Annotated in this window: 89 protein-coding genes, 1 tRNA gene, 1 pseudogene and 1 riboswitch (1 of these 92 running past the window's edge); of the genes and pseudogenes, 32 read left to right on the forward strand and 59 right to left on the reverse strand. The window is 72.3% G+C overall.

The annotated features are described in order from the left end of the window. From groL to ACFVHK_RS16310, 4 genes are all read right to left on the reverse strand, one after another. Window positions 1–631, reverse strand: partial view of a chaperonin GroEL gene (groL, locus tag ACFVHK_RS16295; RefSeq protein ID WP_129234956.1) — the beginning only. It extends 989 nt beyond the left edge of the window; only the first 631 of its 1,620 coding nucleotides appear in the window; its start codon is at window positions 629–631; the stop codon falls past the left edge of the window. A 183-nt stretch (window positions 632–814) separates the two neighbouring features. Beyond that, on the reverse strand, window positions 815–1,018 hold the full coding sequence (locus ACFVHK_RS16300) for a cold-shock protein (RefSeq protein ID WP_067948690.1): 204 nt from the start codon (window positions 1,016–1,018) through the stop codon (window positions 815–817). A 209-nt stretch (window positions 1,019–1,227) separates the two neighbouring features. Beyond that, window positions 1,228–1,770: a LytR C-terminal domain-containing protein gene (locus ACFVHK_RS16305; protein ID WP_376929735.1), complete on the reverse strand. Its 543-nt coding sequence runs from the start codon at window positions 1,768–1,770 to the stop codon at window positions 1,228–1,230. 24 nt (window positions 1,771–1,794) lie between these two features. Continuing rightward, window positions 1,795–2,064 (reverse strand): DUF3263 domain-containing protein, encoded by a 270-nt coding sequence (locus ACFVHK_RS16310; protein WP_129234952.1) that lies wholly within the window; start codon window positions 2,062–2,064, stop codon window positions 1,795–1,797. Window positions 2,065–2,269: 205 nt separating this feature from the next. Between ACFVHK_RS16310 and msrB the strand changes: the two genes are divergently transcribed. Together msrB and ACFVHK_RS16320 are read left to right on the forward strand one after the other, a co-directional pair. Continuing rightward, entirely contained in the window at window positions 2,270–2,671 is a 402-nt protein-coding gene (gene msrB / locus ACFVHK_RS16315; RefSeq protein ID WP_376929736.1) for a peptide-methionine (R)-S-oxide reductase MsrB, read from the forward strand. 2 nt (window positions 2,672–2,673) lie between these two features. Continuing rightward, window positions 2,674–3,225 carry a nitroreductase family protein gene (locus tag ACFVHK_RS16320; RefSeq protein ID WP_376929737.1) on the forward strand — a complete coding sequence of 184 codons (552 nt, stop codon included), beginning with the start codon at window positions 2,674–2,676 and terminating at the stop codon, window positions 3,223–3,225. Here ACFVHK_RS16320 and ACFVHK_RS16325 read toward each other — a convergent pair. The 3 genes from ACFVHK_RS16325 to ACFVHK_RS16335 all read right to left on the reverse strand — a co-directional run bounded on the left by ACFVHK_RS16325 (window position 3,209) and on the right by ACFVHK_RS16335 (window position 5,396). Beyond that, window positions 3,209–4,201 carry a DMT family transporter gene (locus tag ACFVHK_RS16325; protein WP_376929738.1) on the reverse strand — a complete coding sequence of 331 codons (993 nt, stop codon included), beginning with the start codon at window positions 4,199–4,201 and terminating at the stop codon, window positions 3,209–3,211. The genes ACFVHK_RS16320 and ACFVHK_RS16325 overlap by 17 nt on opposite strands. 110 nt (window positions 4,202–4,311) lie before the next feature. Then, window positions 4,312–4,384 (reverse strand) — tRNA-Thr (locus tag ACFVHK_RS16330). Between the two features lie 91 nt (window positions 4,385–4,475). Continuing rightward, window positions 4,476–5,396, reverse strand: coding sequence for a DsbA family protein (locus ACFVHK_RS16335; protein WP_376929739.1), 921 nt, complete (start codon window positions 5,394–5,396; stop codon window positions 4,476–4,478). A 274-nt stretch (window positions 5,397–5,670) separates the two neighbouring features. Between ACFVHK_RS16335 and ACFVHK_RS16340 the strand changes: the two genes are divergently transcribed. After that, a complete protein-coding gene (locus ACFVHK_RS16340; RefSeq protein ID WP_376929740.1) occupies window positions 5,671–6,771 on the forward strand; it encodes an ABC transporter ATP-binding protein in 1,101 nt (366 codons plus the stop codon). 85 nt (window positions 6,772–6,856) lie between these two features. On the opposite strand, the gene ACFVHK_RS16345 is transcribed toward ACFVHK_RS16340, so the two are convergent. Next, the gene (locus tag ACFVHK_RS16345) at window positions 6,857–8,215 is read right to left on the reverse strand and encodes a dihydrolipoamide acetyltransferase family protein (protein WP_376929808.1); all 1,359 of its coding nucleotides are present in this window, start codon (window positions 8,213–8,215) and stop codon (window positions 6,857–6,859) included. Beyond that, a complete protein-coding gene (locus ACFVHK_RS16350) occupies window positions 8,215–10,404 on the reverse strand; it encodes an alpha-ketoacid dehydrogenase subunit alpha/beta (RefSeq protein ID WP_376929741.1) in 2,190 nt (729 codons plus the stop codon). The genes ACFVHK_RS16345 and ACFVHK_RS16350 overlap by 1 nt, the downstream gene beginning before the upstream one ends. Before the next feature lie 223 nt (window positions 10,405–10,627). Here ACFVHK_RS16350 and ACFVHK_RS16355 point away from each other — a divergent pair, with 223 nt between their 5' ends. Continuing rightward, entirely contained in the window at window positions 10,628–11,323 is a 696-nt protein-coding gene (locus ACFVHK_RS16355) for a GntR family transcriptional regulator (RefSeq protein WP_376929742.1), read from the forward strand. Window positions 11,324–11,361: 38 nt separating this feature from the next. Beyond that, entirely contained in the window at window positions 11,362–12,738 is a 1,377-nt protein-coding gene (locus tag ACFVHK_RS16360) for an NADP-dependent succinic semialdehyde dehydrogenase (protein ID WP_376929743.1), read from the forward strand. A gap of 75 nt (window positions 12,739–12,813) precedes the next feature. Here ACFVHK_RS16360 and ACFVHK_RS16365 read toward each other — a convergent pair whose 3' ends face one another. From ACFVHK_RS16365 to ACFVHK_RS16400, 8 genes are all read right to left on the reverse strand, one after another. Continuing rightward, window positions 12,814–14,145 (reverse strand): M24 family metallopeptidase, encoded by a 1,332-nt coding sequence (locus ACFVHK_RS16365; protein WP_376929744.1) that lies wholly within the window; start codon window positions 14,143–14,145, stop codon window positions 12,814–12,816. Beyond that, entirely contained in the window at window positions 14,142–15,110 is a 969-nt protein-coding gene (locus ACFVHK_RS16370; protein WP_376929745.1) for an NAD(P)-dependent oxidoreductase, read from the reverse strand. The genes ACFVHK_RS16365 and ACFVHK_RS16370 overlap by 4 nt, the downstream gene beginning before the upstream one ends. Window positions 15,111–15,114: 4 nt before the next feature. Continuing rightward, on the reverse strand, window positions 15,115–15,897 hold the full coding sequence (locus ACFVHK_RS16375; protein ID WP_376929746.1) for an ABC transporter ATP-binding protein: 783 nt from the start codon (window positions 15,895–15,897) through the stop codon (window positions 15,115–15,117). Then, window positions 15,894–17,834, reverse strand: coding sequence for a branched-chain amino acid ABC transporter ATP-binding protein/permease (locus ACFVHK_RS16380; protein WP_376929747.1), 1,941 nt, complete (start codon window positions 17,832–17,834; stop codon window positions 15,894–15,896). Before ACFVHK_RS16380 ends, ACFVHK_RS16375 begins: the two co-directional genes overlap by 4 nt. After that, window positions 17,831–18,709: a branched-chain amino acid ABC transporter permease gene (locus ACFVHK_RS16385; protein ID WP_376929748.1), complete on the reverse strand. Its 879-nt coding sequence runs from the start codon at window positions 18,707–18,709 to the stop codon at window positions 17,831–17,833. The genes ACFVHK_RS16380 and ACFVHK_RS16385 overlap by 4 nt, the downstream gene beginning before the upstream one ends. Before the next feature lie 18 nt (window positions 18,710–18,727). After that, entirely contained in the window at window positions 18,728–19,960 is a 1,233-nt protein-coding gene (locus ACFVHK_RS16390) for an amino acid ABC transporter substrate-binding protein (RefSeq protein WP_376929749.1), read from the reverse strand. Window positions 19,961–20,079: 119 nt separating this feature from the next. Continuing rightward, the gene (locus ACFVHK_RS16395) at window positions 20,080–21,084 is read right to left on the reverse strand and encodes a LacI family DNA-binding transcriptional regulator (RefSeq protein ID WP_376929750.1); all 1,005 of its coding nucleotides are present in this window, start codon (window positions 21,082–21,084) and stop codon (window positions 20,080–20,082) included. A 48-nt stretch (window positions 21,085–21,132) separates the two neighbouring features. Further along, window positions 21,133–22,290 (reverse strand): MFS transporter, encoded by a 1,158-nt coding sequence (locus ACFVHK_RS16400; RefSeq protein WP_376929751.1) that lies wholly within the window; start codon window positions 22,288–22,290, stop codon window positions 21,133–21,135. Between the two features lie 116 nt (window positions 22,291–22,406). Here ACFVHK_RS16400 and ACFVHK_RS16405 point away from each other — a divergent pair, with 116 nt between their 5' ends. Further along, window positions 22,407–23,723, forward strand: a complete 1,317-nt coding sequence (locus ACFVHK_RS16405; RefSeq protein ID WP_376929752.1) for a DUF4032 domain-containing protein — start codon at window positions 22,407–22,409, stop codon at window positions 23,721–23,723. 48 nt (window positions 23,724–23,771) lie between these two features. Here ACFVHK_RS16405 and rlmB read toward each other — a convergent pair whose 3' ends face one another. The 4 genes from rlmB to ACFVHK_RS16425 all read right to left on the reverse strand — a co-directional run bounded on the left by rlmB (window position 23,772) and on the right by ACFVHK_RS16425 (window position 28,082). Next, the gene (gene rlmB / locus ACFVHK_RS16410; protein WP_376929753.1) at window positions 23,772–24,788 is read right to left on the reverse strand and encodes a 23S rRNA (guanosine(2251)-2'-O)-methyltransferase RlmB; all 1,017 of its coding nucleotides are present in this window, start codon (window positions 24,786–24,788) and stop codon (window positions 23,772–23,774) included. Next, the gene (gene cysS, locus ACFVHK_RS16415) at window positions 24,785–26,209 is read right to left on the reverse strand and encodes a cysteine--tRNA ligase (RefSeq protein ID WP_376929754.1); all 1,425 of its coding nucleotides are present in this window, start codon (window positions 26,207–26,209) and stop codon (window positions 24,785–24,787) included. The genes rlmB and cysS overlap by 4 nt, the downstream gene beginning before the upstream one ends. 36 nt (window positions 26,210–26,245) lie before the next feature. Further along, on the reverse strand, window positions 26,246–27,505 hold the full coding sequence (gene ispD / locus ACFVHK_RS16420) for a 2-C-methyl-D-erythritol 4-phosphate cytidylyltransferase (protein ID WP_376929809.1): 1,260 nt from the start codon (window positions 27,503–27,505) through the stop codon (window positions 26,246–26,248). 94 nt (window positions 27,506–27,599) lie between these two features. Next, window positions 27,600–28,082 (reverse strand): CarD family transcriptional regulator, encoded by a 483-nt coding sequence (locus ACFVHK_RS16425; protein ID WP_067948714.1) that lies wholly within the window; start codon window positions 28,080–28,082, stop codon window positions 27,600–27,602. Window positions 28,083–28,242: 160 nt separating this feature from the next. Between ACFVHK_RS16425 and ACFVHK_RS16430 the strand changes: the two genes are divergently transcribed. Further along, window positions 28,243–28,704 carry a hypothetical protein gene (locus ACFVHK_RS16430; RefSeq protein WP_376929755.1) on the forward strand — a complete coding sequence of 154 codons (462 nt, stop codon included), beginning with the start codon at window positions 28,243–28,245 and terminating at the stop codon, window positions 28,702–28,704. A gap of 68 nt (window positions 28,705–28,772) precedes the next feature. Here ACFVHK_RS16430 and ACFVHK_RS16435 read toward each other — a convergent pair whose 3' ends face one another. Then, complete coding sequence (locus ACFVHK_RS16435) at window positions 28,773–29,453, reverse strand: response regulator (protein ID WP_376929756.1); 681 nt, start codon at window positions 29,451–29,453, stop codon at window positions 28,773–28,775. After that, complete coding sequence (locus tag ACFVHK_RS16440; protein ID WP_376929757.1) at window positions 29,450–30,700, reverse strand: sensor histidine kinase; 1,251 nt, start codon at window positions 30,698–30,700, stop codon at window positions 29,450–29,452. Before ACFVHK_RS16440 ends, ACFVHK_RS16435 begins: the two co-directional genes overlap by 4 nt. A gap of 191 nt (window positions 30,701–30,891) precedes the next feature. Here ACFVHK_RS16440 and phoU point away from each other — a divergent pair, with 191 nt between their 5' ends. Beyond that, window positions 30,892–31,548, forward strand: a complete 657-nt coding sequence (gene phoU, locus ACFVHK_RS16445) for a phosphate signaling complex protein PhoU (protein ID WP_129234862.1) — start codon at window positions 30,892–30,894, stop codon at window positions 31,546–31,548. Between the two features lie 78 nt (window positions 31,549–31,626). Here the strand turns inward: phoU and ACFVHK_RS16450 are convergent, their stop codons facing one another. Next, window positions 31,627–32,373 carry a phosphoglyceromutase gene (locus ACFVHK_RS16450; protein WP_376929758.1) on the reverse strand — a complete coding sequence of 249 codons (747 nt, stop codon included), beginning with the start codon at window positions 32,371–32,373 and terminating at the stop codon, window positions 31,627–31,629. Window positions 32,374–32,485: 112 nt separating this feature from the next. Here ACFVHK_RS16450 and ACFVHK_RS16455 point away from each other — a divergent pair, with 112 nt between their 5' ends. Next, window positions 32,486–33,295 (forward strand): class I SAM-dependent methyltransferase, encoded by an 810-nt coding sequence (locus ACFVHK_RS16455; protein WP_376929759.1) that lies wholly within the window; start codon window positions 32,486–32,488, stop codon window positions 33,293–33,295. An 8-nt stretch (window positions 33,296–33,303) separates the two neighbouring features. Here ACFVHK_RS16455 and ACFVHK_RS16460 read toward each other — a convergent pair whose 3' ends face one another. The 4 genes from ACFVHK_RS16460 to ACFVHK_RS16475 all read right to left on the reverse strand — a co-directional run bounded on the left by ACFVHK_RS16460 (window position 33,304) and on the right by ACFVHK_RS16475 (window position 36,597). Then, on the reverse strand, window positions 33,304–34,383 hold the full coding sequence (locus tag ACFVHK_RS16460) for an FUSC family protein (RefSeq protein WP_376929760.1): 1,080 nt from the start codon (window positions 34,381–34,383) through the stop codon (window positions 33,304–33,306). Beyond that, window positions 34,380–35,525, reverse strand: a complete 1,146-nt coding sequence (gene ygfZ / locus ACFVHK_RS16465; RefSeq protein WP_376929761.1) for a CAF17-like 4Fe-4S cluster assembly/insertion protein YgfZ — start codon at window positions 35,523–35,525, stop codon at window positions 34,380–34,382. Before ygfZ ends, ACFVHK_RS16460 begins: the two co-directional genes overlap by 4 nt. Continuing rightward, window positions 35,525–36,133 (reverse strand): nitrobindin family protein, encoded by a 609-nt coding sequence (locus tag ACFVHK_RS16470; protein WP_129233641.1) that lies wholly within the window; start codon window positions 36,131–36,133, stop codon window positions 35,525–35,527. The genes ygfZ and ACFVHK_RS16470 overlap by 1 nt, the downstream gene beginning before the upstream one ends. Before the next feature lie 140 nt (window positions 36,134–36,273). Next, window positions 36,274–36,597 carry a hypothetical protein gene (locus ACFVHK_RS16475; RefSeq protein WP_376929762.1) on the reverse strand — a complete coding sequence of 108 codons (324 nt, stop codon included), beginning with the start codon at window positions 36,595–36,597 and terminating at the stop codon, window positions 36,274–36,276. Between the two features lie 74 nt (window positions 36,598–36,671). Here ACFVHK_RS16475 and ACFVHK_RS16480 point away from each other — a divergent pair, with 74 nt between their 5' ends. From ACFVHK_RS16480 to pstB, 8 genes are all read left to right on the forward strand, one after another. Beyond that, entirely contained in the window at window positions 36,672–37,361 is a 690-nt protein-coding gene (locus tag ACFVHK_RS16480) for a response regulator transcription factor (RefSeq protein WP_129233639.1), read from the forward strand. A gap of 45 nt (window positions 37,362–37,406) precedes the next feature. Further along, a complete protein-coding gene (locus ACFVHK_RS16485; RefSeq protein ID WP_376929763.1) occupies window positions 37,407–39,605 on the forward strand; it encodes an RNA degradosome polyphosphate kinase in 2,199 nt (732 codons plus the stop codon). Next, window positions 39,602–40,546, forward strand: a complete 945-nt coding sequence (locus tag ACFVHK_RS16490; RefSeq protein ID WP_376929764.1) for an NUDIX hydrolase — start codon at window positions 39,602–39,604, stop codon at window positions 40,544–40,546. The genes ACFVHK_RS16485 and ACFVHK_RS16490 overlap by 4 nt, the downstream gene beginning before the upstream one ends. Window positions 40,547–40,732: 186 nt before the next feature. Further along, window positions 40,733–41,821: a phosphate ABC transporter substrate-binding protein PstS gene (locus tag ACFVHK_RS16495; RefSeq protein WP_376929765.1), complete on the forward strand. Its 1,089-nt coding sequence runs from the start codon at window positions 40,733–40,735 to the stop codon at window positions 41,819–41,821. A 193-nt stretch (window positions 41,822–42,014) separates the two neighbouring features. Next, window positions 42,015–43,106: a phosphate ABC transporter substrate-binding protein PstS gene (locus ACFVHK_RS16500; protein WP_376929766.1), complete on the forward strand. Its 1,092-nt coding sequence runs from the start codon at window positions 42,015–42,017 to the stop codon at window positions 43,104–43,106. Between the two features lie 87 nt (window positions 43,107–43,193). Further along, window positions 43,194–44,132 carry a phosphate ABC transporter permease subunit PstC gene (gene pstC, locus ACFVHK_RS16505; RefSeq protein WP_129233636.1) on the forward strand — a complete coding sequence of 313 codons (939 nt, stop codon included), beginning with the start codon at window positions 43,194–43,196 and terminating at the stop codon, window positions 44,130–44,132. Next, window positions 44,132–45,232 carry a phosphate ABC transporter permease PstA gene (gene pstA, locus ACFVHK_RS16510; protein ID WP_376929767.1) on the forward strand — a complete coding sequence of 367 codons (1,101 nt, stop codon included), beginning with the start codon at window positions 44,132–44,134 and terminating at the stop codon, window positions 45,230–45,232. The genes pstC and pstA overlap by 1 nt, the downstream gene beginning before the upstream one ends. 19 nt (window positions 45,233–45,251) lie before the next feature. Further along, window positions 45,252–46,031 carry a phosphate ABC transporter ATP-binding protein PstB gene (gene pstB, locus ACFVHK_RS16515; protein WP_129233634.1) on the forward strand — a complete coding sequence of 260 codons (780 nt, stop codon included), beginning with the start codon at window positions 45,252–45,254 and terminating at the stop codon, window positions 46,029–46,031. Window positions 46,032–46,148: 117 nt separating this feature from the next. Here pstB and ACFVHK_RS16520 read toward each other — a convergent pair whose 3' ends face one another. The 9 genes from ACFVHK_RS16520 to ACFVHK_RS16560 all read right to left on the reverse strand — a co-directional run bounded on the left by ACFVHK_RS16520 (window position 46,149) and on the right by ACFVHK_RS16560 (window position 55,576). Continuing rightward, window positions 46,149–47,036, reverse strand: a complete 888-nt coding sequence (locus ACFVHK_RS16520; RefSeq protein ID WP_376929768.1) for an aminodeoxychorismate lyase — start codon at window positions 47,034–47,036, stop codon at window positions 46,149–46,151. Window positions 47,037–47,261: 225 nt separating this feature from the next. Next, window positions 47,262–47,900, reverse strand: a complete 639-nt coding sequence (locus ACFVHK_RS16525) for a DNA-directed RNA polymerase subunit beta (protein WP_129235726.1) — start codon at window positions 47,898–47,900, stop codon at window positions 47,262–47,264. 85 nt (window positions 47,901–47,985) lie between these two features. Next, complete coding sequence (locus ACFVHK_RS16530; protein WP_376929769.1) at window positions 47,986–48,459, reverse strand: hypothetical protein; 474 nt, start codon at window positions 48,457–48,459, stop codon at window positions 47,986–47,988. Window positions 48,460–48,908: 449 nt separating this feature from the next. Further along, on the reverse strand, window positions 48,909–50,363 hold the full coding sequence (locus ACFVHK_RS16535; RefSeq protein WP_376929770.1) for a phytoene desaturase family protein: 1,455 nt from the start codon (window positions 50,361–50,363) through the stop codon (window positions 48,909–48,911). 318 nt (window positions 50,364–50,681) lie between these two features. Next, the gene (locus ACFVHK_RS16540; RefSeq protein ID WP_376929771.1) at window positions 50,682–51,731 is read right to left on the reverse strand and encodes an LLM class F420-dependent oxidoreductase; all 1,050 of its coding nucleotides are present in this window, start codon (window positions 51,729–51,731) and stop codon (window positions 50,682–50,684) included. A gap of 70 nt (window positions 51,732–51,801) precedes the next feature. Then, window positions 51,802–52,659 carry an anti-sigma factor gene (locus tag ACFVHK_RS16545; protein WP_376929772.1) on the reverse strand — a complete coding sequence of 286 codons (858 nt, stop codon included), beginning with the start codon at window positions 52,657–52,659 and terminating at the stop codon, window positions 51,802–51,804. Further along, the gene (sigK, locus tag ACFVHK_RS16550; RefSeq protein WP_129236040.1) at window positions 52,656–53,246 is read right to left on the reverse strand and encodes an ECF RNA polymerase sigma factor SigK; all 591 of its coding nucleotides are present in this window, start codon (window positions 53,244–53,246) and stop codon (window positions 52,656–52,658) included. Before sigK ends, ACFVHK_RS16545 begins: the two co-directional genes overlap by 4 nt. Window positions 53,247–53,423: 177 nt before the next feature. Then, window positions 53,424–54,776 carry an adenylate/guanylate cyclase domain-containing protein gene (locus ACFVHK_RS16555; RefSeq protein WP_376929773.1) on the reverse strand — a complete coding sequence of 451 codons (1,353 nt, stop codon included), beginning with the start codon at window positions 54,774–54,776 and terminating at the stop codon, window positions 53,424–53,426. 113 nt (window positions 54,777–54,889) lie between these two features. Beyond that, the gene (locus ACFVHK_RS16560; protein WP_376929774.1) at window positions 54,890–55,576 is read right to left on the reverse strand and encodes a DedA family protein; all 687 of its coding nucleotides are present in this window, start codon (window positions 55,574–55,576) and stop codon (window positions 54,890–54,892) included. A 172-nt stretch (window positions 55,577–55,748) separates the two neighbouring features. Here ACFVHK_RS16560 and ACFVHK_RS16565 point away from each other — a divergent pair, with 172 nt between their 5' ends. Beyond that, window positions 55,749–56,414, forward strand: coding sequence for a fasciclin domain-containing protein (locus tag ACFVHK_RS16565; protein WP_376929775.1), 666 nt, complete (start codon window positions 55,749–55,751; stop codon window positions 56,412–56,414). Between the two features lie 186 nt (window positions 56,415–56,600). Beyond that, on the forward strand, window positions 56,601–57,779 hold the full coding sequence (locus ACFVHK_RS16570; protein ID WP_376929776.1) for a MarP family serine protease: 1,179 nt from the start codon (window positions 56,601–56,603) through the stop codon (window positions 57,777–57,779). A 30-nt stretch (window positions 57,780–57,809) separates the two neighbouring features. Here the strand turns inward: ACFVHK_RS16570 and ACFVHK_RS16575 are convergent, their stop codons facing one another. Both ACFVHK_RS16575 and ACFVHK_RS16580 read right to left on the reverse strand, forming a co-directional pair. Beyond that, window positions 57,810–58,736 carry an aldose 1-epimerase family protein gene (locus ACFVHK_RS16575; RefSeq protein ID WP_376929777.1) on the reverse strand — a complete coding sequence of 309 codons (927 nt, stop codon included), beginning with the start codon at window positions 58,734–58,736 and terminating at the stop codon, window positions 57,810–57,812. Window positions 58,737–58,746: 10 nt separating this feature from the next. Beyond that, window positions 58,747–59,562: a DeoR/GlpR family DNA-binding transcription regulator gene (locus tag ACFVHK_RS16580; RefSeq protein ID WP_376929778.1), complete on the reverse strand. Its 816-nt coding sequence runs from the start codon at window positions 59,560–59,562 to the stop codon at window positions 58,747–58,749. Between the two features lie 83 nt (window positions 59,563–59,645). On the opposite strand from ACFVHK_RS16580, the gene galT reads away from it, so the two are divergent. Further along, window positions 59,646–60,809 (forward strand): galactose-1-phosphate uridylyltransferase, encoded by a 1,164-nt coding sequence (gene galT / locus ACFVHK_RS16585; RefSeq protein WP_376929779.1) that lies wholly within the window; start codon window positions 59,646–59,648, stop codon window positions 60,807–60,809. Continuing rightward, entirely contained in the window at window positions 60,806–61,966 is a 1,161-nt protein-coding gene (gene galK / locus ACFVHK_RS16590) for a galactokinase (RefSeq protein WP_376929780.1), read from the forward strand. Before galT ends, galK begins: the two co-directional genes overlap by 4 nt. Window positions 61,967–62,004: 38 nt before the next feature. On the opposite strand, the gene ACFVHK_RS16595 is transcribed toward galK, so the two are convergent. Further along, window positions 62,005–62,499 (reverse strand): YbaK/EbsC family protein, encoded by a 495-nt coding sequence (locus ACFVHK_RS16595; RefSeq protein ID WP_376929781.1) that lies wholly within the window; start codon window positions 62,497–62,499, stop codon window positions 62,005–62,007. A gap of 83 nt (window positions 62,500–62,582) precedes the next feature. On the opposite strand from ACFVHK_RS16595, the gene ACFVHK_RS16600 reads away from it, so the two are divergent. Then, window positions 62,583–63,923, forward strand: a complete 1,341-nt coding sequence (locus tag ACFVHK_RS16600) for an APC family permease (RefSeq protein ID WP_376929782.1) — start codon at window positions 62,583–62,585, stop codon at window positions 63,921–63,923. Between the two features lie 94 nt (window positions 63,924–64,017). Continuing rightward, window positions 64,018–64,554, forward strand: a complete 537-nt coding sequence (locus ACFVHK_RS16605; protein WP_376929783.1) for a gamma carbonic anhydrase family protein — start codon at window positions 64,018–64,020, stop codon at window positions 64,552–64,554. A gap of 282 nt (window positions 64,555–64,836) precedes the next feature. On the opposite strand, the pseudogene ACFVHK_RS16610 reads toward ACFVHK_RS16605, so the two are convergent. From ACFVHK_RS16610 to glyA, 5 genes and pseudogenes are all read right to left on the reverse strand, one after another. Beyond that, window positions 64,837–65,940 (reverse strand): annotated as a pseudogene (locus tag ACFVHK_RS16610) (DUF6716 putative glycosyltransferase); the annotation flags it as partial. Beyond that, window positions 65,937–66,809: an N-acetylneuraminate synthase family protein gene (locus tag ACFVHK_RS16615; protein WP_376929784.1), complete on the reverse strand. Its 873-nt coding sequence runs from the start codon at window positions 66,807–66,809 to the stop codon at window positions 65,937–65,939. The gene ACFVHK_RS16615 and the pseudogene ACFVHK_RS16610, both read right to left, overlap by 4 nt. A gap of 23 nt (window positions 66,810–66,832) precedes the next feature. Next, a complete protein-coding gene (locus ACFVHK_RS16620; protein ID WP_376929785.1) occupies window positions 66,833–68,206 on the reverse strand; it encodes a cytidylyltransferase domain-containing protein in 1,374 nt (457 codons plus the stop codon). 101 nt (window positions 68,207–68,307) lie between these two features. Beyond that, window positions 68,308–69,195 (reverse strand): bifunctional methylenetetrahydrofolate dehydrogenase/methenyltetrahydrofolate cyclohydrolase, encoded by an 888-nt coding sequence (locus ACFVHK_RS16625; protein ID WP_129235494.1) that lies wholly within the window; start codon window positions 69,193–69,195, stop codon window positions 68,308–68,310. A gap of 172 nt (window positions 69,196–69,367) precedes the next feature. After that, window positions 69,368–70,687, reverse strand: coding sequence for a serine hydroxymethyltransferase (gene glyA, locus ACFVHK_RS16630; RefSeq protein WP_376929786.1), 1,320 nt, complete (start codon window positions 70,685–70,687; stop codon window positions 69,368–69,370). Window positions 70,688–70,761: 74 nt separating this feature from the next. After that, window positions 70,762–70,843, reverse strand: a riboswitch (ZMP/ZTP riboswitch). 94 nt (window positions 70,844–70,937) lie between these two features. Between glyA and nagA the strand changes: the two genes are divergently transcribed. Continuing rightward, the gene (nagA, locus tag ACFVHK_RS16635; RefSeq protein ID WP_376929787.1) at window positions 70,938–72,107 is read left to right on the forward strand and encodes an N-acetylglucosamine-6-phosphate deacetylase; all 1,170 of its coding nucleotides are present in this window, start codon (window positions 70,938–70,940) and stop codon (window positions 72,105–72,107) included. A gap of 398 nt (window positions 72,108–72,505) precedes the next feature. Next, the gene (locus ACFVHK_RS16640) at window positions 72,506–74,011 is read left to right on the forward strand and encodes a sigma-70 family RNA polymerase sigma factor (protein WP_376929788.1); all 1,506 of its coding nucleotides are present in this window, start codon (window positions 72,506–72,508) and stop codon (window positions 74,009–74,011) included. Between the two features lie 23 nt (window positions 74,012–74,034). Here ACFVHK_RS16640 and ACFVHK_RS16645 read toward each other — a convergent pair whose 3' ends face one another. After that, entirely contained in the window at window positions 74,035–75,300 is a 1,266-nt protein-coding gene (locus ACFVHK_RS16645) for an MFS transporter (protein WP_376929789.1), read from the reverse strand. 143 nt (window positions 75,301–75,443) lie between these two features. Between ACFVHK_RS16645 and purU the strand changes: the two genes are divergently transcribed. After that, complete coding sequence (purU, locus tag ACFVHK_RS16650; RefSeq protein WP_129235836.1) at window positions 75,444–76,322, forward strand: formyltetrahydrofolate deformylase; 879 nt, start codon at window positions 75,444–75,446, stop codon at window positions 76,320–76,322. Window positions 76,323–76,371: 49 nt separating this feature from the next. Here the strand turns inward: purU and ACFVHK_RS16655 are convergent, their stop codons facing one another. Together ACFVHK_RS16655 and ACFVHK_RS16660 are read right to left on the reverse strand one after the other, a co-directional pair. Then, on the reverse strand, window positions 76,372–76,737 hold the full coding sequence (locus ACFVHK_RS16655) for a YrdB family protein (RefSeq protein ID WP_376929790.1): 366 nt from the start codon (window positions 76,735–76,737) through the stop codon (window positions 76,372–76,374). Between the two features lie 93 nt (window positions 76,738–76,830). After that, a complete protein-coding gene (locus ACFVHK_RS16660; protein WP_376929791.1) occupies window positions 76,831–78,063 on the reverse strand; it encodes a hypothetical protein in 1,233 nt (410 codons plus the stop codon). A gap of 84 nt (window positions 78,064–78,147) precedes the next feature. Here ACFVHK_RS16660 and ACFVHK_RS16665 point away from each other — a divergent pair, with 84 nt between their 5' ends. Next, window positions 78,148–78,741, forward strand: a complete 594-nt coding sequence (locus ACFVHK_RS16665) for a TetR/AcrR family transcriptional regulator (RefSeq protein ID WP_376929792.1) — start codon at window positions 78,148–78,150, stop codon at window positions 78,739–78,741. Between the two features lie 73 nt (window positions 78,742–78,814). Here the strand turns inward: ACFVHK_RS16665 and nagB are convergent, their stop codons facing one another. The 9 genes from nagB to ACFVHK_RS16710 form a co-directional block, all read right to left on the reverse strand. Further along, a complete protein-coding gene (gene nagB / locus ACFVHK_RS16670; protein ID WP_376929793.1) occupies window positions 78,815–79,600 on the reverse strand; it encodes a glucosamine-6-phosphate deaminase in 786 nt (261 codons plus the stop codon). After that, the gene (locus tag ACFVHK_RS16675) at window positions 79,585–80,523 is read right to left on the reverse strand and encodes an ROK family protein (RefSeq protein ID WP_376929794.1); all 939 of its coding nucleotides are present in this window, start codon (window positions 80,521–80,523) and stop codon (window positions 79,585–79,587) included. The genes nagB and ACFVHK_RS16675 overlap by 16 nt, the downstream gene beginning before the upstream one ends. Beyond that, on the reverse strand, window positions 80,520–82,076 hold the full coding sequence (locus tag ACFVHK_RS16680; RefSeq protein ID WP_376929795.1) for a glycoside hydrolase family 3 protein: 1,557 nt from the start codon (window positions 82,074–82,076) through the stop codon (window positions 80,520–80,522). Before ACFVHK_RS16680 ends, ACFVHK_RS16675 begins: the two co-directional genes overlap by 4 nt. After that, on the reverse strand, window positions 82,073–82,990 hold the full coding sequence (locus ACFVHK_RS16685; RefSeq protein WP_376929796.1) for a carbohydrate ABC transporter permease: 918 nt from the start codon (window positions 82,988–82,990) through the stop codon (window positions 82,073–82,075). The genes ACFVHK_RS16680 and ACFVHK_RS16685 overlap by 4 nt, the downstream gene beginning before the upstream one ends. Further along, complete coding sequence (locus ACFVHK_RS16690; protein ID WP_129234799.1) at window positions 82,987–83,985, reverse strand: carbohydrate ABC transporter permease; 999 nt, start codon at window positions 83,983–83,985, stop codon at window positions 82,987–82,989. The genes ACFVHK_RS16685 and ACFVHK_RS16690 overlap by 4 nt, the downstream gene beginning before the upstream one ends. 161 nt (window positions 83,986–84,146) lie before the next feature. Beyond that, complete coding sequence (locus tag ACFVHK_RS16695) at window positions 84,147–85,412, reverse strand: extracellular solute-binding protein (protein WP_376929797.1); 1,266 nt, start codon at window positions 85,410–85,412, stop codon at window positions 84,147–84,149. A 71-nt stretch (window positions 85,413–85,483) separates the two neighbouring features. Continuing rightward, window positions 85,484–86,677 (reverse strand): ROK family transcriptional regulator, encoded by a 1,194-nt coding sequence (locus ACFVHK_RS16700; RefSeq protein ID WP_376929810.1) that lies wholly within the window; start codon window positions 86,675–86,677, stop codon window positions 85,484–85,486. Window positions 86,678–86,836: 159 nt separating this feature from the next. Next, a complete protein-coding gene (locus tag ACFVHK_RS16705; protein ID WP_376929798.1) occupies window positions 86,837–88,738 on the reverse strand; it encodes a heavy metal translocating P-type ATPase in 1,902 nt (633 codons plus the stop codon). Between the two features lie 215 nt (window positions 88,739–88,953). Continuing rightward, on the reverse strand, window positions 88,954–90,171 hold the full coding sequence (locus tag ACFVHK_RS16710; protein ID WP_376929799.1) for an NADP-dependent isocitrate dehydrogenase: 1,218 nt from the start codon (window positions 90,169–90,171) through the stop codon (window positions 88,954–88,956). A 249-nt stretch (window positions 90,172–90,420) separates the two neighbouring features. On the opposite strand from ACFVHK_RS16710, the gene ACFVHK_RS16715 reads away from it, so the two are divergent. Both ACFVHK_RS16715 and ACFVHK_RS16720 read left to right on the forward strand, forming a co-directional pair. Beyond that, the gene (locus tag ACFVHK_RS16715) at window positions 90,421–90,879 is read left to right on the forward strand and encodes a GNAT family N-acetyltransferase (protein WP_129235471.1); all 459 of its coding nucleotides are present in this window, start codon (window positions 90,421–90,423) and stop codon (window positions 90,877–90,879) included. Between the two features lie 33 nt (window positions 90,880–90,912). Then, window positions 90,913–91,227: an MGMT family protein gene (locus ACFVHK_RS16720; RefSeq protein ID WP_376929800.1), complete on the forward strand. Its 315-nt coding sequence runs from the start codon at window positions 90,913–90,915 to the stop codon at window positions 91,225–91,227. 42 nt (window positions 91,228–91,269) lie between these two features. On the opposite strand, the gene ACFVHK_RS16725 is transcribed toward ACFVHK_RS16720, so the two are convergent. After that, window positions 91,270–93,141 (reverse strand): sensor histidine kinase, encoded by a 1,872-nt coding sequence (locus ACFVHK_RS16725; RefSeq protein ID WP_376929801.1) that lies wholly within the window; start codon window positions 93,139–93,141, stop codon window positions 91,270–91,272. A 52-nt stretch (window positions 93,142–93,193) separates the two neighbouring features. Next, window positions 93,194–93,865 carry a response regulator gene (locus ACFVHK_RS16730; protein ID WP_376929802.1) on the reverse strand — a complete coding sequence of 224 codons (672 nt, stop codon included), beginning with the start codon at window positions 93,863–93,865 and terminating at the stop codon, window positions 93,194–93,196. Window positions 93,866–94,082: 217 nt separating this feature from the next. On the opposite strand from ACFVHK_RS16730, the gene ACFVHK_RS16735 reads away from it, so the two are divergent. The 3 genes from ACFVHK_RS16735 to ACFVHK_RS16745 all read left to right on the forward strand — a co-directional run bounded on the left by ACFVHK_RS16735 (window position 94,083) and on the right by ACFVHK_RS16745 (window position 99,796). After that, window positions 94,083–97,781: a DUF3376 domain-containing protein gene (locus tag ACFVHK_RS16735; protein WP_376929803.1), complete on the forward strand. Its 3,699-nt coding sequence runs from the start codon at window positions 94,083–94,085 to the stop codon at window positions 97,779–97,781. Between the two features lie 123 nt (window positions 97,782–97,904). Next, entirely contained in the window at window positions 97,905–98,435 is a 531-nt protein-coding gene (locus ACFVHK_RS16740) for a hypothetical protein (protein WP_376929804.1), read from the forward strand. After that, window positions 98,432–99,796, forward strand: coding sequence for a type III PLP-dependent enzyme (locus tag ACFVHK_RS16745; protein WP_376929805.1), 1,365 nt, complete (start codon window positions 98,432–98,434; stop codon window positions 99,794–99,796). The genes ACFVHK_RS16740 and ACFVHK_RS16745 overlap by 4 nt, the downstream gene beginning before the upstream one ends. The last annotated feature ends 43 nt before the right edge of the window (window positions 99,797–99,839 follow it).

Genomic DNA, 99,839 nt, shown 5'->3' on the forward strand with positions numbered 1-99,839 from the left:
CCTCCTGGCGCTCCGGGTCGGTGACGAAGTACGCCGACAGGTAGCCCTTGTCGAAGCGCATGCCCTCGGTCAGCTCGAGCTCGGTGCCGAAGGTGTTCGACTCCTCGACCGTGACGACGCCCTCCTTGCCGACCTTGTCGATCGCCTCGGCGATGATCTCGCCGATCTGCGGGTCGGCGGCCGAGATGGACGCGGTCGCGGCGATCTCCTCCTTGGTCTCGACCTCCTTCGCGGCGGAGAGGAGCTCCTCGGAGACGGCGGCGACGGCCTTCTCGATGCCCTTCTTGAGGCTGATCGGGTCGGCGCCGGCGGCGACGTTGCGGAGACCCTCGCGCACGAGCGCCTGGGCGAGCACGACCGAGGTCGTGGTGCCGTCACCGGCGACGTCGTCGGTCTTCTTCGCGACCTCCTTGACGAGCTCCGCGCCGATCTTCTCGTACGGGTCGTCGAGCTCGATCTCCTTCGCGATCGACACGCCGTCGTTCGTGATCGTGGGGGCGCCCCACTTCTTCTCGAGCACGACGTTGCGGCCGCGCGGGCCGAGGGTCACCTTGACCGCGTCGGCGAGCGTGTTGAGGCCACGCTCGAGGCCGCGGCGGGCCTCCTCATCGAAAGCAATGATCTTTGCCATGTGTGTCTCTCGTCCCTTCCCGGACGTCTAAGAACCGTGGGTTAGCACTCGAAACGAGCGAGTGCTAAACCGATTCTGGCACTCGCATGCGCCGAGTGCAAGCGAGGACGACGTCGGTTCGCGACCCGCGGACATGCGGAAGCGCCGCCGGGGGCATCCGGCGGCGCTTCCGAAGAATCGAACTCAGGCGGGGCGGACCGCCTCGGCCTGCGGGCCCTTCGAGCCGGAGCCCACCTCGAAGGTCACCTGCTGACCCTCTTCGAGGACCTTGTAGCCGGCCATGTCGATGGCGGAGTAGTGGACGAAGACGTCCTGGCCCCCACCGTCGACGGTGATGAATCCGTATCCCTTTTCAGCGTTGAACCACTTCACGGTTCCGTTCGCCATGCGTTGCTCCCATGTTGCCGTGTATCGAAGTCAGCACGTGCCGTCGGCTGTACCGGGCCGTCGTCGTGCCGACGTCGACGACGGGGACCGGCGTCGGGTGCTCACACGGGTGTTCGAGCGGCCGTTTCTAGATACTCACGGCGCGGCGGCCCCGCACAAGAGTTCCGGCGCCGCGAATGGTCGCAGAATGGCAACGATTCGCCGCGTCGTCACTCGGCGACGGCATCCGCGTAGTCCGCCCCCAGGACGACCACGAGCTGCATGCCCTGGTCGCCGAACTCCTCGGACAGCCGCACCTCGGCCTCGGGGAGCTGCTGCGCGACGCCTCGGGCGGCGCCCTCGAGATCGGCGGACGCGTAGTACACGACGGTCTGCTCGATGTCGGAGCGGTCGGCGTTCGAGGTGATGCCGACGGGAAGGCCCGCGGAGGTGAGCACCTCGCCCGCCCGAGCGGCGAGGCCCCCGGTCGTCGTGCCGTTGAGGACCGCGACGGTCACGTCGGGCGCGAGGGTGGGCTCCGCGGTCGGGACGTCCGAGGCCGGCGCCGTCGGCAGCACGGCGTCGTCGAAGTCGAGCCGCTGGTTGTAGGCCGCGACGGCGGCGATGCCGGCCCCCGCGAGCACGACGGTCGCGAGCGCCGCCCACGCGAAGGTCACCCAGCGGCGGCCGCGACGCGCCGGAGCACGGTGGGCGCCGACCCGGTCCATGCCGTGCGGGATCGAATCGAACCGGTCGCGTGGGAACTTCTGCACCTGTCGTCCAGTCGGTCGGGGCGCTCAGGCGAGCGGCCGGGCGGTCGGGATGGTTCGGCGCGCACGCGACTGCGCACGCGCGTCTCGCTGCCGCTGCAGGCGACCGATGAGCATCGGATCGAACCGCAGGGCGGCCGGCGAGTCGACGAGCGCGCCGAGGAGGCGATAGTACCGGGCGGCGGAGAGTCCGAGCTCGTCGCGGATGGCGTCGACCTTCCGGGCGGGGTCGCGCCACGGCCGTGATTCGAAGGCGAGGATGGCGCGATCCACCTCGTCGAGCCCGTCCGCGTCCATCGCACCTCGCTCCCCGCATCCGCCGTCGACCACATCCTAGGGAGCGGATGCCGGGAGCCTCCCCCGCGCGTCGGCGCGGCCCGAATGCGGGACCCGGGCTCGTCCTCGTCGGCACCGGGAACACCGTCGTACCGGGACACGTTGCACTCGACGTCTCGCAAAGCTGCGACGATGGAAGACGCCCCGCCGACCCCGAGGAGACTGCATGACGTACCAGGTGGACAAGTCCGACGACGAGTGGCGCGCGCAGCTCGCCGACGAGCAGTACGCCGTGCTCCGCGAGGCCGCGACCGAGCGCCCGTGGACGGGCGAGCTCCTGGACGAGGAGCGCGCCGGGATCTACGCGTGCGCCGCCTGCAGCAGCGAGCTCTTCAAGTCGGGCACGAAGTTCGACTCCGGCTGCGGCTGGCCGAGCTTCTACGAGTCGGTGCGGCCCGAGGCGGTCGAGCTCATCGAGGACACGTCGCTCGGCATGCTGCGCACCGAGGTGCGCTGCGCGAACTGCGGCTCGCACCTCGGCCACGTCTTCCCCGACGGCTTCGGCACCCCGACCGGCGACCGCTACTGCATGAACTCGATCGCGCTCGAGTTCACGCCCGAGTCCTGAACGTGGGAGCCGCCCGCGACGCCGTCCTCGCACGTCGCTCCTGGCCGAAGGTGACGGATGACGCGCCGGGCGACGCAGAGCTGGTCTCGCTGCTCGAGGCCGCGTCGACCGTCGCCGATCACGCCGCCCTCGCGCCGTGGCGCGTGATCGCGCTGCGCGGCGATGCGCGGGCCCGTCTCGGCGAGGCGCTCGTCGAGGCATCCGGATTCGATGGCGCCGCCGCCGCGAAGCTCGCGGCCAAGCCCATGCGCGCTCCCCTCCTGCTCGCACTGGTCGCGGTGCCACGACCGCACCCGAAGGTGCCCGCGTGGGAGCAGGAGGTGTCCGCGGCCGGCGTCGGTCACGCGCTGGCCCTGCTGCTCGACGACGCCGGCTGGGGCGTGATGTGGCGCACGGGGCCGTTCACCCGCCACCCGGCGGTGGCGCGGATGCACGGCCTCGCCGACGGCGAGCACCTGCTCGGCTGGCTCTACGTCGGCGGCCGCAGCACGGCCGACCGGCCGCAACGCCGCGCCGGGTCCCGCGTCGCGGAGCGGTTCACCGCCCTGACGTGACCTCGCCGGGTTCCCCGGCCTGCACCGACGGTCCGGCCTCTGCGGCGACGTGCCGCGCAGGCCGCCAGCGGATGCTCGCGAGCGCGACGGCCACGAGCGCGAGCACGGTCCCGCCGACCGTCGCGAAGCCCACCGGCCGCGCCGAGGTCGGAAGCAGCACGTCGAGCGCGAGCGCGGCAGCGAGCTGGCCGGCCACGAGGCCGAGCGCGAGCACGAGCACGCCCACCCGCCGAACCAGCACGGCCTGCGCCGCGATGAACACGCACCCGACGGCGCCCCCCGCGTAGAGCCACGGCGCAGTCGGGAACGCGGTCGGCCAGCCGACGGATGCCGCGTGCGCGAGCATCACGACGACGAGCACCGCGGTGCCCACCAGGAAGTTCATGAAGGTGGCCGCGAGCGCGCTCGTGGATGCGGTGCGGACGCGGCCGTTCATCGCCTGCTGCCAGGACGCCCCGATCCCGGCCGAGAACGGCAGCAGCATGAGCCAGAGCGGCACGTCCCCGGCGACCTGGGCGGACACCGCCCAGCCGATGGCGACGAGCGCCAGCGCGGCCCCCGCGATGCGGGTCGGGCTGAGCGGCCGGCGACCGCCAGGTCCCAGCCCGATCGCGTCGAAGACGACGCCGCCGAGGGTCTGGCCCGCGACGATGGCCACCGTGAACAGGGCCACGCCGAGGACGCCCACCGCGAGCCCCTGCGTCGCCACGAACCATGCTCCCGCGGTGCCGCCCAGGAGCATCCACCACGCGAGGCGGCCCGCCTGCAGCGCGCCCCGCAGGCGAACCAGGCCCCGTCTCCCCTCGGGCCAGGCGGCCGCGAGCAGCACGAGGATCACCAGGCCCGAGCCGAACGAGATCGCCGCGGCGACCGAGAAGTCGTCGAGCTCGCGCGCGAGCTCGCCGTTGACGCGCGACTGCAGCGCGACGAGCCCGCCGGACACGATCGTGAGCGCGATGGCCGCCCACATCGGCATCCGGGAGGACTCGGCGTGCGCGTGATGCTGAGCGCGGTCCGAGCCGGCAGGCGCGGCGGGAGGGGGCGCGGCCGGCCTCGGAGCCGGGCCGCCGGAGGATCTCGACATCGAGCCGGCTACGGGACTCGAACCCGTAACCACCGCTTTACAAGAGCGGTGCGCTACCAATTGCGCCAAGCCGGCAGGGACCCTGACATCCTACCGATGCCCGGGTCCGGCACGCACTGCGAGGGCCCGGCCGGCGGCCGGACCCTCGGAGTCGTGCGCGGTCGGCTCAGCCCGCCTCGGGCGTCGGCGTCGGCGTCGGCGTCGCCTCCGACTCCGAGTAGCTCTCGCCGGCGGCCTGGAGCACGAACGCCTGGAACTCGGCCGGGTCCTCGAGCGAGCCGACGTACTGCTTGCCGTTGACGAGCACGGTGGGCGTTCCCGTCACCGACGCGAGCTCGGAGTTCGGGATCGGCGCGGTGAGCGCCCGCTCCGTGGCATCCTGCACCCAGCTCTTGAACCGGGTGTCGTCGATGCACGAGTCGACCGACGAGGTGGCACCTGCCTCAGCGGCGATGTCCTTGATCTCGTCGTTCGTGAGCCCCGCGGTCAGCTCCTCGGGCTGGTTCTCGAACATGAGCACATTGAAGTCGAAGAACGCCTCGGGCGACTCCTCGGCCACGCACGCGGCGGCGTTCGCAGCACGGAGCGAGTACTGGGTGCCGGCGGACTTGTTCGTCAGGATCGCGATCGGGTGGATCTCGAGGGTCGCCGCACCCTGCTCGATCATGGTGCGCATCGTGTCGGAGTTGGTCGTCTCGAACTGGCCGCAGAACGGGCACAGGTAGTCGAGGTAGACCACGATGTTGGCGACCGTGCCGCTCTCGTCGGGCACCGTCGGGGTCGGCTGGCCGCCCGCGGGGATCGCGGGCGTCTCGACGGCCTCGATGCCGGCCTCGCCGCCGACGAGGAGGATGCCGTCGCTCGCCATGTTCTGCGGGCCGGGGCCCTCAGGCCGGATGCTGTTGAAGATCAGGCCGCCGATCAGCGCCGCGACCGCGACGATCGCCAGCACGACGCCGCCCTGGATGAGGAACTTGTTCCGGCGGTCGCGCTTGCGCTGCTCCTCCCGAAGGACGCGGGCCTTCTCGCGGGCCGCCTCGCGACGCTGGTTTCGGGTGGGGCGTGGCTCTGATCCGCCAGTGCTCATCGTGGGTCAACTCCGGGTCGCTGTGGGGGCGCGCGCGCATGAAGGCGCACGCACCGAAGAGTGTAGGAGCGATCACTGGGAATCGTCCAAACGGCGCCCGGACGCGGGCTGGACGCGGCAGCCGGCCCGGCGTCCCCCGGGGACGGTGCGGACGTCACGGGACGGGACGTCCAGCGAACCCATGGCATACTGAGGGGGCGTCGACATCGAAGTCGGCGTTTCCATTCACTACGGATCGTCCGGCACGTACCTGCCGGTGAAGGAGAACAGAACCATGGCGTCAGTCACGTTCGACAAGGCCACCCGCCTCTACCCGGGTGGCACCCGTCCCGCCGTCGATGCGCTCGACCTCGAGATCGAAGACGGCGAGTTCCTCGTCCTCGTCGGTCCCTCGGGCTGCGGCAAGTCCACCTCGCTCCGCATGCTCGCGGGCCTGGAAGAGGTCAACGAGGGCAACATCTTCATCGGCGACCGCAACGTCACCGACGTGCCGCCGAAGGACCGCGACATCGCGATGGTCTTCCAGAACTACGCGCTGTACCCGCACATGACCGTCGCCGAGAACATGGGCTTCGCACTCAAGATCGCGGGCGTCGGCAAGGAGGAGCGCGCCGCACGGGTCCTCGAGGCGGCCAAGCTGCTCGACCTCGAGCCGTACCTCAACCGCAAGCCCAAGGCGCTCTCCGGCGGTCAGCGCCAGCGCGTCGCCATGGGCCGCGCGATCGTGCGCCAGCCCCAGGTGTTCCTCATGGACGAGCCGCTGTCGAACCTCGACGCCAAGCTCCGCGTCCAGACGCGCACCCAGATCGCCTCGCTGCAGCGCCGCCTCGGCGTCACCACCGTGTACGTCACGCACGACCAGACGGAGGCGCTCACCATGGGCGACCGCATCGCGGTCCTCAAGGACGGCGTCCTCCAGCAGGTCGGCACCCCGCGCGAGCTGTACGAGCGGCCGAGCAACGTGTTCGTCGCCGGCTTCATCGGATCGCCCGCGATGAACCTGTTCCACGCGGAGCTGGTCGATGGCGGCATCAAGTTCGGCACCGCCACGGTGGACGTGCAGCGCGAAGCGCTCGCGACCGCCTCGAGCAACATCGTGACCGTGGGCGTCCGCCCCGAGGACATCCAGGTCTCGAACACGCCGGGCGAGGGCCTCGAGGTGAAGGTCGACCTCGTCGAGGAGCTCGGCGCCGACGGCTACCTCTACGGCCACTCCGAGATCGAGGGCAAGCGCACCGACATCGTCGCGCGCGTCGACGGCCGCAGCCACCCGTTCGCGGGCGACACCGTCTACCTGCTCCCGACCCCGAAGCACGTGCACGTCTTCGACGCCGAGTCGGGCGAGCGCCTGCTCAAGGAGGCGGTCGCCAGCTGACGGCATTCGTGATCGGATCGGCCGGGCTCCCTTCGGGGGCCCGGCCGATCCGCGTCCGTGGCCGGCTCGTCGCTCGCCGCCCCCGCTAGAGCATCAGGCCGAGCGGGTGCTCGAGGCGCTCGACGAGCGCAGCCATCCAGCGCGCCGCCAGCGCGCCGTCGATCACGCGGTGATCAGCCGACAGAGTCACGGTCATCACCGTCGCGACCTGCACCTCGCCGTCGACCACGATCGCGCGCGGCCCGGCCGCGCCGACCGCGAGGATCCCCGAGTGCGGCGGGTTGATGATCGCGGTGAACTCCTTCGTGCCGAACATCCCGAGGTTCGAGACCGCGAACGACCCGCCCTCGAGCTCGTCCTGGCGCAGCTGCCCGGCCCGCGCGCGCTCGGCGAGGTCTCGTCCCGCTGCGGCGACCGCACCCATCGAGAGTCGGTCGACGGCACGGATGACCGGGGTGACCAGCCCGCCGTCGATCGCGACGGCGATGCCGATGTCGGCATGCTCGAAGCGACGGACGGCGCGGTCGGTCCAGATCGCGTTCGCCTCGGGCACGTCGACGAGCGCGCCGGCGACGGCCTTGACGACGAAGTCGTTGACCGACACCTTCACGCCCACCTGTTCGACGACCTGCGCTCGCATGCCGAGCAGGGCGTCGAGCCGGACGTCGGCGACGACCTGGAACTGCGGAATCGTCGTGACCGACTCGGTGAGTCGACGGGCGATCGCGCGGCGCATCCCCGTGAGCGGCACGTCGGTGGCGCCGGCTGGAGGCGCGGTGTCCGTCGTCTGCTCGGCCGGAACGGGCCTGTCGGCGGCCTCCGACGCCGAGTGCTCCGAGCGCGATCCCGTCGAGGGCTCGGCGGCGATGGCGGCTTCGAGGTCGCGTCGGACGATGCGCCCTCCCGGCCCCGTGCCGCGGACTCCCTCGAGGTCGAGGCCGCGCTCGCGCGCCATCCGGCGCACGATCGGGCTCGCGAACCGTCGCTCGGGTCGGGCGTCGCCGGCCTCGGTGCCGGCGGTCTCAGCGGACGCCCGGCTCGCCGCTGGATCGGGGCTGGGTTCGCGCGCGGACTCCGCCACGGAGCCGGTCGGCGCGTGCTCGGTCGCCGCGGTCGACTCCGGTCCCGTGGTCGTCTCCACGGCCGCATCCGTCGACCCGCTCCCCTCGACGCCGGCGGCGCGCATGGCCGCCTCGGCGCTCTCGCCGGGCTCGGCGAGCACCAGGATCGGCGTGCCGACCTCGACGTTCTCGCCGACGGGCACGAGGAACCCGGCGACCGTCCCCGCCGCCTCCGATTCGTACTCCACGACGGCCTTCTCGGTCTCGACCTCTGCGATGGGCATGCCGAGCGACACCTCCGCGCCCTCCTCGACGAGCCACGACTGCAGCGCCGCCTCGGTGGATCCCGCCAGCACGGCGGGCATGCGGACGACCGTGCCCATCACGCACCGCCCATTCCCGCGCGGACGCGCTCGAGCCCGGCCACGATCTCCTCGGTCCGTGCGATCGCGGCCCGCTCGAGCACCTTCGAGATGCTCGGACTCGCCTCGCCGCCGGTGACGCGCTCGATCGGCTGGTCGAGCCAGTCGAAGTAGCGGCGCTGGATCTCGTCCGCGAGCCAGCCCCCGTAGGAGGTGCCGCGAGCGCCCTCCTCGACGATGAGCACGGCATTGGTCTTCCTGATGCTCGCGCCGATCGTGTCCCAGTCCAGCGACGCCCGGTCGAGCCAGCGCAGGTCGATGAGCTCCGCGTCGACGCCGGTCTGCTCGATCGCCTCGACGCTGTGGTGCACCATCGAGAGGTAGCTGATCACCGTCACGTCGGACCCCTGTCGCCGGATCGCCGCAGTGCCGGGCGGGATGACGTAGTCCAGCGGTCCCTCGGGCACGCGATCGGCGCGTCCGTAGAGGTCGACGTGCTCGATCACGAGGACGGGGTCCTCCAGTGCGAGCGCGGCGTTCATGAGGCCGACGTAGTCGGCGGCGTCCGAGGGCGCGACGATTCGCCATCCCGCGGCCGTGGCGAAGATCCCCGCCGGGTCCATCAGGTGCTGCGACCCGTAGCCCGAGCCCATCGCGACCTTCGTCCGGAGGACGAGGGGCACGGTGTTGTTGGCGCCGAACATGTGGCGCGCCTTGCCGATCTGGTTGAAGATCTGGTCCGCAGCGACCCAGACGAAGTCGGGGTACATGAACTCCACGACTGGGCGGAACCGGCCGTCCAGCGCCATCCCGCCGCCGAGGCCGCTGAAGGCGTTCTCGCTGATCGGCGTGCCGATGACGCGGTCGGGGCCGTGCTTCGCGACGAGCCCCTTCGTGGCGCCGTTCGTTCCACCGTTGAGGTGGTGCACGTCCTCGCCGAGCAGGACGATGCGCGGATCGGCCTCCATGCGGCGATCCATCACGCCGGCGACCGCCTCGACGAACTTCAGGTCGCGCCACGCCCGGTCGTGGTCGAGGGGCTCGGCGACGGCGAGGCCCTCGAGCTCGCTCGCGTCACCGCGGATGCCCGTGTCGACGACCGCCGGGTCCGGCCAGAGGTCCGGGCGGATGCGCCGCGTGCCCGCGTGGTCGGGATCGTCCTCCACGAGCGCGGCGATGGCGGACCGCATCGCCGCCTGCGACTGCGCGCGGACGTCGGCGACGCCGTCGTCGTCCAGGAGCCCGCGTCGGAGCAGTTCCGCGGCCACGCGGTCGAGCGGGTCGCGGGCCCGCCACCCGGCCTCCTCCTGCTTGGTGCGGTAACCGAATGCGCTACCCGGGTACGGGCCGTTCTGGTGGAGGAAGCGGTAGACCTGGGCCTCGATGATCGTCGGCCCGTCACCGCTGCGCATGCGCTCGGCCGCCTCGTTCATGGCGAGGTGCACGGCGAGCGGATCCATGCCGTCGACCCGCCAGGACGGGATGCCGAATCCCTGGCCGCGCACCGAGAACCGTGCATCCGCGGTCACCTCCTCGGCGTGCGTCGAGACGGCGTAGAGGTTGTTCTCGATGAAGTAGCAGACCGGGAGGTTCCACGCCGCCGCGAGGTTCATCGACTCGAGGACCGAGCCGATCTGCGCCGAGCCGTCGCCGAAGTAGTTCACCGACAGGTCGTCGGTGCCGGCGTGCTTCTGCGCCCAGGCGTTGCCCGTGGCGAGCGGAGCGCCGCCACCGACGATCGCGTTCGTGCCGAGCGCGCCCGCCTCCAGCCACTGGAGGTGCATCGAGCCGCCGCGACCGCCCGAGAAGCCCTGGGCGAGCCCGAGGATCTCGGCGAGCGAGCGCTGGAGCACGGCCTGCAGCTCGGGTGGGACGAGGGACGCGACATCGAGCCGACCGCTCGACACGTGGCCGATCACCTTCGCGAGGAACTGGTGGTGCCCGCGATGCGAGCCGTTCACGGCATCGGTCGTGCGCAGGCCGATGATCGATCCCACCGCACCGCCCTCCTGGCCGATGCTCGAGTGCGCCGGCCCGTGCACGAGGCCCTCGGCGGCGAGCTCGAGCACGGCCTCCTCGAAGGCGCGGATGAGGTGGAGTTGCCCGAGCATGGTCCGGAGGAGGTCTGGGTCGGCGCGATCCCAGTCCGCCGCGGTGGTCGTCAGTTCGATCCAGTCGACCCCGGTCTGCAAACGTCGTCGTCTCGGCATCTCGGCCCGCTTCCTCGCTCGTGCACAGCCCGCCCTGCGTGGGCCGTGACCACAGAAGGTACCCTCAGATTGGATTCAATACAACCGTTGCGTCACACATCCACTGGACTATTCGTCGATTCCTGGTGCACAATGGATCCAATAACTACTTCGTTGACGAGGAGAGCCATATGCGGGTCCAGATGACGAACCGGGTCCCGGCTCTCGCGGCGGAGCCCGGACGATGAGCCCGCGGCCCCTCGTCGGACCGGGCGATCTCGAGTCCACCCTCAGCGGCCACGGCGGGGCAGCCGCCCGGATCGCTGCCGGGCTCCGCGACGCGATCCTCGCCGGCGAGTACGCCCCGGGCGACCGTGTGCGGCAGGAGGAGGTGGCGGGTCGCCACGGGGCGAGCCGCCTGCCGGTGCGCGAGGCACTGCGGATGCTCGCAGCCGAGGGCCTCGTCACCCTCGTCGCGAACACCGGCGCGTGGGTCTCCGCGCTCGAACCCGCCGAGTGCGACGAGCTCTACCGCGTCCGCGAGCGACTCGAGCCGCTGCTGCTGGCCATGAACGTGCCGCTGCTCACGGAGGACACGGCCGACGAGCTCGACGAGCTGGCCCGCGAGATGGAGGAGGCCGGGGACACGGAGGAGTTCCTCGCACTCGACCGCCGGTTCCACTTCGCCACCTACGCCGCTGCGACGACCATCACGCTCGGCGACTCCGTCACGCAGCTGTGGAACCGCACGCAGCACTACCGGCGCGCGTTCACGCGGCTGTTCCAGTCCGACGGCGACCGTAGCGCCCACTACGACCACCGGCTCATCGTCGCGGCCATCCGACGACGCGACGCCGAAGAGGCCGAGCGCGTCCTCGCCGATCACATCCGTCGCACGCGGCTCGCGCTCGCGCGGCATCCCGAGATCTTCGTGCGGTGAGCGCCAGCGCACCGCACGGCCGAGAGAAGGAGACACCCATGCCCATCGCCACCGTCAACCCCGCAACGGGCGAGTCCGTGCGGCAGTTCGAGCCGCACGACGCCGCCGAGGTGGAGCGACGACTCGCGCAGGCCGATGCTGCGGCGCGGACGCTGCGGTCCACGACGTACGCCGAGCGCGCCGACTGGATGCGGGCGAGCGCGGACGCCATCGAGGCCGACGTCGAACCACTGGCGCGCACGCTCACCGTCGAGATGGGCAAGCCCATATCGCAGGCCCGCGCCGAGGTGCTCAAGTGCGCCCGGAACATGCGCTTCTACGCCGACAACGCCGAGCGCTTCCTCGCCGACGAGCCGCTCGACGACCCCTCGACCGTCGGAGCATCCAGCGCCTACACGCGATACGAGCCGCTCGGAGTCGTCCTGGCCGTCATGCCCTGGAACTACCCGCTCTGGCAGGTGGTCCGCTTCGCCGCGCCCGCGCTCATGGCCGGGAACGCCGGCGTGCTCAAGCACGCGTCGAACGTCCCCCAGTCTGCCCTCTACCTCGACACCCTGTTCGAGCGCGGCGGCTTCCCCGAGGGCTCGTTCCGCACCCTGCTGATCGGCTCGGCCGAGGTCGACGCCGTGATCGCCGACGCGCGGGTGAAGGCGGTGACCCTCACCGGCAGCGAACCGGCGGGACGTGCCGTCGCGTCCGCCGCGGGACGGGCCGTCAAGAAGGCCGTGCTCGAGCTCGGCGGCTCCGACCCCTTCATCGTGATGCCGAGCGCCGACCTCGACGCCGCCTCCACGACGGCCGTGAACGCGCGCGTGTCGAACAACGGCCAGTCCTGCATCGCCGGCAAGCGGTTCCTGGTGCACGCAGACGTGTACGACGAGTTCGCACGCAGATTCGCCGAGAAGATGGCGGCGCTCCGCGTCGGGGACCCGCTCGACGAGTCGGTCGAGGTGGGCCCGCTCGCCACGCGCTCGGGTCGCGACGAGCTCGCCGAGCTCGTCGACGACGCGGTCTCGAAGGGCGCCCGCGTCCTGGCCGGGGGGACCGTGCCCGACCGCGCCGGGTGGTTCTACGCCCCCACCGTGCTCGCCGACCTGCCCGACGAAGCGCGACTCGTGCAGGAGGAGGCGTTCGGACCCGTCGCGTCCCTGTACCGCGTGGCCGACCGCGACGAGGCCGTGCGCATCGCCAACCAGACGACCTTCGGCCTGAGCTCTGCGGTCTGGACGAACGATCCCGACGAGGAGGCGTGGTTCATCGGCGCACTCGACGCGGGCGCCGTGTTCGTGAACGGGATGACGGTCTCCTACCCGGAACTGCCGTTCGGCGGTATCAAGGCCTCCGGCTACGGGCGTGAGCTCGCCGCCGCCGGCATCCGCGAGTTCACGAACCTCAAGACGGTCTGGAAGGGCTGACCGGCACCGATCGCATCGCGCACGAGGAAGGGCCCGGCCGACCGGCCGGGCCCTTCCTCATGCGCCTCGGTTGCATCAGTAGGAGTAGGGGTTCGCGACGAACAACTCCTGCGCGGGGAACCGCGTGAGGACCTCGATGCCGTAGTCGGTGACCACGACCTCCTCCTCGATCCGCGCCGCCGAAGTCCCGTCGGAAGCGGGGCAGTACGTCTCCATCGCGAACACCATGCCGGTTCGGAGCTCGACCGGGTCCTTCAGGGAGTTCAGTCGCGAGATGATCGGGCGCTCGTGCAGGCCGAGCCCGAGTCCGTGCGCGAACTGCAGGCCGAACGCCGCGAGCTCATTGTCGAACCCGAAGTCGGTCGCCTTGGGAAGCACCTTGGCCACGTCGTCGCTGCCGACGCCCGGCCGGATCTCGTCCAGGGCGAGATCCATCCACTCGCGCGCCTGCTTGTAGGCGTCGCGCTGGCTCTCGGTCGCCCACCCCACGCCGAAGGTGCGGTAGTAGCACGTCCGGTAGCCGTTGAACGAGTGGATGATGTCGAAGAACGCCTGGTCACCGGGCCGGATGATCCGGTCGGTGAAGTTGTGCGGGTGCGGGTTGCACCGCTCGCCGGAGATCGCGTTGACGGCCTCGACCTGGTCGCTGCCGTACTCGTAGAGGCGGGCGTTCGCGAGCGCGACGATCTCGTTCTCGCGCACGCCCGGCTTCAGGGCGTCGACGATGTCCTGGTAGACCCCGTCGACCATCGCAGCTGCCTGGTTCAGCAGCATGATCTCGTCCTGGTTCTTGATCACCCGCGCGTCGAGCATGGCCTGCTGCGCGTCGGCGACGCGGAGACCCTGGCGCTCGAGCTCGAACAGGAAGGGCGGCTCGACGAGGTCGATCCCGAGCGGTGCATCGGCCAGACCCGCCGCGGACAGCAGCGACTTGATCTCGGCGACCGCGTCGCGCATGAGCCCGGCACCTCCCTCGGGCGCGACGGCGCCCTTGAAGCCGAGGAAGCCGGCCCGGTAGTGGTCATCCGGGACCCAGTCCGAGTAGAGCTTGTGGTGCCGCACCGCCGAGCCGAAGTCCCACAGGATCGGATCGTGCCCGCGCATGAGGAGCGCGTACCGGATCATCTTGTCGCCGAGTGCGCCACCGATCCACGTCTGCGTCGTGTAGCGGATGTTGTAGAAGTCGAACAGCAGGAACGCGCCGCACTCGCTCGCCTCCAGGGCCGCCTTGGCGCGGTCGAGTCGGTACCTCCGCAGCCGGTCGAAGTCGACGCGGTGCTCGTAGTCGACGCCGGCCTGGCCGGGCGCCCCGAGTGGGCGCGTGCCCGGCGGCCGCGGCGACGGCCGCTCGAACCGGGAGCCCCCCCGGGCGCCGTGCGCCCGGGGGTCGTCGTCCAGGATCGTCATCCGACCTGCTCCATGAGGTATGCCGGCGCCGACTCCGCCTCCAGCCCGTCGGTGACGTCCACGTCCTCGGGCCGCAGCTCGAGGCCGGCCCCGCGTGCCACCGTGAGCAGCAGGGTGGCGAAGTCGAGCTCGACGTTGCCGTTGCCGACCTCCTGGGCCACGATGTTTCGCGTCGCCGAGGCGATCGGCATGGGCACGGAGAGCTCGTGCCCTGCCTCGAGCCCGAGGTCGAAGTCCTTCTGCAGGAGCACGTTCGTGAACGTCGGCGTGAAGTCGAGGTTCACGAACGCGGGCGTCTTGTAGCGCGTGAAGACGGACCCCATCACCGAGTCGTTGAGGAAGCCCAGGAAGGCCTCGCGGCTGACGCCGCCCTTCTCGGCGAGCACCGTGATCTCGGCGAGGGACTGCGTGACGACGCCCAGGAAGACGTTGTGCGCGATCTTCACGAGCCGCGCCACCTCGCCCTCGCCCACGTAGGTCACGCCCCGGCCGAAGTGCTGGAGCACGGGCTCGACGGCGTCGAACGCCGAGCGAGGCCCGGATGCGGCGACGGTGAGCTTGCCCGCCGCGATGACGGCGGGATTCCCGCTGACCGGCGTCGCCAGCAGTTCGGCGCCGCGTTCCGCCGCCGCGGCGCGGAGCACCTCGCTCGCCGCGATCGAGACCGTCGACGAGTCGGCGAGGTACTTCGGCGCGTGCTCGGGATGCGTCAGCAGGCCGTTCGGTCCGGTGGTGACCTCGGCGAGGTCCTTCGGTGCGGAGACCATCGTGAACACGAGATCGCGATCGGCCAGGTCCACGGGTCGGGCGACGGACGTGGCGCCCTTCTCGACGAGGGGCCGGGCCTTCTCCGCGGTGCGGTTGTAGACGGTCACGTCGTACCCGGCGTCGATCAGGCGGTGCACGAGCTGCGAGCCCATGCGTCCGGTGCCGATCCAGCCGATGGTGGGGAGAGGAGTGGACATCAGATCATCCTTGCGTGGTGGTGGTGGTGGGACGGGACGAGGCGGAGTCGTCGACGTCGGCATCGCTGCCGTGCGCGACGGCGCCGCCGAAGTAGAGATCGGCGATCTCGGGGTTCTCGAGGATCTCGGCTGCGGGGCCGCTCAGCAGCACCCGGCCGCTCTCCATGACGATTCCGGTCGTGGCCATGCGCATGCCGAACCGCACGTTCTGCTCGACCATGAGGATCGCGGTCCCGCGCTCCCGCATGACGGAGACGGACTCGTCGATGACGCCGAGCGACCTCGGATCGAGGCCGAGCGACGGCTCGTCGAGCAGCACGAGCTTCGGATCGAGCATGAGCGACCGGGCGAACTCGACCATGCGCCGTTGGCCGCCGGAGAGCAGGCCGCATCTCGTGTTGAGCCGGCTCTTCACGAGCGGGAACTGGTCGAGCACGTGCGCGAGGCGATCGCGCACGAGCGCGCGCTCGCGTCGGATCACGTAGGCACCCATCAGGATGTTCTCGCGCACCGTCAGGTTCGTGAACAGCCCGTTCGTCTGCGGCACCTGCGCGACGCCCCTGGCGAGGATCTCATCGGGCGCCAGGCCCGTGAGCTCGTCGCCGTCGAGGGTGATGGTGCCGCTGCTCGGTGTCAGCAGGCCGCTCACGGTCCGGAGCACGGTGGACTTGCCGGCCCCGTTCGGACCGACGATGCAGCCGAGCTCCCCGGCGCCGACCTCGAGGTCGACACCCTGGAGGACATTCCCGCCGCCGTATCCGGCGACGACGCCGCGCAGCCGGATCATCGGACGCTCCTTTCGGTGATGGAGTCCCCGGCGGACGCCGGTCGCCCCTCGAGCAGGTAGTCGTCGCCGAGGTACGCGTCGATCACGGCGGGATCCTTCTGGATGCGGTCGGGATCGCCTTCCGCGATCACGTGGCCCTTCGCGAGCACCCGGATCGGATCGCACAGCCCGAGCACGAACGGCATGTTGTGCTCGACCAGCAGGAAGGTCTTGCCCTGGCGGTTGAGGTCCCGGATGAGTTCACCCATCCGTTCGATCAGGGTCGGGTTGATGCCGCCGGCAGGTTCATCGAGCATGATCAGCTTCGGATCGAGCACGAGTACCTGGGCGAGCTCGATGAGCTTCTGCTGGCCGTACGACAGCGACCCCGCCTTGGCGTCGCGGTACGCCGACAGGCCGACGAAGTCCAGCAGCTCCATCGCTCGGGCCGCCTCGCTGCCGCTGACGGCACCGAGCCCGAGCTGCGGGACGGAGAAGCTCCGCAGGGGCGTCACGATGTTCTCGAGCACCGTCATCTCCCGGAAGAGGCGGGTGATCTGGAACGTCCGTCCCATGCCGCGGTGCGCCCGGCCCCAGGACGGGACCTTCTCGATGCGCTCGCCGTCGAGCAGGATCTCGCCCGCGTCGAGCGGCAGCGTTCCCGAGACGAGGTTGAACACCGTCGTCTTGCCCGAGCCGTTCGGCCCGATGAGCGCTGTGATCGACCCCTCGGGCACCGTGAAGGTGCAGTCGTCGACGGCCCGGTTGCCGCCGAACGCCTTGGAGACGCCGCGCACCTCGAGGAGCGGGCGGGCCGGCTCGGCCGGCGGTGCGACTCGCTCGGTCGTCGAGATCGTCGTCAGCGGCGAGGGCGCGAGACGTGCGCCGGAGAGCCCGACGCGTCCCCTGGTCCGCGCCTGCTCGATGAGGCCCTGCAGCGAAGGCAGGATGCCCTTGGGCAGGAGCACGACGAGGACCAGGAGGAGGCTTCCGAAGAGCACGAGACGGAGGTTGCCGCCGCCCTGCAGCGGACCGATCGACAGGTTGTTCGCGAACGTGTTCAACGGCTCGATGAGGAAGGCGCCGAGCACCGGGCCGAACAGCGTCCCGCGTCCGCCCAGGATGACGGAGAGCACGATCTGCACGCTGAACAGGATCGAGAACATGTTGATCGGGTCGACGAACCCGAGGTAGTAGGCGTATACCCCGCCCGCCATGCCCACGAAGAGCGCGCTCGCGGCGAACGCGAGCACCTTGTAGATCGGTGCGTTCACGCCGACCGTGCCGGCCTTGCCCTCGTCCTCGCGGATGGCGATGAGCCCGAGCCCGAACTTCGTGCGGCGGATCCACCAGCTCATGAGCAGCGACAGGCCGAGCAGGATGACGAGCGCGATGTGGAACGGCCAGTCGCCCCATTCGCGCGGCCAGTCCGGCAACGGCATCGTGATGCCGGCGGTGCCGTTCGTGAGCTCGTCCCACTCGATCGCGACGAACTGCACGAGGAAGAGGAACGCGATCGTGATGATCACGAACGACGGACCCCGTGAGCGGTAGGTCACGAGCCCGAGCAGGGCGGCCATGGCCGCGGAGAGCACGCCGCCGACCGCCACCCAGGCGAACGGCGACACGTCGGGCACCGCGCGGGCGAGGATCGCGACCGTGTACGCCCCGATGCCGACGAACGCGAACTGGCTCAGCGACAGGTAGCCGGCGTAGCCGGTGATGATGTTGAGCCCGACGGCGCCGATGGCGAAGACGAGGGCGATGATCACCGTGTTCTGCGCCGATCGACTCGGCGAGAGCGGGAAGAGCACCAGCACGACGGTCGCGATGGAGAGCACGAGCATCGTGGCGATGCGGATCGTCCGGGGCCGCGCCCAGACCGGCACCGAGTCCGTGGACCGGTCCGGCGGGACCGGGAGATTGGTCGTGTAGGCCGAGCCCTTGTCGATGCTCATGCGACGGCATCCTCTCTGAGTCGCTGCCCGAGGATGCCCTGGGGGCGGACGAGCAGCACGATGAAGATCACGAGGAACGGCACTGCGACCACCCACGACGCACCCAGCCAGAGCGTGGCGAGCTGCTCGGCGACGCCGATGACGAGCGCCCCGATGACCGCACCCGGGAGGCTTCCGAGGCCGCCGAGGACGACGATCGCGAGCAGCCTGGCGATCCACTGGTAGTGGCTGCCCGGGATGAACGGGTAGGTCGCGGCGATGATGGCGCCTCCGGCGCCGAGCGTCGCGATCCCGATGCCGAACGTGGTCGCCGCGATCGCCTTGACGCTGACGCCGACGAGCAGCGCCCCGCTCTCGTTCGCGGACGAGGCGCGGATGGCGCGTCCCGCCCAGGTGTGGTCGAGGAGCAGGTGCAGGCCGACGAGCACCACGACCGCGATCCCCGCCGCGATGAGCGTGGCGGTCGGGACGTAGAACGGACCGACGGTGATCGAGGCATCCGTGTACGCGGTGCGCACGGCCGCCGACTGGTTGCCCCAGACGAATCCCATGACGCCCTCGAGGAGCAGTGCGATGCCGAACGTCGCGAGGACCGACATGCTGACGTGGCTGCTGCGGACGTGCCGCACGATCAGCACGTAGGCGAGCCAGCCGACCGCGAACATCACGACCGTGAGGATCGGGATGCTCACGAGCGGGTCGAGGCCGAACCACTGCCAGAGGCTGAACGTCAGGAAGGCGGCGAGGATGGCGAACGCGCCGTGGGCGAGGTTGATCACCCGCATCACGCCGAACACCAGGGTGAGGCCGGATGCCATCAGCGCGTAGACCGCGCCGACGAGCAGCCCCGAGATGAGCGCTTGGATGAGGTTCATGAGATCGACCCGTTCGGCTCAGAACGCCGTGCCGCGCCAGCGGAGGATCTCGTCGGTCGTCGCGACGTCGGCCGGGAGCACGACCTCGCTCACCCCGTCGTGCCACTGCCCGACCAGGAACTGGCCGTCCGGGCTCCCGTCCTCGTTCCAGGTGAGCGTGCCGAGGATCGTCTCGACGCTGTTCTCGCGGAGCCAGTCCGCCAGCGCCGCCTGGTCGTCGTAGCCGCCGACGCCCTCGACCGCCGCGGCGACGACCTGGGCTGCGGCGAAGCCGTCGGCCGCGTCCTCGGGCGGCAGGCCGCCGAACATCTCGTCGTACTTCGCGACGAAGTCCGCGTTCCCGCTCGTCTCGGCGGCGACGTGGTAGCTCGAGGAGAAGAACACGCCCTGCGCGTTGTCCTCGCCGACACCCTCGAGGTACTGCTCCCCGTAGGTCGGGGACGAGCTCTGGTAGAGCATTTCGGGGGCGTACCCGGCGCGGTTCATGGCCCGGACGAAGTTCACGCCGTCCTCGAACTGCGCTCCCTGCACGACCAGTTCCGCGCCCGAGTCGCGGATGGCGCTCACGATCGCGTCGAAGTTCTTCGTGGTCGCGGGGTAGACGTCGGCGTAGACGGTCTCGACGCCGGCGGCCTCGAGGGTCTCGCGCACGCCGTCGACGACGGGAGCGGCGAACGGATCGTCGAGGGACGGGTAGGCCGCGGTCGCCGGGCGATCGCCATCGGGGAGCTCGGCGACCCAATCGGCGAACGGCTTCGCCTGCGTCGAAGCGATCGCCTGCTGCGAGAAGAAGATGTACTCGAATCCGCGGTTGAACATGTCGGGCGAGGCGCACGACGGGCAGACGTAGAGCATGCCGGCTCGTTCGGCGACCGCCGATGCCGGGATGTTGAGCAGCGAGGACTGCGTGCCGAGCAGCAGGTCGACGCCGTCCTGGTCGATGAGGGTGTTGTAGTTCGTGACGACGGCGTTCTGGTTCGTGGCGTCGTCCTTCACGGTGATCTCGACGTCGCGGCCGAGCAGGCCACCTGCCTCGTTCTGGAGTTCGACCCAGACCTCGTACCCCTGCTGGGTGTCGAGACCGCCCTGGCTGAACTCGCCGGTGAGCGGGAGCGAGGCCCCGATGACGATGGGGCCGTCGCCGCCGGCGTCGGCTCCGGAGGCATCGGGTGCGCATGCCGCCGTTCCGAGGAGCACGGCCGCGGCTCCGACCGATGCGAGCGCGGCGCGCGGACTGATGGGATTGCGCATGGCTTCCAACCTCTCTGTCAGATTCGATGCGGGATGCGACGGGGGGATTTGCGCATCTGTTTCTGCAATCGATTGCGGTCAGTTTAGGCACGCATCGAGGGGTTGTCAACGGCGGAGTCTCAGTCCGTCCTGGCTGGCGCGGTCGACGCGCGGACGACGAGCTCCACGGGCATCGAGACGCTCACGGGCCGCTGCGCCCCGGTCTCGATCGCCGTGAGCAGCAGACGCGCCGCCTCGGCCCCGATCTCCTGGAGGGGCACGTGGACGGTCGTGAGCGCCGGCGAGAAGTCCGCGGCGAAGGGCATGTCGTTGAAGCCGATGATCGAGACGTCGTCCGGGACCCTGAGGTCGTGCGCGTGCAGTGCGCGGACCGCCCCGAGGGCGACGAGGTCGTTGCCGGCGAAGACCGCGGTCGGGCACGTTCCCGTCGCGATGATGCGCTCCATCGCCGCCGCGCCCGCCTCCGCGGTGAGCGCCCCGGCGTCCACCACCGACCCGGTGACGCCCGGCTCGGCCGCGCAGAGGGCCTCGAACACCTCGGCGCGCGCCCTGGTGGTCGAGAACGTGCGCGGACCCGCGAGGTGCACGATGCTGCGGTGCCCCAGCCCGAACAGGTGGCGGAGCGCCGCCTCGACACCGCCGCGCTGGTCACCCGTGACGGCGGGGTAGAACCCCGCCCCCGACTCCCGGTTCACCATCACGGCGGGAACCCCGGACTCCTGCGCTCGTCGCAGCATCGGCTGGTCCTCGAGTCGCCCGGTCGCGATGACGAACCCGTCGACGCGCCGCTGCAGCAGCGACTCGAAGACGGATGCCTCCACGTCCTCATGACCGTCCGTGTTCGCGAGCAGGGCGGTGTACCCGCGCGGCTGCAGGACGCGCTCGATGCCGCGGACCATGGGCGGGAAGATCGGGTTCATCAGGTCGGGGATGATGACGCCGACCGTCATCGACACGCTCGTCCGCAGCCCCCGCGCCATCGCGTTCGGCACGTAGCCCAGCTGCCGGGCCGCGCGCTTGACCCGCTTGACCGTGTCGGCGTTCACCTGGTCGCGCGTCCGCGGATCGAGCGCTCGGGACACGGTGGCCTTGTGGACCTCGGCGAGCTTCGCGACGTCGTCCATCGTCACACGCTTGGGCATCCGTCCCCCGGTCTCCCGCCCCTCGGCGGGTCATGCTTCCCGTTCACGGTACCCCGCCCGGCTCACGGGGGCCGCGATCATGAACGCGCCGCCGGCGACCGCGGCGACCGCGAACAGCAGGCCCAGCCTTCCGCCGGCGACCGCCAGTCCGCCCAATCCCGCGCCGATCGCCCCGCCGCCGAACAGGGCGACCGCGAACAGGGCCATGCCGATGGGCCGGGAGCGCAGGACGGCGTCGGACATCCAGACCTGCAGCTGGATGTGCCCGGTGGCCCAGGCGAGCCCCAGCAGCAGGGCGGCGACCGCCACCGTCGCCGCATCCGCCCGGACCGCGAGGAGGGCGTACCCGGCGAGGATCGCGGCGCCGGCGATGCCGAGCATGACGGACCCGCCGATGCGCCGCACGACGACCCGCACGAGCAGGCTCCAGCCGATGACCGCCACGCCGTACACCGACGTCACGAGCCCTGCCACGAGCGTGCCGGCGCCCGCCTGCTCCGCCGCGAGCGGAAGGTAGCTGAGCACGCCGACCAGGAGTGCGCCCTCGACGAGGGTGAGCGCGAGCACGGTGACGGCCCACGGGTCGCCGAGCACGACTCGGAACCCCGCCAGGACCGGCTGCGACGGCGCGGCCGGCGCGGGCTCGCGCACCCGCGCGAAGAGGACCGCGAGGACGACGCCGAGCACCGTCGCCCCGATCGGCACGAGTCTCCAGACGCCCAGGTCTCCGGCGAACGCGGCGCCGAGCGTCCCCGCGGTCATGCCCAGCGAGAGGGCCGCGGCGAGGTTCGCCGCGGCGACGCCGCGGGAGCGGAGGTCGAGGTGGTCCCCGATCCAGACGAGCGCCGCGGGCACGATGGCCGCGAACCCCGCCCCGGCGACGATCCGCGCGACCGCGAGCGAGACGGGATCCCACGCGACGGCGGTGCCGAACTGGCCCAGGGATGCCACGACGAGCGCGAGCACGATCACCCGGATCCGGCCGAGCCGCGTCGAGGCGATCCCCCAGCCGAGCTGCCCGATCGCGTAGGCGGCCACGTACGCGGTCATGGCGATGGCGACGACCGCCGGGTCGACCGCGAACTCGACGGCCACGGTCGTGAAGAGCGGCGGCAGCACGGCTCGGTCGGCGAACGTGAGGAACGCCGCGAACAGGAGCAGCGGCAGCACCACCTTCTCGGACCTCATGGCGAACGCTCCAGTCGCGTTGAGTCGGTCGGACTCGCAATCGATTGCAGCAATCGTAGGGCACGTTCGGCGCCGGCGCCATCCGCCCTCGGACGCCCGCGACTACGCTGGACCTGATGAGCGGCACACTCTCGATCACGTCGGCGATGACCGATCCCGCACTGCTCGACCTTCCGTGGGACCTTCCACTCGAGGCCTGGCCCAGCGAGCACATCGCCGCGCTTCCCAAGGGCATCTCCCGGCACCTCGTCCGCTTCGCCCACCTCAGCGGACACGTCGTGGCCATCAAGGAGACGACGGCCGAGATGGCCAAGGGCGAGTACGAGATGCTCCGGACGCTGCAGCGCATGGAGATCCCGTGCGTCGAGCCGGTGGCCGTCATCACGAATCGCACGGATGCCGACGGCGAGGCCCTCAGGCCCGTGCTCGTCACGCGCCACCTCAGGTTCTCGCTCCCCTACCGCGCACTGTTCTCGCAGACGCTCCGGCCCGACACCGCGACACGACTGGTCGACGCCCTCGCCGTGCTGCTGGTCCGCCTGCACATCATCGGCTTCTTCTGGGGCGACGTCTCGCTCTCCAACACGCTCTTCCGCAGGGACGCCGGCGCGTTCGCGGCGTACCTCGTCGACGCCGAGACCGGCAAGCTCTACGAGGGCGGCCTCTCCAACGGGCAGCGCGAGAACGACCTCGAGATCGCGCGCGTCAACATCGCGGGCGAACTGCTCGACCTCGAGGCGGGCGGCCGCGTCGCCGACGAACTCGACCCCGTGCGCATCTCGGACGGCATCGTCGACGCCTACCGCAAGCTCTGGAGCGAGCTCACGGGCAGCGAGTCCTTCGGCGTCGCCGATCGCTGGCGCATCAACGAACGGGTGAACCGGCTGAACGACCTCGGCTTCGACATCGAGGAGCTCGCCATCCGCACCGACACGACCGGCACCACGCTGCGCATCCAGCCGAAGGTGGTCGACGCCGGGCACCACCAGCGCCGGCTCCTGCGGCTCACGGGCCTCGACGCCGGCGAGAACCAGGCGCGCCGCCTGCTCAACGACCTCGACTCGTACCGGGCCACCTACCGCCGGGACGAGGACGAGGAGATGGTCGCGCACGAGTGGCTCATGCGCGTCTTCGAGCCCGTCGTCCGCGCGGTGCCGCAGGAGCTGCGCGGCAAGCTCGAACCCGCCGAGGTGTTCCACGAGCTGCTCGAGCACCGGTGGTACATGGCGCAGACCGAGAGCCGCGACATCCCCCTCGCCGAGGCGCTCACCGCGTACATCAACGACGTGCTGCGCCACCGCCGAGACGAGGCGACCGTCATCGGCCCGCCCACGGAGGCGATCACGGCGGAGCTCCCTGCGGTTGCCCCCGACACCGCCGCCGTCGCGGTGCACGACCCCGACGACGAGGGCGACTGGCGCCTCAAGGTGTGAGCCGCCGGGCGGTCCCCGCCGGGCGACTCCGACGTCGGACGGCTCGGGCTACTCCGGGGACTCGGCGCGCAGCTTGGAGATCTCGTAGAGCGTGACGGATGCCGCGATGCCGGCGTTCAGCGACTCGGTCGACGCCGAGATGGGGATCGACACCACTGCGTCGCAGGTCTCCGTGACGAGGCGCGAGAGGCCCTTGCCCTCGGAGCCGACGACGATCACGATCGGCCGGTCCGCGAAGTCGAGGCCCGGGAGCGACACGTCGCCGCCGCCGTCGAGACCGAGCACGAAGACGCCCCGCTCCTTCAGCGCCTTCAGCGTCTGCGTGAGGTTCGAGGCCATCGCGACGGGCACGCGTGCGGCGGCGCCCGCCGACGTCTTCCACGCGGACGCGGTCACGCCGACGCTCCGGCGCTGCGGCACGATGACGCCCTGGCCGCCGAAGGCGGCGGTCGAGCGGATGATCGCGCCGAGGTTGCGCGGATCCGTGACGCCGTCGAGCGCGACGAACAGGGGCGTCTCGCCGGAGTCGACGACCTCGTCGAGCAGGTCGACCGGGTGCGCGTACTCGTACGGCGGGACCTTGAGCGCGATCCCCTGGTGCACCCCGCCTTCACCGGCGAGTCGATCGAGCTCGGGACGCATGACCTCGAGGATGGCGATGCCGCGGTTGGTGGCGACCTTCAGGGCCTCCTTGACGCGGTCGTCCATCTCGATCCGGGCGGCGATGTAGAGCGTCGTGGCCGGGATCCGGGTGCGGAGGGCCTCGACGACGGCGTTGCGCCCGGTCACGATCTCGGACTCGTCGCCCGACTTCGACCGGCGTGCCGCGCCCGACGCGCCGCGCGGGGCGCCGGACCGCTGCCCGCCGCGCCCGCCGGACTTCGCTGCGGCGCGCTCGGCGGCCGCCTTGCGCTTGTGCGCCTGGTGGTACGGACGGTCCTCGGCCTTCGGCGTCGGGCCCTTGCCCTCGAGGGCCTTGCGGCTGTGGCCGCCGGTCCCGACCTTCTGGCCCTTGCCCTTCTTGCGCACGGCTCCCGCGCGAGGCTTTCCGCTGCTGCCCTTCATGAGGTGAGGCTCCAATGCGTTCCGGTCTGGCTGTCTTCGATGGTGATGCCGGCATCGGCGAGCTCGGCGCGGATGCGATCGGCTGCGGCCCAGTCCTTCGAGGCGCGCGCGGCGCGGCGATCCTCGAGGAGTCTGGCGACGAGGGTGTCGAGCGCGGTGGCCGCGGGGCCGGCATCCGTCGCCCACATGGAGTCGGTCGGGTCGATGCCGAGCACCCGGACCATGGCGAGCACCTGCCCGCGCAGGCCTGCGGCGGTCGCGAGATCCTCGCCGTCGAGCGCCTGGTTGCCGGCGCGCACGGTCTCGTGCAGCACGCCGAGCGCCTGCGGCACGCCCAGGTCGTCGTCCATCGCCTCGGCGAACGCGTCCGGCCACGTGGCATCCGCACCCGCTTCGGCGTACCGGGTGCCGGCGAGGCGCCGCTCGACGCGCGTGAGGAACGTGCGGATGCGGTCGACCGCCGCCTCGGCGTCGGCGAGCGAGTCGGGCGAGTAGTCGAGCGTGGATCGGTAGTGCGCCTGGCCCAGCAGGTACCGGACCGCGAGCGGCGAGGCGAGCTCCGTGAGCTCATGCGCGTAGACCGAGTTGCCGAGCGACTTCGACATCTTCTGTCCGCCGATGTTCACGAGGCCGTTGTGCACCCAATGGCGCGCGAAACCATCACCGGCAGCGGTGGACTGGGCGAGCTCGTTCTCGTGGTGCGGGAAGCGCAGGTCGAGGCCGCCCCCGTGGATGTCGAACTCCGCACCGAGGTAGCGTGCGGCCATCGCCGAGCACTCGATGTGCCATCCGGGACGGCCGGGACCCCACGGCGACTCCCATCCGGCCGAGCGCGGCTCGGTCGGCTTCTGCCCCTTCCACAGTGCGAAGTCGCGGGGGTCGCGCTTGCCACGCGGGTCGGAGTCGGCAGCGGCCTCCATGTTCTCGCGCGTCTGCCGGGTCAACTCGCCGTAGGCCGGCCAGCTGCCGGTGTCGAAGTAGACGTCGCCGGAGCCGTCGGGCGCCGGATAGGCGTGCCCGCGATCGATGAGCCGCTGGATGATCCGCTGCATCTGCGTGACGCTCGCGGTCGCCCGCGGCTCGTACGTCGGCGGCAGGATGCCGAGCGCGTTGTAGGCGGCGGTGAACTCGAGCTCGACCCGGTACGCGAGCGACCACCACTGCTCGCCGATGCCCTCCTCGGCGGCGGCGTTCAGGATCTTGTCGTCGATGTCGGTGACGTTGCGGACGAAGGTGACCGCGTACCCGCTCGCAACGAACCAGCGACGCATGATGTCGTAGACGAGCGCGCTCCGGAGGTGCCCGATGTGAGGGCTCGACTGCACGGTCGGTCCGCAGACGTACATGCCGACGTGCCCCTCCTCGAGGGGCACGAAGTCACGCAGGGCCTGGGCCTTCGAATCGTGGAGTCGTACGGTCACGGGTCAAGCGTACCGGCGCGCGTGCTGCTCGACCGGTCAGGCGCGTCCGGAGGCCGGGACGATGAGCGCGGTCGCGATGGCGGTGACGCCCTCACCGCGGCCAGTGAAGCCGAGCCCGTCGGTCGTGGTCGCGGCGACGCTCACCGGCGCACCCACGAGGCCCGTCAGCAGGGCCTCCGCCTCCGCACGGCGGGGCGCGAGCTTCGGTCGGTTGCCGACGACCTGCACGGAGACGTTGCCCACGCGCCATCCGGCGGCGGCCAGCCGGCGCACGGTCTCGGCGAGGAACACCTCGCCGTGGGCGCCCGAGAACCGGGGGTCGACGGTGCCGAACATGCCGCCGATGTCGCCGAGGCCGGCGGCGGCGAGCAGCGCGTCGCAGATCGCGTGGGCGACCGCGTCGCCGTCGCTGTGGCCGGACAGGCCCCGCTCCCCCGGCCACTCCAGGCCGGCCAGCCACAGCGGGGTGCCGTCGGCGGCGTCGAAGGCGTGGACGTCGATGCCGGTGCCGACGCGCGGCACCGGAGCGTGGGCGGGCAGCGCGCGAGGGGCCGAGGGCTCGGCCGCGGACGCGGCACGCTCGGCCAGCTCCTGCGCGGCGCGCCTGAGGTCGGACGGCACCGTGACCTTGAACGCGCGCGCGTCGCCCGGCACCACGTCGACCGGCACACCGGCGGCGGCGGCGAGAGCCGCGTCATCGGTGAAGTCGGCCCCGGCGGCCACGTACGCCGATTCGAGCACCTCGCGAGGAAAGCCCTGCGGCGTCTGCACCACGGCGAGCTCGGAGCGGTCCACGGTCTCGAGGACGTGCCCCTCGCCGTCGACGCGCTTGACGGTGTCGACGACGGGCAGGCCCGGGACGATCCCGTGTCCGCGCGCCTCGACCGCGGCCGCGACCTCGTCGAACACCGCGGAGGGCGCGAGCGGCCGGGCCGCGTCGTGCACGAGCACGACCTCGATCTCGCGCGGGAGCTCGGCGAGACCGCGGGCCACGGACTCCTGCCGTGTCAGGCCGCCTGCGACGACCACGAGGTCGACGGATGCCGCGGCCGCGCGCGGCGCGCAGCGCTCGCGCACCTCGTCGACGCGTTCGGCGGGGGCCACCACCACCACGTACGGCGCCTCGCGCATGCCGAGGACGGCATCCAGGGCGACGCCGAGGATCGTGTCGCCGCCGAGGGGGACGAGGGCCTTGGGTTCCGGGTGCCCGAGCCGGGTGCCGGAGCCGGCGGCGACGACGATGACGGCGACGGTGGAGTCGTTCACGGTTCCACCGTAGTGGCCGTCCCGGCTCAGGTGCGGGCCGATGGCAAGGTTCCGATCCGCACCCGGAGACGACGATCGCCGCCGTGCGCATCAGCGCCGGCGGCGATCGTCGAATGGGCTCGGCCTAGGAGGCGAGCACCTCGTCGAGGACGGTCGAGGCCTGCTCCTCGTCGGTCTTCTCGGCGAGTGCGAGCTCCGAGATCAGGATCTGGCGGGCCTTGGCGAGCATTCGCTTCTCGCCGGCGGACAGGCCGCGGTCCTGGTCGCGGCGCCACAGGTCTCGCACGACCTCCGACACCTTGATGACATCACCCGAGGCGAGCTTCTCGAGGTTCGCCTTGTAGCGGCGCGACCAGTTGGTCGGCTCCTCGGTGAAGGGGGCGCGAAGCACCTCGAAGACCTTGTCGAGGCCCTCCTTGCCGATCACGTCACGAACGCCGACCAGGTCGACGTTCTCGGCGGGCACCTCGATCACGAGGTCACCCTGCGTGACGTTCAGCTTGAGGTAGAGCTTCTCTTCGCCCTTGATGATGCGTTTCTTGACTTCGACGATCGTTGCGGCACCGTGGTGGGGGTAAACGACGGTCTCGCCAACCTCAAAAAGCATGAATAGACGTCCTTTCGGCAACTTTCAGGATATCACACCGAGGTAGTGCTAAGGTTCCGCCTCCGCTCCCGGGCGACCTCGACGCCGTAGGCTACACTCGACTCGATCCCACGCGCGCGGGTCGCATTCCGCTGCGCGCACGCTCGTCCTTGGAGGTTCTGTGAAGGCGCGTCTCGCGGCATCCGCTGCACTGGCTCTCGGCATCGCCATCGGCGGCAGCGGGTGCGCCATGCTGACCTACCAGGCGACCACCGAGAAGTACGACCCCAGCGACGGCGTCTCCGCCGATGTCGGCGCACTCGACGTGCGGAACGTCCTCGTGGTGAGCGACGAGGGTGAAGAGGGCAACCTCGTCATCTCCGTCACGAACACCGGAACCGACGACGAGACCCTCTCCCTGCAGTTCGTCGACCAGGGCGACACCTTCGAGATCGATGTCGACGGCGGCGAGACCGTCTCGCTCGGCACCGCCGAGGAGGAGCCGCTGCTCATCGAGAACCTCGATGCCGAGGTGGGCGGCCTCGTCTCCGTCTACCTGCAGGCCGGCAGCGCCGAGGGCGTCGAGATCCAGGTACCCGTCCTCGACGGCCGCCTCCCCGAATACGAGGACCTCGTCCCGTAGGGGAAGCCACGACCACGAGAGCGGATGCCACGGCGCGAGTCGGCGGCATCCGCTCTCTCGTTCTCCGGCTACGCCTCGAACCGGTAGCCGAGGCCGCGCACGGTCACGAGCTGCACGGGCTCGGAGGGCGTGACCTCGATCTTCGACCGGATCCGCTTGATGTGGACGTCGAGGGTCTTCGTGTCGCCGAAGTAGTCGCTCCCCCACACGCGGTCGATGAGCTGGCCGCGCGTGAGGACGCGGCCGGCGTTGCGCATGAGCAGTTCGAGCAGCTCGAACTCCTTGAGCGGCATCGCGACCGCCTCGCCGTCGACCTCGACCGTGTGGCGGTCGACGTCCATCCTGACCCGACCTCCCTCGATGACGGCGTCGTCGAGGTCGCTCGGCTCGATGCGACGGCGGAGCACCGCGCGGATCCGCGCGAGCAGCTCGCGCGTCGAGTAGGGCTTCGTCACGTAGTCGTCGGCGCCGAGCTCGAGCCCCACGACGATGTCCACCTCGGAGTCCTTGGCGGTGAGCATGATGATCGGCACGTTGGAACGCTGGCGGATCTCGCGGCAGACCTCGGTTCCCGGCAGGCCGGGGAGCATGAGGTCGAGCAGCACGAGGTCGGCGCCGTCGCGGTCGAACGCGGCCACCGCGGCGAGTCCGTCGGCGGCCACCTCCACCTCGTAGCCCTCGCGTTCGAGCAGGAAGCTGAGCGGTTCGCTCAGCGCGATCTCGTCCTCGACGAGCAGGATGCGGGTCACTCTCGGTCTCCTCGGGATGGCGCGGCCGGAAGTACCGCGGCGATACGGGTCTTGGTGTCCTGGGCGACGGGTGCCGGTGCCTCGGACGCCGGCGGGGCGGCATCCGCGGGCTCGCGTTCGATCGGTCGCTCCGCGAGCGGCAGGCGGATCGTGAACGTCGAGCCGCGGCCGGGCCGCGACCATACGCGGACGTCGCCGCCGTGGTTCTGCACCGTGTGCTTGACGATGCTGAGGCCGAGACCGGAGCCGCCCGTGTTCCGCGAGCGCGCCTGGTCGACGCGGTAGAAGCGCTCGAACACGCGGTCGAGGTCCTCCGGCGCGATGCCGATGCCCTGGTCGGCGATCGAGATCTCGACGGCGTCGTCGTCGACGATCACGCCGACCCCGACCCGCCCGCCCTCGCTCGAGTACGCGATCGCGTTCGAGATGAGGTTGTGCAGGGCCACGACGAGGAGCGCCTCGTCGCCGTAGACCTCGGCGCGGGACTTCGCCCGGACGGCGACGTCGACGCCCTTCGCCGCGGCGACCACGCGGTTCTGGTCGACCGCGGCGGCCACCACGCGGTCGACCTGGACGAGCTCGTCGCGCCGGAGCGCATCGCGCGCCTGCAGCCGCGAGAGCTCGATGACCTCACCCGTGATGTGAGCCAGCCGGGTCGACTCGACCCCGAGGCGGTCGGCGAAGCGGCGCACCTGCTCGGGCTCGTCGGCGGCCTGGTCGATCGCCTCGGCGAGCAGGCTCACTGACGCGATCGGGGTCTTCAGCTCGTGGCTGATGTTCGCGATGAAGTCGCGCCGCACCTCGTCGAGCCGGTGCGCCTCGGTGCGGTCGTCGGCGAGCAGGAGCACGAACCGCGTGCCGAGACGGGCCACGCGGACCTGGAGCTGCATCGTCGCGTCGCCGAACGGCCCCCGCGGGAGCTCGATCTCGAGCGCGACGGGCTCGCCCGTCCGGCGCACGGCCGAGACGAGGTCGACGAGCTCGGCGTGCGCGAGCATCTGGTTGCGGACCAGTCCCATCGCGAGGGCGCCGGGCGACGCCCGCAGCACGTTGTTGGACGGATCGAGCACGACGCCGGCGGACTCGAGGACGTCGAGCACCTGGTCGACGCCGTCGGGGATGGTCGGTGCGACGACGCGGGCCGCGCTCTGGCCGCGTCGTTCGGCCATGTGCAGCACGACCGTGAACCCGGCCCCGAGGAGGATGCCGAAGGTCAGCGCGACCAGCACCGACCAGGTGGAGTCCATGGCACCACCCTAACCATGCCGGTCACCCCCCTTTGCCCCGGGCGGACGCCGGCCGGGGGTAGGTTAGGGAGAGTTCAGCAGCACGGCACCTGCCGTTCACCTTCGACGGCGAGGATGTCGCGTGCCGGTCCGTGACCGGTCATCCCGCGTGCCCGGCGTGGGATCCCGAGACCATCGAAGGGGTCAAACACATGCGTGAGGTGTTCCAGCAGGAACTGCGCGAGGTTCAGGACGGCCTCGTCGAGATCGCGACGCTCGTCGCCCAGGCCATCGAGAAGGCGACGCGCGCGTTCAACGAGTCGAACGTCAGCCTCGCCGAGGAGGTCATCGCCGACGACCACCTGATCGACCAGCGCGCCCAGGCGCTCGACGAGCTCGCCATCACGATCCTCGCCCGGCAGCAGCCCGTGGCACGCGACCTGCGCATCGTCGTCAGCGCGCTGCGCATCTCGGCCTCGCTCGAGCGCATGGGCGACCTCGCGACGCACATCTCGCAGCTGGCCCGGTACCGCTTCCCCGACAAGGTGGTGCCGAAGTCCCTCCGCCCGACCTTCATCGAGATGGGGGCGCTCGACGTCGAGATCGCACGCAAGCTCGTCACCCTCCTCGAGAACGAGGACGTCGAGCTGGCCAAGGCCATCCGCAACGAGGACGACAAGGTCGACGCCCTGCACCTCTCGGTGTTCGACAAGGTGCTGGGCGAGACCTGGAAGGGCCAGGCCGTCGACACCGTCGACTCGACCCTGGCCAGCCGGTACCACGAGCGGTTCGCCGACCACGCCGTCGCGATCGCCCAGAAGGTCGACTACCTCGCGACCGGCGACTGGGTGCCCGAGCCGGTCGGCTGACCGGGCCCCGATACCGTCACGCGACGAGGGCCGAGCGGATGCGACATCCGCTCGGCCCTCGTCGGCGTGTGCGACCGGTTACTTCTTGCCCTGCGCGGCCACGGCCGCGGCGCCCGCGGCGGCGGCCTCGGGGTCGAGGTACTCGCCCGGCTTGGTCGGCATGAATTCGTCCCCGAGCTCGTAGACGAGCGGGATGCCGGTCGGGATGTTCAGTTCGGCGATCTCCTCGTCGGAGATCCCGTCGAGGTGCTTCACGAGCGCGCGCAGCGAGTTGCCGTGCGCCGTGACGAGCACCGTCTTGCCCGCCCGGAGGTCGGGGATGATGTCGGACTCCCAGTACGGGAGCATGCGCGCGATGACGTCCTTCAGGCACTCGGTGCGGGGCATCTCGTCGTCGGAGAGGTTCGCGTAGCGCGGGTCGCCGACCTGCGACCACTCCGCGTCGTCGGCGAGGGGCGGCGGCGGCGTGTCGAACGAGCGGCGCCAGAGCATGAACTGCTCCTGGCCGTACTTCTCCAGCGTCTCCGCCTTGTCGAGGCCCTGCAGGGCACCGTAGTGGCGCTCGTTGAGGCGCCACGAGCGACGCACGTCGATCCAGAGGCGGTCGGCCGCCTCCAGCGCGAGATCGGCGGTCTGGATCGCGCGGGTCAGCACCGACGTGTGCAGCACGTCGGGGAGCACCCCCTTCTCGACGAGCAGCTCGCCGCCGCGGGTCGCCTCCGCGCGACCCTGGTCGCTGAGCCGGACGTCGACCCAGCCGGTGAACAGGTTCTTCTGGTTCCAGTCGCTCTGGCCGTGGCGCAGCAGCACGAGGGTGTAGACCATGCGGTCCAGCCTAGCGACCCCGTCGCCGCCGGCCGTCGGCGGGGTCGAACCGTGACGGATGACTCCGGCACCCGGGCCGCCCCGGCTGCGCCGTCCTGCGAGACTGGACGACATGCCGGTCGGATCGGTCACGCGGGGGACGACGAACACGAACCGCCTGCGCCGCGTCGATCGCTGGATCGCGGAGCAGGCGGCGTTCCGCCGCGCCGCCGAGCCGCTCGTGGTCGACCTCGGCTACGGGGCGAGCGGCGTGACCGCGTTCGAGCTCGCGGCGAGGCTCCGCCGCGTCCGGCCGGACGTCGCGGTGCTCGGGCTGGAGATCGACCCGGCTCGCGTGCGCGCCGCGGAGGTGCAGCTCGACGCGGTGCGCGCCGGCCGCACGCCCTTCCCCGACGACCTGCCCGTCTCGTTCGGCCTCGGCGGCTTCGAGGTGCCGGTGCCGGGCGATCGGAGGCCCGCCGTGGTCCGCGCGTTCAACGTCCTCCGCCAGTACGACGAGTCCGACGTCGCCGACGCCTGGGCCCGCATGACCGGCCGGCTGGCGCCGGGCGGCCTGCTCGTCGAGGGCACCTGCGACGAGGTCGGCCGCGTGTCGAGCTGGGTGGGCGTGACGGATGCCGGCCCGCAGAGCTTCACGATCAGCCTGCGCCTGACCGGGCTCGACGCCCCGTCGGTGGTGGCCGAGCGCCTGCCGAAGGCCCTGATCCATCGCAACGTCCCCGGCGAGCGCGTCCATGACCTGCTCGAGGCGCTCGACCGCGGCTGGCGCGTGCATGCGCCGCTGTCCGTGTACGGCCCGTCGCAGCGCTGGATCGCGCTCGCCCGCGACCTGCGCGATGCCGGATGGCCGGTGCGCGGCGGGGCGCGTCGCTGGCGCCTCGGTGAGCTCACGCTCGACTGGGCGTCGGTCGCACCCCGCTGAGCGGCGCCTCAGTCGCCCGGAAGCAGCGCCCGCGCCTCGTCGAGGTCGAGCCCGGACGCGGTGAGGAGGTCGACGAGGTACGGGCGCAGCGCTGCGAGCGTGTTCCGGTCGCCCTGCGAGCCGTCCGGGAGGATCGCGACGGGGTCGAGGTGCCGGAGGATCTCCGAGAAGCCCTGCCTCGCGATGGGCTGCTGCGCCACGTCGCGCAGCGACTCGTCGAGCACCTCCACGGCGACCGCGATCCGGGCGACCACGTCGGCGACCTCCGCGCGCGGACGTCCGTCCCGGAGGCTCCACTCGACCCGGCGCGCGATGATGCGGAGGTTGCGGGTCGCCAGGTCGACGCCCGACAGCATGGCCCGCTGCCGCTCCAGGTCGAACCTGGCTCGGCGCACGATCGGCGAGAGTCGCGCGATCGCGATGCCCGAGTCCACGCTCGCGGTCCACGCCTCGACCGCGGGCTGGGTGGCGCGGGCGCGGGAGAGCGCCCGCCCCGCGGCATCCGATTCGCCCCGGCCGAGTGCCGCCGCCAGCTCGAGCAGCACCGCGACGTGCTCGTCGAGCAGGCGCCGCCCGTCTCGGAGCGCCGTGCGGCGCGGATCGCGCGGGATGATCGCGGTCGCGAGGAGCGCGAACGCTCCGCCGACCACCGCGTCGAGGGTGCGGACGAACGGACCGCCCTCGGGTGCGGGCACGAGCATCACGAGCGAGCACTGGACGGCGGCGGCGATCGCGAACGACGCATTGCCCGACAGGAATCGCGCCACGGCGAGGGTCACCGCGAGCGCGAGCGCGTACTGCCAGATGCCGCTGCCCGCGACGAGCAGCAGCGCCTCTGCCAGGGCGATGCCGAGCGTCATCGCGACCACGGTCTCGAGCACCCGGACGGGGCGCGCATCGCGCACGAATCCGAGCGAGGTGATGGCGACCAGCGCGGAGATGAGCGGCTGCTCGTGCCCGACCACGAACAGGGAGAACGAGTACGCCGCGATCGCGGTCACGGTGATCTGCACGATCGCCGGCAGCGAGTCGCGGAGCCGACCGAGTCGACCGGCCAGCCGGGTCGCCCCGACGGGCGACCGGTTCACGGGCGGATGCCGAGCCTCGGCAGCCGCGGCAGGTCGACCGCCGCGGCGGCGCCCGCCGGCACGATCTCGACCTGCGCCGCAGCCACGTCGATGCCGTGGCTCTCGACGATGAGCTCGAGGTCGGCGGGCACGGAGCGCTTGATCACCGCGAGGGCGATCGGTCCGAGCTCGTGGTGCATGGCGGCCGAGGTGACGGCGCCGACCGGGCGTCGCTCCGCTGCCTCGCCGGCGGCGGGTTCGGGACGCGCCTTGAGTCCGACGACCGGATCGCCGGACTTCGGCAGGATCGTGTCGCTGCCGTCGAGGTGCAGCATCACCAGTCGACGCGGCGGCCGGCCCAGGTTCACGACCTTCGCGACGGTCTCCTGCCCGCGATAGCAGCCCTTGTGCAGGTCGACTGCGCTCCGCAGCCAGTCGAGCTCGTGAGGCAGCGTGCGCTCATCGACCTCGGTCGCGAAGCGCGGACGCCAGGCCGCGATGCGCAGCGCCTCGAGCGCGAGCGCCCCGGCGACCTCGACCGCCCCCGATCGCACGGCGCCGGCGAGGGCCGGAAGGGCGTCCCGCGCCACGATCGCCTCGGCGTAGTTCCAGTCGGCGCCCGCATGCCCGACCTCCGCGGCGTACCCGTATCCGTCGGGGAGCACCTGCCGCCACGAGTCGCGCCAGACCAGTGCGCCATCCGGGAGCTCGACCGGGAATCCGTCGCCGTGCGGCATCGCCGCGACCACGGCGAACCCGTCGCTGACGTCGGCGACCTCGACGCGCAGCATGAATCGCATGCGATCGAGCCACGTCGCGAGCCCGGGCGCCGCGCCGCCGTCGAGCACGAGCCACGTGCGCTCACCGTCGTCGACGACGTGCACGGCGTGCTCGACATGGCCCGAGGCGTCGAGGAACAACGCCTCGGCGCTCTCACCCGGGGCGAGGTGGTCGAGCGCGCGGCTCGCCATCGAGTTCAGCCACGACCGCCGGTCCGGACCGGCGACGGTGATCACGCCGCGGTCCGACAGGTCGACGATCGCGCGCCCCTCCTCGAGCCGTCGCTGCTCGACCATCGGGTTGCCGTAGTGCGCGGCGACCGCCTCATCGGGGGCGTCGCCGACGACCGCGCCGGGCAGCGCGAGGAACGGCGAACCGGACATCAGTCGACCTTCGCGAGCCGGGCGGACGCGTGCGTTCGCAGGTCCTGGCCGAGGGCCGCGATGTCCCACGCCCAGAGGAGGTGGTTCTCGACGAGCCCGTACAGTCGCGTGGCCGCGGCGTACTCCTTCGCGCCGGCGGTGCGCATGACGGCATCGGTCGCGAGGTCGATGCGCGGTCCCTTCACCTGCCCGAGGTAGAGCTCGCTCACGCCGCCCGGGTGCACGATCGAGACCTCGAGGTCGAATCCCCCGGCGTCGTTGCGCAGCGTCTCGACGGCCTCGGCGTCGGGGAACCGCGTCGCGCCGACCGCCGGCAGCATCGCCGGGCCCTGGTCGCCCTCTCCGAGCGGACGCGCGAGCCGCCAGTAGCCGGTCTCGGCAGCGAGCGGCGTCGGCTCGCCGTCGGCATCGGACGGGAAGAGCCACGTGTACGACGTGTAGTTGAGGTAGGGCAGGCCGTCGTGGCTGAAGCTCACGCGCTGTCCGAACTCGTGGGTGACCGAGCCGTCGCCGATGGCGTAGTCGATCACGCCGGAACCCTCCCAGACCCCGATGAGCCAGGAGAGCGGAACGAGCTCCGCGGGGAGGTCGACCGGCAGTTCGATCACGATCTAGCGCTGCCCCTTGAAGAGCTTGTAGACGACCACGCCGCTGATCCAGGCGATCGTGAGGCTCGCGAGACCGAGCAGGCCGATGAAGAAGAGTTCGAGCGCGAGCAGCGAGGACATGGTGCGAGTCTACCCGGTGCTCACCCGACGACCGGCAGCAGCGCGAGCGCCCCGACGGCCACCGGGACGACGGCTCCTGCGATCGACGCGCTGGCCCGTCCGACGTATCCCTGCGGCCTCCGCGAGGCGAGCTGCAGCAGCAGCGCCGCGATGACGGATGCCGCGAACACCATGCCGAGCACGCCGAGCGCGGCGTAGGGGCCGGCGTCGTGGAACCACACGCGCGTGCCCGACCATGCGAGGCCGACCACCACCGCGGACCCGATCGCGGAGATGAGCCACACGGTGGGCACGGCCCACCGTGCGAGGCCCGTCGCCGGCGCTCCCGCGTCGTCCTGCGTCACAGCGTCCGCCCTTCCCCGTGGTCCATCGCCGGTGTCCCGTAGTATTGACCGCACCTTACTACTGGAGTGTGTGCGTGGCGCAGCTGCTGATCCTGACGCCGGCAGCAAACGAAGACGTTCTTCCGGCCCTGTCTCTCCTGACACATCGAGTGCGCGTGATCCCGGCGTCACCCGACCAGTTGGTGCGCGCGCCCGAGGCCGACCTCGTCTTCCTCGATGCCAGGACCAATCTCGCCGGTGCGAAGGCACTCGCCCAGATCCTGCGGACGACCGGTCTCTCGGTGCCGCTGATCCTCGTCGTGACCGAGGGCGGACTCACCGCGGTGTCCTCCGACTGGGGCATCGACGACGTGATCCTCGAACATGCGGGCCCCGCCGAGATCGACGCGCGGATCCGGCTCGCGCTCGGCCGCGCGCAGGCGGCCCAGCCGGCCGAGCGCATCCAGACGTCCGGCGTCGTGATCGACGAGGCCAGCTACTCCGCGAAGGTCCACGGTCGCACGCTCGACCTGACGTACAAGGAGTTCGAGCTGCTCCGGTTCCTGGCGGCCCACCCGTCGCGCGTGTTCACGCGGGAGCAGCTGCTCAGCGAGGTGTGGGGCTACGACTACTTCGGCGGAACGCGCACCGTCGACGTCCACGTCCGCCGGCTGCGTGCGAAGCTCGGCGACCTCGACAGCCTGATCGGCACGGTTCGCAACGTGGGCTACCGCTTCAACGTCCACGAGGAGGACGAGCAGGACGCGAACGTCACCGCCCGGTGACCTGCGCTTCACCACCGCGCCGCGGCCCGGTGGCATGATGTGTGGATGACTGCGGAGAGCACCCTCGACGAAGACCGCACCTCGAGCGACTTCGACGACGACTTCGAACCGCTCGACACCGACGGTGCGCCCGAACTGCTCGACGAGCGATACCTCGACCGGGAGCTCAGCTGGCTCGCGTTCAACCAGCGCGTCCTCGAGCTCGCCGAGGACCCCCGCCTGCCGGTGCTCGAGCGCGCGAACTTCCTCGCGATCTTCGCCTCCAACCTCGACGAGTTCTTCATGGTCCGCGTCGCCGGCCTGAAGCGGCGGATCAACACAGGGCTCGCCGTCCCGACCAACATCGGGCGGACCCCGCACGAGGTGCTCGCCGACATCTCGCAGAAGGCGCACGAACTGCAAACGCGCCACGCCGCCGCGTACCAGGAGCTGGTCAAGCCGGCGCTGGCGGAAGCCGGCATCCGGATCGTCTCGTGGGACGAGCTCGACGAGACGCACCGAGAGCACCTGCATGACTACTTCAGCACGCAGATCTTCCCCGTGCTGATGCCGCTCGCGGTCGACCCCGCCCACCCGTTCCCCTACATCTCCGGCCTCTCCCTGAACCTGTCGGTCCGCGTGCGGAACAGCCGCACCGGCCGCCAGGAGTTCGCGCGCGTGAAGGTCCCGCAGATGCTCCCCCGCTTCGCGCGCGTCGACCCGGCGGAGCCCGTCGAGGACGCCCGGTACATCGCGCTCGAGGAGCTCATCTCGAACCACCTCGGCGACCTGTTCCCGGGCATGGAGGTCCTCGACCACCACGTGTTCCGCGTCACCCGCAACGAGGACGTCGAGATCGAGGAGGACGAGACCGAGAACCTCATCAAGGCGCTCGAGAAGGAGCTGCTGCGTCGGCGGTTCGGCCCTCCGATCCGACTCGAGATCTCGGACGACATGGACGAGGTCACGCTCGGCCTCCTCGTGCGCGAGCTGGACGTCACCGAGCAGGAGGTCTACACCCTGCCCTCCCCGCTCGACCTCGGCGGACTCTTCGACCTCGCGCGCATCGACCGCCCCGAGCTGCACTACCCGACGCACGTGCCCACGACGAACGTGCAGCTGCAGCCGTCCGAGCCGAACCGGCCCGCCGACATCTTCGCGGCCGTCGCCGAGAAGGACGTGCTGCTGCACCACCCGTACGAGTCGTTCGCGACGAGCGTCCAGGCGTTCCTCGAGCAGGCGGCGGCCGACCCCGGCGTGCTCGCGATCAAGCAGACGCTCTACCGGACCTCGGGCGACAGCCCGATCGTCGAGGCGTTGATCGACGCCGCCGAGGCCGGCAAGCAGGTCCTCGCGCTCGTCGAGATCAAGGCGCGGTTCGACGAGGCCGCCAACATCACGTGGGCGCGCAAGCTCGAGAAGGCGGGCGTGCACGTGGTCTACGGCCTCGTCGGGCTGAAGACCCACTGCAAGCTCGCGCTCGTCATCCGCCAGGAGAAGGACGGCCTGAAGCACTACAGCCACATCGGCACGGGCAACTACAACCCGAAGACCAGCCGCATCTACGAGGACCTCGGACTGCTGACCGCCGACGACCAGGTCGGCAAGGACCTCACGCGGCTGTTCAACGAGCTCTCCGGGTACGCGATCGAGAAGAAGTTCAAGCGCCTGCTCGTCGCTCCGCTCCACCTCCGCAAGGGGCTCCTGAAGCTCATCGCGCAGGAGACCCGGAACGCGCAGGAGGGCAAGCCCGCCGGCATCCGCATCAAGGTCAACTCGATGGTCGACGAGGCCATCATCGACGCGCTGTACCGTGCGTCGAACGAGGGCGTGCCCGTCGAGGTCTGGGTGCGGGGCATCTGCAGCCTCCGCCCGGGCATCCCCGGGCTGAGCGAGAACATCCGGGTCCGATCCATCCTCGGCCGCTACCTCGAGCACTCGCGCATCTTCTCGTTCCGGAACGACGGCGACCCGGTCGTCTACATCGGGTCGGCCGACATGATGCACCGCAACCTCGACCGTCGGGTGGAGGCGCTGGTCCGGCTCACCGACCCCGACCACGTGAGCGCGATCGGCGGGCTCTTCGACGAGGCGATGGACGAGCGCACCGGCGCGTGGTGGCTCTCCGGCGACGGCACCTGGGTCAGGCACTCGACGGACGACTCCGGCCGCCCGCTCGACGACCTGCAGGCCCTGCGAATCCAGCGCGTCGCGCAGCGCAGCAAGCGCATCGCGCAGCGTGCGACGCGAGCGGCGCGCCGATGAGCCAGGTCGCCACCGCCGTCTACGCGGCCGGCGCCGTCTGCTGGCGCGTGATCGACGGGCGCATCCACGTGCTCGTCGTGCATCGCACGGTGCACGGCGACGTGACGATCCCGAAGGGCAAGGTCGACCCCGGCGAGACGCTCCCGCAGACCGCCGTCCGCGAGATCGCGGAGGAGACCGGGCTCACCGTGGCCCTGGGGGTGCCCATCGGCGTCTCGCGGTACCCGCTCCCGAGCGGCCGGGAGAAGATCGTGCACTACTGGGCGGCCGAGGTCACGGAGAAGGCGGTGCTCGCCTCGACGTTCCGTCCGAACGCCGAGATCGCGGCGCTCGAGTGGGTCACCATCAAGCGCGCCCGCGGCTACCTCACCTACGGCCCCGACCGCGAGATCCTCGACAACTTCGCCGCGCTCGTCGACCAGGGCGTGACCGAGACGTTCGCGCTCATCGTGCTCCGCCACGGCAAGGCGCAGACGCGCTCGAGCTGGAAGGGCACCGACACCACCAGGCCGCTCGTCGAGCGGGGCGTGCAGCAGGCCGCCGCACTCGTCGACACCATCCTCGCCTGGGGCCCGCGGAAGATCGTCTCGAGCCCGGCGGTCCGGTGCGTGACGACCGTGGCCCCGCTCTCGGCGAAGACGGGGATCACGGTCAAGCGCGACGAGGGCATCAGCCAGGACGCGTGGGAAGCCGGCAACGACGAGGTGCGCCGCGTGATCGGCAAGCGCGTGCGCGTCGGCAAGACCGCCGTGATCTGCGGCCACGGCCCCGTCATGCCCGAGATGATGCGCGAGATCGCGCTCGCGACGGGAACCCCCCTCGGTTCGTACGTGACGGATGCCGCGAGCCTCGAGGTCGGCGCGTTCAGCGTCGTGCACCTCTCGTCCTCGAACCCGTCATCGGGCATCATCGCGATCGAGACGCACGCGCCCACCGCCTGAGCCGCAGCCGCGGGCCCGCGGGATGCAGGGGATACGCAGGTTCCACACACCCCCACGACCCCGAGTGTTCACCATCCGTTCACCTGACTCGGTTTCCCTATTCACCGGGGCGCGACCTCGAGTCCGGCTCGCATCGGTCGACCGCCGCCCGCTCCCGATCCCCCCGAACCTCCCCGAAGGGTCCCAGTGAACCGCATCCGCCCGACCGCGGCCGTCGCGCTCGCCGCCGTCGCCGCATCCGTCCTCTCCTCCTGCGCCGTCAACGAGATGTCGACCGGCGACACGGGGTCGACGCTCGACGGATACGTCGTCGGAGCAGGTTCATCGGCGCAGGGCGCCGCGCAGCAGTCGTGGGTGGCGGCGTTCCAGACCGCGCACCCCGCGGTCACGGTCGACTACGACCCGGCGGGCTCCGGCGCCGGACGCGACACCTTCATGGAGGGCGCGAGCGACTTCGCCGGGTCGGATCGCGCATACACCGAGGAGGAACTCGCGGATGGCGGCTTCGGTCGTTGCGCCCCGGACTCCACGGTCATCGAGTTGCCCCTGTACATCTCCCCGATCGCCGTGGTGTTCCGCCTCGACGACATCGACACGCTGGACCTCGACCCCGAGACGATCGCGGGGATCTTCGCCGGCGACATCACCGACTGGAACGATCCGGCGATCGCCGCGACCAACCCCGAGGTGGCGCTTCCCGATCTCCCCATCACCGCGGTGCACCGCTCGGACGACTCGGGCACGACCGAGAACTTCACCGACTACCTGCACGCCGCCGCGCCCGAGGTGTGGGAATGGGAGGCCGACGGCGTGTGGCCGTTCTCGGGCGGCGAGGCCGCCCAGGGGAACTCGGGCGTGATCGACACGGTCGGCAACGGCGTGGGAACCATCGGCTACGCCGATGCGTCGCGCGCCGGAGACCTCGGCACGGCGGCGGTCCGCGTCGGCGACGAGTTCGTCTCGTTCTCCCCCGAGGCGGCCGCGGCGATCGTCGACGCGTCCCCGCTCGAGGAGGGGCGAGCGGACGGCGACCTGGCCATCAGCATCGATCGCACCACCGAGCAGGCCGGTGTCTACCCGATCGTCCTCGTCAGCTACCTCATCGCCTGCCAGCAGTACGCCTCTCCTCGGAACGTCGAGGTCGTGCGGGAGTACCTGGCGTACATCGCGAGCGAGGAGGGCCAGCAGGCCGCCGCCGTCGGGGCCGGATCGGCGCCGATCTCGGAGTCGCTGCGCGAGCGCGCCATGCAGGCGATCGAATCCATCAGCGGCTAGCACCCACGGCCCCGACGATCTGCGGGACGCCGCCGTCACGGCGGACTCACAGCGGCGCCATCCCGCCCGGACAGACCCAGTTCACCTCCCGTTCACTACCGTGGGGGACGCTCGTCACGCACGCTGGTTAGCGTCGCAGGCGGGTCGGCACCCGGCCCCACATCCTGCAATCCAACCCCCGGAAGGGAATCACGTGAACCTCAAGCGTTTCGCCGCGCCTGCCGTCATCGCCATGACGGCGGCCCTCGCGCTCAGCTCCTGCGCCGCGAACGAGGGCGGCTCGGGCGACTCCGGCTCCGACTCGACGCTCTCGGGCAACCTGGTCGGCGCCGGCGCGTCGTCGCAGGACTCGGCCCAGCAGGCGTGGATCGCCGGCTTCCAGACCGCGAACCCCGACGTGACCATCGACTACGACCCCTCGGGCTCGGGCGCCGGTCGCGACACGTTCCTCTCGGGCGCCAGCGACTACGCCGGCTCCGACCGTGCGTTCAACGACGAGGAGATCGCCGAGGGCGGCTTCGCCAAGTGCGCTCCCGACACGAGCGTCGTCGAGCTCCCGCTCTACATCTCGCCGATCGCCGTGATCTTCAACCTCGAGGGCGTCGACAGCCTCGACCTCGACCCGGCCACGATCGCGGGCATCTTCGCCGGTGACATCACCAACTGGAACGACGAGGCGATCGCCGCCACGAACGAGAGCGTCGAGCTCCCCGACCTCGCGATCACCCCGGTCCACCGTTCTGACGACTCGGGCACCACCGAGAACTTCACCGACTACCTCGGTGCGGCCGCGCCCGACGTGTGGACCTACGAGGCCGACGGCGTGTGGCCGTTCGAGGGCGGCGAGGGCGCGCAGGGCACCTCGGGTGTCGTCGACGCCGTGACCAACGGCACCGGCACGATCGGATACGCCGACGCGTCGCGCGCCGGTGACCTCGGCACCGTCGCGGTCGGCGTGGGCGGCGAGTTCGTCGAGTACTCGCCCGAGGCCGCTGCCGCCATCGTCGACGCATCGCCGTTCGTCGAGGGCCGTGACGAGCACGACCTCGCCATCGAGCTCGACCGCACCTCGGAGGAGGCCGGCGTCTACCCGATCGTCCTCGTCAGCTACCTCATCGCCTGCCAGGAGTACGCGGAGCCCGAGAACGTCGAGCTCGTGAAGGCGTACCTGTCGTACATCGCCAGCCCCGAGGGCCAGGACGTCGCGGCCGAGTCCGCCGGCTCGGCCCCGATCTCCGACTCGCTCCGCGAGAAGGTCACCGCAGCGATCGACTCGATCCAGTAGGCGGCACGTGCCCGGCCCCGGTAGCGTCAGCAGCAGCCGGGGCCGGGCACGGCCATGTTCCATGCACACCGACCGGAGGATCTCCAGATGACCACCGCAGCCGCGCCGATCCGGGCGAAGCAGCGCCCAGGCGACCGCGTCTTCTCAAAGTCGGCGGTCTTCGCCGGCTCGATGATCCTCGTCACCCTCGCAGCGGTCGCGACGTTCCTCATCGTCCAGAGCATCCCGGCGTTCGTCGCCGACGGCGAGGACGCCTCGATCCTCGACACCAACTTCTGGGCCTACGTCGGCCCCCTCGTCTTCGGCACGATCTGGGCCGCGGCGCTCGCGCTGCTCATCGCCCTCCCGATCTCGATCGGCATCGCGCTCTTCATCTCGCACTACGCCCCGCGCCGGCTCGCGTCGGCGCTGGGGTACGTGGTCGACCTCCTGGCTGCCGTCCCGTCGGTCGTGTTCGGCCTGTGGGGCATCGGCGTCCTGGCCCCCGCGGTCCAGCCGCTCTACTCCTGGCTCGTGGACAACCTCGGCTGGTTCCCGCTCTTCGCCGGACCGGTCTCCGGCACCGGCCGCACCATCCTCACCGCGGCCCTCGTGCTCGCCGTCATGATCATCCCGATCATCACCGCGATCTCGCGCGAGGTCTTCCTCCAGACGCCGGTCCTGCACGAGGAGGCCGCGCTCGCCCTCGGCGCCACCCGGTGGGAGATGATCCGCACCGCGGTCCTCCCGTTCGGCCGCCCCGGCATCATCTCGGCCGCCGTGCTCGGCCTCGGCCGCGCGCTGGGCGAGACGATGGCCGTCGCCATGGTCCTCTCGGCGACCGGAGCGATCACGTTCGAGCTGCTCACCTCGGTGAACCCGTCGACGATCGCCGCGAACATCGCCCTGAGCTTCCCCGAGGCGTACGGCATCAACGTCAACGTCCTCATCGCGACCGGCCTCATCCTCTTCATCGTCACCTTCGCGGTGAACGCGATCGCCCGTTGGATCGTCGCTCGCCGTGCCGAGTTCTCGGGAGCGAACTGATGACCACGACGATCACCCCTCCCGAGACCCGCGGGCCGGCGGCGGCGCCGGTCAGCAACTCGCTCACCGCGGGCAAGCTCCCCAACGGCGCACCGTGGATGGTGCTCGGTGCGAGCCTCCTCGTCTCGGCCGGCCTGTTCGGCGTCATCGCGCTGAGCGGCGCCGAGTTCAACTGGGTCGGCACGTTCGTGGTCGCCGCGATCATCTACGTCGCCACGATCACGCTGCTCTCGCGCATCGTCGAGGGCGGGCGACGTTCGACCGACCGGTTCGTGACCGCGCTGGTCACCGGGGCCTTCCTCCTCGCGATGATCCCGCTGATCTCGCTGTCGATCACCGTCGTCACGTTCGGCCTCAACCGCTTCGACGTCGAGTTCTTCACCTACTCGATGCGCAACGTGACGGGCGAGGGCGGCGGTGCGCTGCACGCGATCGTCGGCACCGTGCTCATGACGGGCACCGCTGCGCTCATCTCGATCCCGATCGGGCTGATGACCTCGATCTACCTCGTCGAGTACGGCCGCGGCCGTCTCGCCCGTGGCATCACCTTCCTCGTCGACGTCATGACCGGCATCCCGTCGATCGTCGCCGGCCTGTTCGCCTACGCGCTCTTCGCGATCTTCTGGGGCCCCGGCACGCGCACCGGCATCGCCGGCGCGGTGGCCCTCGCGGTGCTGATGATCCCGGTCGTCGTGCGTTCCAGCGAGGAGATGCTGCGCCTCGTCCCCGTCGAACTGCGCGAGGCCGCGTACGCCCTCGGCGTGCCGAAGTGGCTGACGATCGTGAAGGTCGTGCTGCCCACCTCGATCGCCGGCATCACGACGGGCATCATGCTCTCGATCGCCCGCGTCATCGGCGAGACCGCACCGCTGCTCATCGCCGCGGGATTCACGAACAGCGTGAACTACGACATGACCGAGGGACGCATGCAGTCCCTCCCGGTGTTCGTCTACACCCAGTACGCCAACCAGGGGAACCCGCCCGAGGCGTACCTCGACCGCGCGTGGGCGGCCGCCCTCACGCTCATCCTCATCGTCATGGTGCTGAACCTCGTCGCCCGACTCGTCGCGCGGTTCTTCGCCCCCAAGTACGGTCGCTGACCCCCAGATAGGAACCACAGTGTCCAAGCGCATCGAAGTCCGAGACCTGAACGTCTACTACAGCAAGTTCCTCGCAGTCGAGGGCGTCTCCCTCGAGATCGAGCCGCGCAGCGTGACGGCGTTCATCGGCCCGTCGGGCTGCGGCAAGTCGACCTTCCTCCGCACCCTCAACCGCATGCACGAGGTGATCCCCGGCGCACGCGTCGAGGGCGAGGTGCTCATCGACGGCAACAACCTCTACGACCCCGAGGTCGACCCGGTGCTCGTGCGCCGCCAGGTGGGCATGGTCTTCCAGCGCCCCAACCCGTTCCCGACGATGTCGATCAAGGAGAACGTCCTCGCGGGCGTGAAGCTCAACAACCGGCGCATCTCGAAGTCCGACGCCGACGACCTCGTCGAGCAGTCGCTGCAGGGTGCGAACCTCTGGAACGAGGTCAAGGACCGCCTCGACCGCCCGGGCTCGGGCCTGTCGGGCGGCCAGCAGCAGCGTCTCTGCATCGCCCGCGCGATCGCGGTCTCGCCCGAGATCATCCTGATGGACGAGCCCTGCTCGGCGCTCGACCCGATCTCGACGCTCGCGATCGAGGACCTCATCGAGGAGCTCAAGCAGGAGTACACGATCGTCATCGTGACCCACAACATGCAGCAGGCCTCGCGGGTCTCCGACAAGACCGCGTTCTTCAACATCGCGGGAACCGGCAAGCCGGGCAAGCTCATCGAGTACGACGAGACGACGACGATCTTCTCGAACCCGTCCGAGAAGGCAACCGAGGACTACGTGTCCGGTCGCTTCGGTTGAGCCTCGCTCCGCCGTCCGGCCCGGTCCCCGCAGGGGGCCGGGCCGTTCTCGTCGGGCGACGTCGCCGCGGTCGGCGGGCGGCGGTCGATCGCCGGTCGCACGGCGGTCGCCCGATCGTCAGTCGCGCGGGCTCAGGAGGTACGCGTTCAGCGCGGCGGTCTCGTCGAGGTCGACGGCGAGCGGCGCTCCGTCGAGCTCGACGATCGGCGCGGCCATGCGCACGCTCGACACCAGCCACGCGGCATCCGCTCGCCTGAGCTCGTCGAGCGTGAGGTCGCGGTAGGCGACCCTGCGGCCCCGCCCCTCGAGGTACGCGAAGATGCTGCGCTGGGTCGTGCCGTGCAGGATGCCGGAGGCGGGCGGGGGCGTGACGAACTCATCGCCGAGCCGCGCGATCACGCTCGACGTGGGCCCTTCGAGCACGAAGCCGTCGGACGAGGTGAACAGGGCGTCGTCGGCTCCGCGGCGCTTGGCCTCGCGGATCGCCGCCATGTTCGCCGCGTAGCTCAGCGTCTTCGCGCCGAGCAGCAGCCACGGTGCCCGCTCCCCCGCGCCGCGCGACACGCCGCGGTCGAGGCTGACGACGCGGATGCCGCGCTCCCGCGCAGCCTGGAACTCGGCGCCGGGCGTGACGTGCACCCACCCCGTCGGCGTGGTGCCCGGGTCGACCCCGCGGCTGAGTGCGATCTTGAGGGCGAACTCGCCTTCGTTCGGGACCCGCTCGGCAGCGCGGCGGATGACGAGCGACCACTGCTCGAGGTTGGGCTCGGGCAGTTCGGTGAGGCGCGCCGAGTTCGCCAGGCGGGCGAGGTGCGGCCCGACCTCCTGCACGTGCCCGTCGACGATCGCGAGCGTCTCGAAGACGCCGTCGCCGCGGTGCGGCGCCAGGTCGTTCACGGCGAGCGCACCGGATCCCGGCTCGATCTCGCGAAAGGACGCCTCGAAGAACTCCGGTGACGCATCGACGGGCAGCGGGTCGACGAGGAACGAGACGGTGTCGGCCATTCCTCGATGCTACGCCGAGCGGGTGGCCGACATGCCGGAGCCCGTCGTCGACGCGCCGTTCGTCGGCACGCGAACCGGCGGGCAGGAAGATGGCCGGCCGCAGAACGCCTCTCGGCGCGAGGCCGCTCGAAGCGGCGAATATTGGAGCCCGGGGTTACTGCGACCGGCCACGAACAGTCTAAACGAGGTCGACCGCGGGTCTATTCCCGGCGGCGTCCCGGGCGGTCAGTCCAGGCTGTCGTGACGCCAGAGGCGCGCGCACGCCGCGAGCTCCTCGGCGAGCGAGGAGAGCCGCAGCGCGCGTTGGGTGAGGATTCCCGGCCGGTCGGGATGCGCGGCGTCCGCGGCATCCGCATCGTCGGCGAGGCTCGCGAAACCGGCCGAGGCGACCCGGCAGAACGCCGTGGCGCGCTCGAGCGCCGCGGCGAAGTCGCCCGAGAACACGCCGCGGAGGATCGTGTCGGCGAGCTCGCGCACCTCCGCCGGGCCGGCCGGGGTGGGCGCGCCCGCGACGACCTGGTCGATCGTGCGAGAGACCTCGGTGCCGCGCTGGAACGCGAGGCTGACCCCCTGCGCATCCTGCCGGATCATCGTGCGCAGCAGGTAGATGCGCCAGAGCGCGCCCGGCAGGCTCTTCGGCGACGCCTGCGACCACAGCTCGGCGATCGCATCGATGCCGTGCTCGTCGGTGTACGACACGAGGCGGGCGACCACCTCGGGGTCGGGGTCCTCGCGCACACGCGAGAGCACCGCTGCCGCGGTGTCGTGCGCGACACGGCTCACGTACGCCGGGTCCTCGGCGCCCAGGTACCCTTCGAACATGCGCGGCGGGAACCGCGTGGGGCGGTGGAAGTCTGCGGTCATCGCGGACACGATACCCCCGCCGGCCGGGAACCGCCCACGGTCGGGCGGGCGTTCCGCGGTCGGCGGAATCGTCGCTGCCGGCAGTTCAGTGGACCGCGGCCTTCCGCATGGAAGCCGCGAGTACCGCAGTCCGCCAGGTCTCTCCGATTCGCTCGTACGTGACGATGGCGTGGCAGTTCCTGCACCGGACATCGCACTTCGCCATCTCGTCGCGTACCCGCGGCCACGAGTACGCCGCCTTGGCGAGCTTCATCACTTCGCCCACCTTCTCTGTTCCCGACCGATGATCGAAGTCGAGCACCCGGATGTCGCTCTCACCGCAGTCGATGCAGGGGTGCTCGAGGAGGTACGCGCCGATTCGCTGCAGATGCGCCGAGCGCGTCTTCGCCACCTGCGCGGCGACGGCCCGGCGATGCTTCTCGATGTTCTCGGCGTAGTAGAGCCGCGCCCTCGCGGCGTTGCACGAACGGCAGACGGCTTGCAGGCCGTCCCGTGAACGCTGTCGGCGATTGAACTCTGTGGTCGGAAGCGACCGGCGGCACGTCGAGCACGACTTCATGGCGTCCTTTCGGGAAGTAGTGCCGACGATAGGTACGACCGCTGACACCCGTCGCGCTATCGACGGGCCTCTCCACTCTGAGCACGGAACAGGGCTCGGGGGGCCTGTTAGGGTGGGTTCGCCCCTATAGCTCAGTTGGTTAGAGCAACGGACTTCAACACAAAAAGGAGCGTCACCGCAGAAATGCGGTGGATGGACGCCGCTATATGCTGGGACCCCCTGAGAGCCCGAGGTACTCGCCCATCCGGGCAGTGAAAATCCGAGGGATTGGGCAATCAGCAGGTAACCGCAAGGGAACCTCAGAGACTACACGCGGCGCACCTGACCGGCTCGGCCGAAGGTGAAGATATAGTCCAGACTGCAAGCCGTTCGCGGTGGCTGGGGAAACTCAGTGCAGCAGGTTAATCCGTGGGTCCAGGGTTCGAGTCCCTGTGGGGGCACTTCGCGCGTCACGGCGCGAGCCGCGGCATCCCGAGCCCGAACTCGTGACGCAGGGCGCTCGCGGCCGCGTGCCAGCCGGCGAGGCCGTGCACGCCCGGGCCGGGCGGCGTCGAGGCCGACGCGAGGTAGACGCCCGCGAGCGGGGTGCGCCAGGGGTCCGGCGAGAGCACGGGGCGGCGGACGAGCTGCGCGAGCGACGGCGAGCCTGAGGCGATGTCGCCGCCGATGTAGTTCGCGTTCTCGGCCTGCATCTGCTCGGCCGAACGCGCCGACGAGGCGAGCACGAGGTCGCGGAATCCCGGCGCGAAGCGCTCGAGCTGCCGCGTGACCGCTTCGGTCGGGTCGAGCGTCGATCCTGCGGGGACGTGCGTGTACGTCCACAGCACGTGACGCCCGTCGGGCGCTCGCGAATCGTCGAGCGTCGACGGCTGCGACACCAGCACGTACGGTGACGACGGATGCCGCCCGCGCGCCACGTCGCGCTCGCCGGCGCCGATCTCCTCCCGCGTGCCCCCGAGGTGCACCGTGCCGGCCCCCGCCACGGCGGGATCCGCCCACGGCACGGGCCCGGCGAGCGCGAAGTCGACCTTCGCGGCCGCGTTCCCGTAGCGGAATCCGCGGAGCGCACGACGGTACCGTCGCGGCAGCCGGTCCCCCGCGAGGCGCACGAGCGCGCGCGGAGTGACGTCGAGGAGGACGGCGCGGGCAGGCGGCAGCGCCGCGAGGTCGTCGACCGCGGCATCCGTCACCACCTCGCCGCCGTGCGCGACGAGGTCGTCGACGAGTGCGGAGACGATCGCGCCGCTGCCGCCGACCGGGATGGGCCAGCCGCGCGCATGCGCGTGCGTCGTGAGCACGAGGCCCGAGCCGGCGGTCCCGAGGCTCGGCAGCGGGCGGATCGCGTGCGCCGCGACGCCGGTCAGCATCGCCGGTGCCACGTCGCCCCGGAAGCGCAGGTTCCACGCCGGCGTGCCCTGCTCCAGCGCCCGCGCCCCGAACCGGGCGGCGACGAGCGGATGCCGCGGCACGCGCAGCAGCGTCGACCCCGTGAACTCGGTCACGGCCTCCTCGTGGGCGACGAGCGGGGCGATCAGGCGCCGGTACGCGCGGCCGTCGCGCCCGAGGTCGTCGACGGTGCGGTCGAGGTCGCGCCAGGCCAGGCCCGCGCGTCCGCCGTCGAGCGGGTGCGCGAAGGAGAGCTCGGGGACCCGCAGCTCGATGCGCCGCTCGAGGCCGAAGGCGCGGAAGAACGGGGATGCGAGCGCCATCGGGTGGACGGCCGAGCACACGTCGTGGCGGAACCCGGGCAGCGTCAGCTCCGCGGTCCGGGCGCCTCCCCCCGGTTCCGTCGCCGCCTCGTGGACGCGGACCGACAGACCGGCGCGGGCGAGCGTCACGGCGGCGGCGAGCCCGTTGGGCCCCGAGCCCACCACGATCGCGTCGACGGCGTCACCCCGGGCCATCCGACCTCCCCGTCCGCGTGCGTGCGCTGCGCGTTCGGCACCATGATGTCACGCGACGGGCGTGTCGACGGCGAGCGGCGGACCGGGGCACCGCCGTGGGGGAACGGGGACGTGCTGGGCCCCGATGCCCCGACGCGGCGGCTCCTCCCCAGGTGTCCCCTTCCGCACTGCCACGTGCGGTGCACCGAGCGTACGTCCGCGACCGGGCGCTGGGAACACCCTCGAACGGGGGGCGTTGCGGCGTGGCGGCGATGCCCCGCGACGCAGGCGTCCCGCGCGTGGATCCGGCGAGGCGAGCGCGGCTCCCAGCGGGGGCGGCTAGCCGACGATGCGGCGCAGTCCCGCCATGAGCGCGAGTCGCTCATCGGCATCGCGTCCGAGCGGCGTCGCGTTCAGCGTCGTGACCCCGGCCCGCGCGAATGCGTCGACGCGTTCGGCGACCTCGGCGGGCGAGCCGATGAGGGAGATCGCGCGAACCAGTTCGTCGGGCACGGCGGCCACCGCCTCGTCGCGACGGCCGTCGAGGTAGAGGTCCTGGATGCGCTCGGCCTCCGCGGCGAAGCCGTAGCTCGCGATCAGGTCGTTGTAGAAGTTCTTCCCCCGCGCGCCCATGCCGCCGATGTACAGGGCGAGGTTCGGCTTGACCGCCGCGATCGCCGCCTCGATCAGTTCGGGTCGGTCGGTGATCGCGAGCGCGGGGCTCGCGAACACGTCGAGTGCTCCGAGCTCGGGCGCCCGACGGGCTCGGCCCGCTTCGAGCGACGCGCCCCACACGTCGGCCGCTCGCTCGGGGTGGAAGAACATCGGCAGCCAGCCCTCCGCGATCTCGGCCGTCTGCTCGACCGACTTCGGGCCGAGCGAGGCGATCGTGATGGGGATCCGCTCGCGCACCGGCTCGTTGATGAGCTTCAGCGGCTTGCCGAGGCCCGTGCCGCGACCCGCGGCGAGCGGGATCGTGTAGTTCTTCCCCTCGTGGACGACGCGCTCGCGGCGCCACACCATGCGGCACACGTCGACGATCTCGCGCATGCGGCCGAGGGGCGCGTCGTAGGGCACGCCGTGGAAGCCCTCGATGACCTGCGGGCCCGAGGCGCCGATGCCGAGCTCGAAGCGGCCCTCCGAGACGTAGTCGAGGCCGGCGGCGGTCATCGCCGTGAGCGAGGGCGTGCGGGTGTAGAGCTGCAGGATGCCGCTCATCAGCGTCATGCGCGAGGTGCGGGCCGCGAGGAAGCCGAGCTGGCTCACCGCGTCGAACGAGTAGACCTCGGGGACGACGACGAGGTCGACGCCGGCGCGCTCGAGTTCGGCGACCTCGGCTGCGGCGTCGCGGAAGCCGCCTGCGTAGCTCAGGAACATGCCGATGCGCATGCGTCACTCCTCGTCGTCGGGGGTGTGGGTCGGGGGGGGGCGCAGCCCCCTCAGACCCTAGCCGAACCGATCAGGTCTCGACGACGACGATGGGGTCGGTGGTCGGCGCCTCGGAGCCGCCCGCCGGTTCGACCGTCATGCCGACGACGACCCCCGGAGTGAAGTCCCCCTCGAGCACGACGAAGGCCTCGCCCGCGTCGGGGTCGAACGTGCCGGCCGGCCGCGCCCCGCCCTCGTCGATGTACCAGAGCTCGTACGTCGAGGCCGAGCCGACGTCGGGCAGGTCGGACGCCCGCACGGCGGATCGTCCGAGTTCCTCGGACCACACGATCGTGACCTCGCCGCCGTCGGCGGACGCCACCGTGACCGACTCGGCGTCGGGGGCCTCCGCGATCGCCTGGACCGACCGCTGCGCGCCCCACCCCGCCGGGCCCGGCCAGTTCACGCCGACCACGGCGCCCGCGATGACGAGCACGGCGGCCGCCGCGGCCGCGACGATCGCGGCGGGACGCTGGAACCAGCGCCGTCGGGCGGCGCGTTCGGCAGGTCCGGCGGGTCCGGCGGGTGCGGCGGGTCCGGCGGCCTCGCGCTCGTCGGCCGACGATGCGGCGGCGGGCTCGGCTCCCGGCGCGGCAGCGGGCTGCACCCCGGGTGCGGCGGCGCCCGCGGCGGAGACCTGCGGCACGTCGTCGAGACGGTCGAGGATCGACGCCTTGAGCGCCGGCGGCGGCTCGATGGGCGCGGCGGCATCGGCGAGCGCGGTCGCCGCCTCGAGGTGCGCCGCGAGCTCCGCTCGGAGCTCGGGCGATTCCGCCAGGCGGGCCTCGACGATCGCACGTTCCTCGTCGCTCACCGCGTCGAGCGCGTAGGCCGCGAGCAGCGCGTCCAGGTCGGGCTCCCGGCGCGCCGGGGTCTCGGCGTCGGTCATGTGCTCACCCCCATCACGCGGCGCAGGCGGATCATGCCGTCGCGCATCCTCGTCTTCACGGTGCCGAGCGGCACGTCGAGCCGTTCGGCGATCTCGGACTGCGTCAGTCCGCCGTAGTACGCGAGTGTCACGCACTCGCGCTGCAGGTCGCTGAGCTCGGCGAGCGCGACATGCGCCCGCTCGTGGTCGAGCCGCACCTCGACCGCCTCCGCGACGCTGTCCACCGGCACGTCCAGGTCGCGCGCCCCGATGCGGGCATCGCGATCTCGGGCGGACTGCGCGGACCGCACCCGGTCGACGGCGCGGCGGTGGGCGAGCGTGAACATCCACGAGATCGCCGATCCTCGCGCCGCGTCGAACCGCGGAGCGGTCTGCCACACCTCGAGGAACACGTCCTGCGCGACCTCCTCGGCCTGGGCCGGGTCGACCACGACACGACGCACGAGCCCGAGGATGCGGGCCGCGGTGCGGTCGTACAGCGCGCCGAATGCGGCCCGATCGCCGACGCCCGTGGCGACGAGCAGGTCGTCGAGGGTCGGGTCGGATGCCGCGGGCCCGTGCTCGCCGTCCGTCACGCGTTCCAGCATGTCAGACCGAGCCGGTCGGCGCCGCGCGGCCGCGGGTGCGGCGCGGAGCGCGACCGGAGGCGGCGCCTGGACGAGGGTCATGCGGTGCTCCTGCGGTGCGGGGAGGGTCGCAGGTGATTCGGCGCGGGTCGCCGCGAGGATTGGCCGGACCGCGAGCGCGGCGACTCCTCCCGGCGATCAGCTCGGACGCGCCTCGGCGCCGGCGGGCCCGTCCACGCAGTACCAGAGCCGCCATCGGTCGGGCACGCCCTTCAACTCGTGCTCGCCGGCGGGTTCGAAGGCGAACGGGAGTCCGAGCAGGAGCGTGCGGACCGTGTCGCTCACCATGATGCGTCCCGGGTCCGCGGCCGCGCAGATGCGCGCCGCCGCGTGGACGGCCAGGCCGACGAGGTCGTCGCCGCGCAGGATCAACTCGCCGGAGTGGACGCCGACGCGCAGCTCGAGCCCGAGCGCACGGGCCGAGTCGAGTGCCTGGGCGGCGAAGTGCAGCGCGGAGGACGGCAGCGGGAAGGTCGCCACGATCCCGTCGCCGGTCGTGTTGGCCTCGGTCCCCGAGAACCTGGCGATGGAGCGCCGGAGCGCCTCGTCGTGCGACGCGTGGATGCTGCGCCAGCTCTCGTCGCCGGTCCTCGCGAGCGCGGCCGTGGAGCCGACGATGTCGGTGAACACGGTGGTGAGCACGTCGCGCCGTCCGCCGCTTCGGCTGCCCGTCAGGAACTCCTCCATCTCGTCGACGAGGGCGCTGTCGGGGAGGATGGCCGGAAGGGCCGAGGACCGGTGGACGAGCTGGAGCCGTCCATCGGGGAGGGCATCGGCGAGCCAGCGCATCGGGGCCTCGTCGAACGCCTCCAGCGCAGCGTCGTGGAGCACGAGCACGGGCGCGCGCACCCCGGCGAGGTGCGGCCTGACGTCGAGCCGGACGATGGCCTCGGCGAGCCTCCTCGCGGCCGTCGGGGTCGCCGACATGCTCTCGTAGCGCTCCCACCACGCCACCAGGCGTTCGGCGCCCTCCGCCTGCCAGAACTGGCGCACGACGTGCCCCCGACCCCACTCCGACGGCTGGAGCCCTGCCATGAGGCTCGCGATCCACGAGGCGTCGAGCTCCCAGGGGAACTCCGCATCGGCTCGGCCGACCGCGAGCACCTCGTAGGCGATGACGGCCTCCACCCGGTCGGGGTGGCGGGCGGCGGCGGCGAGGGCGGTCGCGCCGCCGTCGAACCACCCGATGATGGTCGCCCGCGCGCTCCCGGCGGCGTCGAGGATCGCGACGAGGTCGTCGGCGTGGTCCTCCACCGAGGCGTCGAGGCCGCCGCGATCCGAGAGCCCGGTCCCTCGCTTGTCGAACAGGATGACGCGGGCGCCGAGGCCCCGGAGCCGCTCGATGAACTCGAGGTGCTCCGGCAGCTCGCAGAACACGTCGACGTTGGAGATGAACGCGAACGCGAGCACGATGTCGCGGTCGCCCTCGCCGAACACCTTGTAGGCGAGGTCGACGCCGTTCCGACCGGCGTACCGTGTCGCCGGGATCACGTTCCGGCTCCGCGACGACCTCGGGGGCTGCCCACGCGATCAGGGTAGTCCGGGAGGACTCGCCGGCGCACGGGCGACACGGGCCGCGTGCCGCGGGAACGGCACGCCGCGGCTCAGATGCCGCCGCGGGTCTCCTGTCCGGCCGCCACGCGGCGCCGGTGCTCGCGGTTGCGGACGACCCGCTTCGCCACGAATGCGCCGACCGCGATCACGACGGCGACGATCACGACCACCTGGAACCCGTCGGCCCAGGGCTCGACGACCGCCCAGTTCTCACCCAGCACGTAGCCCGCGAGGACGAAGACCGTGTTCCAGATGACGCTGCCGGTCGTGGTGAGCACGAGGAACAGCACGAGGTTCATGCGCGTGACGCCCGCGGGCACGGAGATCAGGCTGCGGAAGAGCGGGATCATCCGCCCGAGGAACACCGCCTTCCTGCCGTGCCTGACGAACCAGGCCTCGGTGCGGTCGACGTCGGCGACGTCGACGAGCGGCACGGCCTTGATGATCGACCGCGTGCGCTCGCGGCCGAGCAGCGCGCCGACCGCGTACAGCGCGAGGGCCCCGACGACCGAGCCGAGGGTGGTCCAGAACAGCACCTCGACGAGCGAGAACGAGCCCTGGCTGGCCGTGAACCCCGCGAGCGGCAGGATGACCTCGCTCGGCAGCGGGGGGAACAGGTTCTCGAGCGCGATCGCGAGGCCTGCGCCCGGGGCGCCCAGGGTCTCCATGAGGTCGACGGCCCACGCGGCGAGGCCGGTGAGCTCGGGTTCGGCGGCGGCGAGGAGGGTCGTCGTCATCTGACGAGGCTAGGGGATGCCGGATGAACGGAACCTGACCGCACGCTCGCTCGCCGCGGCATCCGGCACCGCCGACACGCCCGGGCCGGGCCCGACCAAACCGTCGCGCACGCCGCCCCGAACCCCACACGACGGCCCCGACAGCGGGCCGCACCATCCAAGGAGGAGACCGATGCGATCCACGCGCAGCACGCACCGCACCGCACTGGCGGCGTTCTCGATCGTGGCCGTCGCCGCGCTCGGCCTCGCCGGCTGCAGCGCCGGCACGACCGACGAGCCCGCGACCGACGATGAGACCTCGATGAGCGAGGAGCCCATGGAGACCGAGGAGACGATGGCCGACCCGGCGGCGAACCTGGTGGGTCCCGGATGCGCCGGGTACGCCGAGCAGGTGCCGGACGGCGCCGGCTCCGTCGAGGGCATGGCGATGGACCCCGTCGCCGTGGCGGCCTCGAACAACCCGCTGCTCACGTCGCTGGTCGCGGCCGTCTCGGGCGGGATCAACCCCGACGTCGACCTCGTCGACACGCTGAACGGCGACGAGTTCACCGTCTTCGCGCCCGTCGACGACGCGTTCGCCGAGATCGACGCGGCCACGATCGAGACCCTGCAGGGCGACAGCGAGCTCCTGACCTCGATCCTCACGTACCACGTTGTGCCGGGGCAGCTCGCGCCCGACGAGGTGGTCGGCACGCAGGCCACGGTCCAGGGCGGCACCGTCGAGGTGACCGGCTCGGGCGACGAGCTCATGGTGAACGACGCGAACGTGATCTGCGGTGGCGTCATGACCGCCAACGCGACCGTGTACCTGATCGACTCGGTGCTCATGCCCCAGTAGGCGGGCACGGCGGGCACCGCCCCGCGACCGACGGCCCCTCCGGCACGCTGGAGGGGCCGTCGGCATCCGTCCCCGGCGCGCACCCCGGCCCGGCGCGGCCCGGACCGGACCGAACCGGAGGCACCCTCAGCGCGCTCCGAGGCGGATGCGGAAAGCTGGTCCTTCGGCAGATCGGAGCGAACCCGCATGACCTGGAGCCTCGTCCTCGACATCCTGCTCGTGCTCGTCCTCCTCGGCGCGCTCGTGCACGGATGGCGCGCCGGCCTGCTCCGCACCCTCGGCGGACTCCTCGGCCTCGTCGGCGGCGGCATCGCCGCGTACATCGCGATGCCGTGGGTGGTGTCGTTCGTCGCGGCTCCCGAGTGGCGGGCGCCGATCGCGATCGCGGTCGCCGTGGTGCTCCTCGTCACGGGCGTCTCGCTCGGCAGCGCGATCGGGCGGGCGCTCGGCCGGGGAGCCGAGTCCGTGAAGCTCGGACCGATCGACCGCGTGCTCGGCGCCGTCGTGAACACGATGGTGACCGCGTTCGTCGTCGCGCTCGTCGCATCCGGCGTCGGCTCGATGGGCGTCCCCGTCGTCTCGCCGGCGGCCGCGGGCTCCTGGGTCGTCCGCGGCATCGACCAGGTCACGCCGCAGCCGGCACGCACGCTCATGGCCGAACTCCGCACCGCGGCGTTCGGCGAGGCGATCCCGTGGCTCACCGGGGTCCTCGACGGGCCGACGGTCGCGCCCGAGCTGCCGTCGGGCGGCGTCGACGATCCCGAGCTGAACGCCGCCGCGGCATCCGTCGTCAGGATCACCGGGCTGGCGTTCGAATGCGGTGGCAACCTCACCGGATCGGGCTTCGTGGTCGCGCCCGACCGAGTGGTCACGAACGCGCACGTCGTCGCAGGCGTCACCGAGCCGATCGTCGAGGCGCCAGGCCGCGGCCCGGTCGCGGGACGCGTCGTCGCGTTCGATCCCGATGCGGACCTCGCGGTGATCGCGGTCGACGGGCTCGATGTCGCACCGCTCGCGATCGCCGACTCGCCCGGCGCGGACGCCGACGTGGCCGTCGTGGGCTACCCGTTCGGCGGTCCGTTGGAGCTGCGACCGGCGCGGGTCATGGCGAACGGGCCGATCACGATCTCGATCGACGGCGACACGACGTCGCGAGACGTCGTCACGCTCGCGGCCGAGGTCGACCACGGCAACTCCGGCGGCCCCGTGCTCACGGGCGACGGCGAGGTCGGCGGCGTGGTGTTCGCGAAGTCGCAGACCGTCGACAACGTGGGCTTCGCCGTTCCGGTCGGCACGCTCGAGCCGCTCGCCGACGAGGCGCCGTCGCTCAGCGACCGCGTCGACTCGGGCAGCTGCGCGTTCTGACGCCAACTGCCCCCGGCCCGGGACGGGGGTTCACTCGGCGGTGAATCCGGCGAAGCGGATGCCCCAGCTGAGCTCCCACTGCTCGCCCGGATCGAGCCAGCGCAGGCCCTTGCCCGAGTTGAACGCCTCGGCGGGCGCCGTCATCGGCTCGACCGCGATCGCCCGGCTCTCGCCGGGGTAGCTCTCGGTCGTGAACACCTGCACGTACGCGAACTCGTCGTCGGCCCACACCGACACCGTCCGGCCGTCGGGGGCGGAGAGGGTGTGCTCGACGGTCCCGTCGACCGAGGCGACCTCGCCGAACGCGTCGTCGAGGTCGACGTCGCCGACGCGGCGCCCCTCGCGGAAGTCCCACTCGGTGCCGTCGACGGGCACCTCTCCGGTCGGCAGCAGGCGGTCGTCGACCTCGAGGTGGCTCGCCGCGTCGAGCCGCAGCACCAGGTCCTCCGTCGGCACGCCGCCGATCTTGAGGAACGGGTGGGTGCCGACCGCGACGGGGGCGGGCTCGCCGCCGACGTTCTCGAGGAAGTGGGTGACCTTCAGCCCGTCGGAGACCAGTTCGTACCGCACGGCGGTGCGCACGAGGAACGGGTAGCCGAGCTGCGGGAAGATCGTCGCCGCGAGCGTCACCGAGTCGCGGTCCTGCTCGACGGGCACGTACTCGGCGTAGCGCAGCAGTCCGTGGATCGCGTTCTGCCTCGCGGGCTCGGTGATCGCGAGCTGGTAGGTCTGCTCGCCGTGGCGCCACACGCCGTCGCGGATGCGGTTCGGCCACGGGACGAGGACGATGCCCGAGCCCGAGGGCGGCGTCTGGTCCTCGCCGTAGGGCGGGACGAGGTCGATCCCGTTGATCGTGAGGGTGCGCAGCCCGGCGGCGACGGCGGTGACGGTCGCGCGGACATCGCCCGTGGAGGTGGTCGTCTCGAGCTCGAACTGATCGCCCGTGGGGAGATTCATGCACACCACCTTATGGCCGGTCGGCGGCGCGGGCGACGAGGACGTCGAGTCCGGCGTCGCGCAGTTCGCCGATGAGGACGCCGGGCGCCGCGGCATCCGTCACCAGCGCGTCGAACGCGTCGACCGGGGCGATCCGCCCGAGGTGGACCTCGCCGAGCTTGGAGGCGTCGGCCACGACGACGGCGCGCGCAGCCCGCTGGAGCATGAGGGCCTTGACGGATGCCTCGGGGAGGTTGGCGTTCGTGACGCCGAGCCTGGGGTCGACGCCGTTGCAGCCGATCACGGCGAGGTCGACGTGGACCTCGTCGAGGACGGAGCCGGCGAGCGGGTGGACGAGCGAGTGCTGGCGGGGGCGGAGCGTCCCGCCCGTCACGACGACCGTGAATCGCGGGATCTCGGGCTCGAGCTCGAGCGCGATCGAGAGGCCGTTGGTGAAGATCGTCAGGTCGTCCAGGTCGTCTCGGGCGCGGAGGGCGCGGGCGACCTGAAGCGTCGTCGTGCCGACGTCGAGGATGACGCTCTGGCCGCTCCGCACGAGCGCCGCGGCTCGCTCGCCGATGAGCTGCTTCGGGACGACGGATGCCGCGAGCGCCTCCTCGAAGCTCGGCTCGCGCTCGGGGCGCGCCTCGGCGGCGCCCGCGCCCGCGGGCACGGCGCCGCCGTGCACGCGACGGACGAGGCCTGCACGCTCGAGCGCGTCGAGGTCGGCCCGCGCGGTCACGGGCGTGACGCCGAAGGACTCGCTCAGTTCGACGACGCGCACGAACCCGCGCTCGGCGACGAGGTCGGCGGTGAGACTGCGGCGGTGTGCGGCATCGTGCTGCATGAGGACCAGTGTGCGGTGCGGCATCCGACTTTGCAATATGAAACCCACTTGTTTCTCAAACGAAACTCGCGTACCGTGGCGCCGTGCACCAGACCGAACCAGGCCTCATCGACCCGCGCATCGCGGTGCGCCGCTCGACGCTCGCCGACGGCCGCGAGCTCATCTACTTCGACGACGCCGACACGACGCTCCCGCCCGAGCGCGCCGTCGACGCCCGCACCCTCGACCCCCGCCCCGCGATCGCCGAGATGCGACAGGACCCGCTCACGGGCGACTGGGTCTCGATCGCCGCCGCGCGGCAGAACCGCGTCTTCCTGCCGCCGGCCGACGCCGACCCCCTCGCGCCGCAGACGGCGGCGAACCCGTCCGAGATCCCGAGCACGTACGACGTCGCCGTCTTCGAGAACCGCTCGCCGTCGTTCGGACCCGACCTGCCCGACTGGCCGGACTCGGCCGATGGCGTGACGGATGCCGCGGCATCCGCTCTCGCCGACGTTCGCGCCGTGGGGCTCGAGCGCCGCCTGCCGTCGCACGGTCGCTGCGAGGTCGTCTGCTTCAGCCCCGAGCACGAGGGCTCCTTCGGCACCCAGACCGTCTCGCGCGCGCGGACCGTCATCGAGGCGTGGGCGCATCGGACCGCGGCGCTGTCGGCCCTCCCGGGCGTGCAGCAGGTGTTCCCGTTCGAGAACCGCGGCCGCGAGATCGGCGTCACGCTCCCCCACCCGCACGGGCAGATCTACGCCTACCCCTACGTGGCGCCGCGCACCGAGCGCCTCCTCGCCGCGATCGACGCCTACGGACCCACGCTCCAGGCCGACGTGCTCGAGCGCGAGCGCGCCGGAGAGCGCGTGCTGCTCGCCGCCGACCACTGGACCGCGTACGTCCCGTTCGCGGCGCGCTGGCCGGTCGAGATCCACCTCGTTCCGAACCGCCACGTGCCCGACCTCGCCGAGACGACGGCCGAGGAGCGCGACGAGCTCTCGCGCGTCTACCTCCGGCTGCTCCGCGGGGTCGACCGGCTCTACGACACGCCCACGCCGTACATCGCGGCCTGGCACCAGGCCCCGGTGCACGAGCATCGGGACGACGTCAGGCTCACGATGCAGCTGACGAGCCCGCGTCGCGCCGCCGACCGACTCAAGTACCTCGCCGGGTCCGAAGCCGCGATGGGCGCCTGGATCGGCGACGTGCCGCCCGAGACGCAGGCCGCAGCGCTGCGCACCGCCATCGAAGGAGTTGACCTGTGACCGACGCCGTCGCATCCGCCCAGCACCTCTTCGCCGAGCAGTACGGCCGCCGCCCCGCCGGCGTGTGGTCGGCACCCGGCCGCGTGAACCTCATCGGCGAGCACACCGACTACAACGACGGCTTCGTCTTCCCGTTCGCGATCGACCGTCGCACCACGGTCGCGCTGGGCGACCGCGACGACCGCGTCGTGCGGGTCTCGTCGACCTTCTCTCCCGAGACGATCGAGGTGCACCTCGACGCGCTCACCCCCGACGCGGTGAGCGGCTGGGCCGCATACCCGCTCGGCGTGGTGTGGGCGCTCGGCGAATCCGGCGCCGACCTCGCGCACGTGCGCGGCGTCGACCTGCACATCGACTCCGACGTGCCCGTCGGGGCCGGCCTCTCGTCGTCGGCGGCGATCGAGTGCGCGGTCGCGCTCGCGCTCGACGAGCACTGGGGCCTCGGCTTCGACCGCGCGACGCTCGCGAAGATCGGCCGCCTCGCCGAGAACCGGGTCGTCGGCGCACCGACGGGCATCATGGACCAGTCCGCGTCGCTGCTCGGCGAGGCCGACGCGGCCGTGTTCCTCGACTGCCGCAGCCTCGACGCCGACGTCATCCCGCTCGGCTTCGCCGAGGCGGGCCTCTCGCTGCTCGTGATCGACACGCGCGTCAGCCACGCGCACGCGACCGGCGGCTACGCGGCGCGGCGCGCGTCGTGCGAGGCGGGTGCGGCCGCGCTCGGCGCGGAGTCCCTCCGCGAAGTGCGCGTCGACGACCTCGACCGCGCGCGCGACCTGCTCGACGACGAGACCTTCCGCCGCGTCCGGCACGTCGTCACCGAGAACCAGCGCGTGCTCGACACGGTCCGCACGCTGCGCGAGCAGGGCCCGGGCGCGATCGGACCGCTCCTCGACGCCTCGCACGTGTCGATGCGCGACGACTTCGAGATCTCGGTGCCCGAGCTCGACCTCGCGGTCGAGACCGCGCAGGCCAACGGCGCGATCGGCGCGCGCATGACGGGCGGCGGGTTCGGCGGTGCGGCGATCGCGCTCGTCATCGACGACCTCGTGCCCGTGGTCGCGCGCAAGGTCGTCGAGGCGTTCGCAGAGCACGGCTTCCGCGAGCCGGGCGTGTTCACCGTGCACGCCGCGCAGGGCGCGCGGCGCGACGCCTGAGCGCGGCCGAGCGCGGGTCGCTGCGACGCGACCCGGGCTCAGCCCGGCTCGACCGCGGTGGGCGTGCCGCCCGTGATGCGCACGAGCTCGTCGAACGTCGTCGGGAACACCGTCTTCGCGTGCCCTGCCGCGGCCCACACCTCGTCGTAGGTCGCGAGCTCGACGTCGACGAACGTGCGCACCGGCGCGGGGTGCCCCACTGGGGCGACCCCGCCGATGACCTGCCCGGTCGCGGCCTTCACGACCTCCTTCGACGCTCGGCCGATCGTTCCGCCGAGCTCGGCGCCGAGCCACTCGGTGTCGACGCGGTGCGCACCCGACGTGAGCACCAGGATCGGCTCGTCGTCGAGCGTGAAGACGAGCGAGTTCGCGATCTGCCCGACCTCGACGCCGAGCGCGTCGGCGGCGAGCTTCGCCGTCGTCACCGCGTCGTCGAACCACACGATGCGCGGGTCGATCCCGTCGGCGGCGAGTGCGGCCGTCACGCGATCGACGGCGGCGTGCGAGGGGGCTGCGGTCGGCTCGGCGGTCATGGCTTCGATCCTACGAGCGGATGCCGCGGCATCCGTCGCTCGTCGGTGTCCTGCCGTTCGCGGCCCTGTCGTAGGGTTCGAGCGTGACCGCCTCGCCCGCACCGCACGACCGCCTCGCCCGCCGTCTCGGCCTCCGCGGCGCGGTCGCCATCGGGCTCGCCGCGATGATCGGCGCGGGCGTGTTCTCGGTGTGGGCCCCGGCGGCGCAGGCGGCGGGCGGATGGCTCCTCGCCGGGCTCGCGATCGCCGCACTCGTCGCGTTCGCGAACGCAGGCTCGACCGCGCAGCTCGCCGTGCGGTACCCCGAGTCGGGCGGTGCGTACCGGTACGGCCGGGAGCGGCTCGGCGCCTGGCCGGGATTCCTCGCCGGGTGGGGGTTCGTGATCGGCAAGACCGCGAGCTGCGCCGCGATGGCGCTCACGGCCGCTGCCTACCTGGTGCCGGAGGCCTGGCAGAAGCCGGTCGCGATCGCCGCGGTCGTGGTGCTCGTCGGCGTGAACGTCCTCGGCGTGACGCGGACGGCGCGCGCGGCTTCGGTGATCGTGTCGGCGGTGCTCGCCGTGCTCGTCGTGGTCGTCGCGGCCGGGTTCGCCACGATCGCCGGGGTCGGCTGGGGCGTCGGCGCGACCGGATCCACCGCCGAGCTCAGCGGGCTCGTTCCGCCGATCGGAGCCCCGCCCGCCGAGCTCCGGGCGCTGGCGGGCGCCTACGGCGTCCTGCAGGCCGCCGCCCTGGTCTTCTTCGCGTTCGCCGGCTACGCGCGCATCGCGACGCTCGGCGAGGAGGTGCGGGAGCCGCGCCGCACCATCCCGCGCGCGATCGGCGTCGCCTTCGGGATCGTGGTGGTCGTGTACGCACTCGTGGGCACCGCGTCGCTGGGCGTCCTCGGGGCCGACGGGCTCGCGGCATCCGTCGCCCCGCTCGTCGACGTCGTGGCGGTCGCCGGATGGCTCTGGGCCGAGCCCGTCGTCCGTGCCGCCGCCGGCGTGGCGGCGCTCGGATCGCTGCTCGCGCTCGTCGCCGGCGTCGGCCGCACGAGTCTCGCCATGGCGCGCGACGGTGAGCTCCCACGCCCGCTCGCGGCGGTGCATCCGCGCGGCGTCCCGCACGTGGCCGAGTTCGCGACCGGCGCCGCCGTCATCGTGCTCCTGCTCGTCGCCGACCTCCGCGGGGCGATCGGCTTCTCGTCGTTCGGCGTGCTGCTCTACTACCTCGTGGCGAACGCGTCGGCCATCACGCAGCCCGCCGCCGAGCGGCTCGTGCCGCGGTGGCTCTCGTGGTTCGGCGCGATCGGATGCGTCGTCCTCGTGGTCACGCTGCCGATCACGTCCATCGCGGCGGGCGTCGCGGTCTTCGCCGTGGGCGCCGCGGTGCGCGGCATCCGCCTGGTTCTCGGGCGGCGGTCCGGCGCTCCTGAGGGCTAGCCCGTCGTCGAGGGGATGCCAAATGCACCGGTCGGGCCCCGAGACGGTGCGGACGGCATCCGTTCGATCGCGGCGCCCGGCATAGGCTGGCGGCATGAGCGCCGACCCCTCCGCCCGCATCCTGACCATCGCCGACGTGCCCGCGCCCGTGCTCGAACCGACCGCCTTCGTCGCGCTCGGCGCCGTCGTCGTCGGACAGGTGCGCCTCGCCGCGCAGTCGAGCGTCTGGTACAACGCGGTGCTCCGCGCCGAGGCCGAGCCGATCACGCTCGGCGAGCGCTCCAACCTGCAGGACGGCGTCGTCTGCCACGTCGACGCCGGCTACCCCGTGGTGATCGGCGCGGGCGTCTCGGTCGGCCATCGCGCGGTGCTGCACGGCTGCACCGTGGAGGACGACTGCCTCATCGGCATGGGTGCGACGATCCTCAACGGTGCGGTGATCGGCGCGGGGTCGCTCGTCGCCGCCGGTGCCGTGGTGCTCGAGGGCACCGTCGTGCCGCCCGGCTCACTCGTCGCGGGCGTCCCCGCCAAGGTCCGCCGCGAGCTCACCGCCGACGAGCAGGCCGGCATCCGGCGCAACGCCGAGGCGTACCTCGCGCACGTCGCGCGGCACACGGCTCCGGTCGACTGAAGCGGCGCCCGCGGTCGCCTCGGCGGCGAACGACGCCGCATCCCCGGTGGTCCCGCCCCCAAGCCAGCGCGCGAGGCGGCGCCGCACGCGCCGCACCCGCCGGACGGCCCCCCGAGCTGGGACGCCCACGCCCCAGGCGAGCGCACCCGCGAGGCTGCGATCGTGCTCGCCGAGCATGCGGCGCCGCTCGAAGGCCGACCTCAGCGCGCCGCCCGACAGGTCGTGGCGACGCTCCAGGTGCGGCAGGGGCACGATCTCGCGCGACTCCACGAGCGCGGTGAGCCGCGCGGCCCAATCGTCGGCGTCGTGACCGTGGAAGTAGTTGTCGGCGAGCCACGCCGGCTCGGCGAGCCTGAAGCGACCGGCCGCGAGGTCGTCCGTCGACCCGAAGAGCCCGGCGCCCTCGAACACCGTGTTGATCATCGCCGGCGACACCCCGAAGTCGTCGAGGAGCAGCGTCGGGAGACCGAGCGCGATCGACTCGAGCGCGGCCGTCGAGCTCACCGTCACGAGCGCGCCGGCACGCGCGAGGTGGGCCGCCATCGGCCCGTCCTCGACGATGAGGTTCCGCGGGAGCTCCCCCACGGCGCCGAGGTCGCCCATCAGGTCGGCGTAGTCGTGCGCCTCCTCGTGCGTCTGGGCCTCGCCCGCGCGCGCGCGGACCTTGACGACGACGCGTCGATCGGGCTGCCGCCGGGCGAGCTCCGCGAGGGCGGAGAGGACGAGACTCCGCTGGTCGGGGCCGACGGGGACCTTCGCCTGGGCCGCGAAGACCACGTCCGTGCCGCCCGGAGCGGCCGCCGCCGCCGGCTCGGCGCTCGAGAGGAACGGCAGCGTCGCGAGTCCGAACATCCGGTCCACTCCGAGGTCCACGGCGTTCGCGCGGAACTCGCGCACCTCACGGCGGCTGTGCAGCACGATCAGGTCGGTCTGCTCGCGGTACACGACGGCCTTCGGGACGGCCGGGATGGTGAGGCCCGGGAATCCGCTCACGAGCACCGGGCGGTTCCGGCGCCGGAGCAGCCTCGGCGCGATCACCCGGACGAACGGGCCGCGCAGCGCGAGCAGGACCGCGTGCGGATCGAAGGCGTCCAGCTCGTCGTCGAGTCCCGGGAGGCCCGCCCGCCCGTCGAGCGGCAGGACCCGCGCATCGCCCGGCGCGAACCGCGTCCCGTCGAGCGCGTGCTCGAGCTGCCGCTCGCTCGGCTGCACCGGCGAGGCGATGACGACGAGCCGCGGGGCCCACTCGCCGGGAAGCGTCGAGGCGAGCGCCGCACCCCACTTCACGTAGGAGTCGGAGTCTCCGACGACGAGCACGCGCCGCTCCGTTCCATCCGTCGCCGGCGTACCGGACCTCGTGGCACCCGACCCCGGCGCACCGGTCACACGAGCACCCGGCGGAGCTTGGCCTTCGGAGCCTCTTCGCCCGGGTAGACGCGCTTGACGCCGTCGCCGAGGGCCTCGCCGATGATGCGGATGTCCCGGACGAGGTGCTCCAGCCCCTGCGGCTCGAGCGAGGCGGAGTGGTCGGAGCCCCACATGGTGCGGTCGAGCGTGATGTGCCGCTCGACGGCGACCGCGCCCAGGGCGACCGCGGCGATCGAGATCTGGAGGCCGCGCTCGTGGCCCGAGTAGCCGACCGGCACCCCCGGGTAGCGCCCCTTCAGCGCCGGGACCATGAGGAGGTTCGCCTCCTCGGAGGGCATCGGGTAGCTCGAGGTGGCGTGCATGATCACGAGCCGCTCGGCGCCGAGCACGGCCACGGCGCGATCGATCTCGTCGAGGGTCGACATTCCGGTCGAGAGGATGACGGGCTTGCCCGTGTCGCGGACCGCCTCGAGGAGCTCGACGTCGGTCACCGACGCCGACGCGATCTTGTGCGCGACGACGCCGTACGACTCGAGTTCGGCCACGGCCGGGGCGTCCCACGGCGAGGCGAACCAGTCGAGGCCGTGCAGGGCGGCGTGCCGCGCGACCTCCGCGTACTCGTCGCGGCCGAACTCGACGCGGTGGCGGTACTCGAGGTACGTCATCGTGCCCCATGGCGTCTCGCGCGGCGTGAGCTTCATGTGCTCGGGCGTGGAGAGGTCGGGCGTGCGCTTCTGGAACTTCACGGCCTGCGCGCCGGCGCGCGCGGCGACCTCGATGAGGCGCTTGGCGATCTCGACGTCGCCGTTGTGGTTCAGGCCGATCTCGGCGATGACGTAGACGGGCTCGTACTCGCCGATGGCGGCGTGGCCGATGCGCACGGACATGGTGGCTCGCTTTCGTGGGTCGGTCAGGTCGCGGAGGTCGCCGCGGCGATGGCCTCGCGCTGCTCGCGAGTGGGATGAGCCGGGTCGAGTTCGCGCGACTCGCGCACGAGGTCGGATGCCCCGGAGCCGAGTTTCGCCTCGCGTGCGGCGAGCACGAGCTCGGCGAGCTCCCGGACCGCACCGTGGCCGCCGTGCCGCTCGAGGACGTGGCGCGCGCGCTCGAGCGCGTCGGGCGCCGCATCCGGCACGGCGAGCGGCCAGCCCACCATGTCGAGCGCGGGGATGTCGCCCCGGTCGTTGCCGAGGTAGGCGATGCGGTCGAGGCGGATGCCGCGTGCGGCCGCCCACTCGCGAAGCGCGGCGCCCTTGTCGGAGAGCCCCTGGATCACGTCGACCCCGAGCTTCTCGGCGCGACGACTGACGACCGGGTTGGCCTCGGCCGACAGGATGAGCACCGGGATGCCGTGGTCGCGAAGTCGCGCGACGCCGTGCCCGTCGGCCCGGCTCACCCGGACCGACTCGCGACCGAGCTCGTCGACCGCGGCGGTGTCGTCGGTGTGCACGCCGTCGAAGTCGGTGACGACAGCGTCGACGTCGATGAACGGATGCCGCGGGTCGGCCACCCACGCCGCGCCCTCGCGTCGCGCGAGCGACGCGGCGACTCCGCCCGCGAGCCGCCGGTCGACGCGGGGCGCGAGCACGCGGGCACGCGCGAGGTCGGCGGCGTCGTCGATCTCGATCGCCGTGTCGGGGTGGACCCGCTGGATGCCGATGCGGCCGAAGAATCGGTGCCCGGCCCGCACGAAGCCCTCGGTGCGTAGGACGTAGAACGCCCCGGTCTCGAGGAACTCGGGCTCGCGGTCCTGCCGGCGCGGGCGGTTCGTCGGGTCGTGGTTCACGCCGACCGCGCTCGCCCCGTCGGCGTCGTCGGCGCGCTCGCGCCAGAGGAACCCGTGGGTGGGTGTCGCCGCGAACACGACGTCGCGCTCGCCCGACTCGACGCGCGCGACAGCCGTGTCGAGGTCGAACGGGTCGATGAACGGCGAGGTCGCCTGGATGAAGACGGTGGTCGTGCCGGGTTCGGGCGCGATCGCCTCGATCGCGTGCAGCAGCGCCGACTCGCTCGAGGCGGTGGCGTTCGCGAGGGCGGCCGGACGCGCGATCACCTCGGCGCCGGCGTCGTGCGCGGCATCCGCGATCTCGTCGTCGTCGGTGGTCACGACGACGCGTGCGATGCGCTCCGCGGCGAGGGCGGCGTGCACGGCCCTGGCGATGAGCGGGACGCCCCCGACGCGTGCCACGTTCTTGCCCGGCAGGCCCTGGGACCCGCCTCGGGCCGGGATGATCGCGATCGCGCGCGCGGCGGCGGTGGCCTTGGTGGAGTCGCTGCGGCTCATGCCGCGAAGCTAGGCGTGCAACGCGTCCGCGGGGTGCACGCCCGGTGAACGCCGGGGGACGTTCAGGCTGACAGCGGACGTCGCGTCCACCTCCGCCCGCCTCAGCGTCCGTGCAGCTTGATCTCGGCCGCCTTGACGACGTTGGCGAGGAGCATGGCCCGGGTCATCGGGCCGACGCCCCCGGGGTTCGGCGAGAGGTGGCCGGCGACCTCGGCGACCGCCGGGTCGACGTCGCCGGTGAGCCGGCCCTTGCCGGTCTCCTCGTCGGCGACGCGCGTGATGCCGACGTCGAGGACCGCTGCGCCCGGCTTGACCCACTCGGCCTTGACCATGTGCGGCACGCCGACGGCCGCGACGACGATGTCGGCGCGGGCGACCTCGGCGGCGAGGTCCTGCGTGCGCGAGTGCGTGAGGGTGACGGTGGCGTCCAGCCCCTTGCGCGTGAAGAGCAGTCCGAGCGGGCGTCCGACGGTGAGGCCGCGACCGATGACCGTCACGTGCTGCCCGCGGATCGGGACGTCGTAGCGCTGCAGCATCTCGACGATCCCGGCAGGCGTGCACGGCAGCGGCGAGCGGAGCTCGCCCTCGATGCCGAGCACCAGCCGCCCGAGGTTGGTGGGGTGCAGGCCGTCGGCGTCCTTGTCGGGGTCGATGAGCTCGAGCATCGCGTTCTCGTCGTGGCCCGTCGGCAGCGGGAGCTGCACGATGTAGCCGGTCACCTCGCGCGCCGAGTTGAGGTCGCGGATCGCGGCGCGCACGTCGGCGGTCGTCGCCGAGGCGGGCAGGTCGACGCGGATCGACTCGATGCCGACCTCGGCGCAGTCGCGGTGCTTGCCGGCCACGTACGAGCGCGAGGCGGGGTCGTCGCCGACGAGGAGGGTGCCGAGTCCCGGCACGACGCCGTTCGCCCGGAGGTCGGTGATGCGCGAGGCGAGCTCGGACTTCACGGCCGACGCGGTGGCGACGCCGTCGAGGGTGATCGCGGTCATTTCGGGAGCCTTTCCGAGCTGGTCATCGGGTGCGGAACGAAGGAGATTCCAGCGAACACGCCGGTGAGCGGATGCCGCGGTCGGCGCGTCGCCGCGCATCTCCTCCGACGAGTCGGGCCAGGGCCCGGGCCCGGGGGCGAACGATCGCTCGCCCCCGGGCCCCGGCGGCCGGCTACTGCTGGAGGCCGGGGTAGAGCGGGAACGCCGCGGTCAGCGCCTCGACGCGCGACCGGAGCGCGGCGACATCCGGGTTCGCCTGCAGCGCCAGCGCGATGACGTCGGCGACCTCGGTGAACTCGGCGTCGCCGAAGCCGCGGGTCGCGAGTGCGGGCGTGCCGATGCGCAGGCCCGAGGTGACCATCGGCGGGCGCGGGTCGAACGGCACCGCGTTGCGGTTGACGGTGATGCCGACCTCGTGCAGGCGGTCCTCTGCCTGCTGGCCGTCGAGCTCGGAGGTGCGGAGGTCGGCGAGCACGAGGTGCACGTCGGTGCCGCCCGTGAGCACGTCGACGCCGGCCGCGCGGGAGTCGTCGGCGACGAGGCGCTCCGCGAGGATCCGCGCACCGCGGACGGTGCGCTCCTGGCGGTCGCGGAACTCCTCGGACGCCGCGATCTTGAACGCGGTCGCCTTCGCGGCGATCACGTGCATGAGCGGACCGCCCTGCTGGCCGGGGAAGACGTTCGAGTTCAGCTTCCTCGCGAGCTCCATGTCGCGCGACAGGATGAAGCCCGAGCGCGGGCCGCCGATCGTCTTGTGCACGGTCGAGGAGACGACGTCGGCGTGCGGCACGGGGTTGGGGTGCAGGCCCGCGGCGACGAGTCCGGCGAAGTGCGCCATGTCGACCCAGAGCTTCGCGCCGACCTCGTCGGCGATCTCGCGGAACGCGGCGAAGTCGAGCTGGCGCGGGTACGCCGACCAGCCGGCGATGATGACCTGCGGCTTGTGCTCGATCGCCTTGTCGCGCACCACGTCCATGTCGACCTGGAAGGTCTCGGGGTCGACGCCGTACGCCACGGCGTTGTAGAGCTTGCCCGAGAAGTTCAGCTTCATGCCGTGCGTGAGGTGACCGCCGTGCGCGAGCTCGAGGCCGAGGATCGTGTCGCCGGGCGTGGCGATCGCCGAGAGCACCGCGGCGTTCGCGGTCGCGCCCGAGTGGGGCTGCACGTTGGCGTACTCGGCGCCGAACAGGCTCTTCGCGCGCTGGATCGCCAGGTTCTCGGCGACGTCGACGAACTCGCAGCCGCCGTAGTAGCGGCGGCCGGGGTAGCCCTCGGCGTACTTGTTCGTGAGCACCGATCCCTGCGACTGCAGCACAGAGACGGGCACGAAGTTCTCGCTCGCGATCATCTCGAGCGTCGAGCGCTGGCGGTTCAGCTCGAGCTCGAGGACCTCGGCGATCTCGGGGTCGACCTCGGCGAGAGGGGCGTTGAAGACGGATGCGGCGCCCGCGACGGCGTCGGCGGGGGCGTCGGTGGTGAGTGACTCAGCCAATGGATGGCTCCTTCGAAGATGACATGCGGACCTGCGGAAATCGCCTCGTGCGCGACTCGCGCCCCGAGGCCTCGCGTACCGGCCCAGGCGTGCGGTCGGTCCGTGCCAGTCGCTCCCCGATGGTCACCCATCTCAACGCCAGTCGCGACGCCGCCAAGCATAGCAACGGATGCCGCGAGCCCACGCCGTGGATGACGCTCGCGGTCGCGGCGCCCGACCGCCTCGCGGGTGCCGGCGATATCGTGGCCCGGTGACCTCCGCGCCGACGACCGTCATCCACTCCGCCCGCATCGTCTCCGGCGGCGACGCCGTCACCGACGCGTGGGTGCGGTTCGAGGGCGACCGGATCGCGGGGCGGGGCATCGGCGAGGCCTGGCGCGACGCTCCCGCGGTGCGGGCGGGCGGGGCCGACGTGACGGATGCCGCGGGCCGCTGGCTCACGCCCGGATTCGTCGACATCCACTGCCACGGCGCGGGCGGGGCGGCGTTCGACGAGGGCGCCGAGTCCATCGGTGCGGCGCTCGCGGTGCACCGGGCGCACGGCACGACCCGGAGCGTCTGCTCGCTGGTGACGGCGCCCGTCGACGTGCTCGCCGAGCGGCTCCGCGCGATCGCGGCGGTCGCGGCATCCGACCCGCTCGTGCTGGGCGCCCACCTCGAGGGCCCGTTCCTCGACCACGAGTTCCGCGGCGCACACGACCCGTCGATGCTGCGCACCGCCGACGACGCGGCGCTCGACCGGCTGCTGGGGGCGGCCGGCGGCGCGCTTCGCCAGGTCACGATCGCGCCCGAGCACGAGGGGGCGACCGCGGCGATCGCGCGCCTGGTCGACGCCGACGTCGCGGTCGCCGTCGGCCACACGGGCGCCGACTTCGACACCGCCCTCCGCGCGTTCGACGCGGGCGCGTCGATCCTCACGCATGCGTTCAACGGCATGCGCGGCATCCACCATCGTGCGCCCGGCCCGGTCGTCGCGGCCATGCGCGCCGACCACGTGACGCTCGAGGTCATCGGCGACGGGGTGCACGTGCACCCCGACGTGGTGCGCCTCGCGTTCTCGGGCGCATCGGGGCGCGTCGCGCTGGTGACCGACGCGATGGCCGCGACCGGGGCGTCCGACGGCGCGTACGTGCTCGGATCGCTCTCGGTCGACGTGCGCGACGGCGTCGCGCGGCTCGCCGACACGGGTGCGATCGCCGGGTCGACGCTCACGCAGGACGAGGCGCTGCGTCGCGCCGTCCTCGACTCGGGGATCCCGCTGCACGAGGCGGTCGGCGCGCTCACGGTCACTCCCGCGTCCGCGATCGGGCGTGCGGGCGACCTCGGCCGCCTCGACGTCGGGTTCGCCGCCGACGCGGTGCTGCTCGACGACGACCTCGCCGTCGCCGCCGTGTGGGGCGCGGGCCGGCGCATCGCCTGACGGTCGCGCTGCGGCGTCCGAAGGCACCGCGGGCCCCGGCCGGCGTGCCCGACCGGTCGCCCCGGGCGGAGCGGGAGGCCTGTTCCCCGTCGCCCCTCGCTCCGTCCCGGTCGCCGTCCCGCGCGATCCCCCACGCGGTCCACTCGATCGCGAGCGACCTCCCGGCCCTTCCCCGGTGCACGGTCCCTCACCATGAGAGACGGCATCGGCGGCGGATCATGACGCGACTTCGCGCGATCCGCCGCCGGAAGCCGGTCGGCGGGCACCGCGTTTCGTCGTTCCCCCGCCCATCTGGTGGAATGAGCGGGACCGCACTGCGGCCCGTCGGCGCGGACCGCCGGCAACCCGAGGCAGCGCAGGCGATCCGGGCGCGCGCCCGCACGAGGAGGACGAGGCACGTGACCCCAGCACGTTCGGCGCCCGCCGACGCCGACCTGATCGCGGCGACCCGCACCGGCGACCGCGAGGCGTACGCCGAGCTCTGGCGACGCCACGAGGCATCCGCCCGCACCGTCGCGCGATCGCACACGACGCTCGACGCCGACGACCTCGTCGCCGAGGCGTTCACGCGGACCTTCGACGCGATCCGGTCGGGCAAGGGCCCGCAGGGGGCGTTCCGCCCGTACCTGTTCGCGACGATCCGGAACACGGCCGCGAGCTGGGGTCGCGCCAACCGGGAGACGCCGCTCGACCACCTCGAGTCGCTGGAGGATCCCGCGTCCGGCGACGCGGCGGCGCTCGAGGCGCTCGACCGGTCGACGACCGCGACGGCGTTCCGGGCGCTGCCCGAGCGATGGCAGGAGGTGCTCTGGTACGCCGAGGTCGAGCGGATGTCGCCGCAGCAGATCGCCCCGCTGCTCGGCATGAGCGCGAACGCGACGGCGGCGCTCGCCTACCGGGCGCGCGAGGGCCTCCGCCAGCAGTGGATCCGGGCGCACCTCGCCGACGCCCACCACGGCCCCGAGTGCGCCTGGACGGTCGACCGCCTCGGCGCGTACATGCGCGGTCGGCTGCGCGCGCGCGACACCGCCAAGGTCGAGGCCCACCTCGACGGCTGCGCGAAGTGCACGGTCGTGGCGGCGGAGGCGCGCGAGGTCGGCATGCGGCTCGCCCTGGTCCTGCTCCCGCTCGCCGCCGGGTCGGCCGCGGCCACCGCGTACACGGCCTGGCTCGGCACGACGGCCCCGGTCGCGACGACGGCGGCGGCCGCGACCGGGATCGGCGCGGCGGGCAGCGCCTCGGCGGCCGGTGCGGACGTGATCGCCGGGACCACGGTCGGGGGCGCCGGCCACGCCGCCGGAACCGCGGGGGGCGGGGCTGCGGCGAGCGCGGCGTCCGGCACGAGCGCCGCGGTCGCCGTCGGCGCCGGCGTCGGCGGCGCGGTGCTGGTCGCCGCCACCGCGGTCGCGCTGTTCGTGCTGCCGCAGGTCGCGCCGACGGATGCCGCGCCGGGACAGGGGTCGACGTCGATCGCCCTCGAGGCGCCCGACGAACCGGAGCCCGCGCCGATCGGGCCGGTACCGGATGGCGCGCCGGCGCCGCCCGAGGCGGAGGCGGCGCCCGTCGACCCGCCCGTCGAGCCGGAGCCCGCGCTCGACCCCGCGCCGGTGCCGGCGCCCGCGCCCGCGCCGGCGGTCGTCGCCGAGTCGGAGGAGGTCCCCGAACCGTCTCCGGAGCCCGAGCCGCCCGTCGAGCCTGCGCCCGTCGCCGAGCTCGGGCTGGTCGTCGACGCGCACGGCTCGAGCCTCACGGTCTCGCTCGCGGGCGAGCCGCGTGCCGAGGTCGAACTGCTCGCCGACGGAGTCCCGTTCGCGACGGTGGTGCTCGACGAATCGGGCCTCGCCGTCGTCGAGTACCTTGCGCCCGCGAACCACAAGTGGACCGCGACGGCGCGCTACGCCTGAACCGGCGCGCGCGCCCGCAGGGCTTACGCCTCGACGACGCGCGCGCGGGCGCGCTCCGCGCGCGAGGTGCGCACCATGACGAGCATCGCCACCACGAGCAGCACCGCGTAGGCGACCGGCACCGCACCCACGCCGACGGCGTCGAACAGCACCGCGCCGACGAGTGCGCCGCCGCCGATGCCGACGTTGAAGGCGGTCGTGTAGAGGGCGCTCGCGGCATCCCGGCGCTCGGGCGGCGCGGCCTGGAGCAGCCGCGTCTGCAGCAGCGGCGGGATGGCGCCGAAGGCGAAGCCCCACACCGTGTAGGCGATGATCGCCGGCCAGAGCCCCGGCTCGGCCGCGATCACGAGGAGCGCGACGGCGAGCAGCAGCATGGCGCCGACGAGCGCGCGGACGCTGTCGCGCGCGATCGGACTGCCGGCGACGAGGAGGCCCGCGGCACCGGCGAGCCCCGACGCGAACAGCAGCGGGGCGACCGCCGCGGAGGAGGCGCCGACGACGTCGGTGAGCAACGGGGCGACGTAGGTGAGGGCCGCGTACTGGCCGATCATCACGACGGCGGTGACGACGCTCACGGCGACGACCCCGCGCATGCTGCGACGGCCCGCGAGGATCGCGGTCGCGGTGGACGCGGTGGCCGTCGCGTCGGCCCCGCGCTCGGCGGCCTCCCTCGACGGCGCGGTCGAGGCGTCGGCCGGGAGCACCGCTCGTACGACCACGGCGCCCGCGAGCGTGAGGGCGGCGATGACGCCGAACGCCCAACGCCAGCCGACGGCCTGGCCGAGCGCGGTGGCGAGCGGCACGCCCGCGATGAGCGCGAGGGTTCCGCCGCCGAGCACGACGGACACCGCGCGGCCGAGGTGGCGTTCGCCGACGAGTCGGGCGGGGTAGGCGCCGACGAGCGCCCAGAACAGGCCGTGCGCGACGCCGCCGACGATGCGGAAGGCGACGAGCTGGCCGTACTCGGGGACGAGCGCCGAGGCGGCGGTCGAGAGCCCGAGCACGACGAGCACGATCGTGATCAGCGTGCGCCGGGGCATCCGCTTGAGCAGCGCCGTGAGCGGCGTCGAGGTCACGACGACCGTGAAGGCGAAGACCGAGACGAGCAGGCCCACGAGGGGTGCGCCGACGCCCAGGTCGGCGCTCATCTCGGGGAGCAGCCCGGTGGGCAGCATCTCGATGGTGATGGACAGGAAGACGGCCGCGGCGAGGGCGAGGAGCGCACGCCAGGGCATGGCTCCGGTCGCGCCGGCGCGCGGCGATGAGGTGATCGGCATGAGGAAGGTCATCCGACGGCGTTCCCCGCTCGCGGCACTGCCTGCGGCGGGTCGACTACGCGCTCACGTGCGCGCCCGGGGCCGACGGTGTCCGTACGACCGCGTCCAGTGTAGCGGGCGCGACCTGCGTATTCGCCGGGCGGTACGCTGGCCCGATGAGCACGGAGGCCGAGCCGCACAGCCCGCACCTGTCCCACTGGGTCGTCACGCTGAGCTGCACCGACGGGCCGGGGATCGTGCACGCGGTGAGCGGTGCGATCGTCGCGGCGCGCGGCAACATCACCGAGAGCCAGCAGTTCGCGAGCCACGACACCGGCCGGTTCTTCATGCGCGTGCAGGTCGAGTCGCCAGCCGACCGCACCGAGTTCGAGGCCGCGCTCGCGCCGGTGATCGAGCGGTGGAGCATGGAGCTGCACCTCGACGAGGTCGGCCGTCCGCTGCGCACGCTCGTGCTCGCGTCGACCGCGGGCCACTGCGTGAACGACCTGCTGTTCCGCCAGCGCGGCGGGCAGCTGCCGGTCGAGATCCCCCTCGTGCTCTCCAACCACGGCACCCTGCGCGACCTGGTCGACTTCTACGGCGTGCCGTTCGAGTCGGCGCCCGTCACCTCGCCCGAGACCAAGGCCGAGTTCGAGCGGCGCATCCTCGAGGCGGTCGACGAGCACGACATCGAGCTCGTGGTGCTCGCGCGCTACATGCAGATCCTCTCCCCCGAGCTGTGCGATGCGCTCGCCGGCCGATGCATCAACATCCACCACTCGTTCCTGCCCGGCTTCAAGGGCGCGAACCCGTACCGCCAGGCGCACGCCCGCGGGGTGAAGCTCATCGGCGCCACGGCGCACTTCGTCACGAGCGACCTCGACGAGGGCCCGATCATCGAGCAGAACGTCGTGCGCGTGGAGCACTCGCGATCGGTCGCCGAGCTCGTCGCGATCGGCCAGGACGAGGAGAGCCGCACCCTCTCGCAGGCGGTGAAGTGGTTCGCCGAGCGGCGCGTGCTGCTCGACGGGCAGCGCACGGTCATCTTCCGCTGAATCGCCCGCCCGATTCGGCGCGCGCCGGCGCGCGCAGGACGGCGCGGCGTCAGTCGCGGAACTCGCGGCGCCCGTTGATCACGCCGCTGACCGCGGCCACGACGGCGAACACGACGGCCACGACCGGCTGGCCCATGATCCACCACGCGATCGCCGCGGTCGAGAACACGGCGATCTCGACGAGCGCCTTGACGAACGGGTCGACGTCGAAGACCGCCTTCGGCGAGCGGAACAGGCCCCAGAGCAGGATCGCGAGCAGCGGCAGGCCGATGCCGAGGAGCACGCCCGGCCACGGCAGCGCGAACGCGACGAACCCGAAGATGCCGAGTGTCACGATGGCGAAGATCTCGAGCAGGAAGCGCAGCAGGTCGTTCACGCCGACCTTCGGGGTCGGCTCGGGGGTGGCGTCGTTCACGAGGTTCAAGCCTAATCCGGCCCGACGGACGCCGACGCCGCGGCATCCGTCGGGGGATGCCGCGGCGCGCTGCCGTCCGGGTGACGCCGGGGCTCAGCCCACCGGCGCCGTGTCCCGTCCGGCGGCGACCTCGGGCTCGGCGTCGGTGGCGTCGCCGGACTGCCGCTCGGACGCGACGAGTTCCTCGTCGGCGTGCGCCGCCTCGGCGTCGGGCTCGGCGCCGCCGGCGGTGCGGAAGTGGCCGATGAGCGAGAGCAGGATGCCGCCGGCCGCCCAGGCCGCGAGCACGAGCCACGGGAACGCCGTCGGTGCGTCCGGGAAGTAGCTGAGGTCGCGGAGCAGGGTTGCCGCCGCGCCCGGCGGGAACCACTGGCCGATCGCGCCCCACGGCTCCGCGAGGAACTGGACGGGCACGGCGGCCGCCGAGATCGGGTTCGCGACGAGGACGAAGAGCACGGCGCCGACGCCGATGCCCGCGCGGCCCATGAGGGCGACGAGGCCGGTGATGGGCGCGGCGATCGCGGCCAGCGCGAGCGAGATCGCGGCGGCGTTCAGCCAGTAGTCGCCCTGCAGTGCCCCGAACCAGCCCTGCAGGATGCCGGCGAGCACGAGGCCGCCCGCGACCGCGTAGGCGGTGACGGCGGCGACCCGGCGCATGGCGCCGATCACGGCGAGCGAGATCGCGATGCCTCCGAGCATTCCGCCGAGGACCAGCGGGAACATCGCGACGGCGAGCCCTGAGCCGGTCGGGTCGCTGTCGGCGAGCGGGACGACGTCGGTGACCGTCACCGTGACCGTGGGGAACTCGGGCACGGACGGCGTGCCGGGCTGGGTGCCGCCGCCCTGGCCGGTCGCCTGCGCGACGGCGGCCTGCACGGCGTCGGCGAGCACCTGCTGGAGCTGCCCGGGGAGGGCGGCGCGGACCTGTTCGTCGATGCCGGCCTGCAGTTCGGCGGCGAGGCCGCGGAGGTTCTGCGCGACGGCAGGGCTCGCGGCGGTGGCGATGAGCACCTCGGGCGCGTCGGTCGGAGCGTCGCCGAGGACGATCGCGCCGTAGGCCTCGCGGGTCCGGATCGCGGCGACGGCCGCGTCGCGGTCGTCGTACCGCTCGAGCGCGATCGCGCCCTCGGCCTCGTCGGCGACGCGCTCCTCGACCTGCGTCACCGCCGCGTCGGGACCGACGACGCCGACGGGCAGGTCCTTGGGCTCGGCGGTGACCGAGGGCCAGGCGAACGCGAGCAGGATGACGCCGACGACGAGTGAGAGGACGGCGCCGATGCCGATGGCGCGGCCGATCGGCGTGCGGTGCGTGGTGTGGGAGGACATGAGCGGCTCCTTCATAAAAAACGAATGCTCGTTCTTTATAATGGACCCGCGACGTAGGATCGTCAAGCGACGGGAGGAGAGCCGATGCCCAAGGTGAGCGACGAGTACCGCGCGGCGCGCCGCGAGGAGATCCTCGACGTCGCCCTCAGGTGCTTCGCCGAGCGCGGGTACGCGAAGACGTCGATCGCCGACCTCGTCGAGGCGACCGGACTCTCGGCCGGCGCGATCTACGGCAACTTCCCCGACGGCAAGAAGGAGCTGTTCGCCGCGGCGGCGGCACGCGTGCTCGAGTCGCGACGCATCGAACTCGCCGAACGCCGCCGGGACGGCGGCCCGCTCTCACCCGGCGAGGTCGTCGCGACGCTGCTCGGAGGCATCCGCAACGAGCCCTTCAGCGCAGTCCTCCCCCAGCTGTGGTCGGAGGCGATCGTCGACCGGGAGATCCGCGATCTCGTGCAGGTCGTGTTCCTGCGCCTGCGCACCGCGATCGGCGCGCAGCTGGCCGAGTGGGGGCGCGCGCACCCCGACCGCGTCGACGGCGACCCGGCCGCCTGGGCGGAACGCGTCACCCCGGTCGTCCTGAGCGCCGCACCGGGATTCGTCCTGCAGCGCGCCCTCCTCGACGACTTCGACGAGGACGCCTACCTCGCCGCGCTCGGCGAGGCGCTGGTCCACTGACCCGCGAGCGACCCGTCCCGGTCGCGTCTCGCCCATGGCGACCGGCGGACGCCGCGGCATCCGCCGGTCGCGGTCAGATGCCCTGCCAGTCGGGCTTGTTCGCCCAGGCGTGACGGTAGTAGCCCGCGTGCTCGAGCCGCGACGCGGCCGCCTCGTCGACGATGACCGTCGCGTGCGGGTGCAGCTGGATCGCGGAGCCGGGCTGGCTCGCGGAGACCGGACCCTCGACCGCCGCGGCGATCGCCTCGGCCTTGGCCCCGCCGAAGGCGAGCAGCACGAGGTGGCGCGCGCGGAGGATCGTGCCGATCCCCTGCGTGATGCAGTGCATCGGGACGTCCTCGATCGAGTCGAAGAACCGCGCGTTGTCGACGCGGGTCTGCTCGGTGAGCGTCTTCACGCGCGTGCGCGAGGCGAGCGAGGAACCGGGCTCGTTGAAGCCGATGTGCCCGGTCCGGCCGATGCCGAGGACCTGCAGGTCGACGCCCCCGGCGACCTCGATCGCCGCCTCGTAGTCCTCGGCCGCGGTGCGGATGGTCGCCGGATCGCCGTTCGGCACGCGGATGAGCTCCGGCGTCAGGCCGAGCGGCTCGACCACCTCGCGCGTGATCACCTGGCGGTAGCCCTCCGGGTGCCCCGCGGGCAGCCCCACGTACTCGTCGAGCGCGAAGCCGCGCACGCCGGCGACCGCGATGCCCTCGGCATCGATGCGACGCGCGAGCGCACGATAGGTGCTGAGCGGCGTCGAGCCCGTGGCCAGGCCGAGCACGGCGTCGGCACGCGCGCGCAGCAGGTCCGCGATGGCGGATGCCGCGAGCTCGCCGGCCTCCTCCTCGTCACGGACGATCACGACCTCTGCCATGCCGGCTCCTCCACTTCCTCTCCGATCAGGGCGGCGCCGACGGCGGCCGCCGGGAAGCCGCGCGGGATGACCTGCACCCGGCGGGGCAGGTCGAGCGACGCGAGGAACGCGGAGTCCTCGGCCCACGCCGCGAGCACGCGCCGCGTGCCGCCCAGCAGCCGATCGCCGAGCGCCGCGAGTCCGCCGCCGATCACGATGTCGTCGACGTCGGTCGTGAGCGCGAGCAGGCGCACCGCCGAGGCCACGCCCACCAGGAAGCGCTCGCGCACCGCGACGGCGTCGGGCTGGCCGGCATCCGCGCGGTCGAACAGGTCGATCGCCGGGTACCGGTGCACCCCGGGCCACTGCGACGCGAGCGCCGAACCCGACGCCAGCGTCTCGAGGCAGCCGCGCTGCCCGCAGGCGCACTGCTCCCCCGCCGGGTCGACCGGGATGTGCCCGATCTCGCCCGCGACACCGCGGCCTCCGCGCAGCAGGTGCCCGTCCAGGACGATGCCCGCCGCGAGCCCGGTGCCGAGGTTCAGGTACGCCATGGAGTGGGCGCGGATGCCGTCGGCCACGCCGAGCAGGTGGTGCGCTCCGAGCGCCGCCGCCTTCACGTCGTTCTCGATCCGGACCTCGACGCCGAGCCGGTCCGCGAGCCGCGGACCGAGGTCGAGGCCCTCGAGGCCGAGATTCACCGCGTGGGTGACGCGGCCCGTCGCCGAGTCGACCGAACCGGGGATGCCGATGCCGATCGACTGGAACGCGCGGGCGTCGACGCCGGCGAGCTCCGACATCCGCTCGACCGTGCGGAGCGCCGTCGCGACGACCGCCTCCGCCCCGAACCCCGTCGGCATGCGGACCTGGTCGCTGAGCTCGCCGTCGGCGCCGATCGCGACGGCCGCGGTCTTGGTCCCGCCGATGTCGATCCCGAGCCTCACGACACCTCCGCCGTGGCGGTCAGCGCGTCCTGCACGAGCTCGGCGAACGTCGCGGCGACGCCGCGCGAGGCGCCGAACGTCGCGATGTCGGCGAACGCGAGGTCCTCGCTCGGCCAGCCCACGTCGACCGTCACCACGTCGGCGCGCGCCGCGCGCAGGCGCTCGATCGCGTCGACCGCGAAGGCGTGCCGGTGCAGGTCCTTGCCGATGACGACGACGGGTCCGGCGAGCGCGGCCGGGTCGGGCAGCGGGGTCGCGGCGTCGAGTCGGGTCTCAGCGGCGTCCGTCAGCCAGGCCGGTGCGGGGCGCTCGGGGTCGGTCGCCGCGACGAGGGCGAAGGGTCCCCACGGGACGCCGCCGACGGCGATGTTCGCGACAGTCTCGACGCGGACGATCGTGCCGACCGAACCGGTCGCGCAGAGCCGATCGAGCGCACCGGGCGCGACGTGGAACGATGCCGCGACGCGGCCGGCGAGACCTGCGGGCAGGCCGAGCGGCAGCCCGACCCCGGGAACAGCGGATGCCGCGGCCCCGCCGGTCGGCCGTGCGACGGCCGCGAGCCCGCGAACCCGGGCCGCGGCATCCGCCACGCGCTCCGGGGCCAGCCGGCCCGAGGCGACGGCGTCGGCGATCGCCTGCGCGATCGCCTCCATCTGCTCGCCCGTGTTGTCGGTGCCGATGCACAGCAGGTCGCAGCCGGCGGCGAGCGCGAGCACGGCAGCCTCGGGGATGCCGCGCCCGCCGCTCGCCCCGGCCATGTCGAGGGCGTCGGACACGATGACGCCCTCGTACCCGAGCTCCCCGCGGAGCAGGCCGTGCAGGATGCGGGGAGACAGGGTGGCGGGGTGCTCCGCGTCGAGCTGCGGGAGCAGGATGTGGGAGGTCATGATCGAGCGCGTCCCGACCGCGATCGCGGCGCGGAACGGCGCGAGCTCGCGCTCCTGCAGGGCCTCCAGCGGCAGGTCGACGACCGGGAGCGCCAGGTGCGAGTCGGTGGCGGTGTCGCCGTGCCCGGGGAAGTGCTTCGCGCTCGCGTCGACGCCCGCCGACTGCACGCCCTCGACCCACGCCGCCGTGTGCCGTGCGACGAGGCCGGGTTCGGCGCCGAAGCTGCGCACGCCGATGACCGGGTTCTGCGCGTTGGAGTTGATGTCGGCGTCGGGCGCGAAGGTCATGGTGCACCCGACCGCGACGAGCGCCTCGCCCACCGCGCGACCGACGGCGCGGGTCAGCTCGAGGTCGTCGATGCGACCGAGCACCGCGTTGCCGGGATACGGCGCGCCGCGGTCGAAGAACAGGCGCGTGACGTCACCGCCCTCCTCGTCGATCGCGACGACCGCGAGCGGGTTGGCCGCGCGGAGCTCCGCCGTGAGGCCGGCCAGCTGCGCGGGCGAGACCACGTTCGAGCCGAAGACGCACACGCCCCCGAGGCCCTCGGCCATCAGGTCGAGCAGCCACCCGGGCGCCTCGGGCCCGGCGAAGCCCGGCAGCAGGGTCGTGAGGATGTCGCGGCGCAGGTCCTGCCCGTCGCCGCCCCGGATCACGTCGTTCATCCCTTGACCGCTCCGCTCACGAGTCCGCTCGTCATCCGGCCCTGGACGATGAGGAAGAAGACGATGACCGGGATCGCCATGAGCGTCGAACCGGCCATGATGGCCGCCCAGTTGGTCGTGCCGTTCGCCACCAGGAAGGTGCGCAGCCACACGGGCAGCGTCATCATCTCGGGTCGGGCGTTCAGCACGAGCGCGATCACGAACTCGTTCCACGCCTGGATGAACCCGAAGACGCCGGTCGCGACGAGGCCGGGCGCGAGCAGCGGGAACGTGACCCGCCAGAAGGCGCCGGCCCTGGAGCATCCGTCGATCATGGCCGCCTCCTCGAGGTCGGCCGGCACGCCGTTGACGAAGCCGCGGAGGGTCCAGATCGTGAACGGCAGCACGGTCGCGACGTAGACGATGGTCAGGCCGATCAGCGTGTTCAGGAGGTGCCATCCGTCGATCACCCGGAAGATGGAGACGATCATCGCCTCGCCCGGGATCATCTGGATCACGAGGATCATGACGATGAACCCGCGCCGGCTCTTGAACCGGAACCGCGTCACCGCGATCGCCGCCAGGAACGCGAAGACCAGCGCGACGACCACCGTGGTGAGCGTCACGACGAGCGAGTTCACCGCGGCCGGCGCGAACGGGGTGCGGCCCGGATCGAACAGCACCGTGGCGTAGTTGCGGAGCGTGAAGTTGTCGGGCCAGAAGTGAATGTCGGAGCCCCGGACCTCGTTGTTCGGCTGGAACGAGGTGTTCACCATCCAGTAGACCGGGAATGCGAACAGCGCGAACAGCACGACCGACAGAGCGCTCCAGAGCGCGGTCGAGAGTCGGTTGCGGACCCCGCGACGGCGCGGGGCGAGGTCGCGGGAGGCACCCGCGCGCGCGGTGCGCGGTGCGGTGGCGGTGGTGGCGCTCACAGCTCCTCCTCCTTGATGGTCTGTCGGACGTAGTAGAGGGAGACGGTCATCAGGATGATCGCCGTGATCACCGCGATCGCACCGCCGGTGCCGAAGTCGCCGCCCGCGATCGAGACCTGGTAGATGTACACGCCGAGCGTATTGGTCAGGGCACGGATGCCCCCGATGTCCTGCAGCGCGAAGATCTGCGTGAACACCTTGAGGTCCCAGATGATCTGCAGGATCGTCGTGATGAGGAAGATCGGCTTGAGGTACGGGAACGTGATCAGCCGGAAGCGCTTGAACGCGCCGGCCCCGTCGAGCTGGGCCGCCTCGAGCACCTCCTCGGGCACCTGGGTGAGGCCGGCGTACAGGGTGAAGGCGACGAACGGGACGGCGCCCCAGACGATGATGATGCCGGCGACGAGGAAGAAGCTGAGCGGGTCGATGAGCCACGAGTGCTGGCGGAACTCCTCGAGGCCGAAGCCGTTCACGAGGACCGAGTTGATGATGCCGTAGTCGGTGTCGAACATCCAGCCCCAGACGATGGTCGCCGACAGCGGCGGCATCGCCCACGCCAGCAGCATGCCGATCGAGAGCAGGAGCCGGAAGCCCTTGGGCAGGCGCTGCAGCAGGAGCGCCATGAGCGTGCCGAGGACCATCGTGGACACGACGCACACGGCCGCGAAGACGAGGCTGCGGCCGAGGACCTCGTAGAAGGTGGGGTCCGTGAGGACGTCGACGTAGTTCTCGAACCAGACCCAGGTGGGCGGGGCGCCGAAGACCTGGGCGCGGCCGAACTCCTGCATCGAGGTGATGAGCAGCTGGATCAGGGGCCAGCCGACGATCGCCGCGAGCACGAGCGAGGCGGGAACGAGGAGGGCGTACGGGGTGAGGCCCCCGGCACGGCGGCTGAAGCGACGTCGCTTCGGCGGCTCGACGGGCGGCGGCGTGACGATGCGTTCGCCGTCGACCGCGCTCACGGCCGGGGGGAGGCCGGTGTCGGTGGTGGTCATGTGGGGCTCCTGCGTCTGACGGCGAGGGTGTGGATGCCGCGGGCGTGGCCCGCTCGTGGTGCCGGGCCGGCAGCGTGTGTGGGGCGCTGCCGGCCCGGGGCCCGGTGGGGAGTCGGTGCGGCCGCGTCGCGTCGGGGGCGCGGCCGCACCGTGGGGAGGGACTAGCCGTTGAGGATGTCCTCGATCTGCTGGTCGGCCTCCTCGGCGAGCTGGGCGACGTCGCCGCCCTGCGCGATGTTGACGAAGAGGTCCTGCAGGATTCCTGCAGCCTCGACGTCGGCCCACTTCGGCGAGGCCGGGGTGAGCTTGGCGTTGCCGGCCGCGGCCGAGATCGCCTGGGCGACCTCGTCGGTGCCGACCGTGTCGCCGAGCGAGAGCTTCGCCGGCACGAGGCCGTTCTCGCCGTAGATCGTCTGGAACTCGTCCGAGAGGATGATCTTCAGCGCGTCGAGGGCGAGCTCCGGGTGCTTCGTGTTGGCGGAGATGCCGATGTTCGAGCCGCCGGCGAAGACCTGGGCCGCGTCGCCGTCAGCGCCAGGGAGCGCGTAGACGCCGAGGTTCTCCTCCTGGTCGGGGCAGCCGGGGGTCTCGGCGTCCTCGGGGGCGAGGATCGACCACTTGACCCAGGCCGGAGCCGCGAGCTGCAGCGACGTGCCGTCGCAGAAGCCGACCTGCGGGTTCGACTCGTTGGCGTCCTTCGGGGCGCGCGAGGCCTCGGTCATGACCTTCTGGACCATCTCGAGGCCCTCGATCGACTCGGCCGAGCTGAGCTGTGCGTCCCACTCCTCGCCGTCCGGCACTGCGACCTCGCCGCCGGCCTCCCAGATGTAGGGCAGCGCGGCGTACCAGTTCTGGCCGGGCCACCAGACGCCCGACTTGTCGGGGTTGTCGTTCGCGAGCTGGATGGCCTGGTCGACGTACTGGTCGAGCGAGGTCGGGACCTCGATGCCCGACGCGGCGAAGGCGTCCTTCTTGTAGAAGACGAGGGAGGAGCCGGAGTAGAGCGGCGCCGCGTAGAACTTCTCGTCGTACGAGCCGACCTCGACGAAGCCGGGGAGCAGGTCGTCGCCGCCGAGCTCGTCGTAGTGGTCGGTGAGGTCCATGAAGGCGCCCGCCGAGGTGAAGGCCGGGGCCTGCGTGTTGCCCACCTCGACGACGTCGGGGCTGTCGGAGCCGGAGAGGCTCGTGGTCAGGCGGTCCACGAGGCCGTCCCACGACTGCTCCTCGATGACGAGCGTGGAGCCGGGGTGCTCCTCCTCGAAGGTCTCGACGAGCAGCTCGCGCGCCGCGTCGGGGGTGTCGGTGCCGACGAGCCAGACGCGGATCTCCGCGCCCTCCTCGGAGGCCGCGTCGCCTCCGGTGGTGGCGCACCCGGCGAGGGTCAGCGCAGCCGCGGCGCCGAGCGCCACGATGCCGAGGTTCCTCATTGCGTGGTTTCCTTTCGTAGGGGGAAGGTGGGAGCGGGGGTGCTGCCACCCGTGGTGCAGGGGGTTGGGGCCTAGGAGACCCCGAGTTGGCCGGAGAGGACCATGACGGCCGCCCCGCGCAGGACGATGTCCTGCCCGTGCGCGGTCATCCGGAGCCTCAGTTCCCGGTGGTGTTCCGTCATCGTCCGGTTCCGGACCGTCTCGACGGCCGCCTCGAGCAGCGGGCCGTCAAGCAGTTCCGTCGGTCCGCTGAGGACGACCTCGGAGAGGTTCAGCGCACCGACGACGGGGGCGAGCACGATGCCGAGGCGTCGGCCCGCTTCCCGCAGGGTCTCTTCGCGAGCGGATGCCGCGGCGTCCGCATCGCCGAGTCGTTCGAGCTCGGCGGTGAGTCGGGGCACCGCGAGCCAGGCCTCGAGGCAGCCGTGCTTGCCGCACGCGCACCGCGGCCCGCCGTCGGTGCCGACCACGACGTGGCCGATCTCGCCCGCGGCGCTGCCGGCGCCGAGCACCGGTCGGCCGCCGATGATGAGCCCCGCGCCGACGCCGTGGCCGACCTTGACGAGCACCAGGTCGCCCGGGGCACCGGCGTGCTCGGCGAGGACGGCGACGTTCGCGTCGTTGGCGACGTGCACGGGCAGGTGGAAGGCGGCCTGCAGCCGCTCCTGGAGGGGAAGGTCGGTCCAGCCGAGGTTCGGGGCGGAGCGGACGACGCCGTCGGGACCCACGACGCCCGGCGAGCCGACGCCGATGCCGAGCACCGGTGAGGTCGTGAGGGCGAGCAGGCCGTCGAGGAGCTCGGTGACGAGTTCGACCGCCCGCTCCCCCGTCGCGCCGTCGAGGGCGACCTCCGCCCGGGCGACGGTCGTTCCGTCGAGGTCGAGGACGGCGCCGCGGAAGCGGGTGTGCTCGGAGAGGTCGAGGGCGACCACGTGGTGACCGGCGCGGTCGATGTCGATGAGCGTCGCGGGCTTGCCCGGGCGGGCGTCCTCGCGCTGGCCGAGTTCGACGACGAGGCCCTCGCCGATGAGCTCGGCGACGAGGTCGGAGATGGTCACGCGGGTGAGCCCGGTCTCGCGGGCGATGTCCGCACGGCTCTGCGCGCCCAGGGTGTAGAGCGTCTGCAGGACCAGCGAGCGGTTGTGGCTGCGGGCGTGCTCGGGGAGCACCTTGCCCGAGGTGCGCAGCGCGCGGCCTGCGAAGAGCTGGCCCGCGGCGGCCGTCGGGCTCGCGGGCCCTGCCGGGCGCTCGCTGCCGAGTGCGATGCCTGCGGGCGCCTGCCCGGGTGCTGCTTCCGTTGCCGTCACGTTTGTTAGTAGACCTTACGAACAAACCCAGCGCAACCCCTGCGACGAAATTCGTTCAGGTTCTTTACAAACTCGTGACCTGACGGTGGCCGGCCCCGGGCCTCGACGGCGGTCCGCTCAGCGCCGCGCGGCGTCCGTCCGAGCAGCGCCCGTCTCGGCGCGCGACGAGCGCTCGCCTGCGGCCGCGCGCGCATCCCGACGACCCCCGATCGCGCGGAGTGCGGCGAGGATCGTGATGAGGTCGACGACCTCCTGGAGGAGCGCACCGACCGTCGCGGGGATGAACCCGAACGTCGCGACGAGCATGAGCGCGATGCTCACCGCGATGCCGATCCAGATGCTCTGGAGCGCGATCCGGACCGTGTCGCGCCCGATCTCGACGGCCTTCGCGGTGCGCGAGATGTCGTCGACCAGGATCACGGCGCTCGCGGACTCGCTCGCCGCCGTCGCGCCTCGCGCGCCCATCGCGATGCCGACGTCGGCGGCCGCGAGCACCGGCGCGTCGTTCACGCCGTCGCCGACCATGATCACCGGGCGCTCGGCGATGCCGGCGACCTCGGCGACCTTGTCGGCCGGCAGGCACTCGGCGCGCACGTGCTCGATGCCGAGCTCGGCGGCGATGTGGTCGGCGGTCGCCTGCGCGTCGCCGGTGAGCATCATCGTGTGGCGCACGCCGAGTTCGTCGAGGCGGGCGAGCGTCGCCGCGGCGTCGCCGCGCAACCGGTCGCGAGCGAGCAGCGCGCCCGCGTAGGCGCCGTCCACCGCGACGTACACCGCGAGCTCGCCGGGCGCGATCGCGGTGCGACGGACCTCCGGTGCGTGCTCGGCGACGAACGCGAACTTGCCGACCACGACCTCTCGTCCGTCGATGCGCGCGACGACGCCGTTCGTGGCCGCCTCACGTGCGGCCGCGGCCTCCCGCAGGCGGATGCCCCGTGCGGTCGCCGCGTCGATCATCGACTCCGCGAGCACGTGCGAGGAGTACTGCTCGGCGGATGCCACGAGCCCGAGCAGTTCGTCCTCGTCGAATCCGGCCTCGGGCCGCATCGCCACGAGTTCGGGCGAGCCGTGCGTGAGCGTGCCCGTCTTGTCGAACACCGCGGTGCGGGCGCGGGCGAGCAGCTCGAGCACGCCGCCGCCCTTCACGATGACGCCGTTGCGCGCCGCGCGGCTCATGCCGCCGATGAACGCGACGGGCGCGGCGATGAGGAGCGGGCAGGGCGTCGCGAGCACGAGCACCTCGGCGAAGCGCACCGGGTCGCCCGAGATCCACCACGCGAACCCCGCGAGCAGCAGCGAGAACGCCGTGAACGGAACTGCGTAGCGATCGGCGAGCCGCACGACCGGCGCCTTGCTCGCGGCGGCCTCGGCGACGAGCGCGACGATCTGCTGGTACTGGCTGTCGGCCGCGCGCGCGCTGGCGGTGATCTCGATGGCGGCGTGGCCGTTCACCGAGCCCGAGAGGAGTCCGTCGCCGCGGTGCTTCTCGACGGGAACGCTCTCGCCGGTGATCGACGACTCGTCGACCGCCGCCTCGTCGGATCGGAGCTCGCCGTCGACGGGCACGATCTCGCTCGGTCGCACGAGCAGCACGTCGCCGGGCTCGACCTCGTCGACGGGCACGTCGACGAAGTGGTCGTCGACCACGCGGTGCGCGCGCTGCGGCGCCCGGGTGAGGAGCGCGTCGAGTTCGCGCTTCGCGCGACGTCCGGCGTAGTCCTCGAGCGCCTCGCCGCCGGTCAGCATGAGCACCACGATGAGCGCGGCGACGTACTCCCCCACCACGACGGTGGCCACGATCGCGGTGACGGCGAGGATGTCGAGCCCCCAATGCCCGCGCATGATGTCGCGCACCATGCCCACGGCCTGCCACGCCGCGACGCCCAGCGCGTAGATGCTGAAGATCCACGCGACGAGCCACACCTGCCCGGCGAGCGCGAGGACGATGCCGACGAGCCCGATCGCGAGCGTGAGCGCGACGACGGGGTAGCGACGGACGAGACGGATGCCGCGGGCCATGCCCCCCATCCTCGCCCACCCGCCCGATCCGATCGCGACGAAGGTCCGTTCCCGACGGAGGTCCATTTCTGCGGTGGAGTGCCGGTTGATCCCGTACTCCACCGCAGAAACGGCACTCGGATGCGCGCGCGGAGCGCGCGCGGCGGCGCCCGGACACGGCGAAGGGCCGGATGCACGGGGCATCCGGCCCTTCGGAGGCGTTCGAGCGGGGCGGCTCAGGCGCCGAGGCGCGCCTTGAGGTTCGCGTCGATCGTGTTGAGGAACTGCTCGGTGGTCTGGAACTCCTGGTCGGGGCCGACGAGGAGCGCGAGGTCCTTGGTCATGGCGCCGGACTCGACCGTCTTGATGATCACGTCCTCGAGCGTGTGCGAGAAGTCGATCAGCTCCTGGTTGCCGTCGAGCTTGCCGCGGTGCGCGAGGCCGCGCGTCCAGGCGAAGATCGAGGCGATCGGGTTGGTCGAGGTCGGCTTGCCCTGCTGGTGCTGGCGGTAGTGGCGCGTGACCGTGCCGTGCGCCGCCTCGGCCTCGACGATGGCGCCGTCGGGCGTGGTGAGCACCGAGGTCATGAGGCCGAGCGAGCCGAAGCCCTGGGCGACCGTGTCGGACTGGACGTCGCCGTCGTAGTTCTTGCAGGCCCAGACGTAGCCGCCCTCCCACTTGAGCGAGGCCGCGACCATGTCGTCGATGAGGCGGTGCTCGTAGGTGATGCCGGCGGCGTCGAACTTCTCCTTGAACTCGGTGTCGAAGACCTCCTGGAAGATGTCCTTGAAGCGCCCGTCGTAGGCCTTCAGGATCGTGTTCTTCGTCGAGAGGTACACCGGGTAGTTGCGGTCGAGGCCGTAGTTCAGCGAGGCACGCGCGAAGTCGCGGATCGAGGCGTCGAGGTTGTACATGCCCATGGCGATGCCCGAGCCCGGGGCCTGGAAGACCTCGAACTGCTGCGGCTCCGAGCCGTCCTGCGGGGTGAACGTCATCGTGAGCGTGCCCGGGCCGTCGAACTTGAAGTCCGTGGCGCGGTACTGGTCGCCGAACGCGTGGCGGCCGACGATGATCGGCTTGTTCCAGCCGGGGACGAGCCGCGGGATGTTCGAGATGATGATCGGCTCGCGGAAGATGACGCCGCCGAGGATGTTGCGGATGGTGCCGTTGGGCGAGCGCCACATCTTCTTGAGGCCGAACTCCTCGACGCGCGCCTCGTCGGGCGTGATCGTCGCGCACTTGACGCCGACGCCGTGCTGCTTGATCGCGTTGGCCGCGTCGACCGTGATCTGGTCGTCGGTCTCGTCGCGCTTCTGGATGGAGAGGTCGTAGTACTCGAGGTTGACGTCGAGGTACGGGTGGATGAGCTGGTCCTTGATGGCCTGCCAGATGATGCGGGTCATCTCGTCGCCGTCGAGTTCGACGACGGTGCCTTCGACCTTGATCTTCGACAAGGGGCGGTCTCCTTGGGATCTCGTGGGATTGCTTGGGAAGCGAGGAAGTCTCGGGGGTGTCCGACACGCCGCCGACCAGCTTACCGCGTCGACGGAATATCTCGACATCGAGAGATCGAAGCGGCGACGCGCGGCCGCGACGGCACCGCAGACGACCGGCATCCCGCCGAGGCGGCGCCGGCCGGCGGCGTTCCATCCGGTCGCATGAGGGTTACCGGCGCGCCACCTCATGCGGTTAGGCTGCGATGCATGGCTGATCTGCGACTCGAAGAACTGAACGCGACGAACATCGTCGCCGCGAACACCCTGTCGCTGAAGCCGGGCCAGGAGCAGTTCATCGCACCGGTCACCTACGCCGCCGAGTCCTCCGTGGTGAACCCCGCGACCGCGTGGCAGCGCGTCGCGCTCAACGACGACAAGGTCGTCGGCTTCATCCACGGCAACTTCGACCCCGAGAACGAGCACGAGGAGTTCCGGGCCTGCATCTGGCGCATCAACGTCGACGCCGAGGCGCAGGGCAAGGGCGTCGGCCGGTTCCTCGCGCACGCGCTCGCCGAGGAGGCGAAGCGCCGCGGGTTCGACCGCATCACCGTGCTGTGGGAGCCGGGCGAGGGCGGACCGGGCGAGTTCTTCCACCGCATCGGCTTCCGCGACGTCGGCGAGACGCAGTACGGCGACGTCATCGGCGCGCTCGAGCTCGCCGGCTGAGCAGGCACCCGCGACCGGGTCCAGGGGCGACGGATGCCGCGTGACGGCGAGGGCTTCGTCGACGCCGTGCTCGCCGTCGTGTCCGACATCCCGCCCGGCACGGTGATGACCTACGGCGACGTCGCCGCGACGCTCGGCTCGCGCGGAGCGCGCGCCGTCGGCCAGGTCATGGCGCGCTACGGCGGCGACGTGCCCTGGTGGCGCGTCGTCCGCGCGGGGGGCCGCCCGCCCGCAGGGCACGCCGACGCAGCGCGCGAGCACTACGACGCCGAGGGCGTCCCGATCCGGCCGGTCGACGACGCCGACGGCTACCGGATCGACCTCGCGGCCTGCCGCTGGCGCGGCTGAGCGGGCCGCCCGCGCGGAATCGGCTCGCCGCCAAGCCGGTCGTCAGAGGTCGGCGGGCGAGGAGACGACGCCGGGTGCGACGGAGCCCGCCGGGCCCGGCGGGACCTCGGCATCGGGCGGCGCTGCTCCGGGATCGGCCGCCACGAGGAGTCCCGCCCCTGTGGTCGGGAGATCCTCCGAGGCGTCGAGGTGCGCCGGCATCCGCACCGTGACCGTCGTCCCCGCGCCGCGCGGCGAGTCGAGCTCGATCGAACCGCCGACCGCGTCGATGCGGTCCACGATGCCGAGCATCCCCGTGCCCTTCTCGAGCGACGCCCCGCCCACGCCGTTGTCGCGGATCGTCAGCACGAGCTCGTCGCCCTCGACGTACGCCCGGACCCAGGCGCGCGTCGCCTGGGAGTGCTTCGCGATGTTCGCGAGCGACTCGGTGACGGCGAAATAGGCCGTCGACTCGACGAGCTCCGCGAGCCGCCCCTCGGGCTGCACCGCGATGTCGACCGGGACCGGGCAACGCCCGGCGAGCTCGGGCAGCGCGAGCGCCAGTCCGCCCTGCGACAGCAGGCTCGGGTGGATGCCGTGGGCGAGCTCGCGCAGTTCCCTGAGCCCCTCGTTCAGGGTGGCGATCGACTCCTCCAGCTCGTTCGCGAGCGCGTCGTCGGCGGAGGCGCGCGCCGTGTTGGCGGCGATGCGCAGCTGCATGCCCACGGCGACGAGATGCTGCTGCGCCCCGTCGTGGAGGTCCCGTTCGATCCGCCGCCGCGCCTCGTCGCCCGCCTCGACGATGCGCTGACGCGACTGCCGCACCTGCTCGAGCGTCCGCTCGATCTCCGACCTGAGCCGGCCGTTGTCGACGGACAGCCGGAGCGCGCTCGACACCCCGTCGAGCAGGCGCATGTTGTCGGTCAGCACGCGATCGTGCCGGATCAGCGCGATCGGCAGGCCGCTCGGCGAGGCGACCGGCAGGATGCTGTGCCCGCGGCCCTGCTCGGCCGAGTCGATCGGGAGGCCGGCGGCATCCACGTACCGACCGCGCTCCTCCTCCCACCAGAAGACCCGCACCGAGTCGTCGCGGAGCGTGCGCGCGAGCGATTCCGCCCACAGCCCGCGATCGGCGCCCTCGCGCGTGATGCGCATGAGGTCGGCGACCCGCGCGCGCATGTTGCGCGCGTGCGCGATGCCCGCGACGAAGCACACCGGCACCGATGCCATCGCGATGAGCGAGACGGTCTCGAGCGCGAGGTTGGCCGGGGCGCCGGTCGCGTACCGGACCATCTGCGCGGCGAGCGTGCTCACCCACGACAGCAGCGCGACCGGCATGAGGAACGCGACCGTGCGCGCCGGAACGCTTCCGCGGACCCAGCGCAGGAGCAGCCGGAGCGCGATCGCGACCGCGAGCGCCACCCCGACGACCCGGTAGCCGATGTCGACGATCGCGAACACGGTCGGCGCCTCGGCGAGCCGGTACGCGTTCGGCACGCACTCGCAGGGCACCGAGTCTGGTCCCGCGAGCGCGAGGACGGTGAGGAAGTTCACGACGGTCGCCACGAGCGCCGTCGTCGCGATGACGCGATCGAAGCGGTCGCCCAGTCCGCCGCGCGGGTACACGAGGACGAGGATGCCGGCGACCACCGCCCAGCCGAGGTCGACGCCGCGGAGGATCGGCCAGAGCCATCCGAGCGATTCGATCACCGGGTAGAACGCCTGCGGGATCCAGAACAGGACGAACACGATCATGAGCCGTGCGGGCACCGGGTTGGGCCCGATCGCCCATGCAACACCGGCGCACGCCGCGAAGACGAGCGGGACCATCGCGTGCACCGTCGTCCAGGACAGCTCGGGCCGCAGCGCCTCCGGGGTCGCGAGGTAGCCCGAGACCTCCATGAACAGGCTGATCGCGACGACGGTCGCGATCACGGCGGTCCGTAGTGCGATCCGCCCGCGGCGCCCTGGGGTCATCACAAGGGCATCACCTCTGGCCGAGGAGCGTCAGCACCGCGAGCACGCGGCGGTGGTGCTCGGGCGACTCCTCCAGGTCGAGCTTCTGCAGGATGCTGCGGACGTGCGTCTCGACGGTCTTCAGGCCGAGGAACAGGGCCTGCGCGATGCCGCCGTTGGAGTAGCCCTGCGCCATGAGCTCGAGCACCGACCGCTCCCGTTCGGTGAGGCGGGCGAGCGGGTCGTCGGCGCGGGTGCGCTGCACCAGCTGCTCGACGACCTCCGGGTCGACGACCGACCCGCCGGATGCCACGGTCTGCACGGCGCGCACGAGGGTCTGCGGTTCGGACACGCGTTCCTTGAGCAGGTAGCCGGTGCCGCTGCCCGCGCCCATCACGCGGAGTGCGTACTCGGGCGTCGCGTACATCGAGAGCAGGAGGATGCCGATCTCGCTGCCGTCCTGGCGGATGCGCTCCAGCGCGACGATGCCCTCGTCGCGGTGGGTCGGCGGCATGCGGATGTCGAGCACGGCGGCGTCGAGGTCGAGGTCGTCGATCACGGCGAGCAGCTCGTCCCCCGTGCCGAACGAGGCGACGACGTCGATGCCGCCACCCTCCAGCACCTTCGCGATCCCCTCGCGAAGCAGCAGCGCGTCGTCCGCGATGGCGACCCTCAGGGGCCGTTCCTCCGTGCGCTCAACCATTCAGGCACCTCCGATCGAAGGCGTGCGTGAGCCCCCGACGTCCATGCGCCGCCTGCTCCCGACGATACGCGCCGAGCCGACCCCTCGGGGGACCCCGTTGTGGGGACAGTCCCGTGCGCCGGGGGGCACGGCCGTGCCACGCTGGGAGCAGGTCGCGCACCCTGCCCGCCGCGACGACCCCGAGGCGCCGGCCCGCGCCGTCCATCCGAGGAGCGTCATGGTCCGATCCGGTGCGTCGCCGGCATCCGCCCCAGTTGCGTCGACGGCACGCGTCACCACCTCCGAGCGTCCGGTCCGACTCGTCGTGGTCGGCGCGGAGGAGCGCGTCGACGACGTGCTCGAACGCCACCCCGGTGCCACGCCGTCATTCAACCGCACCCTCAGGGTCGCGCTCGCGATGCGCGGAGGCGTGAGCCTCGCCGTCTGGATCGGCGGCACGGTCGCCGAGCTCGACCTGCTGCGTCGCATCCGCCTCTTCGACGTCGGCGACGAGACGCTCGCGCTGGTGCCCGAGACGGCCACGACGCCGCTGACGGCGCCCGTGCTCGCCCGGATGCAGGTGTACGCCGAACTGCTCGAGGCGGCCGGCTACGATCGGGTCGAGTTCGACCTCCTGGCGGGAGCGAGCGCCGGCGGGCTCAACGCGGTCGTCTACGCCGTGGCGCAACGCGCGGGCACCGGGCTCGATCTCCTGCTCAGGACGTGGGGGACGGTCGGCGGCTTCTGGGGGCTCCTCCACCCGCCGGGCGCGCGCGACATCCTGGCCCTCATGCAGGGCGAGCACTACTTCCGCAGCGAGACGGCGAAGGCGCTCACGGGCATCTACGACAGCCGGGACCGGCATCCCGACCTCGCGTCGGAGTACACCGCCGTCGACCTCTCCGTGACCGTGATCGATGCCGGCGACGAGTACGAGGAGGACGCGAACGAGGGGCGCGGCCATTTCCGCTTCGTCGGCCACGACGCGCACCTGCTCGACAACCGGATCCCGGCACGGCACCGCGAGCGGGAGACGCCGGAACGACCGCAACCGGCGGATGAGCGGAGCGACGACCTGGTGAACCTCGACCGGCTGGCGCTCGCCGCGCGCTCGACGTCGTCCCTCCCGGGCGGGTTCGAGCCCGGGCACATCGAGTCGTTCGCGGGCACGGCCGACAGCGGCGACGAGGCCGATGTGCCCGGCGGTCCCGGGATGCGGTTCGCGTTCGCCGGGCATCGCGCGAACGCGGCGACCCCCTACCGGGTCGTCGACGGAGCGGTCTTCGACAACGTGCCCATCGAGCGGGCGCTGCGCGCGGCACGGTCGAGGATGTCGCATCGCCGTGCGGACCGCGCGATGGTCTTCCTCGACCCCGAGCCCGATCCGCCGATCGGCGGGCGTGTCGACTGGGATCCCAACGCGTCGCGGTTCTTCCGCGCCATCAAGGCCATGACCGACAAGCAGTTGAGACGCGAGTCGGTGACGCGCGAGGTCGCGGAGCTCGAACGGTTCAACACCGCCCAGCAGGTCGCCAGGGCGCGATTCGAGGGTGCGGCACCGCTCATCGCCAGCTCCCTCGCCGATCCGGCTGCCGCATCCGCGCGGCGTCGGGCGTACCTGCGCGCGCTCGCCGTGGATCTCGCGGAGCACCTGGCCGAGACGATCGCCGCACCGAGCCTGTGGCAGTTGCACTCCTCGCTGACGCACCGCCGGCGCTACCGCCCGATTCCGCTGGTCGACCTGACCGCGATGGCGGATGCCGCGACGGAACGCGTGTCGGCCCTGCCCGCGACGCACCGTGACGTGTTCGCGCGGTCCCCGCTGGCACTCGCCGACGCCGCCAACTGCGTCCTGGGCTGGGCGCGCGCACTCGAGGGGCTGCCCGCCGAGCCGGGGTCCAGGCACGGCTTCGCGTTCAGCGCCGTCCGCACCGCGGCATACGATGCCCTTGCCGCCGCGATCCGCGATCGGGACCGCGCGACCGCCCGAGTCCTCGAACTGACGGCCGCGTTCGCCGACGGCGACCGGAAGCCCGACGTCACGGACCTGGGCGAATGGGTCGATGCGTGGTTGGCGGAGGGCCGTCGCGAGCGCGAACACGAGCTCTGGGACAACCTCGACCGCGCCGTCGCTCGCCTCCGGATCGCGGCGAAGACGGTCGAGGCCGAGATCGCCGACGGCACTCGACCCCTCGATCCCGCCTGGCAGGCATCCGCCTGGCGTCCGCTCGCACATGCTCCCGTGATCGCGGCCGCCGACCTGCCCCCGCTCTACCACTCGGCCGGAATCCCACCCGCCCTCTCCAACGTGCGCTACTGGGCGATCGGCGTCGATGAGCCGCCGGCCCACGTCGAGGACTTCGATGCGCTCGTGACCGACCGCTGGTACACGATGCTGAGCGCGGTCCTCAGGAAGGGCGATCTCACGGCAGAGCAGGCCGCCGCCTCGATCCGGGCCGCTTCGGAGGCGGAGACGCTCGATCGCGGCTCGAAGCTCGCCGGATACGGGATCGGGAACTTCCTGGGGTTCCTCGCACGGGAGTGGCGGGTCAACGACTGGTGGTGGGGTCGCCTCGACGGCGCAGCGGGGGTGACGCGGTTCTTCGCCTCACTCGCTCCCGGCACGGTCCTCGTCGATCACGCCGTCGAGACCTTGCAGGACGCCGTCCTCGCGCAGGCGGACGACCCCGTCTCCGCAGGGGCAGGGCTCTCGCCGTTGGAACCGCCGCCCCCTGCGGCGCCCGAGCCCGCGACGGCCGCCGCCGCGAGCGCCGCCCGTCGGGGGCGGCTGCGCGCCGGCACCGACACGATCTTCAACCTCGACCCGGCGTACCGGTTCGCGATGGCGTCACGCGCCGTGCGACTCCTCGACCGCGTCGTCGTCCAGCCGACGCGCAGGGGGACGCGGTGGATCGCCGCGGCCGCGCTCGCAGCCCTCCGGCCTGTGCTCGTCCCGCTCCCGACCGTCGTGGACCCGCCGCGACTCGCCCTCGTGTCGGCCTTCGCCGCCGCGGCGGCCTGGCTGCTCACATGGGACGACCTGGAGCTCGAGTCCGGTCCGTGGATGCTGCTCGCGCTGGTCACCGGGCTGGTCGCGGTCGCGATCGTCGTCGGGCGGGTCACGGCGCGATTCCGGCACTGGTCGCGCGTGGTGTCCCTCCTCGATGGAGCCGCCCACGACGATGCGGACGCGGCGCGCCTCCGGGCCCGGCGACCCGCGTGGTTCATGGCCGGCGTCGCGATCGCGAGCGTCGTCCCGCTCATGATCGCGATCATCGGCAGCAACTTCCTGCTCATCCTCCTGTGCCTCGGCGTCACCATCACGCTCGGCACCATCGCGGTGCACTTCGCGACCGCGGCGTCTCGCGCCCCGATCCCGGGCCGCGACGCGCGGACGATCGGGATGATCTCGGTCTTCGCGCTGCTCGGCGGCGTCCTGCCCCTCGTACAGCTCATCGCGGAGCTCACGACGAGGGACGAGACGCCCGCGGTGCTCGAGGTGCCGCAGGAGCTCAACTGGATCGTGCTCGCGATCGGCGGCGCGGCGGCCACGATCGCACTGACGTGGGACTGGCTGCGCATCCGATACCGGCGCCCGGACGACGAGGACGTCGAAGAGCACGAGACGGGCCCGGAGGACGAGGCGGAGCACCCGGACGAGCGCACCGAGGCGCCTGGGCGCGCCCGCCGCGAGCGGCGGAGCTCGCCCGTCAACCTCGTCAACTGGCTGACGGTCACGCTCGCGTCGGTCGCGGCCGGTCTCGCCGCCCACGTGCTCGCGAAGCTCGTCACGGTCGGCATCGCGCCGCTGCTCGCCGACGCCGTCGCCGCGACGCTGTTCATCGTGGCGTGGGCGAACGTGGTGTGGTGGATGCCGGATGCCGTCCGCCGACTCCCGCGGATGGACGATCGGGTGGACCGCGCCCCGCTGGGCTGAGCACACGAGGGCGCCTCGCCCGGCGATGCCCGCGAACCGTCGCCGTCGTTTCAGTGACGCCCCGGACCCGCTCCGGGTGGCCGCCCCGATCCGGTGAGCACCGCCGCCCGCGACGCTTGGCGCATGCTCGGATCGGAACGGGGCCGCGTCGCTCGATGGGTCGCGCGCTACCTGCCGCTCGAGGTGCTCGGCACCATCGCCGCCGTCGGCGGTGCTGCGGCGGCGTACGAGGCATCCGGCTCGCTCGTCGCCGCCGCCGTCGCCGGGACGATCGCGGAGGGCGTCGGCTACTACGCGCTCGTGGTGGTGCGGGGCATCCGCGGGCACCTCGCGTCCAGGCGCGTGCGCCGGCACGCGGGTGCGCCGCGGCGTGCGTTCGTCGCCGTCTCGCTCACGCTCCGCGGCCTCGTCGCGGAGTTCGGTGCGGCCGAGGCGCTCGACACGTTCCTGGTGCGACCCGCGTGCCTCGTCGCTGCGACGAGCGTGCTGGGCCCGAACCCCACCGGATGGCTCGTCGGCAAGCTCGCCGCCGATGCCGTGTTCTACGCCGTCGCGATCGTGTCGTTCGAGTTCGGGCGCCGCCTGATCCTGCCGGACGGCGGGTCGGATGCCGCGGCGCCACCGACGCATCGGTTGAAGGGAGCCGTCGGATGACGCTCGCACCCCAGGCCCCGACGACCCTCGACCGGCTCGGATCGGGCGTGCCGGATCGGCTCGCGGCGCCGAGCGACCTGCGGCCGCGCCGACCCCGTCCGGGCCGACGCCGGCTCGGCTCGAACACGGGCCAGCTGCCGGACCTGCCGCCGCACCGAGAGCTCATCCGGCGCGAGCTCGCCGCGTACGCGCAGCGCATCCGCCTCGGTGCGCTCGTGCGGGAGCACGGGTCGCCGCTGTTGCTGCTCGACGTCGACCGGGTCGCGACGCAGCTGCTCGCGCTCCGCCGCGAACTGCCGGGCGCCGGCATCCACTTCGCGACGAAGTCGCTCCCCCACCCCGCCGTGATCCGCGCGGTCCACGGGTTCGGCGCGTCGTTCGAGGTCGCATCGCGCGGCGAGATCGACCTCCTCGAGCAGGAGGGCGTGCCGATCGGACGGTGCCTGCACACGCACCCGGTCAAGTCGGTGGCCGACATCACGGGCGCCTACCTGCGCGGCATCCGCACCTTCGTCGTCGACAGCCCGTCGGAGGTCGCGAAGTTCGCCGGGCTGCCGACCCACGACGTGGGCGTGCTCGTCCGGCTGTCGTTCCCGAACCCCGACGCGAAGTCCGACCTGTCGTCGAAGTTCGGCGTCGCGCCCGAGGACGCCCCGGCGCTCGTCGACCTGTGCCGCCGATCCCGGCTCGCGGTGCGCGGGTTCACGTTCCACGTCGGCAGCCAGACCACCTCGGCCGCACCGTGGGTCCGTGCGATCGCGACGACGCTGCAGCTCATGCGCTCCCTCGAGGCCCTGCACGGCACCCGGTTCGAGGTGCTCGACCTCGGCGGCGGGTTCCCCGTCGGCTACGACGAGCCGGTGCCGTCGCTCGCCGAGCTGGCCCGCGGCATCCGCCCGGCCCTCGCCGCAGTGCCCGAGCACGTGCGCGTCGTCGTCGAGCCCGGCCGCTTCGTCGCGGCGCCCGCGATGACCCTCGTCACGCGCGTGATCGGCACGAGCGATCGCGCGGACGGGCGGTGGCACCACCTCGACGAGGGCCTCTACGGCGCCTACTCGAACATCCCCGCGGAGGACGTGCACGCGCTCGTCTTCGCGGCCGCCGAGCTCGGCGTGCGACCGCTCGGCGACGACGCGGCCGAGCGGACCGCGCGGCGCGTGCTCACGCGCGTCCGCGTGCCCGTGACGCTCGCAGGACCCACCTGCGACAGCGTGGACGTCGTGGCGCGCCACCTGCCCCTTCCTCCGCTCGCCGACGGCGACCTGCTGGTCTCCCCGATGATGGGCGCCTACACGTGGGCGACGGCGACGGGCTTCAACGGCATCGCGCGGACACCGGTCGTGGAGGTGTCCGCGGCCTGATCGCCGACGACCGGGCGGATGCCTCGGGCTCGCGCCCGAGGCA

It is taken from the genome of Agromyces binzhouensis (genome assembly GCF_042672355.1).
Taxonomy (GTDB): Bacteria; Actinomycetota; Actinomycetes; order Actinomycetales; family Microbacteriaceae; genus Agromyces; species Agromyces binzhouensis.

Excerpts from the sequence above, each read along its gene's own strand:
- ACFVHK_RS16615 (WP_376929784.1), bottom strand. The coding sequence starts at position 66,809 with ATGTCCGTGCGCATCGGCCACGCCGCCATCGGCGAGTACGAGCCCGTC.
- ACFVHK_RS16440 (WP_376929757.1), bottom strand. The coding sequence starts at position 30,700 with ATGGACTCCACCTGGTCGGTGCTGGTCGCGCTGACCTTCGGCATCCTC.
- ACFVHK_RS16620 (WP_376929785.1), bottom strand. The coding sequence starts at position 68,206 with ATGAGCCGCAGCGACTCCACCAAGGCCACCGCCGCCGCGCGCGCGATC.
- ACFVHK_RS16745 (WP_376929805.1), top strand. The coding sequence starts at position 98,432 with ATGACGCTCGCACCCCAGGCCCCGACGACCCTCGACCGGCTCGGATCG.
- ACFVHK_RS16360 (WP_376929743.1), top strand. The coding sequence starts at position 11,362 with ATGCCCATCGCCACCGTCAACCCCGCAACGGGCGAGTCCGTGCGGCAG.
- ACFVHK_RS16380 (WP_376929747.1), bottom strand. The coding sequence starts at position 17,834 with ATGAGCATCGACAAGGGCTCGGCCTACACGACCAATCTCCCGGTCCCG.
- nagB (WP_376929793.1), bottom strand. The coding sequence starts at position 79,600 with ATGGCAGAGGTCGTGATCGTCCGTGACGAGGAGGAGGCCGGCGAGCTC.
- ACFVHK_RS16575 (WP_376929777.1), bottom strand. The coding sequence starts at position 58,736 with ATGAATCTCCCCACGGGCGATCAGTTCGAGCTCGAGACGACCACCTCC.
- ygfZ (WP_376929761.1), bottom strand. The coding sequence starts at position 35,525 with ATGTCCGGTTCGCCGTTCCTCGCGCTGCCCGGCGCGGTCGTCGGCGAC.
- msrB (WP_376929736.1), top strand. The coding sequence starts at position 2,270 with ATGACGTACCAGGTGGACAAGTCCGACGACGAGTGGCGCGCGCAGCTC.
- ACFVHK_RS16645 (WP_376929789.1), bottom strand. The coding sequence starts at position 75,300 with ATGACCTTCCTCATGCCGATCACCTCATCGCCGCGCGCCGGCGCGACC.
- ACFVHK_RS16455 (WP_376929759.1), top strand. The coding sequence starts at position 32,486 with ATGCCGGTCGGATCGGTCACGCGGGGGACGACGAACACGAACCGCCTG.
- ACFVHK_RS16390 (WP_376929749.1), bottom strand. The coding sequence starts at position 19,960 with ATGCGCAATCCCATCAGTCCGCGCGCCGCGCTCGCATCGGTCGGAGCC.
- ACFVHK_RS16740 (WP_376929804.1), top strand. The coding sequence starts at position 97,905 with ATGCTCGGATCGGAACGGGGCCGCGTCGCTCGATGGGTCGCGCGCTAC.
- ACFVHK_RS16530 (WP_376929769.1), bottom strand. The coding sequence starts at position 48,459 with ATGAAGTCGTGCTCGACGTGCCGCCGGTCGCTTCCGACCACAGAGTTC.
- ACFVHK_RS16605 (WP_376929783.1), top strand. The coding sequence starts at position 64,018 with ATGAGCGCCGACCCCTCCGCCCGCATCCTGACCATCGCCGACGTGCCC.
- ACFVHK_RS16340 (WP_376929740.1), top strand. The coding sequence starts at position 5,671 with ATGGCGTCAGTCACGTTCGACAAGGCCACCCGCCTCTACCCGGGTGGC.
- ACFVHK_RS16665 (WP_376929792.1), top strand. The coding sequence starts at position 78,148 with ATGCCCAAGGTGAGCGACGAGTACCGCGCGGCGCGCCGCGAGGAGATC.
- ACFVHK_RS16565 (WP_376929775.1), top strand. The coding sequence starts at position 55,749 with ATGCGATCCACGCGCAGCACGCACCGCACCGCACTGGCGGCGTTCTCG.
- ACFVHK_RS16560 (WP_376929774.1), bottom strand. The coding sequence starts at position 55,576 with ATGACGACGACCCTCCTCGCCGCCGCCGAACCCGAGCTCACCGGCCTC.
- purU (WP_129235836.1), top strand. The coding sequence starts at position 75,444 with ATGAGCACGGAGGCCGAGCCGCACAGCCCGCACCTGTCCCACTGGGTC.
- ACFVHK_RS16540 (WP_376929771.1), bottom strand. The coding sequence starts at position 51,731 with ATGCGCATCGGCATGTTCCTGAGCTACGCAGGCGGCTTCCGCGACGCC.
- ACFVHK_RS16355 (WP_376929742.1), top strand. The coding sequence starts at position 10,628 with ATGAGCCCGCGGCCCCTCGTCGGACCGGGCGATCTCGAGTCCACCCTC.
- sigK (WP_129236040.1), bottom strand. The coding sequence starts at position 53,246 with ATGCTGGAACGCGTGACGGACGGCGAGCACGGGCCCGCGGCATCCGAC.
- ACFVHK_RS16400 (WP_376929751.1), bottom strand. The coding sequence starts at position 22,290 with ATGAGGTCCGAGAAGGTGGTGCTGCCGCTGCTCCTGTTCGCGGCGTTC.
- ACFVHK_RS16660 (WP_376929791.1), bottom strand. The coding sequence starts at position 78,063 with ATGTCCTCCCACACCACGCACCGCACGCCGATCGGCCGCGCCATCGGC.
- ACFVHK_RS16525 (WP_129235726.1), bottom strand. The coding sequence starts at position 47,900 with ATGACCGCAGACTTCCACCGCCCCACGCGGTTCCCGCCGCGCATGTTC.
- ACFVHK_RS16690 (WP_129234799.1), bottom strand. The coding sequence starts at position 83,985 with ATGACCACCACCGACACCGGCCTCCCCCCGGCCGTGAGCGCGGTCGAC.
- ACFVHK_RS16535 (WP_376929770.1), bottom strand. The coding sequence starts at position 50,363 with ATGGCCCGGGGTGACGCCGTCGACGCGATCGTGGTGGGCTCGGGGCCC.
- ACFVHK_RS16370 (WP_376929745.1), bottom strand. The coding sequence starts at position 15,110 with ATGTCCACTCCTCTCCCCACCATCGGCTGGATCGGCACCGGACGCATG.
- ACFVHK_RS16735 (WP_376929803.1), top strand. The coding sequence starts at position 94,083 with ATGGTCCGATCCGGTGCGTCGCCGGCATCCGCCCCAGTTGCGTCGACG.
- ACFVHK_RS16490 (WP_376929764.1), top strand. The coding sequence starts at position 39,602 with ATGAGCCAGGTCGCCACCGCCGTCTACGCGGCCGGCGCCGTCTGCTGG.
- ACFVHK_RS16580 (WP_376929778.1), bottom strand. The coding sequence starts at position 59,562 with ATGCAGCACGATGCCGCACACCGCCGCAGTCTCACCGCCGACCTCGTC.
- ACFVHK_RS16720 (WP_376929800.1), top strand. The coding sequence starts at position 90,913 with ATGCCGCGTGACGGCGAGGGCTTCGTCGACGCCGTGCTCGCCGTCGTG.
- ACFVHK_RS16450 (WP_376929758.1), bottom strand. The coding sequence starts at position 32,373 with ATGGTCTACACCCTCGTGCTGCTGCGCCACGGCCAGAGCGACTGGAAC.
- ACFVHK_RS16350 (WP_376929741.1), bottom strand. The coding sequence starts at position 10,404 with ATGCCGAGACGACGACGTTTGCAGACCGGGGTCGACTGGATCGAACTG.
- ACFVHK_RS16345 (WP_376929808.1), bottom strand. The coding sequence starts at position 8,215 with ATGGGCACGGTCGTCCGCATGCCCGCCGTGCTGGCGGGATCCACCGAG.
- ACFVHK_RS16310 (WP_129234952.1), bottom strand. The coding sequence starts at position 2,064 with ATGGACGCGGACGGGCTCGACGAGGTGGATCGCGCCATCCTCGCCTTC.
- ACFVHK_RS16335 (WP_376929739.1), bottom strand. The coding sequence starts at position 5,396 with ATGAGCACTGGCGGATCAGAGCCACGCCCCACCCGAAACCAGCGTCGC.
- ACFVHK_RS16375 (WP_376929746.1), bottom strand. The coding sequence starts at position 15,897 with ATGATCCGGCTGCGCGGCGTCGTCGCCGGATACGGCGGCGGGAATGTC.
- ACFVHK_RS16680 (WP_376929795.1), bottom strand. The coding sequence starts at position 82,076 with ATGAACGACGTGATCCGGGGCGGCGACGGGCAGGACCTGCGCCGCGAC.
- rlmB (WP_376929753.1), bottom strand. The coding sequence starts at position 24,788 with ATGAAGGGCAGCAGCGGAAAGCCTCGCGCGGGAGCCGTGCGCAAGAAG.
- ACFVHK_RS16730 (WP_376929802.1), bottom strand. The coding sequence starts at position 93,865 with ATGGTTGAGCGCACGGAGGAACGGCCCCTGAGGGTCGCCATCGCGGAC.
- ACFVHK_RS16385 (WP_376929748.1), bottom strand. The coding sequence starts at position 18,709 with ATGAACCTCATCCAAGCGCTCATCTCGGGGCTGCTCGTCGGCGCGGTC.
- ACFVHK_RS16425 (WP_067948714.1), bottom strand. The coding sequence starts at position 28,082 with ATGCTTTTTGAGGTTGGCGAGACCGTCGTTTACCCCCACCACGGTGCC.
- pstA (WP_376929767.1), top strand. The coding sequence starts at position 44,132 with ATGACCACGACGATCACCCCTCCCGAGACCCGCGGGCCGGCGGCGGCG.
- ACFVHK_RS16705 (WP_376929798.1), bottom strand. The coding sequence starts at position 88,738 with ATGGCCCGCGGCATCCGTCTCGTCCGTCGCTACCCCGTCGTCGCGCTC.
- ACFVHK_RS16520 (WP_376929768.1), bottom strand. The coding sequence starts at position 47,036 with ATGGCCGACACCGTCTCGTTCCTCGTCGACCCGCTGCCCGTCGATGCG.
- phoU (WP_129234862.1), top strand. The coding sequence starts at position 30,892 with ATGCGTGAGGTGTTCCAGCAGGAACTGCGCGAGGTTCAGGACGGCCTC.
- ACFVHK_RS16625 (WP_129235494.1), bottom strand. The coding sequence starts at position 69,195 with ATGACCGCGATCACCCTCGACGGCGTCGCCACCGCGTCGGCCGTGAAG.
- ACFVHK_RS16715 (WP_129235471.1), top strand. The coding sequence starts at position 90,421 with ATGGCTGATCTGCGACTCGAAGAACTGAACGCGACGAACATCGTCGCC.
- ACFVHK_RS16545 (WP_376929772.1), bottom strand. The coding sequence starts at position 52,659 with ATGACCGACGCCGAGACCCCGGCGCGCCGGGAGCCCGACCTGGACGCG.
- pstC (WP_129233636.1), top strand. The coding sequence starts at position 43,194 with ATGACCACCGCAGCCGCGCCGATCCGGGCGAAGCAGCGCCCAGGCGAC.
- ACFVHK_RS16570 (WP_376929776.1), top strand. The coding sequence starts at position 56,601 with ATGACCTGGAGCCTCGTCCTCGACATCCTGCTCGTGCTCGTCCTCCTC.
- ACFVHK_RS16300 (WP_067948690.1), bottom strand. The coding sequence starts at position 1,018 with ATGGCGAACGGAACCGTGAAGTGGTTCAACGCTGAAAAGGGATACGGA.
- ACFVHK_RS16405 (WP_376929752.1), top strand. The coding sequence starts at position 22,407 with ATGAGCGGCACACTCTCGATCACGTCGGCGATGACCGATCCCGCACTG.
- ACFVHK_RS16395 (WP_376929750.1), bottom strand. The coding sequence starts at position 21,084 with ATGGACGACGTCGCGAAGCTCGCCGAGGTCCACAAGGCCACCGTGTCC.
- ACFVHK_RS16485 (WP_376929763.1), top strand. The coding sequence starts at position 37,407 with ATGACTGCGGAGAGCACCCTCGACGAAGACCGCACCTCGAGCGACTTC.
- ACFVHK_RS16695 (WP_376929797.1), bottom strand. The coding sequence starts at position 85,412 with ATGAGGAACCTCGGCATCGTGGCGCTCGGCGCCGCGGCTGCGCTGACC.
- ACFVHK_RS16595 (WP_376929781.1), bottom strand. The coding sequence starts at position 62,499 with ATGACCGCCGAGCCGACCGCAGCCCCCTCGCACGCCGCCGTCGATCGC.
- ACFVHK_RS16365 (WP_376929744.1), bottom strand. The coding sequence starts at position 14,145 with ATGACGATCCTGGACGACGACCCCCGGGCGCACGGCGCCCGGGGGGGC.
- ACFVHK_RS16325 (WP_376929738.1), bottom strand. The coding sequence starts at position 4,201 with ATGCCGATGTGGGCGGCCATCGCGCTCACGATCGTGTCCGGCGGGCTC.